Consider the following 111993-nt stretch of genomic DNA (forward strand, 5'->3'; position numbering starts at 1 on the left):
TCGGCGGCCATCAGCTGGCCGTCGCCGGTAAGCACGTTGCAGCCGAGCGCGCGGCTCAGGAAGGCGCAGCCACCCGTGGCGATGACCACCGCGCCGGCGCGCACCACCCAGGTGTCGCCGCGCTGGCGGTTCACGCCGGTGGCCCCGCAGACGGTGCCGTGTTCGTCCACCAGCAGCTCCAGCGCGGGGCTGTGGTCGAAGATGCGCGCGCCCGATTCCTTCACCCGCTTGCGCATCAGCCGCATGTATTCGGGGCCTTGCAGCGAGGTGCAGCGCAGTGCGCCCTGGTCGTCGGCCGGAAAGGGGTAGCCCCAGTCCTTCAGCCGCTCGACGTTGTCCCAGGTCTGCGCGAGCACCCGGTCCATCCAGGCGTGCTCGGCCAGCTGGCCGCCCATGGCATAGCGGCTGGCCTTGGCCTCTTCACGTGCGTTGCCATCGGGCGACACATGCCACAAGCCGGTGCCCGAAGGCGCGGTCGCGCCCGAGGTGCCGCAGAAGCCCTTGTCGGCGAGCACCACGCGCGCGCCCTGCGCCGCCGCGCTCACCGCGGCCCAGGCCCCCGCCGGACCGCCGCCGATCACCAGCACATCGGCCTGGTGCCGGACGGTGCCGTCCGCCCCCGACAGAAGCTGCCCCTCGAAATCTCTCGCGCCCATGGTCGGTTGCCTCGTGATGCAAAGAGAGCGACCGTATCAATGGAGGGCGCGGGGCACAAAGAAGGAAAGTGCGCAACGTTATGCGGCGTGCGGGCATGGGCAGAATGCCGCCTCCGAACACGCCTGGCCCCGACTGTCATGCACCTCACCTTCTCGACCCCGACACCCGAACAGCTGCGCTCCGGCGAACTCGGCCGCAAGCTGCGCCACTTCAACTACGGCGCGGTCGGCGAGTACCCGGAGCAGCAATACATCCGCATCGATGCCCGCGACGAGAACGGCCGCCTGCTGGGCGGCATCCGCGGCTTCGTGTTTCTGTACTGGCTGAACGTGGAAGTGCTGTTCGTCGAGGAAGACGTGCGCGGCGCGCGCCTGGGCAGCCGCCTGCTCGCCGAGGCCGAGCGCCAGGCCATCGCGCTGGGCGCGAAGCACGCCAGGCTCGACACCTTCGAATGGCAGGCGCGCGGCTTCTACCTGAAGCACGGCTACGAAGAGTACGCCCGCATCGACGACTACGCGCCCGGCTTCTACCTGGCGTACATGAAGAAATCGCTGGCAGGCTGAAGCTGCGCCAAAGGCTTACTTCGGCGCCGCCTTCCCCGCGTTCCCGGCCCCGACCGCGTGGCTCTCCAGCCCTTCCTTGGGCAGCAGCAGCGCCAGAACCACCACCCCCAGGCTCACGACCAGCATCGTCACGAAGGTGAGATGCAGCGAGCCGCCCAGCGCCAGGCGAATGCCCGCGTCGGTGGCCGCCGAGGAGTGCGAGCCCTGCAGCAGCAGGCGCAGCTGGTCGTCGGTGAAGGCCATGGCGCCGTCGCCGCGCGTCAGCCCGTAGTTGAAGACCGCGCCGAAGAAGGTCGCGCCCAGCGCGCTGCCGAGGTTGCGCGAGAACACATTCGACGCGGTGGCCACGCCGCGCTGCGCCACGTCGACCGCCTCCTGGATGAGGATGAGCGAGGCCAGGCTCATCACGCCCATGCCCAGGCCCATGATGAAGGAGCCGACCGCCGCCAGCGCCGGCGTGCTGTCGGACGACAGCAGCGCAAACGCCGCCGTCCCCACCGGAATCAGCGCCGCGCCGACCACCACCATGCGCCACAGGCCGATGCGGTGCCAGGTGCGCGAAGTGAGCGTCGCGCCGATGGGCCAGCCCAGCATCACCATGGTGAGCGTGAGGCCTGCCGTGACCGACGAGCGCTGCAGCACCACCTGCACGTACATCGGCAGGAAGGTGGTGATGCCGATCAGCACCATGCCGCCCAGCATGGCCGCGCCGTTCACGGTGGCGATGATGGGCGCACCCCAGAGCTTGAGCGACACCATCGGGTCGGCGGCGCGGCGCTCCTGCAGCACGAACAGCACCAGCGTGACGGCGAACACCGCCGTCCACAGGCCCGCACTGCCCAGGTCGCCGATGCCGAAGTCGGTGAGCGCGATCATCAGCGCCGCGATGCCGACGGTGAACAGCACCGCGCCCGCGATGTCGATGGACGAGCGGCGCACGGTCGGCGCCTCGTGCAGGTAGCGCCAGAACAGCGCTGCGGCGGCCAGGCCGATGGGCACGTTCATCCAGAAGATCCAGCCCCACGCCAGCTTCTGCACGATGAGCGCGCCGATCATCGGCCCCACCACCGCCGAGACGGCCCACACGCTGGCCAGGTAGCCCTGCACCTTGCCGCGTTCGCGCGCCGGGTACAGGTCGCCCACGATGGTGAGCGACACCGGCTGGATGGCGCCCGCGCCGATGCCCTGGATCAGCCGGAAGCAGATCATGGCCGGCATCGACCACGCGAAGCCCGCGAGCACCGAGCCGAGCAGAAAGATCGCGATGCCCACGAACATGATCGGCTTGCGCCCGTACAGGTCGCAGAGCTTGCCGAACACCACCGTCATGGCGGTCTGCGCGAGCAGGAAGGACGCGAACACCCAGCTGTACAGGTGCAGCCCGCCGAGCTCGGAGGCGATCTGCGGCATCACGGTGGAGACGATGGTCGCCTCGATGGCCACCATGGCCATGGAAGCCATGATCGCGGCGATGACCAGGGGGCGTCTTGTTGTTTTGGTTGTGGAGGTCATGAGCGGGCCATGCTATCCAAGGCGCGAGTCCTTGTCTGCCGCTCAAGCTCTCGGAGCTCTCGCCGCCACCGGACCGCGCTCAAGACGCGCTCAGCGCCGAGGTGCCTTCGTAGATGTACCGGCGCGACCACGGCAGCGTCTTCGCCGCCCTGCCCGCCTTGCGCCCGACGATCTGGTAGATCGCCACGTCGTCGTTCTCGAAGGCGTAGGCGCAGCCGGCCAGGTACACGCGCCAGATGCGGAACTTCTCCTCGTCGACGAGCGCGTGCAGCTTCTGCGCGTTGGCTTCGTAGGCGTCGCTCCAGCAGCGCAGCGTCTGCGCGTAGTGGCGGCGCAGGTTCTCCACGTCGAAGGCCTCCAGGCCGCCCTGCTGCATGGCCTGCAGCGCCAGGCTGATGTGCGGCAGCTCGCCGTTGGGGAACACGTAGCGGTCGATGAAGTCGCCGCCGCCGTACGACACGCCGCCGCCCTCGGGGTCGGACGAGGTGATGCCGTGGTTCATCACCACGCCGTCGTCGGCCAGCAGCTGCTGCACGCGCCTGAAGTACTCGGGCAGGTTCTTGCGCCCCACGTGCTCGAACATGCCGACGCTGGTGATGCGGTCGAACTGGCCCGTCACGTCGCGGTAGTCCTGCAGGCGGATCTCGATGCGGTCCTGCAGGCCGGCGGCGCGCACGCGCTCGGTCGCCAGGTCGAACTGGTTCTGCGACAGCGTCACGCCCACGCAGCGCGCGCCGAACTTCTGCGCCGCGCGGATCACCAGCGCGCCCCAGCCGCAGCCGATGTCCAGCAGGGTCTGGCCCGGCCTGAGTTCGATCTTGGTGAGGATGTGGTCGATCTTCTTCAGCTGCGCGGTGGCCAGGTCTTCGTCGCCGTTCTCGAAGTAGGCGCACGAATAGACCATGTTCGAGTCGAGAAAGAGTTGGTAGAACTCGTTGGACACGTCGTAGTGGTACTCGATCGATTTCCTGTCCGACGCCTTGGTGTGCGCGAAGTAGCGCGCCATGTTCTGCAGCGCGCCGCCGGGCTTGTCGATCGAGGTCCTGGCCAGCCCGTAGGCGATGTCGATCACGTCGCTGAGCTTGCCTTCGATGTCGATCTTGCTCTTGACGTAGGCCTCGCCGAGGTTGTCGAGCGTGGGCTGCAGCATCAGCGACAGCGCCGCGGGCGTCTTCACGTGCAGCGTGACCGCGGGGGCCGAAGGGCCGCTGAATTCGCCGAAGTCATAGGACTTGCCGTCCCACAAGGTGAGCCGCGCCGGCAGGTTCGCACGAGCGCGCACCCCGGCGCTCCATTGCGCCAGCTTGTTTTCCCAAAGCATGCTTACTCCGTATGTTTTCCGTGTTTTTCGGGTTCCGCCTCTCGTGAGGCGGGCGTGCTGCAGCGGAAGAAACAATAGCGAAATTCTGTAAAACCTGCATGGTCGAGTCGACGCAAGAAATCGCCGGAAGTGCTAGTGCGCGAGCGTGCCCATGTCCCTCACGTCACCCATGCCGCTCATGCCGCTCATGCCGCTCATGTCGTAGCGCCCTGCGTCGTGCCGTGCGCCGCCACTTCGACGGCGGGCGCGTCGCTGGCCTCGATGAACAGGCGCTTGATCATCGGGAAACGCGCGCGCACCTGCTTTTCGATGGCGGCGATGGCGCGCGCCGCCTCGCCCGTGTCGGTGTCGTCGTGAAAGTTGACGTCGACCACCACCAGCACGTTGTCCGGCCCGACGTACATCGACAGCACATGGCCGACCTCCTCGACGCTGGGTTGCGCCATCGCCATCTCGCGGATCGCGCGTGCCGTCTCGGGGCGGATGCCCTCGCCGATCAGCAGCCCGTGCGCCTGGCGGATCAGCAGCACGGCCACGCCGGCCAGCAGCAGCCCGATGACCACCGACGCGGCCCCGTCGAGCTCCGGCATGTTCAGGCGATGGCTGAAGTAGATGCCCAGGCCCGCCACCAGGAGGCCGGCCAGCGCTGCCGAATCTTCGGCCAGCACGGTGTAGGTGGACGGGTCCTTGCTGCGGTCCAGCGCCTGCCAGAACGGCGTGTCGCCGGCCTGCTTCAGGAACTGCCGCAGCGCGATGAAGAAGCTCGCGCCTTCGAACACCATGGCGGCTGCAAGCACGACGTAGTTCCACGTCGGGTCGCGCATCGGCTCGGGCTCGCGGATGTGCTGCACGCCTTCGAAGAAGGACACGCCGCCGCCCAGCCCGAAGATCAGCACAGCGACGATCAGGCTCCAGAAGTACAGCTCCTTGCCGTGCCCGAAGGGGTGTTCGGCGCTGGGCGGTCTCTTGCTCTGGCGAATGCCCACCAGCAGCAGCACCCCGTTGAAGGTGTCGACCGCCGAGTGGATGCCTTCGGACAGCATCGCCGAGCTGCCGGTGATGCCGGCCACGATGAACTTGGTGACGGCGATGGCGACATTGGCGCCTATGGCGCCGTAGATGGCGACTTTGGATTCGGCCATGGCCTGTGCAGTGGGGGAAAACCGCAGTGTCGCCACGCCGTGCCCGCTCGCCGCCGGACACGCGCGCGACCCGTTGCAGGACGCGCGCGCACTTCGAACCTGCCGGTGGAACCCGGAGAACCTGCTACGCCGCTTCCATCGAAGCGGCGCCCAGCGCGTCGTTGCCCGCCTCGCCGAGCCAGCGGCGCTTGTCGCGCAGCGGCGGCGCACCGAACATGCGGCCGTACTCGCGCGCGAACTGCGAAGGGCTTTCGTAGCCCACGCTGTGCGCGGCCGAGGCCACGTCGGCGCCGGTGAGCAGCATCTGGCGGCGCGCCTCCTGCAGACGCAGCTGCTTCTGGTACTGCAGCGGGCTCATCGCGGTCACGGCCTTGAAATGGTGGTGGAACGACGACACGCTCATGTGCACCGCGCGCGCCATGTCCTCCACCCGCAGCGACTGCGCGTAGTTGACGCGCAGCGCGCTGATGGCCTTGGTGATGCGCTGCGTGTGGCTGTCCTGCAGTGCAATCTGGCGCAGCCGCGCGCCCTCGCCGTTGACCAGCAGGCGGTAGAGAATCTCGCGCTTGATGAGCGGCGCGACGATGGGCACGTCCTCCGGCGTGTCGAGCAGCCGCAGCAGGCGCAGCACCGGCTCGAGCACCGGCATGGCGATGCGGTTGACGTACAGGCCGCGCGACGCGGGCGCGTTGCTGGCCTTGGCGGGCAGCTTCTCGTCGCCGATGAGCTCGCCGATCTCGTCCACGGCCAGCTCCAGCCGCACGCCCAGGTAGGGCTCGTGCTCGCTGGTCAGGCGCACATGGCCGCACACCGGCAGGTCGACCGAGGTCACCAGGTAGTGCATGGGGTCGTACACGTAGATGTCGTCGCCCACGATGATGCGCTTGGAGCCCTGCGCAATGAGCCCCAGCGCCGGGCTGGCGAAGGCGTGCTTGGGGCCGTCGGGCTTGCTGATGCGAAACACCTGCAGGCCGGGCACGGCGGTGACGATGGTGCCGTCCTGCCCCTGCGTGATGTGGTTGAGCAGCTGCACCAGCTCCTTGCGGGCTTCGTCCAGCTCGGGCTCCAGCGGCATCGGTTCGGCGATGCCGGCGCCGAGCGCGGAGATTTCGGTTGTTTCTTCTGGCATGTCCAGGGGCCTTGTCATGGAGGGCGCCACCGGGTGGCCGCCATGGAGGATCGAGCGTTTGCAGCTTAGCGCCGCTCCCGCGTAAGCGCACGCGCTGCGGGCGTCATCTGGAGAAATAGGCAAAGACTTTGCAGGAACGCGCTCGCCGCCCGCCACGTGGCGGCCGGATACTTGCCCGCAACGCCCCGCCATACCTCCCCAAGCAAAGGAATTTCTCCATGCAACACCGCAAATTCGGCCGCACCGGCCTCCTCGTGTCGGAACTGTGCCTCGGCACCATGACCTTCGGCGGCTCCACGGGCATCTGGGGCCAGATCGGCAATCTGCAGCAGTCCGAGGCCGAGGGCCTGATCGGCAAGGCGATGGACGCCGGCATCAACTTCATCGACACGGCGGACGTGTACTCCGATGGGCAGTCCGAAATCATCACCGGCCAGGCACTGAAGAACCTGAAGGCCCCGCGCGACAGCTTCGTGCTGGCCACCAAGGTGCTGGGCGAAACCGGCAGCAAGGGCCTGAACTCGGCCGGCGCCTCGCGCTTTCACATCATGGACGGCGTGAAGGCCAGCCTGAAGCGCCTGCAGCTCGACCACATCGACCTGTACCAGATCCACGGCTTCGACCCGCTCACGCCCATCGAGGAGACCGTGCACGCGCTGGACACCCTGGTGCGCCACGGCCACGTGCGCTACGTGGGCGTGTCGAACTGGGCCGCCTGGCAGATCACCAAGGCGCTGGGCATCGCGGAGCGCGACAAGCTGGCGCGCTTCGAGTCGCTGCAGGCTTACTACACAATCGCCGGGCGCGACCTGGAGCGCGAGCTGGCACCCATGCTGCGCAGTGAGAACGTGGGCCTGATGGTGTGGAGCCCGCTGGCCGGCGGCCTGCTGAGCGGCAAGTTCGGCCGTGACATCGAGGCCGAAAAAGGCAGCCGCCGCGCCACCTTCGACTTTCCGCCCGTGAACGTGGAGCGCGCCTACGACTGCATCGACGTGATGCGCGAGCTGGCCGATGCGCGCAAGGTGTCGGTCGCGCAGATCGCGCTGGCCTGGCTGCTGCACCAGCCGGTGGTGACCAGCGTGATCATCGGCGCCAAGCGCGTCGAGCAGCTGGACGACAACATCGCGGCCACCGCCATTCAGCTGACCGGCGACGAGCTGGCCGCGCTGGACAAGGTGAGCGCCCTGCCCGCCGAGTACCCGGGCTGGATGCTCGAGCGCCAGGGCGGCGCTCGGGCCAAGCGGCTGGCGGAATCAGGCCAGCGCGGCTGACAACGCCTGCGCGCGGCGGACGGCATGAACCGCCGTGCCGCGCAAGGCCCGCAGGTCGATGTGGCGGGCCGCCTGCGCCGCGTCGGGCTGCTGCAGGTGCGGCACCACGCCGAGCAGCGGTGCGCCGAGCCGGGCGCGCAGCGTCTGCAGGTTGGCCTGCGGCGCCAGCATCGACGGCTCGACCACGCTGGCCACCCAGCCCGCCAGCACGAGGCCACGCGCGCGAACGGCCTCGGCCGTCAGCAGCGCATGGTTGAGGCAGCCCAGCCGCAGCCCGACCACGAGCACCACGGGCAGGCCCAGCGCCACGGCCAGGTCGGCGCTGTCGAGGTCGTCGCCGAAGGGCACGCAGAACCCGCCCACGCCTTCGACCACCACCGCGTCGGCGCGCGCCGCGAGCTCCGTGAAGGCCGAGAGCATGGGCGGCAAGGCGATGCGCACGCCCTCTTCGTTCGCCGCCAGGTGCGGCGACATCGGCGCGCGCAGCAGGTACGGGCAGCGCAGCGCCAGCGGCGCGTCGACGTTGCCGGCCGCGGCCAGCCGTTCCACGTCTTCGTTGCGCCACTCGCCGTCGACGTCTTCCAGCCCTGCGGCCACGGGCTTCATGCCGACCGCACGCAGGCCCGAGCCGGCCAGCAGGTGCAGCATGGCGCTGCTGACCAGCGTCTTGCCGATGCCGGTGTCGGTGCCGGTCACGAACCAGTGGCGGCGCGTCATGCGGGCTCCTGTTCCACGTAAGACTGCGTGTGCGAAAGCTGCGCGATCGCCTCACCCAGCGCATCGACCAGCCGCGCGACATCGGCCTCGCTGTGGCTGGCCGACAGCGCGATGCGCAGCCGCGCGGTGCCGGCCGGCACGGTCGGCGGGCGGATCGCGCCCACGCGCAGGCCGCCTGCGTCGAGCTGCGCCATGACCTGCATCGCACGCGCGTTGCCGCCCAGCATCAGCGGCTGGATCGCCGTGGGCGACGGTGCCAGCCACGCGCTGCCGTCCGAAGGCAACACGGCCTGCAGGCCCTGGCGCAGTTGCGCGATGCGCGCCTGCAGCCGCGCCCGGCGCCGCATGCCCTCCTCGCCCTCGATCAATGCCAGGCTCGCCAGCAGCGCATGCGCCACGGCCGGCGGCGCGGCCGTGGTGAAGATGTACGGCCGCGCGCGCTGCACCAGGTAGTCGATGACGGTGCGGTGCGCCGCCACGAACGCACCCGACACGCCCGCCGCCTTGCCCAGCGTGCCCACCAGCACCAGCCGCTCGGAACGCAGGCCCAGCGCCTCCGGCACGCCGCGCCCCGTGGCGCCCAGTACGCCGAAGCCGTGCGCATCGTCGAGCACCAGCCAGGCGTCGTGCCGCTCGGCCAGCGCGAGCAACTCGGCCACCGGCGCGATGTGGCCGTCCATGCTGAACACCGCATCGCTCACGATGAGCTTGACCGGCGCCTTGCAGGCAGAAAGCTGCGCGTCCAGCGCGGCCACGTCGCAGTGCGGGTAGCGTTCCACCCGTGCCTTGGCCAGCCGCGCACCGTCGATCAGCGAGGCGTGGTTGAGCGACTCCGAGAAGATTGCCGCCTCGGCCCCGCCCAGCGCCGACAGCACCGCCAGGTTGGCCATGTAGCCGGTGCAGAAGAACAGGCTCTGCACTTCGGGAATGAAGGGCGCCATCCAGCCGGCGAGCTTTTCCTCGAGCGACGCATGCGCCCGCGAATGGCCCAGGATGAGGTGCGAACCGCCGCTGCCCGTGCCGTACAGCGCCGCGCCTTCGGCCCAGGCATCGGCCAGCGCGGGGTGCGCGGCCAGGCCCAGGTAGTCGTTGCTGCTGAAGCACAGCATGGCGCGCGAGGCCGTGGCGCCGGCCAGCGTCAGCGTCTGCTGGGGCGCGCAGGCGGTCTCGGCGACATGCCGGCGGCGGCGCAGCGACTGTGCATCGAGCGCGGCCATTTCGCCTTGCAGGCGGTCAAGCAAGCGCGACATCGCAGGCTCCTTGTTTGTCGCGCGTGGCCGCCACCGTTTTCAGCGTGGCCAGGGTGCCGTCGACCAGCCGGTCGATCTCGTCGTCGCCGATCACGTAGGGCGGCATCAGGTAGACGGTGGGGCCGAGCGGGCGCATCAAGAGGCCGTGCGCGCGCGCCGCCATGTGAAAGCGTTCGGCAAAGCGCGCGCCGGGTTCGCGCACGTCGAAGGCGGTGATCATTCCGCGCTGGCGCAGGTGGTCGACCGGCTGCCCTTCGAGCCCCTTGCGCAAGCGCGCCAGCAACCGCGCCGCCCGGCCTGCGTTGCGCTGCAGGGCGCGTTCGCTCTCGAACAGGTCCAGCGTGGCCACCGCCGCGCGGCAGGCCAGCGCATTGCCCGTGTACGAATGCGAATGCAGAAAGCTGCGCGCCACGTCGTCGTCGACGAAGCTCTGGTAAATGGCGTCGCGCGTCATCACCAGCGCCAGCGGCAGGTAGCCGCCGCTGATGCCCTTCGACAGGCACAGGAAGTCCGGCCAGATGCCGGCCTGCTCGCAGGCGAAGAAGGTGCCGGTGCGCCCGCAGCCCACTGCGATCTCGTCGGCGATGAGGTGCACGCCGTAGCGGTCGCACAGGGCGCGCACGCGGCGCAGGTAGGCGGGGTCGTGCATCGCCATGCCGGTGGCGCACTGCACCAGCGGCTCGACGATGACGGCGGCAATGGTCTCGTGCCGGTCGGCCAGCAAGGCTTCGAGTTCATCGGCGGCGCGGTGCGCAACGGCGGCGGCGTCTTCGCCCGGCCGCGCATGCCGCGCATCCGGCGAGGCGACGAGGTTCGCCTGCGCGAGCAGCGGCGCGTACGCATCGCGGAACACCGGCACGTCGGTCACGTGCAGGGCGCCGAGCGTCTCGCCGTGGTAGCCCTGCCTCAACGCCACGAAGCGCTGCTTGCCCCCCCGGCCCGCGTTGCGCCAGGCATGGAAGCTCATCTTCAACGCGATCTCCACCGCCGAAGCCCCGTCCGACGCATAGAAGCAATGGCCGAGCGAATGCCCCGTCAGCGCGGACAGGCGTTCGGCCAGTTCCACGGCCGGCGCGTGCGTGCAGCCCGCAAGCATCACGTGGGACAGCCGGTCGAGCTGGTCTTTGAGCGCGGCGTTGAGTGCCGGGTGCGCATGGCCGAAGAGGTTGACCCACCACGAGCTGGTGGCGTCCATGTAGCGGCGCCCCTCGGCGTCGAACAGCCAGACGCCCTGCCCGCGCGCGATCGGCAGGGGCGGCACGGCGTCGAGGCGGATGCTCTGGGTGCAGGGGTGCCAGACGTGGCGCCGGCTGCGCTGCTGCCAGCCGGCATTGGATTCAGGGGAAAAAGCAGTCGTTGGAGGCACCCGCGCAGTCCTTTTTTCAGGGGCAAGGCGCGGGATCGTATCGGTGCATCCGGAGCGCGGCAAACGCCGGAAACCGCGGCGGAATCAAGGCCGGTTGAGCGACGTTTGCGGGCGTAGCGCCCGCGTTCGGCAACACCTCGCCGAAGAAGCGCGTTGGCGGGTTTCGGCCGGCCTTGGCGGGAAAACGCAAGTTGTCCGGCTGACGTCAGAAACAGGTCACGAATGTCCGGTTTTCACGATGTTGGCGCGATGAACCTGCTTTTCGGACATGCCTCGTGGCGTGTTTCAACCGCGCGTTCAGCGCGGACTCTTGTTGACCAGCGCGCGGATGTATTCACGCAGCGTCACCACGCCGCGCTCCGGCTTGTCGGGCAACGCGTAGCGCTGTTCCAGCGTGATGCGCGTCATGGCCATGTACGACTTGGCCGCGACGTCCGAGAAGCCCAGCGCCTTGAACGCCTGCGCCCATTGCGCGGGTGGCGTCTCTTGCACAGTGACCGGACGCCCGAGCGCTTTGGAGAAAGCTTGGGCCACATCCGCCGCCGAATAGCGTTCCGGCCCTTCGACATAGTGCGGCCCCGAAGGCGCCGGCGGGCCCAGCATCAGCTTGGCGGCGAACTGCCCCAGGTCGTGCGGCGCCACCATCGGCAGCTTGAAGTCGGGCGGGTACATGCTGTGCACCTTGCCTTCGTCGCGCGCCGTTTTCAGCGAGGCGTCCCAGTTGCTCATGTAGTAGGCCGCGCGAATGGCGCTGAACGGTGTGGTGCCCGCACCGAGCGCCCGCTCCATGTCGTACAGCACGCCCAGGTCGCCCACGGCCTCGCCGGGCTGCGCGCCGTAGGTCGATTCGCCGACGATCTGCTCGAGCTTGCAGCCTTCGAGCGCCGCCAGGATGGCCTGCAGGCTCCTGCGCTCTTCGGCGACCGTGTCGGTCGACGGGGCGGCCGGCGGGTTGAGCACGAAGAGCCGGGTGCCGCCGAGGAACACCCGGTGCAGCGCTGCCGTGTCGAGCACGTCGACCACGGCCACGCGCGCGCCCTTGGTCTGCAGCGCCTGCGTCTTGCGGGCGTCGCGCGTGACCACGGTCACGGGTTCGTTGTGGCCCAGCAGCGCCTGGGCCAGTGCCGAGCCCACATGGCCGGTGGCGCCGAGAACGATGTGCATCGAATCTCCTGCCTCAGCCGCGTCAGCCGCGGGTCTCGGCGTTGCGCTTGCGCGTGGCGGCGCCCTTCTTGGCGGAGGCCGAGCGTTCGGCCGCCGTGCGCTTCGCCGCGGCGGCGCCGCCCAGGTGGCCGCCCTTGCGTGCCGGCGCGTGGTTCTCGGCCTTGCCGCGGCCGGAGCCGCTCTTCTTGCCGCCGCCAGTCTCGGCGTTCACCGTCGCCCACGCGCGGCGTTCGGCCTCGCCCTTGCCGACACCGCGTTGCTCGTAGCCCTTCTCGATGTGCCGGGCCTCGCGTTTCTGCTTGTCCGTGTAGGACGACTTGTCGCCTCCTGGCATGGCATGGCTCCTGGTGGTTGGAAAACTTCATGCTGCGAGCGCGGCGCGCGCCGCAGGTAAGAAGACGCACGCGTTGCGCGTCAGCCTTGTCCGTCGCGGGCGCTTTCTGCCAAGGGCGTCCCGGTTACGGCAGCGCGCGCCCGACCATGAGCAAGGGCACCGGCACCGGTGACAGCGAGGCCACCATGGCCAGCAACGTGTCGCCGAAGCCGCCGCGAGCACGCGCGTCGGTACGGGCACTGGTGGTGACGCGCGGGCCGGCGCTCCAGGCAATGCGCGCGCCGATGGCCGACAGCGACTCCACCAGCGCCACGTCTTCGCTGCAGGCCAGCGGCGCGAAGCCGCCGGCGCGGCGGTAGGCCTCCGACGCGACGCCCAGGTTAGCGCCGTGCACATGGCGGTGGCCGTCGGCGTGCGTGTAGCGGCTGTCGAAACGCGAGCGCACGCGCTCGCCTTCGGCGCCGTGCGCTTGCCAGCCTTCCACGTCCACGCAGCCGCATACCGCGTCGGCCTGCTCCGCCAGTTGCATCACCAGCCAGTCGGGCGAGACCACGGTGTCGGCGTCGGTGAACGCGAGCCAGCGCGCGCCGGCGTCGATGCACAGCTCGGCCCCGCGTGCACGGGCAATGCCCACGTTGCGCGCGGCCAGCGACAGGCGTGCCACGCCGTGCGCCAGCACCACGTCTTCGGTGGCGTCGCTGCAGCTGTCGAGCACGACCACCACCTCCACCGTTTCGCCGGCCAGCGCCGGGTGCGCCGCCGCCAGCTGCACGGCCGCCAGCGCGGCGCCGATGCGCTCGCACTCGTTGTGCGCGGGAATGACGACGCCGATCACCGGATGCCCTCCCGCTGCGCCACCGAGCGCGCGTCGCGCGACCACACCTGCAGCACGAAGTCGTCTTCCTCGTGCAGCACGAGGCGTGCGAGGCCCAGCTCGGCGAGGATGCCGTGCACGTCGTTGGTGGACAGGCTGCGCTGCGCGAAGTCGGGCCGCCAGTCGCAGGCTACGAGCGTGCCGCCGTCGTCCAGCGAGAGTGCGCAGTACTCGGCCACGCGCTGCATGTCGCTGCGCTGTAAAAAGTAGCCCACCTCGCTGAGCACGATCAGGTCGAAGCCGCCGGCGTCGTGTGGCCAGTCGGCCGGCAGCGTGTGGCGCGCGACCTGCACTTGGGGCAGCGCCTTGGTGCGCTCGCGGGCCAGCGCAACGGCCTGTGCCGTGAAGTCGCTGGCCAGCAGCGCGTCGCAGCGCGGCGCGAGCGCGAGCGTGAGTTCGCCGATGCCGCAACCCGGTTCGTAGGCCCGGCGAAAGCGCGCCTGCGGCAAGGCGGCCAGCAGCACGGCCCGTTTGCGGGCCTCGTACCAGCGCTGGCGCGAGACATAGGGGTCGTCGCTGGCGGCGTAGAGGGCGTCGAAGTACGGCCGCTGTCCCTGTCCCTGGTCCTGTTCGGCGTTGGTGCTCACAGGAACACCACTTCGTAAGGACGCGCGGCGCGCTCGACCGTGGTGGCGCGCAGCACGGGTCCGGAGCCGGTGGACGCGTCGCGCTGCAGCTGGCTGGTAAAGGCCTGCACGGCCGCGCGCTTGCGGCGCACCGCCTCGGCGCTCAACGGCAGGCGAAAGGCGCTCTTCCATGGCATGCGGCTGTCGCCGGGGCGGGACCAGTGCCAGCCCCACACGGGCACCTCGACCAGTCGCGCCCCGGTGCTGGCTGTGGCCAGCGCGCAGGCCTCCCCGGTGACCTCATGGTCCGGGTGGCCGTCTTGCCGCCAGGTAGTGAAGACGACATCGCCCGGTCGCAGCAGCGACACGAGCTGCGCCGCCAGCAAGGCACGCATGTCCTTGAGGCCGCCATCCGGCAGGCCCAGCCGCGCGGGCTCGATGGCGAGGCCCAGCCGGCGCAGGGCGCACAGGCTTTCACGCGGGCGGGCCTGGGCCAGCCGTTCGGCGGACCACTCGGTGGAGCCGCTGTGGCTGGCCGTGCCGTCGGTGACGGCGATTACTTCAACCGGCGTGCCGTTGTCGGCCAACTGCGCCAGCAGGCCGCCGACCGAGAGCACCTCGTCGTCGGGGTGCGGCGCAACGACCACCGCGCGCGAGCCCTCGGGCACCAGCGAACGCAGGTCGATGGCAGGCAACTGGGCCAGGCCAGGCCAGCCGTGCCATTCGGCTTCGGTGGTGCCTTCGCCCCGGATGGCTCGGCGCTCTACAGGGTCCATGACGGAGTCTCCTCATCGTTGTCTTGAATGGCTTGAACGGCCAACTGGCCCAGCGCCGCGAGGTCGCGCTCGGCGTGGCTCTGGCGCAGGAACACGGGCAGGTCGGCCATGGCCTGCGCAAACTGCGGGTCGCGGCACAGCGGGCCGGCACCGACCGCGCGGCCGGCGTGGTGCATCACCTCGAGCGCGGCCTGCTCGACGGCCAGGCGAGCACGCATCGCGACGCGCTGGGCGTCGTCCTGCGGGTGGCGGTCGATCCATTCGGCGGCTTCGCGCAACAGCGCCGCGGCGCCGCCGAGCGCCACCTCGATGGCGCCGAGGTGCGCGAGCCGGTGGGCGTCGGCCTTGGGACCGGTGCCCTTGCGCACCTGGCGCGCGATGCCCAGTGCGCCACCGAACCAGCACGCGGCAATGCCGGCGCCGCCCTGCCAGAAGCCGGGTCGGCGCACGTAGTCGCCGGGCTGGCCGATCTGCACGGCGCGCGCGCCGTCGAAACGGACATCGACGCTCGCACTGCCCGCCATGCCGACGGCATGCCAGCCTTCGCCGGTGACGCGCACGCCGGGCTCGGTCATGGACACGGCCGCCAGGCAGGGCTCGCCGGCCGCGTTCCAGCCACTGACGACCGCGTGAGTGACGCTGGCCGCGCCGGAACACCAGGCCTTGGTGCCGTGCATGCGGATGCCCTGCCCTGCATCGGCCGGCTCGAACACGACCTTCGCGTTGGGCGGCTCGGCGCACCACGTGCCCCAGCGCGCGCCGGTCGGCGTGAGGGGGGCACCGCCGAGCTCGGCCAGGATGGCGAGCGCATCGGTGTGCCCTTCGAAAAGCTTGACCAGCGACAGGTCGTGCGCAGCCACGGCGGCCAGCACGCGCCAGCGCGCCAAGGTGCGGCCCGAGCCGGGGCGCGGCAGCACATCGATGCCCGCTTCGACGAGGTGGCTGAGCGACAGCCCTCGGCCATGCCGAAGCATCAGGGGTGTGAGGACGTCGGCGGGGTCGGGATCGAACATGATTTGAAGTTAGGCATGCCGTGCAGGCGCGCTCGTCGGCAGTCAGCGTCGCGCCTTGTAGGAGCCGAGCCGCCACGCGCCCTGGACGACACGCAGGGTCGGCCCACTCCCACAGGCGGCGAGCGTGAGCGGTCGCAGCCGTGATGGCGCGGCCGCGAGAACGCGCTGCTTTGCGGCCTGAGCACGGCACTGTGCCGGCGCTGTGCCGAGGTACGAATGACGCGGCAAGCGCCGCATGCACAAGATGCCCGGCGCAGCGCGAGGAGGTGTATGACGCCTGGCTCAGGGATCGGTCGGTGGCGGCGGAGGTGTTCCAGCCGCCAGGACCATGGGCGCGCCAGAAGCGTCGGAAGCGCGCCCACCCGCCCGCCGATTCATCCGCGCGGACCGCGTCCGCAGCGTGATCGAGTAGCGCAGGCCCTCGGTGGGCGCAATGGCGTGCTGCCATGCCCAGCGCGCCGGCCCGCGCAGCACATACACCGAGCGCGGCTCGATCAGGAATTCGAGCGTGGGTGGCCCCGAGGCTGCGGCGCCCGGCAGGTACGGCCTGAACTGCATCACCGCATCGCCGTGCAGCGAGACGCCGACGATGTGCTCGAAGTCCGGCACGTCGCGGTGCCAGCCCAGCGGCGTGCCTGGGCGGTACTCGGCGATGAGCGCGTGCGTGAGCTCTTCGGGCGCAATGCCGGCCCAGGCGGCCGCCTTGTCGCGCAGCGGGTGCAACCGCTCGGGCAACGGCGCGCCGGGCTTGAGCTGGTGGGTGTCGAAGTCGTAGCTGCCGCCAAAGCCGATGCCGCGCCGCCGGGCGGTGTAGTCCTTGTAGCGCATCTCCTTCATCGGCAGGCCCTGCACGATGCGCAGCAGCTCGGTTTCTTCTTCGCGCGACAGGAAGCCGTTTTCGTAGCGAAGGCCTTCGATGGCTGCGACAGGCGACTGGCCGAACAGGTCGGGCTGCCCGGCATGTTCGAGGCGTCTGGCGGCGCGCGCGGTCATGCGCCTCCCGCCAGCTGCACGTGCCACCAGCGCGGCAGCAGTTCGCGGATCTCGGCGCGCGCGAAGCGGTCGTCCAGCAGGTGCAGCACGCCGCGGTCTTCCTCGGTGCGGATCACGCGGCCGGCGGCCTGCACCACCTTCTGCAGGCCGGGGTAGAGGTAGGTGTACTCGTAGCCCTTGCCGAAGCGCGTCTGCATGCGCTCGCGCGTGATCTCGTTGAGCGCGTTGTACTGCGGCAGCCCCAGGCTGGCCACGAAGGCGCCGATGAGCCGGCTGCCCGGCAGGTCGATGCCTTCGCCGAACGCGCCGCCGAGCACCGCGAAGCCGATGCCCTGTCCGCCCTCTTCGAAGCGCGCGATGAAGCCGTGGCGGTCGTCCTCGCGCATGCCGCGCGTCTGCGTCCACACCGGCACGCCGGGGTGCCGCTGCGAGAAGGCGGCGCAGGCCTTGTCGAGGTAGTCGAAGCTGCTGAAGAAGGCCAGGTAGTTGCCGGGCGTGCGCTCGAACTGCGCGCCGATGATGTCCGCCACGTGGCGCAGCGACCCCGCGCGGTCGCGAAAGCGCGTGGACACGTGCATGGCCACCTCCACGCGCAGCTGCTGGCTGGTGAAGGGCGAGGCCACGTCGAGCAAGGCGGTGTCCTCGGGCAGGCCGAGCGCGTCGCGGTAGAACCCGAAGGGCGACAGCGTGCCCGAGAAACAGGTGACCGACACCGCGTCGCCGAAGCGCGCGGCCAGGAACGGCGCGGGCACGAGGTTGCGGATGGCCAGGGTGCGGTCCTGCTGCGCGGCGCCCAAGGTGCGCTCGAACACCGAGTGGTCGCCGAAGGCCTCGGCCAGCCGGGCGAAGTGCAGCGCGTCGAAGAAAAAGCGCTGCAGCGGTCCCTGCGACGCGTCGGGTGTTTCCGCGAAGTACTCGGCCATGGCGGTGTTGGCGGCCTGCAGGGTGCGCAGGAAGCGCTCGGGAATCTCGTCGCCGGTTTCGTAGTCGGCCTGCTGGGGCTGCTGCACGGTGTCCCATTCGCGGAACAGCCGGGCCAGCGGCCCGCGCAGGGCCGCGGGCGCCGCGCGGTGGGCCTCCTCGAGCGCGGCGCCTTCGAGCGCCGCGGTGTACATGCCCCGCGCGCGCTCCAGCAGGTTGTGCGCCTCGTCCACCAGCACGGCCACGCGCCAGTCGGCGTCGCGCATGGTGGCGTAGAGGAAGGCGCTGCTGTCGAAGTAATAGTTGTAGTCGCCCACCACGGCGTCCGCCCAGTGGGTCATTTCCTGCGCGAGGAAATACGGGCAGACCGCGTGCGCCAGCGCGATGTCGCGCAGCGCCTGCCGGTCGAGCCAGGCCACCTGCACGGCCTGCGCGCGCGCGGCAGGCAGGCGGTCGTAGAAGCCCTTGGCCAGCGGGCAGGCGTCGCCGTGGCAGGCGCGGTCGGGGTATTCGCAGACCTTTTCGCGGGCCGCGAGTTCGAGCACGCGCAGCCGGCCGGCCCCTTTGTCGTCGTGCGGCCCCTTGTCGAGCACGCGCAACGCATCGAGCGCCACCGGGCGGCCGGAGGTCTTGGCGGTGAGGAAGAAGATCTTGTCGATCTTGCCGGCGGCCCGCGCCTTGAGCAGCGGGAAGATGGTGGCCAGCGTCTTGCCGATGCCGGTGGGCGCCTGCGTCATGAGGCAGCGGCTGTTCACGGCCGCGCGGTAGACGGCCTCGGCCAGTTCGCGCTGGCCGGTGCGGAATGCGCGGTACGGAAATTCGAGCCGGGCCAGGGCCTGGTCGAGCGCGCCGCGGTGCCCGGCCTCGCTGGCAGCCCATGCTCTGTACCGGTCGCACAGCAACTCGAAGTGCGCGCGCAAGGCGTCGCGGGTGTGGTGCTCCTCGAGCACGGTTTCGTCGCCGCTGGCCAGGTCGAGGTAGACCAGCGCCACGGTCATTTCTTCGTGGCCGTGCAGTTCGCAGAGCATCCAGCCATAGGTGCGGGCCTGCGCCCAGTGCAGGGCGCGGTGGTTGCCGCGAATGGCGTCGAAGTCGCCGCGGAAGGTCTTGATTTCCTCGACCCGGGCGGCTTGCCCCCGGCGCACCTCGTAGCCGTCGGCCCGCCCGCGCACCCGCAGCGTGCCGCAGGTGGTGTCGAGCCCGACCTCGCTTTGGTACCCGTCGCCGCGCCGGTTCTGCACCAGCGCATGGCCGGCCATGCCTTCCTGCGCGCTGGGCGCGGGCACGAAGCGCAGGTCGAGGTCGCCCGCCTTCGCGCCGAAGGCGCACAGGGCCTTGACGGAAACGACGTGCGCGACAGGCGGTGCCGCGGCTGGCGGGGTGGAGGGTACGGGGCCCATCTCGTTTGAAACTGTATGAAATTACAGTATAGCGAAGCATGCCTCACACTCGGACTCCCCCCTCCTTCTTGCCCTGACGGGGCTTTCTCCGACAGGGCGACCTGATTTTTTCGGCAAGACTTGACAAGTTTTGCTTACAAATGCGTCCGATGAATACTCCCACCGCGATCGACCCCGAAGACTTTGAACGGCTGCTGGGCCGCAACATCAAGCTGCCGCTGATCGGCGGCGTGTTCGGCGCCGTGGTGTTCGTCGGGCTGATCCTGTTCCTGCTCAACACCATCGGCTGGGTCGAGCACACCGACCGCGTCACGCGCGCCGCCAGCGAACTGCAACGCCAGAGCATCGACATGGAAACCGGCATGCGCGGCTTCCTGATCACCGGCGACGAGACCTTCCTGGAGCCGTACCAGAGCGCGCTACCCCGCATCAAGGGCGACACGGCCGCGCTGCGCGAGCTGGTGTCCGACAACCGCCAGCAGGTGGAGCGCGTCGACCGCATCGCGGGCATCCAGGCCACCTGGCTGGAGTTTGCGCGCAGCCTGATCGCCGCGCGCCGCGCCGGCGAAGACGCCCAGGCCCAGGTGCGCCTGGGCCGCGGCAAGCGGCTGACCGACGACATGCGCGCGGCGTTCACCGCGCTCATGGACACCGAGCAGACGCTGCGCTTCCAGCGCAACAACGACGCCAACCGCACCGCGTGGTGGACGGTCGGCCTGTTCCTGCTGTTCACGGTGGGCTTCACCGGCCTGGTGGCCTACTTCGGCCGGCGGCAGCTGGTGCGGCTGTCCGACAGCTACGACGTGGTGCTGAAGGAACAGGCCGCCCATGCGGAGCTGCTCGCCCACGAAGCCTGGCTGCGCAGCGCGCAGACCGAGCTGGTGGGTGACCTGGTCGGCGAGCTGACCGCGCCGGACATGGGCCGCAAGGTGCTCGCGTTCTTCTCGCGCTACATGGGCAGCGCGGTCGGGGCCCTGTACGTGCGCGAGCGCCACGGCCCGCTGCGCCGGGCGGCGAGCTACGGGTTCTCGAGCACGTCCGAGGCCACGCCGCAGGTGTTCTCTCCCACAGAGAGCCTGATCGGCCAGGCCGCCGCCGAGCGGCGCCGCATGCTCATCGACCCGGTCGACGCCGACTACCTGAAGGTCAACTCCGGCCTGGGCCACATGTCGCCCAAGGCCGTGCTGCTGCTGCCGGTGTCGAACGGCGGCGCGGTCAACGGCGTGATCGAGCTCGGCCTTCCGGGCCCGCTGGACGATCGCTGCAACCAGCTGCTGGACGTGGTGGCCGACGACATCGGCACCTCGCTGGCGGCGGCGCGCTACCGCGAGCAGCTGCAGGACGTGCTGGCCGAGACCCAGCAGCTCAACGAAGAGCTGCAGGTGCAGCAGGAAGAGCTGCGCACCGCCAACGAAGAACTCGAGGAACAGTCGCGCGCCCTGCGCGCCTCGCAGGCCATGCTGGAAAACCAGCAGGCCGAACTGGAGCAGACCAACAGCCAGCTCTCGGAACGCACCGAGGCGCTGGACCAGCGCAACACCGCGCTGCGCCGCGTGCAGCGCGACCTGGAAGACCGTGCCGACGAGCTGCAGCGCTCCAGCCGCTACAAGTCGGAGTTCCTGGCGAACATGTCGCACGAGCTGCGCACGCCGCTCAACAGCGCGCTCATCCTGGCCAAGCTGCTGGGCGACAACCCGCAGGGCAACCTCACGGCGGAGCAGGTGAAGTTCGCGGATTCGATCTACTCGTCGGGCAACGACCTGCTGGTGCTGATCAACGACATCCTGGACATCGCGAAGGTCGAGGCCGGCAAGCTCGAGGTGGTGACCGAAGACGTGTCGCTCGCCCGGCTGGCGCAGAGCCTGGAGAGCACCTTCAGCCCGCTGTCGATGCAAAAGAACCTCGGCTTTCGCCTGGAGATCCGGCCCGACGCGCCGGCCACGCTGGTCACCGACCGCCAGCGGGTGGAGCAGATCCTGAAGAACCTGCTGTCGAACGCGCTGAAGTTCACCGACCGCGGCGAAGTGGCGCTGGAGGTGTCGCCGACCGCGGACGGCGGCGCGGCTTTTTCCGTGTCCGACTCGGGCATCGGCATCGATCCGCAGCAGCACGAGCTGATCTTCGAGGCCTTCCGCCAGGCCGACGGGACCACCAGCCGCCGCTACGGCGGCACCGGCCTGGGCCTGTCGATTTCACGCGACCTCACGAAGCTGCTGGGCGGCACGCTCACCGTGCGCAGCACGCCGGGACAGGGCAGCACCTTCGTGCTCGAATTGCCGGCCAGGGCACCGCAGGCGGACGCCGCATCGTCTCCCTTGTCGTCTTCTTCTGCCTCCTCGCAGTCGTCCTTCGCGCCCTCGCCCGGCTCGGCGGTCTACTCGCCCAGGGCCGTGGCCGTGCCCGCAGCACCGCAGGCGCCCAAGCCCACGCCCGTGCCCGCGCCCCAGTTCGCCGACGACCGCACGCTTCCGCGCGACCAGGTGCGCCGCGTGCTGGTGATCGAGGACGAGCCGCAGTTCGCGCACATCCTCTATGACCTGGCCCACGAACTGGGCTACCGCTGCCTGGTGGCGCACGGCGCGAACGACGGCTTCGAGCTGGCCACGCAGTTCCTGCCCGACGCGATATTGCTCGACATGCGCCTGCCCGACAGCACCGGCCTCGACGTGCTGCAACGCCTGAAGGATTCGCCGCACACGCGCCACATTCCCATTCACGTGGTGTCGGCCGCCGAGAACGCCCAGGGCGCCGCGCTGCAGATGGGCGCCATCGGCTATGCGCTGAAGCCCGCCACGCGCGACGAACTGATGAAGGTGTTCGGCCGGCTCGAGGAAAAGCTCACGCAGAAGGTCAAGGTCGTGCTGCTGGTGGAAGACGACGCGCTGCAGCGCGAGAGCGTGATCCGGCTGATCGGCGACGACGACATCGAGATCGTTGCGGTCGGCTCGGGCGAAGAGGCGCTGGAGCTGCTGCGCACCCGCGTGTTCGACTGCATGATCACCGACCTGAAGCTGCCCGACATGCAGGGCAGCGAGCTGCTCAAGGCCATGGCGGCGGAGGAGATCGTGTCGTTTCCGCCGGTCATCGTCTACACCGGGCGCAACCTCACGCGCGACGAAGAGACCGAGCTGCAGCGCTACTCGCGCTCGATCATCATCAAGGGCGCGCGCTCGCCCGAGCGCCTGCTCGACGAAGTGACGCTGTTCCTGCACAAGGTGGAGGCCGAACTGTCCACCGAGCGCCAGGGCATGCTGAAGACGGTGCGCGGACGCGACCGCATCTTCGAGGGCCGCACCATCCTGCTGGTGGACGACGACGTGCGCAACATCTTCGCGCTGACCAGCGCGCTGGAGGCGCGCGGCGCCATGGTCGAGATCGGCCGCAACGGCCGCGAGGCGCTGGAAAAGCTCGACCAGGTCAGCGAGATCGACCTGGTGCTGATGGACGTGATGATGCCGGAGATGGACGGCCTGGAGGCCACGCGCCGGCTGCGGGCCAACCAGCGCTTCGAGAAGATGCCGGTGATCGCCATCACCGCCAAGGCCACCAAGGACGACCGCGAGCAGTGCCTGGCCGCCGGCGCCAACGACTACCTGGCCAAGCCGGTGGACCTGGAGCGCCTGTTCTCGATGCTGCGCGTGTGGATGCCGAAGATGGAGCGCCTGTGACACAACCGCCCTCGCCCCCTTCTGCCGGCTCGTCCACGCCGCAGCTGCACCCGCTCAGCGACACCGAGATCGAGCTGCGCCTGCTGATGGAGGCGATCTACCTCAAGTACAGCTACGACTTCCGCAACTACACCGTGGCCTCGCAGAAGCGCCGGGTGCTGCATGCGCTCGACCAGCTCGGGCTGCCCAGCATCTCGGCGCTGCAGGACAAGGTGCTGCGCGACCCGGGCCTGTTCGGGCGGCTGCTGCAGTTCCTGACCATTCCGGTGAGCGAGATGTTCCGCGACCCGCCGTACTTCCTGGCGCTGCGCCAGCACGTGGTGCCGATCCTGCACACCTACCCTTCGGTGAAGGTGTGGGTGGCGGGCTGCAGCACCGGCGAGGAGGTGTTCTCGCTGGCCATCCTGCTGCGCGAGGAAGGCCTGCTGGCGCGCACGCAGATCTACGCCACCGACATCAACCCGGCCTCGCTGGAGAAGGCGCGCCAGGGCATCTTTCCGCTGGAAGCGATCCGCGGCTACACCACCAACTACCAGCGCGCGGGCGGGCGCAGCTCGTTCTCGGACTACTACACCGCCGCCTACGACGCCGCGCGCTTCGACCCCTCGCTGTGCGCCGACGTGATCTTTGCCGACCACAGCCTGGCGACCGACAGCGTGTTCGCGGAAACGCAACTGGTGTCGTGCCGCAACGTGCTGATCTACTTCAACCGGCAGCTGCAGGACCGGGCGCTGGGCCTGTTCCACGAGTCGCTGTCGCACCGCGGCTTTCTCGGGCTGGGTTCCAAGGAAAGCATCGACTTCTCGGGCTACGCGGACCGCTTCGAGACGCACGCCCGTGCCGAGCGCATCTACCGCAAGCTCGCATGAGAAAGCAGCTGCGCTCATCCGTTCAGAAGCGCGTGGACGCCGTGGTGCTGGGCGCCTCGGCCGGCGGCATCGAAGCGCTGTCCACGCTGCTGCACGACCTGCCCGCCACCTGGCAACTGCCGATGGCGGTGGTGCTGCACCTGCCCGAGGACCACGACAGCCACCTGGCCGAGATCTTCGCGCAGCGCCTGCCCTTTGCCGTGCGCGAGGCGGCCGACAAGATGCCGCTCGCCGGCGGCAGCCTGTACTTTGCGCCGCCGGGCTACCACCTGTCGATCGAGCGCGAGCGCACGTTCTCGCTGAGCTGCGAGCCGCCCGTGCTGTTCTCGCGGCCGTCGATCGACGTGCTGATGAGCTCCGCCGCCGATGCCTACGGCCCCGCCCTCGCGGGCTTTTTGCTGACCGGCGCCAACTACGACGGGGCCGAAGGCCTCCAACGCATCCACCTGGCCGGCGGACTCACCGCCGTCCAGGAACCGAAAGAAGCCCAGATTTCCACCATGCCCCAAGCCGCCATCGCGCGCCACGCCCCCGACTACGTGCTCCCCTTGCGTCAACTGCGCGAACTGCTGCTTCAACTGGAGGCCGCCCATGAACATTGACATCGAAAGCAAGCTGCTGATCGTCGATGACCTGCCGGAGAACCTGCTGGCGCTGGAGGCGCTCATTCGCGCGCCGGGCCGCGTGGTGTACCGCGCGGCCTCGGCCGAGGCCGCGCTGGCGCTGCTGCTGGAGCATGAATTCGCACTGGCGATCGTCGACGTGCAGATGCCGGGCATGAACGGCTTCGAGCTGGCCGAGCTGATGCGCGGCACCGAGCGCACGCGGCACATTCCCATCATCTTCGTGAGCGCCGCCGGGCGCGAGCTGAACTACGCGTTCCAGGGCTACGAGAGCGGCGCGGTCGACTTCCTGCACAAGCCGCTGGACCCGCACGCGGTGGTCAGCAAGGTGAACGTGTTCGTCGACCTGTACCAGCACAGGAAGGCGCTGCGCCACGAGATGGAATCGCTCGCCGCCGCGCACCGCAAGCAGGAAGAGCTGGTTGCGCAGCTGCAGCACACGCAGCAAGAGCTGGAGCGGGCCGTGCGCATGCGCGACGACTTTATGTCGATGGTGTCGCACGAGCTGCGCACGCCGCTGAACACGCTGTACCTCGAAGCGCAACTGCGGCAGTTGCACCTGTCCAAGGGCAACCTGGCCAACTTTGCACCGGACCGCCTGCCCGCGATGATCGAGCGCGATCAGCGGCAGATCCGCAACATGGTGCGGCTGATCGACGACATGCTCGACGTGACCCGCATGCGCCGCGATGCGCTGTCGATCCAGACCAAGCCGGTGGACCTGGCCGTGCTGGCGCGTGCCGTGGTCGAGAACCTGCGCCAGCAGGCCGAAGCCGCCGGCGCGGTCATCACGCTGGACGCGCCGGCCGAGCTTCACGGCGTCTGGGACGAGTTCCGCATCGAGCAGGTGCTGACCAACCTGCTGACCAACGCGCTGCGCTACGGCGGCGGCAAGCCGGTGCAGATGGTGGTGCGCGAGGTCGACGGCACCGCCCAGGTGGCCGTGCGCGACCAGGGCATCGGCATCGCGAGCGAGGACCAGGGGCGGATCTTCGAGCAGTTCGAGCGCACCGCCGACAGCCGCAAGCATGCGGCCGGGCTGGGCTTGGGGCTGTACATCACGCGCAAGATCGTGGACCTGCACGGCGGGCACATCGGCGTGGAGAGCGCGCCGGGCGAAGGCTCGCGCTTCGTGGTCGACCTGCCGCTGCACGCAAAGGACGCCGAAAACAGCGCCCTGCCGTAGGCATGCGCCTACGGCAGGGCGCGTTCAGGGCCGCGATACTGCCCTATTCGACTTACTTCAAAGAGAGCTTTTTTGTGAATGTGCTGATCGTCGACGACAACGAAGCCGCGGCCGACCTGCTGCAGGAATTGCTGAGCTTGCAGCAGCACACGGCGCGCTGCACCTACACGGCGCAACAGGCGCTGGACGCAGCGGCCTCCGAAAGCTTCGACGCCGCGCTGATCGACCTCACGCTGCCCGACTTTCCGGGCACCGAGGTGGCCAGGCGGCTTCGCGCCAGCACGGCCGAAGGCACGCCCAAGCTGCTGGTCGCCATCTCGGGCTTCTCGGCACAGGACAGCGGCGGCCAGGCGGCCGCAGGGCTGTTCGACCACCATCTGCAAAAGCCGATCGACATCGACAGGCTCGAGCAGATTTTGGGCGGGACGCCCTAGCCGCTCGCCGGCCGTCGCGGCCGGCAAGCGTCCTTTTTTCCCTCTCCCTTTCTGAACAGAGCGACGCAGGCCGGCGCGGCGCGAGCCTGCGCGCGCCGCGCTCCATGGCGTCGGCTACTGGTAAACCAGAGGCCCTGAATTGGTGAACCACTTTTAGACTGGCTCACCAATCATGGCAACGACCACCGACCTCCCCTTCGCCCAGGCCACCGAGCCGGAATCCGATCGCTCCTACCAGAAGCTGGCCGCGCGCATTGCAACGCTCGTCGCCGGAGGCGAATTCAAGGTGGGCGACCGCCTGCCGTCGGAGCGGGCGCTGGCCGAGCGCTTCAACGTCAGCCGCACGCTGGTGCGCGAGGCCATCATCGTCCTGGAGATCCAGGGCGCGGTCGAGGTGCGCGGCGGCTCGGGCATCTACATCAGCGCGCCGGTCGCGGGCGCCGTTCCCGCTGTGTCGGCCTACACGCTGTCGCCCGGTCCGGGACCGTTCGAGCTGCTGCGCGCGCGCAGCCTGATCGAAGCCGAGATTGCCTCGGTCGCTGCCGAGAACCGCAAGGACAGCGACATCGACCGCATCTACGCCGCGCTGGCCGCGATGCGCGAGCACATGCAGGACAAGGCGGCCAACGAGGCGGCCGACCGGCTCTTTCACCTGCGCATTGCCGAGTCGACCGGCAACAGCGTGCTGCTGCAGATGGTGACCGGCCTGTGGGACCACACCAAGGCGCCGATCTGGTCGCAGATGGAGGCGCACTTCCACACGCCCGAACTGCGCCGCGCTTCGCAGGACGACCACCAGCGTGTGTTCAACGCGCTGCTCGAACGCAACCCCGCCGAGGCCCGCGCCGCGATGCGCGCGCACATCGACCGCGTGATCGCCGAGTTCGCGCAGGCCTGGCGCTGAGCGCCCCTGCAACCTGCGCAGCCGCCCCTTTTTCCTGTGTTTTCCCTCCGCCCGAACCGGGTGATACCTAGAACTGGAGACTGAAGATGACGACTACGAAGACCCTGCTCGCCGCCTTGCTGGCCGCGGCGTTCGTCGGCCAGGCCGCCGCGCAGAACGTGCCGCTGCCGGCCCCCGGCACCAGCGCGCGCATCGACGCCATCAAGAAGGCCGGCGTGCTGCGTGCGGCCGTGCTGTCGAACCCGCCGTGGCTCGTCGAGAACACCACCGGTTCGGGCGATGCCTGGGCCGGCCCGGCATGGCTGCTGGCGAACGAGGTGGCACGGCAACTCGGCGTGAAGCTGCAGGCGCTGCCGGTCTCGCACGAGACCAAGGTGCCGGTGCTCGCCTCGAACCAGGCCGACATGACCATCTCGCCTCTGTCGGTGACGCCCGAGCGCCTGAAGGTGGTCGACTTCGTGACCTACTCGCGCACCGCCCTGTGCGTGTTCGGCCGCGCCGACAACCCGAAGGTGGCCAACGCCAAGTCGATCGACGAGTTCAACAACCCGAACATCACGGTGGCCTACTTCACCGGCGGCGGCGAAGAAAACTGGGTGAAGAAGCGCTTCCCCAATGCCAAGCTGCGCGGCGTGTCCACCGCCGGCACGGCAGCGCCGGTGGAAGAAATCATGGCCAGGCGCGCCGACGTGACGCCCATCAACCGCGTGCCGTGGCAGGCGCTCAACCGCAAGGTCAAGGGCCTGAAGGTGCTGCCCGAGGGCAACAACTGCCAGGACTCGGCCGAGATGGCCACGCCCATCGGCCTGGCCATCGACAAGAACCAGCCCGAGTACCTGAACTGGCTCAAGGCGGTGAACGACCAGATGAAGCCCAAGCTGGACGCGGACGAGGTCCGGATCATCAACGCGATGTGAGCTTCGGCTTCGGCCGCAACGCACCGACTTCACCGACCTCATGGAGCTCGACTTCTCCCCCCTGCTCGACAGCTGGCAGTACCTGCTCGGCGGGCTGGGCATCACGCTGCTGCTGTCGGTGCTGACCGGCATCGGCGCGCTGGTGCTCGGCACCGCGCTGGGCCTGGGCCGCGTCTATGGCGCGGCATGGCTGCGCATTCCCATCGTTTTCTACATCGACACCCAGCGCGCCATTCCGGTGCTGGTGATCCTGGTGTGGTTCTATTTCGCGGTGCCCATCCTCACGGGCATCAGCTTCCATCCGTTCTGGGCCGCGCTGATGGCGCTCACGCTGCACATTGCCGCCTACGTGGCGGAGATCGTGCGCGCGGGCATCGAGTCGATCCGGCCCGGGCAGATCCGCGCGGCGCTGGCGCTCGGCATGTCGCGCGCCCAGATCGTGCGCAAGGTGGTGCTGCCGCAGGCGCTGGTGCGCATGCTGCCGGCCTTCGGATCGATCCTCTCGATCACCATCAAGGACACGGCCATTGCCACGGTGATCGCGGTGCCTGAACTCATGAAGCGCGCCGAGACCATCGCCGGGCAGAGCTACCGGCCGATCGAGGTGTTCACGGTGGTGATGGTCATCTACTTCATCATCCTGTTCCCCGGAACACGGCTGATCGATGCGCTCTACAAGCGCGTTGCGCACCTGGGGAGGTCGTGATGAACCTGGACTGGAACATTGTCTGGGACCACCGCGCCGAGTTGCTGCACGGCGCGATGCTGACCGTGCTGCTCACGGTGCTGACCATGCTGGTGGCGGTGCCCGCGGGCATCGTGCTGGCGCTGATGCGGCTGTCGAAATCGAAGGTGCTGTCCGGCGCGAGCCAGGTGTTCGTGGAGTTCTTCCGCAACCTGCCGCTGATCCTGGTCGTGTACTGGGCGTTCTACGTGATGCCGGTGCTGCTGCACATCGAGTTCTCGGCCTTCACGACCGGGCTGGTGGCGCTGTGCCTGAACGTGGCGGCCTACAACGCGGAGACCTTCCGCGCCGGCATCAACTCGATCCGCAAGGGCCAGATGGAGGCCGCCGTCGCGGTGGGCATGAGCCGCTGGCAGGCGATGCGCAAGGTGGTGATTCCACAGGCCTGGCGGCGTGTGCTGCCGGTGCTGGCGAGCACCTGGGTGTCGCTGTTCAAGGACACCTCGCTGGTGTCGGTGATCGCGGTGGGCGAGCTGGCGCACGTGGCGCTGCAGATCCGCTCGTCGAGCTTCCGCGTGCTGGAGATGCTCACGGCCATGGCCGTCATCTACTGGCTCATGGGCTACCCGCAGGCCAAGCTGGTCGACTGGATACAGAAGAAATTCGAGGTCAAGGAATGATGAACGGCGAACGCAAATCGGCAAGTCAGGCGCCGGTGGTGGTGTACGACGAGGTGCGCAAGCTGTACGGCAGCTTCGTGGCGCTCGACGGCGTGTCGGTGCAGGTCAACAAGGGCGAGGTGATGTGCCTCATCGGGCCGTCGGGCTCGGGCAAGTCGACGCTCCTGCGCTGCACCAACGCGCTGGAAACCATCGACGGCGGGCGCGTGCTGATCGACGGCGTGCCGCTGCCCACCGACGAGCGCGAGGCGCGCAAGGTGCGCCAGCGCATGGGCATGGTGTTCCAGAACTTCGAGCTGTTCCCGCACAAGAACGCGCTGGACAACGTGGCCATCGGCCCGGTCACCGTGCTGGGCATGACCGAGGCGAAGGCGCGCGAGCGCGCCATGAAGCTGCTCGAGAAGGTGGGCCTGGCCGACAAGGCGCACAACTTCCCCAGCGGGCTGTCCGGCGGCCAGCAGCAGCGCGTGGCCATTGCCCGCGCGCTGGCCATGGAGCCCGAGGTGATGCTGTTCGATGAGCCCACCTCCGCGCTCGACCCCGAGACCATCGGCGAAGTGCTCAACGTGATGAAGAAGCTGGCCGACGAAGGCATGACCATGGTCGTGGTCACGCACGAGATGGCCTTTGCCCGCAGCGTGGCCGACTGGGTCGTGGTGTTCGACCACGGCAAGGTCGTCGAGCAAGGCCCGCCCAGGCAGATCTTCGAGGCCCCCACGGCCGAGCGCACGCGCGACTTCCTGGGTCACCTCGGCTGGCACGGCTGATACGCCGGCAAGGCACGCGCCCTTCCCCACACAACGACACGCACAGACATACACCATGAAAATCACCAACGCCCGCGTCATCGTCTGCAGCCCGGGCCGCAACTTCGTCACCCTGAAGATCGAAACCGACGAGGGCCTCACCGGTATCGGCGACGCCACGCTCAACGGGCGCGAGCTCTCGGTGGCGGCCTACCTCACCGAGCACGTCATTCCCTGCCTGATCGGGCGCGACGCGCACCAGATCGAGGACATCTGGCAGTACCTCTACAAGGGTGCCTACTGGCGCCGCGGCCCGGTCACCATGACGGCCATTGCCGCGGTCGACACCGCGCTGTGGGACATCAAGGCCAAGGCCGCCAACATGCCGCTCTACCAATTGCTCGGCGGCAAGAGCCGCACCGGCGTGATGGTGTACGGCCACGCCAACGGCCGCGACATCGAGCAGACCGTGGACGAGGTGCTGCGCTACAAGGAAGAAGGCTACCTGGCCATTCGCGCGCAGAGCGGCGTGCCGGGCCTGGAGAAGGTGTACGGCGTGGGCCGAGGCACCATGTTCTACGAGCCGGCCGATGCCGACCTGCCGAGCGAGCACGACTGGTCGACCGCCAAGTACCTGGAGCACACGCCCAGGCTGTTCGACGCGGTGCGCGCTGCCGTGGGCCCCGACGTGCACCTGCTGCACGACGTGCACCACCGCCTCACGCCCATCGAGGCGGGCCGCCTGGGCAAGTCGCTCGAGCCCTTCAACCTGTTCTGGATGGAAGACGCCACGCCGGCCGAGAACCAGGAGGCGTTCAAGCTCATCCGCCAGCACACGACCACGCCGCTGGCGGTCGGCGAAATCTTCAACAGCATCTGGGACTGCAAGGACCTCATCGAGAACCAGCTGATCGACTTCATCCGTACCACGGTGGTCCACGCGGGCGGCATCACGCAGCTGCGCCGCATTGCCGACCTGGCCTCGCTCTACCAGGTGCGCACGGGCTGCCACGGCGCGACCGACCTGTCGCCGGCCTGCATGGGCGCGGCGCTGCACTTCGACCTGTGGGTGCCCAACTTCGGCATCCAGGAGTACATGCGCCACACCGACGAAACCGATGCAGTGTTCCCGCATTCGTACAGCTTCGCGAACGGCATGCTGCACCCGGGCGAGGCGCCGGGCCATGGCGTGGACATCGACGAAACGCTGGCGGCCAAATACCCTTACCAGCGCGCGTACCTGCCGGTGAACCGCCTGCAGCACGACGGCACGCTGTGGAACTGGTGAGCGCACGAGCCATGCCGCGTTTGCATCCGGACACCCTGCCCCCCCTGCCCGCCGACGTCGCGCGGCCGCGCTACCGGCGCGACGCGCTGCAGGCCGGCATCGTCCACATGGGCGTGGGCGCGTTCCATCGCGCGCACATCGCGGTGGTCAACGAGGCCGCGCTGCATGCGAGCGGCGACCTGCGCTGGGGCACGGTGGGTGTGTCGCTGCGCGCGGCCGACACGCGCGACGCGCTGCGCCCGCAGGGCGGGCTCTACACACTGGCCTTGCGCGACGCGGCGGACGACGGCAGCCCGCGGGAGGTGCTGCAGGTCGTGGGCAACCTGCTCGACGTGCGGGTCGCGCCCGAAGACCCGCTGGCCGTGCTCGAACGCATCGCGCACCCGGACACGCGCATCGTGAGCCTCACGATCACCGAGAAGGGCTACCACCACGACCCGGCCACCGGCGCGCTGCGGCTGGACGCACCAGACATCGTTCACGACCTCGCGCACCCCGCGTCGCCGCGCACCATGCCCGGCTTCGTGGTGCACGCGCTGGCGCTGCGCCGCGCGCGCGGGCTGGCACCGATCACGGTGCTGTCGTGCGACAACCTGCCCGCCAACGGCGACACGACGCGGGGCATCGTGCTGGCGTTCGCGCAGGCGGTCGATGCCGGCCTGCGCGACTGGATCGGCACGCGCTGCACGTTCCCGAATTCGATGGTCGACCGCATCGTGCCGCGCACCACGGACGCCGACCGCGCGCGCATCTCCACGCGGCTCGGCGCGGAAGACGCATGGCCGGTGATCGGCGAGCCCTTTCTCGAATGGGTGGTCGAAGACCGCTTCGCCAACGGCCGGCCCGACTGGACGGCGGGCGGCGCGCGCTTCGTCGAACACGCCGAGCCCTTCGAACGGCTGAAGCTGCGCATGGTCAACGGCAGCCACTCGGCACTGGCCTACCTGGGCGCGATGGCAGGCCTTCGCACGGTGGATCGCGCAATGGCCGAGCCGGCGCTGCGCAACTTCATCGACGTGTTGATGCGCGACGAGATCGCACCCACCCTGCCTGCCATGGAGGGCATCGACCTCGACAGCTACCGTGCCCGGCTGCTGGCGCGCTTCTCGAATCCCGCGTTGCAGCACCAGACGAAGCAGATCGCGATGGACGGTTCACAGAAGCTGCCGCAGCGGCTGCTCGGCACGGTGCGCGACCGGCTGGCCGCGGGACTGCCGATCGACCGGCTGGCACTGGCCGTGGCCGGTTGGATCTACTACCTGCGCGGTGTCGACGAGACCGGCGCCACGCACGACATACAAGACCCGTTGGCCGCCGCGCTCATCGAACGCCTGGCGCAAGCCGATACGGCGCCGTCGGTGCAGGACCGCGTGGCCTTTTTCACCGGCTTCAGGCCGGTGTTCGGCGAGCTCGGCAGTGACCTGCACTTCGTTGCGGCGGTGGCGCGGCACTTGGGGCGGCTTGAAACGCGGGGCGTGCTCGGCGCCCTTGCGGCATTCGACGCGGCCAGCGCGCCGGCCTAGCCTCAGCGCCTCTTGCTGCGCCTCGACGCGCTGGCCATCGCTTCGTAGCGGTACACGCGAAACCCGTCCCGCTGCATGAAGCTGAGCGGCTCCCACCCGCGTGCCAGCGCGCAGTCGGTGATCTGCGCCATCTGCACGCCGAGGTAGTCCTGCAGGCTGTCGGCCACCGCGAGCTCGAACTTCCTGAGTTCGCGGTCCAGCGATTCGATCGCGGCGATCGCGGCTTCGACGGTGGTGAAGGGACGCACATGCGTCACCGCGTTGCTGCGCACCAGGGTGCGCGGCTGCGGACGGCTGTCCGCGCCGAAGTTCACGCTGGCCCCGCCGTCCATGCCGTTGAGGCCGCCGATGCTCATTGCGTTCATGCCATGAATCCCATGTGTCGCTCCTCCTGCGCTTCAACGCAGGTGAACGACTCAAGGCAAGCGGCATGCCTTGCGCAAACCCGTGGGAAACGGCGTGCCAGAGGCGTCGAAGCGGCCTTAAAGCCACACAAATGTGAATCGATGTGACTTTTTCGTCGCATCCTGAAACAAAAATGGCATGCCAGCTGGCATGCCATTTTCAGGAGACCTCAGCCACCGGCACGGCTGCAAGGCTGGCCGATGCTCAATCGCGCTCGTCGTACCAGCCGTTCGGCGGACGGTAGGGATAGCCGGGTCCGTAGTAGACCCGACCGGGCGGCGGCGCATAGACGGGCGCCGGGCGGTAGTACACCGGCGGCGGCGGCCGGTAATAGACCGGCGGCGGCGCTTCGTAGTAGATGGGCGCCGGATACGGATAGACCGGCGGTGGCGCGTAGTACGGTGCCGGGTAGGCCACGCCAGGCGTGCCGATCTGAACCGACCAGCTGCCGCGCGCGCTGGCCGCGCCTGCTGCCAGCAACGCAACGGCCGCTAAGGCGCCGACGGCGGCCCATTTGAAAACAGAAGATTGAGGTTTGGAATTCACAGGGGCTCCGGGGCCAAGGGCGGACGGTGTCCGGGGTGCCCAGTCAACGCCGCAACCCGTGCCACGGTGCACCGGGCGGCGCAAAAGCCGGTTGCCGCAGGCGAGCAACTCGCGGCGTTCGCCGTTCCATGCGGATCAGCGCGCGATTTCGCGGCGCGAGAGCATCACGTCGCCGCCGGTCGTGTTGAAGGCGATGGTGGGCGCGCTGAAATCGCTCAAGGGGGCACCCAGGCCGATTTCGCCGCTGCCGTGCAGCACGCATTCTTCGCGGCGCAGGGCGATCTCGGTGCTCGGGCCGCCGTTGCCGTGAAAGCGCACCCAGGTGCCGTAGGTGCTGACGTCGATCAGCACGCAACTGCCCTGGCGCAATTCGATGCGCGCATGCAGCCGCGACACGCGCGGGTCGTTCACCACGAACTGGGCGTCGTCGACACGGCCCAGGTGGATCGGCAGCTGTTCGATGCGGAACATCGAGCGCACGTCGAGCCAGGCCAGCTCGATCTGCCCGAACGAGGAGTCGGGCATGCGCGACGGTGCGAGCGAGGCGGGCACCGTGAGAAAGGAGGTCACCTCTTCCTGCCAGTCGATGCGATGCACGACCGGCATCTCGCTGCGACCGCGGATGTTGATGTGGCCCAGGTCCCGGTGCTGCACCGACCCCTCGTGCAACTGCGAGATGACCGCATCGGTCACCCAGATCTGGCCGGGCCCCGCCAGGTCGCTGAGCCGCGAGGCCAGGTTGACGGCGTCGCCGTAGCAGTCGCCCTCGACCTCGACCACCTCGCCACTCGCCACGCCGATCTGCAACGCCATGCGCAACGGCGCCGGCCACACGAGCAGGCGCTTCTGGTGATAGCGCTGCATTTCGATGACGGCATGCGTGGCGGCGGCACCCGTCGAAAAAATGGCGAAGACGCCGTCGCCGAGCGACTTCACGACACGGCCGCCGTGCGTCTGGCATACGCCGCCGATCCATTGCGTCAGCCGCGTGACGGTTTCCGTGGCTCGCGCATTCCCCATGGCCTCGAAGACCCCGGTACTTCCCGTCAAGTCCGCGAATACGACTGTGGAATTGACACCCATGTTCTTGTGATTCTCGTTTTCAGATCGCTGTTGGTGAATGGCCGGATTCCCACGTTACCCTGCAAACCATTTCCTTTGCTTGTGTGCATTGCCGCAAAAAGTGGAACGGCTTGCACGCCATATTTGTTGACGTTACATGTATACGCACCTTGCAACAGATCAGATGCGAGACAGTCATTCCTTGATATGTAGTACTTTAGAAAACAAAACCAGACATCAAAAAAGATCTCTAAGTAAAGCGTGTTGTTTACAAACAAGGAACACTGTTCCGGATCTTGTGCAATCGTGAACTGCCGCTTAAGGTATCGAACGTCACTGCTCCCAGCAATACGCTTTTTGTCCCATGCTTTTTCGCCGCATTCTTCGCCTGCTGAACCTGCCCGGCTTTGGTTCCCGTCGGGCTGCAGAGAGCCAATTGGGGCGCATCCGCACCGCAATGCTCTCGGTGCTCCAGGACCATGGCGGCAATTCGGTACAGCGCGTCAGCCAGCGGGTGCGCTTTGCGGCCGACGTCGAATCGCTCTGGTATCTGCGCCAGGACGTGATGATTGCGCTGAGCGCGATCGACGGCGAAACCGCCGCGCGCAACCAGATGAAGACCATCAACAGCATGTTCAAGGGCGGCCTGCCCGGCTCGATGGGCCCCAGGACCCACCAGCGCTTCACGCACGACGCCTGACCCGACCCGCGCGTCACGCAGCAACGGCCCTTCGGGGCCGTTTCTTTTTTCAATGCGCGTGGTGGTGATGGTCGTGGCCGTGGTGATCGTGATCACCGGCCTCGTGCCTGTGACCCCAGACCAGAAACACGTCGCGCCCCTCGGCGGCCATCGACACTTTGGCGCCGACCGGAAGCAGTACTTTCGTGGCAACGTGCCCGAACGGCAAGCCAGCCAACACGGGCACCTTGAGCGAAGCACGCAGCCGGTCGATCACGGTGTTGATGCCAAAGCCGCGGTCATAGCCCGGCACCTTGCGCACACCCGTGAACTGGCCGAACACGATGGCACGTTGACGCGCGAGCACGCCGGCCATCTTCAACTGGTCGAGCATGCGTTCGACGCGGTACGGGTGTTCGTTGGTGTCCTCGATGAAGAGCACGCCCTTGTCGATGGCTGGAAAGTACGGCGTGCCTAGCAGGCTGGTCAGCACGCAGAGGTTGCCGCCCCACAGCACCGCGTCCTGCACGGCCTTGAACTTCAGGTCGGCGTCGCGCGCGGGCATGCGCCACCCGGTGCCTTCGCCCTGCCCGCTCACGAGGTCGTCGAAGCAGGCTTCCATGACGTCGTCGGGGCCGGCTTCGGCGCCGAAGTCTTCGCCGACCGCAGGACCGGCCCACGTGACGGCGCCGGTCTTGGCGAGCAGCGCGTTCTGCAGTGCGGTGAAGTCGCTGCAGCCGACGAACTCGGTGCCCTTGCCGATCGCCTTGGCAATGGCCTTGTAGGGCAGCGCATCGAGGATGCGCGTGAGGCCGTAGCCGCCGCGCGCGATGAGCGCCACGTCGGCACCGCTGGCGGCGGCGCGGGAAATCGCGGCGAGCCGCGTGGCGTCGTCGCCAGCGAAACGCTGGTGCACCGAGAGTGCCGCGTCGTCGACTTCGACTTCATGGCCCAGCGCCTTGAGCCGCTTCACGCCGCGTCGGAAGGCGGCCTTGTCGCGAATGGCACTGGAGGGGGAATAGATGTAGATGTGTTTGGTCACGTGGTCGAGTATCCCATTGCGTTGCGCACTTCAAGAGCGAGCACCCGTGCCTGCGCCAACGTCGGCCCCGAGGACGATGCGATGGGCCCGAGCGCGCGCAGTGCGGCTTCGTAGCCACGGTCGGGGTACGGCGCGCGCCATGCGTCCTCGATGCGCTCGTCGCCGTCGGGTGCGACGAGCGTCGCGACGAAAACTTCAGGCACGACGGCCTGCAACAGCGCGGCGAGTTCGGTGGCGGCCGTGCTGTGCACCAGCACCAGCGGGCCCGCCTGCACGCCCGCGAGCCATTCACGCAGCACCTCACCATGCCACGCCAGCGTGTGCATGGTTTCGCGCTTGGGCTTGTCGCTCTTGCCGAATCCGACCAGGTCGGGCACCAGCGTGCGCAGGCCCGGCAGGCCCACGAGGCGACGGAAGAAGTAGCCCCATTCGCCCGGGCCGTGCAGGCACAGGCAGCCTGCGAGCTTCTCGCCATCACCCCCTTCACTGCTTTCACCGCTTTCATCGAGGTAGTGCATGCGCCAGCCGTGCAGCGCCGGCAGGTCCTGCACGTGACGTGGTGCGAAGGTGTAGTTCTCGAGCGCGGCAAAGCGTTCGGCCGGCGTGCGCAGCGCGTCGTCGCGCAAGGGCTCGGCCTGTGCGCGCGCGGCGCTTCGGCGTTGCTGGAAGAAGGCCTGCAGCACCGCGGCGCATTCGTCGGCCAGCACCCCGCCCTGCACCTGCGTGCGGTGGTTCAGCCGCGGCTCGGCAAAAAGATCGAGCACCGAACCGGCCGCGCCGGTCTTCGGATCGGTCGCGCCGAACACCACGCGCGCCAGTCGCGAATGCAGCATGGCACCCGAACACATGGCGCACGGCTCGAGCGTGACGAACAGCTCGCAGCCGTCGAGCCGGTAGTTGCCCAGGGCCGCGGCACCGGCGCGCAGCGCGTTGATTTCCGCGTGCGCACTCGGGTCGTGCTGCGCCACGGGGGTGTTGCGGCCGGTCGCGAGGAGCCGGCCGTCCTTTACCAGCACCGCGCCGACGGGCACCTCGCCCGCCGCGGCGGCCAGGCGCGCCTCGGCCAGCGCGAGCGACATCCAGTGCGCGTCGCTCGGCGAGCTTGCTGGGGCGGTCTCAGTTGTCATCCGGCATCTGGCGCGTCTTGGCCGCGGCGTCGAGCGCGTCCTTGACCTGCTGTTGAACGCGCTGCGCCTGGTCGTGGGCAGTGTCGGGCGACTCCCCGGCAACCGGCGGCGCGCCCACGGGTGCCGCCATGCTGGTCATCTGCTTCTTCGCGACCAGCCCGACGATCAGCAGGGCCAGCACGAGGCCGATCAATCCGAGTCCGCGCATCTCAGTGGCCTTGCGCCGCGGGCATGCCGAGGCGGTCCATCCACGCGGCCAATGCCTGCTCGTCCGGCGTGCCCGCGCTGTACATGGCGTGCATTGCGGCATGCGATTCGCGCCGGTGCTGGTTGAGCTTGACCTTGCATTGCAGCGCCGTCACGCGCAGCTCGAAACCGACGATGCCGGCCAGCATCTTGAGCTGGAACTCCTCGCCCAGGTCTCGCCATTGCTGCGCATACGCCGGCTCGTGGTCGCCGATGAGTTTCTTCAACAACACGTCCTTCGCGCCCGGCTCCTCGATCAGGCGCGTCTCGACGGTGCAATGCACGGCGAGGTAGTTCCACGTCGGCACGCGCGCCAGGTCGGGATAGACCGACGGCGACAGGTAGGCATGCGGACCGAGAAAGGTGACGGTCGCCCTGGGCCGCGCCTGCAGGTAGCGCCAGTGCGGATTGGGCTTGGCGCAATGGCCCCACAGAACCAGCTCGTCGCCCTCTCGCTGTTCGGCCACCAACGGCAGGTTCGAGACGTAGGGCAGGCCGTCGTCGTCGTTCGAAATAAGGCTCGCGAACGGATGCGAGCGCATCAGCTCCAGCGCGATGGCCGGGTCCTTGGCGTTGAACTGCGGGGGCAGGTACATGGGGCGCTTTCCTCGTAGGGCGAGGTCCGATTGTCCCCGAGCCGACCTATCTTGCGCGCGGTTCTTCCAGCAGTTTCACCATGGCCGTGTAGCCGCGCGCCTTCGCCAGCTGCAGCGGTGTGTTGCCCTGGCGGTCCGCCAGCGCGAGGCTGGCGCCGGCACCGACCAGCGCGGCCAGCGTACGCTGGTGGCGCGGGCCGCCGTCGCCGAGCACGATGGACTCGATCACCGCCGTCCAGTGCAGGTTGTTGACATGGTCCAGCGGCGCGCCGGCCGCGATCAGCCGGCGCACCACCTCGTCGTTTCCGAGGTGCGCGGCCGCAATGAGCGCGGTGCCGTCGTAGCGGCTCGTGGTCTGCCCGGCACTGGCGCCGAGCGACAGCAAGACAGAGAGCGTGGCGGCATCGTCGGCCACCGACGCGATGGTGACCGCGTCGTAGCGGTCGTCCTCGAGCAGGTCGAGATTGGCGCCGGCCTTGGCCAGCAGCTTGACGACCTCGCGCTGCCGCGCATGCGTGGCGACCTGCAGCGGCGTGCGGCCGCGCGTGTCGCGCGCATCGAGGTTCGCGCCCGAGGCGATCAGGCTCCTGAGCTTCGCCAGGTCGCCGTGCCACGCAGCCTGGTGCAGACCGTCATAGGCCTGCACCTCGGCCGCGAGCGGCGGCACCTGGGCGCACGCGACCGTCGACACGCCCAAGCCGAGCGCGGCGACCAGCATGCCCGACCAGATACCGCGCGCGAACATCAGAGCAGGCCCTTGACCTTGTCGATGGCCGCGTTGGCGCATTGCTCGTCGAGGTGGCCGCCGGGCGCGCCGCCCACGCCGACCGCGCCGATCACCTCGTTGCCCGACTTCACCGGCACGCCGCCGCCCAGCAGCAGCACGCCCGGCAGGTACACCAGGTTGGCGCCGCCGGGGTTCTTCTGCGAGCCTTCCATCATGGCTTGCGTGGGCGCCTTCGACGAAGCCGAGGTCCAGGCCTTGCGCTCGCTCGAAGCCAGCGTGTGCGGGCCGGCGTTGTCGGCGCGCTGCACGGCACGCACGGTGCCGGCGCGATCGACCACGGTGGCCGCCACGTTGTAGCCGTTGGCCGCGCAGGCTGCCACGGCTTCAGACGCGAGCTGGTTGGCCAGCGCGAGCGACATGTTCCTTTCCGTGCGGACTGCAGGTGCGGGGGTCTGGGCTTGCGCGACCGAAGCGGCGAGCAGGACGGCGAGGCTGCCGAGGCGAAGGATGGTTTGCATTGTTCGTTTTCTCCAGTGGATTCGGGTGTTCGCGCCGGCTGTTGCCGACGGCTGCGCCACTGTAGAAAACTCGAGCGCCCGCAGCCATTCGTACGGCTACGCGCGGTGCTCCGTAGAACTACGCAGCGCCGTCCACCAGCACGGCATAGCGCCGGATGAGCTGCGCCAGCGAATCGCAGCCGAGCTTGGCGAACAGGTTGGCGCGGTGCGTCTCGACCGTGCGCGGCGACAGCGACAGTTCACGCGCGATCTCCTTGTTGGTGAGCCCCTGCACGATGAAGGCCAGCACCTCGCGCTCGCGCTCCGACAGCTGCGCCACCTGCTCGCGCGCCGCGTTGTCGGCCTGCGAACGTTCGCGCGAGCGAACATGCTGGCGCACCGCGTGCTGCAAGGCTTCGAGCAGCTGCTCGTCGTCCACCGGCTTTTCGAGGAACTCGGCCGCGCCGGCCTTGAAGGCACGGCGGCACATCTCGACGGTGCCGTGGCCGGTGAGCATGATCACGGGCTGGTCGACCCCCTGCGCCACCAGCCGGTCGAGCACCGTGAGCCCGCTGATGCCAGGCATGCGCACGTCCAGCACGATCGCGCCCACGCTCGCGCGGTCGAAGCCGTCGATGAAGGCCTGCGGGTCGGCCCAGGCCTGCACGCGCAGGCCGACCGTGCCGATCAGCAGCGACAGGCCGTCGCGCACCGCCTGGTCGTCGTCGATCAGGTGGATGAGCGGCGACTGCGGTTGGTGGGGAGCGGCGGTGTTCATGACGAACGCTCCGCGGTGGGTGCGACGAGCGGCAGCAGCAAGGTGAAGCGCGCGCCGCGCGGCGAGACGTTGGCCGCGCCCAGGCTGCCGCCCATGCCGCTGGCCAGCGTTTCACTGAGGCTCAGGCCCAGGCCCAGCCCGCCTTCGCGCGTGCTGAAGAACGGCTCGAACAGGCGCGGCAGCGCCTCGGGCGCAATGCCGCGGCCGTTGTCGGTCACGGTCAGCACGCCCTCCTGCCCATTGCGCCCGACCGACACCACGAGCCGGCGCTCGGCGGCGGGCACCAGCTCGAGCGCCTGCAGCGCATTCATCAGCAGGTTGTGAACGATCTGCTCCAGCGCCACCGCCTCGGCCTGCACGCGCACCGGCGCCTGCGCGGCGGCGTCGAACTGCGCGGCCACGGTGCGCTGCGCGAACTCGGGCGCCAGCAGGTGCATGGCGCTGCGCACCACCTCCTGCAGCACCAGCGGCTTCACGTCGCCGCCGGCTTCGGGCCGCTCGATCACGCGGCGCAGGCGCCCCACCACGCCGGCCGCACGGCGGGCCTGCTCCACGGCCTGCCCCATCGCGTCGCGCGCGGTGGCCAGGTCCGGCGGATCGTCGTCGAGCAGGCGGCGCGCGGCCTGCGCGTTGGCCAGCACCGCCGTGAGCGGCTGGTTGAGTTCGTGCGCCAGGCCGGCCGACAGTTCGCCCAGTGCATTGAGCCGCGCGACCTGCCCCAGGCGCAGCAGTTCTTCGGCACGCCGCCGCGCGATGCGCTGGCGCTGCGCAGCCCACAGCCCCGCCAGCAGCGCGGCCATGGCAGCCGCCCACGCGGCAATGCCGCGCCACGGCAACTCGCCCCAGCCCACCTGCCGTTCGGCCACCACGTCGAAAGGCTGGCTCGGCGACGCCAGCGCCTTGGTCAGGCCGAAGCGCCAGCCGTTGGCCGCCGGCACGCCCGGCTGCAGCACCAGTTGCTGCCCGTCGCGCTGCAGGCTCAGGCGCACCGGGCTGCGCTGCGGGTTCATCGGCCAGTCGCGCCACGGCACGGAGCCGGCCAGGTCGATGTCCAGCGCGTAGCTGAACGGCGTGGCGCCCATCACGAGCACATAGCGGCCGTGGGCCAGGTCGAGGGTGGCGAGCTCGGCGCGGCGCTGGTCGCGCGAGCGCGCTTCCGCCGCCGCCAGCGCCTGCGCGGTGGTGCCCATCTGCGGGGTGTCGGGCCAGGGCTCGTCGCGCTCGCGCCGCTGCACGCGCAGGATCGACGAGTACACGGACGGCAGGCGCTGTTCCGGATGGTCCGCGCCGGTGCTGGGCTCCAGCAACGCGAGCGTGGCCAGCACGGCGTCGTACTGCACCATCTGCTGGCTCAGCAGGCGGTGCGCAATGCGCACGTCGGTCTCGAAGTCCTGGTGCATCTGCGCGAGCTCGGCGCGCGCGATCCACACCGCACCCGCGGCAGTGAGCGCCAGCCATGCCAGCCACCAACCGCCCTGCGTACGCAACCACTGTTTCATGGCGCGGATTGTGCCCGCCGCGCCAGGCCCGATCGATGTGGGCCGAGAATGCAGCCCCAGACATGGTTGAAGTACAGGACTCTCTTTTTCCCGAGCTGCCGCGCCCCGAAGAGGCGCCCGTGGCCGTGTCCGCGCCTTCCGAAGCCGAAGCGCCCGCCAGGAAGAAGTCGCGCACCGGCACCGTCGAGCCCGCGCCTGCAGACCCCGCACTCGTCGAACTGGCCGCCGCGCTGCCGCCCAACCTGCGGCTTGGCACCTCGTCGTGGAGCTACCCCGGCTGGGCCAACCTCGTATGGGACGGCGAATACGCCGAGAGCGTGCTGTCGAAGCACGGCCTGCACGCACTCGCCAAGCACCCGCTGTTTCGCACCGTGAGCCTGGACCGCAACTTCTACCGCGCCCTCACCGCGAGCCAGTACGCCCGCTACGCGGCCATGGTGCCCGACGACTTCCGCTTCATGGTGAAGGCGCCCAGCCTGGTGAGCGACGCCACCGCGCGCGACGAAAGCGGGCGCGGCATGCAGGCCAACCCGGTGTTCCTGAGCCCCGACATCGCGCGGCAGGAGTTCGTGCTGCCCGCGCTCGAAGGGCTGGGCCATCGCATCGGCGTGCTGGTGTTCCAGCTGAGCCCGATTCCGGGGCACATCCTGGCCGACCAGCCTGCGCTGCTCGCGCGCATCGCCGAAATGCTCGATGCCTTGCCCAACCTGAAGCAGGTCGCGCCCGACGCGGTGGTCGCCGTCGAGGTGCGCGACCCGCAGTTGCTGAACCCCGCCTTCGCCGAGATGCTGCGCAGCGTGGGCGCCACCTTCTGCATGGGCCTGCACGCCAAGATGCCGCCCATCGAAGACCAGCTGCCGATGCTGCGCGCGCTGTGGCCCGGCCCGCTGGTGTGCCGCTGGAACCTGCACCGGCGGCACGGCCGCTTCGGCTACGAGGACGCGGAAAAACTCTACGGCCCGTTCGACAGGATCGTCGACCCCGACCCCGAAACCCGCGCCGCGCTGGCCAAGGTGATCGCCGGCACCACCCGTGCGGGCCAGAACGCCTTCGTCACCGTGAGCAACAACGCCGAAGGCTGCGCGCCGCTGACCATCGCGCAACTGGCGCGCGACCTCAGCGGACTGGCGTCGCCTTAGCCGATGTTTTGCTTGGCGGCGACGGTCATCTCGACCTCGACCGTCGCGTTCTTCGGCAGCGCATAGACACCGACCGCCGTGCGCACATGCACGCCGGCGTCGCCGAACACGCGGTGCAGCAGGTCCGACGCGGCATCGGCCACCTCGCTTTGCTGCGTGAAGTCGACGGTGCACTGCACGAACACCCCCACGCGCAGCACCTTCTCGACGGCATCGAGCGAGCCGAGCGCCCGGCGCAGCAGCGTGAGGCTGCGCAGCGTGCAGATCTGCGCGCCCTCCCGGGCCTTGGCCAGCGACACCGCGTCGCCGACGCGGCCGGTGACCACCACCGTGGTGCCCACGCGCGGCACCTGACCGCTGAGGTAGACCGTGCGGCCGTCGCGCACCAGCGGCACGTAGTGGCCGCCGGCAATGATCTCGCCGTCGAAGCTGTGACCCAGCTCGGCGGCAATCCGGTCGGCGATCTGGTCTCGGGTCTTGTCTGTCATGGCTGTTCCGTGAAAGGGAGCGTCATTGTCGCCATCCCCTTCGCTGCGGAACAGATACAGACGACGCGGATCGAGGGCAGAACAGACAGGGCGATCAGCGTGCCGGCTTGGGCGCGTCTGCAGACCCGCGGCGGGAAGTTCGTGTCAGGCGAGCGCCGCGTCCAGTTGGGCGCCGGGCCACCGGCCAAGCACCTCGTGCACGCCCTCGCCCACGTGGCTGTCGATAAGCACGAGCGAGCCTGGGGTCCACTTGACGGGCGCTTCGAGCGCGTGCTTCTCCAGCTTGCGTCGTGCGTAGGCCAGCGTCATGTGCGGCGTGAAGGCGCGCGAGGGCTTGAGGCCCGCATCGGCCAGCGCTTCGCCCAGCCGCTGCCGGAAAGCCATGAGGGCCGCGGTGTTCTTTTCGTCGTCGGCGCACAGCACCAGCGCGCCCTTGGTGAAGCTCATGGCCTTGTCGAAGACGATGTCGAATGCCGGTGCCGCGACAGTGGCGGCCGCGCTCGAGGCCTGCGCCACCGTGTCGGCCGGCACCTGCGCGTAGCCGCCCAGGTCGAACAACGTGACATGCAGGCGATGCGCTGCGACCGGTGTTCCCTTCAATGCGTGTTGCGAGTTCATGCGTTCGCCCAACGCTTCGATCGACGTGGCGTCTTGCGCGTGGGGAAGCAGTGCGAAAAAGAGCGAGTGCGGCAGCACTTGCTTGCTGCGCGCCTTGCTTCGGGGGCGTGGCAGCGGCCGCGGCGGGGGATCGATACCGGGAAGAAGAAACTGTTCTGACATGCCTCGATCATCGCCCATGGACCTGCGCGCTTCATGCGCCCTTCAGCAAGTGCCAAGCGGGTCTTCAGGCTGGTTTTTGAGAATCGACGCACACGGGCGGACAGGCTTCATCGCCGTCTAACAGGACACCGGCTTCTATGCGGGCGGCGGCATCGGCCATTCGAGCTTCAGCCTCTCGTCGTCCAGCAGCGCGCCCGCGCCGTGGGGTGGCGAAAAAAGCAGCAAGGCCGGCACGGCCTACAAGCTGTACGGCGGCTACCGGCTGACGGAGCACTTCGGCGTGGAGGCCGGCTATGCGCGCCTGGGCCGCGTGAGCCAGTGGACCTCGGCCTACGGCGTTTCAACGCTGCAGAGCGGCTCGGGCCAGGCCTTCTATGCGGCAGCCACCGCGCGCCTGCCGCTGAGCGAGTTCTTCGCCGTCAACGGGCGTCTCGGCATTGCGCACGGGCGCATTTCCGGCGGCGACAACGGCGTACCCGGCAACCGGCGTTTCTCGGGCGGTGCCAACGGCGTCATGGCAGGCTTCGGCGCCGAATATCGGGTGACGCAGAACCTAGCCATCACCGCGGACTACGACTACTTCGGCAAGCTGTCGAAGCAGGCCAAGGGCGGCATGCTGACGGTGGGCCTGAAGGCGAGTTTCTAGACCCGAAGCACGCCGGGCGCGTTCAGCGGGTGGCCTCGGGCCCGACAGACGTCGGAGTACCCCTCACTCCCACTCGATCGTCGCCGGCGGCTTGCTCGACACGTCGTAGGTCACGCGGTTGATGCCGCGCACTTCATTGATGATGCGGCCCGACACCTTCTTCAGCAGCGCGTAGGGCAGCTCCGCCCAGTCGGCCGTCATGAAGTCGCTGGTCTGCACGGCGCGCAGCGCCACCACGTAGTCGTAGGTGCGCCCGTCGCCCATCACGCCCACGCTCTTCACCGGCAGGAACACGGTGAAGGCCTGGCTCGTGAGGTCGTACCAGGTCTTGCCCGACTCGTCCTTGAAGTTGCGCAACTCCTCGATGAAGATCGCATCGGCGCGGCGCAGCAGGTCGGCGTATTCCTTCTTCACCTCGCCCAGGATGCGCACGCCCAGGCCCGGGCCGGGGAACGGATGGCGGTACACCATCTCAGGCGGCAGGCCGAGTGCAACACCCAATTCGCGCACTTCGTCCTTGAACAGGTCGCGCAGCGGCTCGAGCAGTTTCAGGCCCAACTGCTCGGGCAGGCCGCCCACGTTGTGGTGGCTCTTGATGGTGACGGCCTTCTTGCTCTTGGCCCCGCCCGACTCGATGACGTCGGGGTAGATCGTGCCTTGCGCCAGGAACGTCGCGCCCTTGTGGCCGCCGTCGCCGGCCTTGAGCTTGGCGGCTTCCTGCTTGAACACCGTGACGAACTCGCCGCCGATGATCTTGCGCTTGGCTTCGGGGTCGCTCACGCCGGCGAGCTTGCCGAGGAACAGGTCGCTGGCATCGACGCGAATCACCTTCGCGTTGAGCTTGCCTTCGAACATCTCCATGACCAGGTCGCCCTCGTTCAGGCGCAGCAGGCCGTGGTCGACGAACACGCAGGTCAGCTGGTCGCCGATGGCGCGGTGGATGAGCGCGGCCGCCACGCTCGAATCGACACCGCCCGACAGGCCCAGGATGACTTCCTCATCGCCCACCTGCTCGCGGATCTTCTGCACGGCTTCGGCGATGTGGTCACGCATGACCCAGTCGGGCTTGGCGTCGCAGATGCCGAGCACAAAGCGCTCGAGCAGCGCCTTGCCCTGCACGGTGTGCGTGACTTCCGGGTGGAACTGCACGCCGTAGTAGCGGCGCGCCTCGTCGGCCATGCCGGCGATGGGGCAGCTGTCGGTGCTGGCCATGAGCTTGAAGCCCGGCGGCAGTTCGGTGACCTTGTCGCCGTGGCTCATCCACACGTTGAGCATGCCGTGGCCTTCGGGCGTGGTGAAGTCGGCGATGTCCTTCAGCAGCGCGGTGTGGCCATGGGCGCGCACGGCCGCGAAGCCGAACTCGCGCTTGTGGCCGCCCTCGACCTTGCCGCCGAGCTGATGGGCCATGGTCTGCATGCCGTAGCAGATGCCGAGCACCGGCACGCCGAGGTCGAACACGGCCTGCGGGCACTTGTCGGTGGTTTCCTCGTACACGCTGGCGTGGCTGCCGGAAAGGATCACGCCCTTCAGGTGGCCGTCGGCGGCGTATTCGCGCACCCATTCGTCGGTGACGTCGCAGGGATGCACTTCGCTCAGCACATGGGCTTCGCGCACGCGGCGTGCAATGAGTTGCGTGACTTGCGAGCCGAAGTCGAGGATGAGGATCTTGTCGTGTTGCATGGCGAGAGGACTCAGAGCGTTGAAATGTCGAACAGCTTGACGCCCGCGTGCGGCGCCGCCTGGATGAGTTGCTCGTCGAAAGTGGCGAGCGGGAGATCTAGCGATTTGGCGAGCCAGAGATAGCCCGCGTCGTACAGCGATACGCCGGCGTCGATGGCCACGGCCAGCACGGCCTTGTGTTGCGCGGGTGCGAGCTCGTGCAGTTCCACGCGGTGGCGGATGGCGTCGAGCACGCTCCACAGCCCTTCGACCGCGGACGCGGGGATGCGGCCGCTGCGCACGCCGTTGGCAAGAATGTTGGCGCACTCCCATTGCCAGGCGTTGGGCGCCTGCGGCTCGACCTCGTCGCGGCGGATGGCGGCGTAGAGCTTGCGGGTGTGTTCGCTGGCCTGGTCGGGCAGCAGCCAGGCGGCGGTGACCGAGGCGTCCATGACGAAGGCGGTCATGGCTGGCGCCCTTCTTCGCGCAAGGCGCGCAACGAAAGACCGGGCCGGATGGTGGCGTGCAGCGCGTCGATCTGGCCGAGCTCGCGCTCGATCTGCTCATCGGTGATGACCGGCTTGCGGCGCACCGGCAGCATGCGCACGACTTCCTTGCCGTGGCGGGTGATGCGAACCTCCTCGCCCTTTTCGACCAGGTCGATCAGGGCCGAGAAGTTGTTCTTGGCTTCAGCGATACCGATCGATTGCATTTGGGCCAGAAAAATTGAATCTGGCCCAAATTCTAATCTCAAACTGGCCTGACTTTCAAGGTCTGGCCAGAACAGGCTTGTTCAGCCCTTAATCAGCCCGGTAGTTCGGCGCTTCCTTCGTGATCTGCACGTCGTGCACGTGACTCTCGCGTATGCCGGCCGTGGTGATCTCGACGAACTCGGCCTTGTTCTGCATGTCCGCGATGGTCGCGCAGCCGCAGTAGCCCATGCTGGCACGCACGCCGCCGGCCATCTGGTAGACGATGGAGACGATCGAGCCCTTGTAGGGCACGCGGCCTTCGATGCCTTCGGGCACCAGCTTGTCGGTGTTGGGGTTGCCGGTGCTCGATTCCTGGAAGTACCGGTCGGCGCTGCCCTGCTGCATCGCGCCGATGGAGCCCATGCCGCGGTAGCTCTTGTAGCTGCGGCCCTGGTAAAGCACGATTTCGCCGGGAGCTTCTTCGGTGCCGGCGAACATGCTGCCCATCATCACGGTGCTGGCGCCGGCAGCGATCGCCTTGGCGATGTCGCCCGAGTAGCGCACGCCGCCGTCGGAGATCAGCGGAACGCCCGTGCCCTGCAGCGCGGTGGCGACGCTGTCGACCGCCATGATCTGCGGCACGCCCACGCCGGCCACGATGCGGGTGGTGCAGATGGAGCCAGGGCCGATGCCGACCTTGACCGCGTCGGCACCCACGTCGGCCAGCGCACGCGCTGCATCGCCGGTGGCGATGTTGCCGCCGATGACGTCGACCTGGGGATAGTTGCGCTTGACCCAGCGCACGCGCTCGATCACGCCGGCGCTGTGGCCGTGCGCGGTGTCGACCACGATGGCATCGACGCCGGCCTTCACCAGGGCTTCGACACGCTCTTCGGTGCCGTCGCCCACGCCCACCGCCGCGCCCACGCGCAGGCGGCCGCTGGCGTCGCGTGCGGCATTGGGGAAGCTGGTCTGCTTGGTGATGTCCTTGACGGTGATCAGGCCCTTGAGTTCCCAGTCGTTGTTGATGACCAGCAGGCGCTCGAGCTTGTACTTGTTGAGCAGCGCCTTGGCATCGGCCAGCGTGGTGCCGTCGGGCACGGTGATGAGCTTGTCGCGCTGCGTCATGATTTCGCTCACGGGCACGTCGTAGCGGGTTTCAAAGCGCAGGTCGCGCCCCGTCACGATGCCCACGACCTTGCCGCCGTCGATCACCGGGAAGCCGGAGATCCCGAGCTGGTCGGACAACGCCATCACCTGGCGCACCGAGTGCGTCGGCGTGATCACCACCGGGTCGCGCAGCACGCCCGACTCGTAGCGCTTCACGCGCGCCACTTCGGCGGCCTGCTGTTGCGCGGTAAGGTTCTTGTGCACGATTCCCATGCCGCCCTCCTGCGCGATGGCGATCGCGAGGCGGGCTTCCGTCACGGTGTCCATGGCCGCCGAAACGAGCGGCAGGTTCAGCGTGATGTTGCGGGAGAGTTTGGTGGCGAGGGAGGTGTCCTTGGGCAGGACCTGGGAGAACGCTGGCACCAACAACACATCGTCGAAGGTGAGCGCTTTGCCGAGAAGGCGCATGGGTGAAGCTCCAAAAGACGGATTGTAACGACGCGCCCGAAGGGTTTGCCGGCCCAGGCCTTTCCGCGGCGTTGCAAAACCACCCAATGCCAGCCGATGCGGATGTTGCAAAAAGTAAGGCGTGGCTAGAATTCGCGCATGAAATTCGTGCATTGGCTGGTACTGGGATGTGTCGTTGCGCTGCCGCTCTCCGCGAGCGCCCAATGGCAATGGCTCGACAAGAACGGCAAGAAGGTCTTCAGCGACCAGGCGCCGCCGCCCGACATTCCCGAGAAGAACATCCTGCGCCGCGTCGGCCCGCCGCCGGTCGCGCGCACCACGGCGAACCCGAACGTGGATGCCCCGCCCGCCGAAGCCGCGGCAGATGCACCGCCCAAGTCCGCGGCCGCGCCCAAGCCAACCGGTGTCGACAAGGAACTCGAGGAGAAGACCAGGAAGGCCGAGGCCGACGAAAAGGCCAAGCAGGCCGCCGAAGCCGCCAAGTCGGCGAAGGCCAAGGCCGACAACTGCGTGCTCGCCCGCCAGGGCAAGGCCACCGTCGACAGCGGTGTGCGCATCGCCAAGGTCAATGCCAGCGGCGAACGCGAAATCATGGACGACTCGGCACGCGCGGCCGAGCAGAAGCGCATTCAGTCGATCATCGACAGCGACTGCAAATAGCCGCGTGCCTCAGTAGCCCGTGGCGCTGCCCTTGCGGCGGTTCGCGAACAGGCCAGTCCCCCGCGCGCCCTGGCGCTGGAAGCGCTCCCGGCGCGCCACTTTCGGATCCACCTTCAGGGGCCGGCACAGTTCGATGCGGTCCCCTTCCTTCAGGGGCTGGTCCCACTCGACGACCTTGCCCCAGATCCCCGGCGTCATCGCATGGCGCCAGTCCAGTTCCGGCAGCGCCACGGACAGGTCGCTTGCCTTCACCGCGTCGGCCAGCGTGGTCTCGGGTGCCAGCTTCAGCACCTGTTCGAACACCTCGCGGGCCCCGGGCGAACAGCTCAGCGCCACCTCGATCACGCGGGTCATGGGCAAGGCATCAGGAAGCGCCGTAAACCTGCTCGGCGCGCTTGACGAAGGCCTCGACCAGGCTGGAGGCGATGGTGTCGAACACCGGCCCCACGAGCGCCTGCAAGGCGAAATTGCTGAAGCCGTAGCTCAGGTGCAGTTCGACGCGGCAGGCCCGCTCGCCCGCTTCGCCCACCGGCACGAACTTCCACTGCCCGTCGAGGTTGGAGAACGGCCCGTCGACCAGCTTGAGCTGCACCTCGCGCCCCGGCACATGGGTGTTGCGGGTGGTGAAGCTCTTGTGCAGCCCGCCGAAGGACAGGCCGACTTCGGCAGTCATGCCGGCCTCGTCCTGATCGATGACGCGCGACTTGTCGCACCAGGGAAGAAACTGCGGATACTTGGCCACGTCGGTGACCAGCGCGTACATTTCTTCGGCGCTGTACCAGATGAGGACGGACTTGTTGACTGTTTTCATAGAATCGGCACGCGTGCGCGACGGAGATTGTATTGAAGCCATGCAGCCCCAACATTCCTGAGTCATGGCCACAAAGAAACAAGACACCTCCTCCCGCATCGCCGACAACAAGAAGGCCGCCTACAACTATTTCTTCGAAGAGCGCTTCGAGGCCGGCATGGTCCTCGAGGGCTGGGAAGTCAAATCGCTGCGCGAAGGCAAGGTGCAGCTGACCGACGGCTACGTGGTGATCCGCGACGGCGAACTGTACGTGGTGGGCCTGCAGATCAACCCGCTCAAGAGCGCCTCGACCCACGTCAGTCCCGACTCGATACGCACCAAGAAACTGCTGCTGCACAAGGAAGAAATCCGCCGCCTTGTCGGAAAGATCGAGCAGAAGGGCTACACGCTGGTGCCACTCAACCTGCACTGGAAAGCCGGCAAGGTGAAGTGCGACATCGCGCTGGCCAAGGGCAAGGCCGAGCACGACAAACGCGACACCATCAAGGACCGCGAAGGCAAGCGCGAAGTCGAACGCGCCATGAAGAGCCGCAGCCGCTGAATCTTTTTTTGCAGGCCATGGAATAAAAGACCCGCCGCGGGCGTTTGTACGTTTGTCACCGGACAAGCCGGTGCCATCACAACCCAGGAGTCTTTCCATGTCGCCTTTCAGCCGTTCGCTCCCTCCCCTTCTTTCGCGTGCGTCTTTCACCGTGCTGCTCGGAGCCCTGCTCGCGCTGCCGGCCTTCGCCCAGCCCAAGCCCGCCGACGGCGCGCTCGTCGGCGCCACGGGCATGACGCTCTACACCTTCGACAAGGACACCGCAGGCAGCGGCAAGTCGGCCTGCAACGGCGGCTGCGCCACCAACTGGCCGCCGTTCATGGCCTCCGAAGGCGACAAGGCGACCGGCGACTTCACCATCGTCACCCGCGACGAGGGCAAGAAGCAATGGGCCGCCAAGGGCTGGCCCCTGTACTACTGGGCCAAGGACAGCAAGCCGGGAGACAAGACCGGCGACGGCGTCAACGGCACCTGGAAAATCGCCAAGCCCTGATCGGCGTTTTTGGATCGGTCCACGCCTTCATGGACGCCCGCCTGCTGATCGAGCACACCCCGAGCCTGCGCCGCTATGCGCGTGCGCTCACGGGCAATGCATGGGCCGCCGACGACCTGGTGCAGGACACGCTCGAGCGCGCCTGCAGCAAGTGGCGCCTGTGGGTCGTGGGCACCGATCTGCGCGCGTGGCTGTTCACCGTGATGCACAACATCTTTGCCAGCCAGGTGCGGCGCACGCCGCCACCGCACGCCGTGGTCTCGCTCGACGACCTGCCGCACGAGATGCAGGGCGGCATCGACCCGGGCCGCGACCAGGGCACGCGCCTGGACCTGCAGCGCTGCCTGATGCAGCTGCCCGAGGAGCAGCGCGCCGTGCTGCTGCTGGTGACGCTCGAAGACCTGTCCTATGCCGAGGTGGCCAAGGTGCTCGGCATTCCCGCGGGCACTGTCATGTCGCGCCTGTCGCGCGCCCGCGTCCGGCTGCAGGAACTGATGGACGGCGCCTGCGCGCCCGGTCGTCCCGGCCTGCGCCGCCTCAAATGAAAATCGCCACACCATGAACCGCCCCGCCCCGCCCCCCACCGACGACGAGCTGCACGCCTGGGTCGACGGCCAACTGGCTGCCGAGCGTCACGGCGCGGTCGAAGAAGCCATTGCGCGAGATCCTGCCGTGGCCGCGAAGATCGCCGCGTGGCACACGCAGCGCGACGCCTTGCGCAGGCTGCACGGCGAGCTGCTCGACGAGCCCGTTCCCGCGGCCCTGATGAATGCGCTCGGCGGCCATCCGACACGACAAGCGCAGCGTGCCTCCTGGGTGCGCTGGGGCGGCATGGCGGCCGGCGTGCTGGTCGCTTTCGCCGCCGGCTGGATCGGCAGCAGCCAATGGTCCGCCGCGCGCGGCGGCTCGCAGCTGGCCAAGGCACCTGCGGTGCGTGAGTTCGTGCACGACGCGTCGATGGCGCACGCCGTGTACGTGCCGGAAAAGCGGCACCCTGTCGAAGTGGCAGCGTCCGAGCAGCAGCATCTGGTGCAGTGGCTCTCCAAGCGCCTGGACCGGCCTTTGAAGGTGCCCGACCTGTCTTCCCAGGGGTACACCCTGGTCGGTGGCCGGTTGCTTCCCGGAGAAACCGGCGCTCGCGCCCAGTTCATGTTCGAGGACGCCGCCGGCGAGCGCGTGACGCTGTACATCGGCACGCTCGACGCCAATGCCGCCGGGGCTGCCCCCGCGCGCGAAACCGCCTTCCGCTTCGCCTCCGAAGGCCCTGTGCCCAGCTTCTACTGGGTCGACCAGGGCTTCGGCTACGCCCTCGCGGGCAAGCTGCCGCGAGAACTACTGCTCAAACTGGCGACGCTGGCCTACCGCGATTTGTCTTGATGAACGCATAAACTGCCGGCTCGCGCATTTACTCGGCCCGGCCCGTCACCGGATCCGTCTTCGCGATTTTTCAACTGAAGGAGAAACTGCATGAAATTGCTCAGCGCCTCGATCCTCGCGGCGGCCCTGCTTGCCGGCTGCGGCAGCATGTCCCCGACCGCCAAAGCGCCCGACACCCCCACCCGCACCGCCGACGGCGTGCTGGTCGGACCGAACGGCATGACGCTGTACACCTTCGCCAAGGACACGGCCGGCGCCGGCACTTCCGCCTGCAACGCCCAGTGCGCCACCAACTGGCCCCCGCTCGGCGTGGCTGAGACGGCCAAGCCCATCGGCGGCTACACCATCATCATTCGCGAAGACGGCAAGCGCCAATGGGCCTACAAGGGCTGGCCGCTGTACTTCTGGTCGAAGGACGCGAAGGCTGGCGACAAGACCGGCGACGGCGTTGCCAACGGCGCCTGGAAGGTTGCCCGCCCCTGATTCACCAGGGCACCTCAACGAAACGCCGGCAACCGCCGGCGTTTTTTTTGTCCGCCTCGACCAACGCATCGCGCCGAGGGGGCACGGCAGAATGCCCGCATGACTTCTGACGCCAACCCCGACGCGTTCCTCGCACTGCTGACCCAGGGCCTGATCAACGACACGCAGCACGACGCCGTGCTCGCACATCCCGAGACGCCGAGCCTCCCGCCCCTTCCAAGGCCCGCGCATGCCCTGGCATGGATGCGCGTGCGAGGCCTGATCACCGAAGCGCAACAGAACGCCGCGCTGGACAAGGTCGAGGCCGCCGAGCCTGCCCATCCGCACGCAGACGACGCCGCCATCAGCGCCATGGATGCCGACGACATGGTCGAACTGGCCGGGCAAGGCATCACCCATGAGGCGCTCCAGGCCCTGCACAGCGACGGCCTCATCGACACGCCGACGCGCGACGAGGCGCTGGAAGAAACACCCGTGGTCGGCAGCGTGCCCGCCTCCGCAGCGGCCACGCTGGCCTGGCTGGTGAGCGAGGAGCTCATTGACAAGAAAGGCTTCGAAGCACTCCGCGCCCAGGTTGCCGCCGAGCCGGCCTTTGCCATGGCCGCCGATCGCGCCCGCATCGTGAACGAGGCACAGGCGCTGATCGATGCCGACGCGCAGGCCATGAAGGCATGGCAGTCCCGCACGCAGCGCGCCCGCCGTATTGGCGCGCTGAAATTCATGCTGACCGTGCTGGTGATCGGCGGCGGCCTCGGCTGGTACTTCCTTGCGCCTGCCGGCGTGCCCGCCTGCGACGCGGCCTCCACGCGCAAGACGCTCGACAACCTGATGTTTCGTGTTTCCTTGGACGTGCGCATGCGCACCCTCGATCCGCAAAAGCGCGCCGAGCTTCAAACGCCATCCATCGGCAACATGCGCGAGATCGGCTATCGCAAGACAGACCGTGTGCGCGGCTGCACGGCCGTGATGACGCAGGGAGACAAGCGCGATCCGATGGCCTACACCATCGGCCCCGTCGCGCCGAAGAGCGACGAAATGGTGGTGCGCGGCGCCGACCTGGCCATCGTGCAGGCGCGCTTCGGCAACCTGGACGCCCACGGCAAGCCGCGCTACAACGCGGAGCCCATCGGTCGCGCGGCGCTGGAGAACGCGTTCCGCGAAGGCGCCGCGCCGCTGAGCGTGCGTTCAGCCAACTCGGCACTGTCGGCACTGTCTCGCCAGCGCCCGCGCAACGAATCCGGCCTGCTGGACAAGGACCCGGACCGCTCGCGCGAGATCGCCGAGGTCGAGATTGCCGGGCCATGCCGGGCGCTCGAGAACGACGCGGTGCAGGCCTGCCCGCTGGTCATCGAATACAACGACCGACTGCTGGGCGCCATCGGCGGCGACACCCAGTCGCTCGCACTGGCCGGTGAGTTCAAGTTTCTGCAAGAGAAAGGCAACTGGCGCGTGAGCGACGACTTTCCGAAGACCTTCATGCGCTCGGTGCTCGAGGCGCGCTTGAAGCGCATGGGCCTCGCCGCCGACGCCCTGCCGCAATAAGCCGGCGCCCCAACGAAAAAATCACCCCCGGCGGCAACCTCTCGAAGAGGCTGCGCCAGAAGGTGATCTGGATGCTGCACGCCCCTGCACAGGCAGGGGCCAAGGGCGTCAGCCTTGCGACGTGTCGCGGCCGGCCCGCTTGCGCTCGTGTTCCTTCAGGAAACGCTTGCGCAGGCGAACGCTCTTGGGGGTGATTTCGACCAGCTCGTCGTCCTCGATGAACTCCACGCCGTATTCGAGCGTGAGGTCGATCGGCGGCGTGATCTTGATCGCATCTTCCTTGCCCGAGACGCGGAAGTTGGTCAGCTGCTTGGTGCGCGTGGCATTCACCACCAGGTCGTTGTCGCGGCTGTGAATGCCGACGATCATGCCTTCGTACACCGGATCGTTCGCCTTGACGAACATGCGGCCGCGATCGTCCAGCTTGCCCAGCGCGTAGGTGAAGATTTCACCGTCGTCCATCGAGATCAGCACGCCGTTCTTGCGGCTGCCGATGTCGCCCTTGTGCGCTTCGTAGCTGTCGAAGATGTTGCTGATGAGGCCGGAGCCGCGCGTCAGGTTCAGGAATTCGTTGGTGAAGCCGATCAGGCCACGCGCCGGAATGCGGTACTCCAGGCGCACGCGACCGCGGCCGTCCGGTTCCATGTTGACCAGTTCGCCCTTGCGCTCGCCCAGGGCCTGCATCACGCCGCCCTGGTGCTGGTCTTCGATGTCGGCCGTCACCAGCTCGATGGGTTCGTGCTTTTCGCCGTTGACGGTGCGGAACACCACGCGCGGCTTCGACACGGCCAGCTCGTAGCCTTCGCGGCGCATGTTTTCCAGCAGGATGGTCAGGTGCAGTTCGCCGCGGCCCATGACTTCGAAGATGCCTTCTTCGTCGGTTTCCTTCACGCGCAGGGCCACGTTGTGTTGCAGCTCCTTTTGCAGGCGGTCCCAGATCTGGCGGCTGGTGATGTACTTGCCTTCGCGGCCGGCCAGCGGGCTGGTGTTCACGCAGAAGTTCATGGTCAGGGTCGGTTCGTCGACCTTGAGCATGGGCAGCGGCGCCGGGTTGGCGGGGTCGGTGATGGTCACGCCGATGCCGATGTCGGCGATACCGTTGATCAGCACGATCTCACCCGGGCCGGCTTCGGTGGTCTGCACGCGGTCCAGGCCCTGGAAGGTCAGCACCTGGTTGACGCGGCCCTTGACGGCCTTGCCGTCCGGACCTTCCATGACCACCACGTCCATCATCGGACGCAGCGTGCCCTGGCTGATGCGGCCCACGCCGATGCGGCCGACGAAGGTCGAGAAGTCGAGCGCGGAAATCTGCAGCTGCAGCGGCGCTGCGGGGTCACCCTTTTGCGCCGGCACGTACTTCAGGATGGTGTTGAACAGGGCCGACATGTCGGGGCCCCACTGTTCGCCGGGAGCGCCTTCTTCGAGCGACGACCAGCCGTTGATGCCCGAGGCGTACACCACGGGGAAGTCGAGCTGCTCGTCGGTGGCGCCGAGCTTGTCGAACAGGTCGAAGGCGGCGTTGACCACCTTGTCGGGGTTGGCGCCGGGCTTGTCGACCTTGTTCACCACCAGGATCGGCTTCAGGCCGAGGGCCAGCGCCTTCTTGGTCACGAAGCGCGTCTGCGGCATCGGGCCTTCCTGCGCGTCGATCAGCAGCACCACGCCGTCGACCATCGACAGCGCGCGCTCCACTTCACCGCCGAAGTCCGCGTGGCCCGGGGTGTCGACGATGTTGATGTGCGTGCCTTCCCAGGTCACGGCGCAGTTCTTGGCCAGGATCGTGATGCCACGTTCCTTTTCGATGGCGTTGTTGTCCATCACCGTGTCGACGACCTTCTCGTGATCGGCGAAGGTGCCCGACTGGCGCAGCAGCTGGTCGACCATCGTGGTCTTGCCATGGTCCACGTGGGCAATGATGGCGATATTGCGGATTTGCTTGGTACTCATGGTGTCGCTTCGGTCTGTTGTGCGTTCAAAAGAATTTGCTGGATTTCGATGGGGTTCAGCAAGCGCCCCGGGATCAATTCACCGGCCTTGACGTGGGCAGAGCCCAGGAAGGCCGGCGGCTCGGTGCCGAACACGGCCACCTCGCCCGCGTCGGCCCAGTCGCCGCGGCGGCGCAGGCCCGAAAGAAAACGTGCCGCATCTTCCGCGCCGAGCGTGACGCGGCTGTGGCCGTCCACCAGCGATTCGGCAGGCAAGAGCTGCGCCAGGCGCTGCTCTTCGTCCATCGCTTCGAGGGCTTCGAGCGTGATGCACTGCGCCTGGACAAAACCGCCGGTGGCGATGCGTCGAAGCGCGGTCAGATGTGCGCCACACCCGAGGGCCTCGCCGATGTCTTCGCCGAGCGTGCGGATGTAGGTGCCCTTGCTCACATTTGCTTCGATTTTGATAGCAAACTCTTGAGGATGGACGCTCGCATCTGACACTTTCAGCTGATGAATCACGACGTCGCGCGGGGCCCGCTCGACTTCGATGCCTTCACGGGCGTACTCATACAGCGCCTTGCCGTCTTTCTTCAGCGCGCTGTGCATCGGCGGCACCTGGCGGATCGGTCCGGTGAACTGCGCCTCCACGCGCGCCAGGTCTTCTGGCGTGACATGCACGGGTCGCTCCTCGATCACCTCGCCCTCGGCGTCGCCGGTGGCGGTTTTTACCCCCAGGCGGGCCGTGGCCAGGTAGATCTTGTCGGCGTCCAGGTGCAGCTGGCTGAACTTGGTGGCCGCGCCGAAACACAAGGGCAGGACGCCGGTGGCGAGCGGATCGAGCGTGCCGGTGTGGCCTGCCTTTTCCGCGCGCAGCAACCACTTGGCCTTCTGCAAAGCCTGGTTACTGGAGAGACCCAGCGGTTTGTCGAGCAACAACACCCCATGCACAGGGCGCCGCTGCACCCTTGTGCGTGGCGCGTTCATGGCTATTCGTCTTTCGAACGCGAGGCGACGGCTTGCGCGATGAGCGCGTTCATGTCGGCCGCACGCTCGGTGGTGCGGTCGAACAGAAAGTGCAGCGTGGGAACCGTGTGAATGTGCAAGCGCTTGAACAGGCCGTTGCGCAGGAAACCCGCGGCCTGGTTCAGCGCTTCGGTGGTCTCGTCCACATCGCCCGTGAGCAAGCTGAAGAAGATCTTCGCGTGCGCATAGTCGGGCGTGACCTCGACGGCCTGGATCGTGACCATGCCCACGCGCGGATCCTTCAACTCGCGCGCGATCAGCTCCGTCAGATCCCGCTGGATCTGGTCGGCAACCTTGAACGCACGGTTGGGGGCGGCGGCTTTTCTTTTAGGCATGGACTCTCTCGCTTCGAACGCTTACAGCGTCCGGGCGATTTCCTTGATTTCGAAGAATTCGAGCTGATCGCCTTCTTTGATGTCGTTGTAGTTCTTGAGCTTGATACCGCACTCAAAACCTTCGCGGACTTCGCGGACATCGTCCTTCATGCGCTTGATCGAGTCGACTTCGCCGGTGTAGATCACCACGTTGTCGCGCAGCAGGCGGAAATGCGCGCTGCGGTTGACCGAGCCCGAAGTGACGTACGAACCTGCGACCGTACCGATCTTCGAGGCCACGAACACCGTGCGGATCTCGGCCGAGCCGATGATCTCTTCGCGGCGCTCCGGTGCCAGCATGCCCGACATCGCAACCTTGATCTCGTCCACAGCGTCGTAAATGATGCTGTAGTAGTTCAGTTGCACGCCGTTGTTCTCGGCCAGCTTGCGCGCACCAGCATCGGCACGCACGTTGAAACCGATCACGACCGCCTTCGAAGCGATGGCCAGGTTGATGTCGCTTTCGCTGATACCACCCACGCCGGCGTACACGATCTGCACCTTGACTTCTTCGGTCGCCAGCTTGAGCAGCGATTGCGCCAGAGCTTCCTGCGAGCCCTGCACGTCGGCCTTGATGATGATGCGCAGCGTCTGCACTTCGCCCGCCGACAGGTCGGTGAACATGTTCTGCAGGTTCGCGGCCTGCAGCTTCGCCAACTTGGTGTTGCGGAACTTGCCGGCACGATAGGTGGCGATTTCGCGCGCACGGCGCTCGTCGCTCATCACCATGAATTCGTCGCCCGCTTGGGGCACTTCGGTCAGACCCTGGATTTCGACCGGGATCGACGGACCTGCCGACTTGGTCGACTTGCCGTCTTCGTCCAGCATGGCGCGCACGCGGCCATAGGTCGAGCCGGCCAGCACCACGTCGCCGGTCTTCAGCGTGCCGGACTGCACCAGCACGGTGGCGACCGGGCCGCGGCCCTTATCGAGCTGGGCTTCGATGACCAGGCCCTTGGCAGCGGCTTCCACCGGCGCCTTGAGTTCCAGCACTTCGGCCTGCAGCAGCACCTGCTCGAGCAGCTCGTCCACGCCCTGGCCCGTCTTGGCGGACACCGGCACGAACGGCACGTCGCCGCCGTACTCTTCAGGCACCACCTCTTCGGCCACCAGTTCCTGCTTCACGCGGTCCAGGTTGGCGTCGGGCTTGTCCACCTTGTTGATGGCAACCACGATCGGCACACCCGCAGCCTTGGCGTGCTTGATGGCTTCCTTGGTCTGGGGCATGACGCCGTCGTCGGCCGCCACCACCAGGATCACGATGTCGGTGGCCTGCGCACCGCGGGCACGCATGGCCGTGAAGGCCTCGTGACCCGGGGTGTCGAGGAACGACACCATGCCGCGTGCGGTTTCCACGTGGTACGCACCGATGTGCTGCGTGATGCCGCCGGCTTCGCCCGCAGCCACCTTGGCGCGGCGGATGTAGTCCAGCAGCGAGGTCTTGCCGTGGTCGACGTGGCCCATGACGGTCACGACCGGAGCGCGCGGCAGCGACTCGGCAGTTTGCGCCGACACGTCGTCGTCGGTGAAGGCTTCCGGGTCGTCCAGCGCGGCAACCACCGCGGTATGGCCCATTTCTTCCACCAGGATCATCGCGGTGTCCTGGTCGAGCGACTGGTTGATGGTCGCCATCTGGCCGAGCTTCATCAGTTGCTTGATGACCTCTTGCGCCTTGACGGCCATCTTGTGCGCGAGCTCGGCCACCGTGATGGTTTCGGGCACGTGCACTTCGAGAATGCGCGCCTCGACCGGTGCGGCCGGTGCGTGCTGCTCGTCGTGACCGCCGCGGTCGTTGCCACGGCGACCACGCGGGCCTCCGCGCCAGTTGCCGCGACTGACACCGCCGCTGGCATCGCCGCGGGTCTTGATTTCCTTCTTCTTGGCAGGGTCGCCTGCCCAGCTCGAGGAGAGCTTGGCGGACTTGACTTCCTTGCCGGCACCCGCGGCGCCAGGCGCTGCAGCAGCACCCGGAGCGGCCGGCGCGCCGGGACGCGGTGCGGGCGTGGCCGGCTTGTGCAGCGTGCCCTTGACCGCGGCCTTTTCGGGCTGCGGCTTCTCGGGCGCCTTGTGCGGCACCAGCACGCGGGCCGGTGCATTCATCATGGCGCGGATGGCCTCGGCTTCGGCGAGGGCCTTGCGGCGACGCTCGTCGAGGTCCTTGGCGCGGGCGGCTTCCTCGTCGGCACGGGCCTTCGATTCGGCGGCGGCCTTGGCCTTCGCGTCTTCCTTGGCTTGCGTCGCAGCATTCTGCGCGGCGAGCTTGGTGTCGGCGGCCTGCTGTTCGGCAGCGGCGGCAGCGGCAATCACCGCCGGAGCGGCTGCGTGCCTTGCATGCGCATCCTTGCTGGCGGCGTTGACGGCGGCGGTTTCCGCGAACGCAGCGGCCTTTTTCGCAGCAGCGACGCGCACGGCTTCCTGCTGTGCCTGCTCAGCCTGTTCGGCACGCTCGACCTTCTCGGCCTGTTCGCGTTCGCGGGCTTCGGCTTCTTCACGCAGACGACGCTTCTCGGCCAGTTCTTCTTCCTGGCGGCGGATCAGCTCGGCCTGGCGGCGCGCCTCTTCCTCGCGGCGGGCCAGCTCGGCCTCGTCAACGCGCGGGGCTTCGGGGACCTCGACCGGCGCTTCTTCCGCATGCTGTGCCGATTCAGGCGTGGCCGGATGACCGTCCTCGCGCTGGATGAAGGTGCGCTTCTTGCGGACCTCGACCTGGATCGTGCGGGCGCGGCCGGTGGCGTCGGCCTGCTTGATCTCGCTGGTCGACTTCTTGGTCAGCGTGATCTTCTTGCGCTCGGGCTCGACGGTGCCGTGGCTGGCCTTGAGGTGGCCGAGCAGGCGCTGCTTGTCAGCCTCGGTAAGGGCGTCGGTGGCGGCCGCTTTGGGCACACCTGCACTCTTGAGCTGGTCAAGCAAGGTTTCGGGAGTCTTCTTGAGCTCGTTCGCGAACTCGGCGACAGTGGTACTGGACATATTGGTTTCGTGCCTTCATGACCGTCACTCTTGGCCAGCGAACCAATGTTCGCGGGCTTTCAAGATGAGAGTTTTGGCGTCATCGGCGCTGTGGCCGGTGATCTCGGTGAGTTCATCGACCGCGAGGTCGGCAAGATCGTCACGGGTGTTCACACCCGCTTCGGTCAGCTTGGGAATCAGCTCGGGGTCGAGGCCCTCGAGGTCGTGCAGGTCTTGCGATACCTGCGGCTGGACCTCGACACCCTCTTCCTTGGCGATTTCCATGGTCAACAGCGCATCCTTGGCGCGCGTGCGCAACTCATTGATGGTGTCTTCGTCGAAGGCTTCGATCTCCAGCATTTCGGAAATCGGCACATAGGCCACTTCCTCGAGGCTGTTGAAGCCTTCGGCGATCAGGATGTCGGCGATTTCCTCGTCGACATCGAGCTTTTCCATGAACAGCTTGCGGCTGGCATCGGTTTCGACGGCCTGCTTCTGCGCAGACTCGTTGGCGTCCATGATGTTGATCTTCCAACCCGTGAGGTCGGAAGCCAGGCGCACATTCTGGCCGCCGCGGCCGATGGCGATGGCGAGGTTTTCCTCGTCGACCACCACGTCCATGGCGTGCTTTTCCTCGTCGACCACGATGGACGACACGTTGGCCGGGGCCAAGGCGCCGATCACGAACTGGGCCGGATCTTCGCTCCACAGCACGATGTCCACGCGCTCGCCGGCGAGCTCGTTGGTCACGGCGTTGACGCGGGTGCCACGCACGCCGACACAGGTGCCGATCGGATCGACGCGCTTGTCGTGCGAGAGCACGGCGATCTTGGCGCGCGAACCCGGGTCACGGGCGCAGCTCTTGATTTCGAGCAGGCCCTGCTCGATTTCGGGCACTTCCTGGCGGAAGAGCTCGATCATGAACTCGGGTGCCGAGCGCGACAGGATGATCGGCGCGCCGCGCAGCGTCAGGTCGACCTCCATGATCATGGCCCGCACGCGGTCGCCATTGCGCAGGTTTTCCTTGGCGATCATCTCGCTGCGGCGCAGGCGGCCTTCGACGCGGCCGGCCTCGACGATGATGTCGCCCTTGTCCAGGCGCTTGACGGTGCCCACGAAGATCTTGTCGCCGCGCGACATGAAGTCGTTGAGCAGCATCTCGCGCTCCGCGTCGCGGATCTTCTGCAGGATGACCTGCTTGGCGGCCATGGCGCCGATGCGGCCGATTGGCACCGAGTCCACCGCTTCTTCGATGTACTCGCCGACTTCGATGTCCGACATTTCTTCCTTGGCCTCGAACAGGAGGATTTCCTGGTCGGGCAGCTGCAGGCCGGCTTCATCGGGAACGACGTGCCAGCGGCGGAAGGTTTCGTAGTCGCCGCTGTCGCGATCGACCGACACGCGGATGTCCACATCGCCCTGATGGAGCTTCTTGGTGGCTTGCGCCAGTGCGGATTCGACCGCGCCGAAGACCACGTCGCGTTCGACGTTCTTCTCCCGCGAGATCGCATCCACCAACATCAACATTTCGCGATTCATGCCACCACTCCTCTGGTCAGTCCGGAACCTGCGTTCCGTCGTCAATATCCGAAAAACCCGGTTGGGTTTTGGCCTTGCGGCCCTTGAAATCCACAATGGGCGCCAGCCGCGCATCGCGCAGCTCGTCCAAAACGAAGCCCAGCGCATGCAACGGTGCAGGCGCGCGCTTCTTGCTCACTTTTTGTCCAGGCTTGGCCTCGGGCGCATCGCTCCAGACGATCTGCCAGCCCTGAGCGCCATCCGCCTGCTCGACACGCTCCAGCGTCCCGCGAAACTTCTTGCGGTTGGCGGACACCTGACCCGCCGCCGCCGCACCCATGGGCGCCTTGAGCGTGATGTCGATCACCGCACCCACGAAACGCCCGAAATCCTGCTCGTTGCGCAGCGGACGGTCGATACCGGGCGAGGACACCTCGAGCCGCTTGTAATCGACACCATCCACCTCAAGCGCGAACTGCAACTGCCGCGTTACCTTCTCGCAGTCTTCCACCGTCACGAAGGGCTCGGGCACACCGGCCGCGACAGCTTCCGATGTGGGGGCCGTCCACGGCAAATCAATCGTCACGCGCAGCGTTCCCCCGGCCGAGCGTTCGATCTCGACCAGGTCATAGCCGAGACCGGCCACGGCTTGTTCCACTATTTGCTGCAATGCCACGTGTTCGAAAGTGCCTTTTAAATACGGTAACTGTGCAATCCGCCCGCCACGGATGCCAGATCGCTGGAATGTTCAGAATGCACAGACCAAAAAAAACGGGCGGTTGGTACCCGCCCGTTTGGTCGTGAGCCTCGAATTATATGCTATTCGTGCAATAAATGAAGGGGCATAGGCACTCAAACGCCCACTGGACGGCGAGATTTGAGCCAAACCCATGCAAATAAAACAGCGCCGAGCGCCAATGCCGCCGCCGCGACCAGCAGCGGCAGCTGAAACGACCCCGTCCGCTGGGCCAGCGGCGCCGCAAACAGCGGCCCGACGATCTGCCCCACCCCATAGGAGGCCGTTGCATAGCCGATCAGGCCGGCGGCCGCGTTGCCGCGCAATCTGCGCGCATCCCGCATCGCAAAAAGAGTGATGGCGGTGAACGGCATCCCCAGCAGCAGGCTGCCGAGCGCGAACCCGCCGATCGTCGGCCACGCCACCGACAACACCACACCCAGCGCCTGCAGCGAATAGGCCATGGCCAGCAACAGCCGGTTGTCCCAATGCGTAGGCGCCCTCGCGCCGATCAAGGCCCCGGGAATGATGGCCAGCCCGAACAAGGGCCAGAAGAAATCGGGCCAGGACGAACCGGGCAGCGCCTGCCGGGCGATCACGGGCAGGAAGGTCGCAGTGATGATGTAGCCGAAGCCCGCCAGCCCGTACAGCGCCACCAGCCAGATCGCATCGCTGCGATCGGCCGCCGAGCGGCTGGCGCGCCCCTTCGCGGCGGGGGCAACGGCCGTCCTGCCCCCGACCGGCGCCCGCTCGCCGTCGTCGAACACCCGCCAGATCACCGCGATCAAAACGACCGCCAGCATGCCCAGGCCGATCCAGCCCGCCTCGGAGCCCCATCGCCCGAGCGCCCCACCGAGCAAGCCGGTCATCGCAATGCCGATTCCCGGACCGGTGTAGATCACCCCCGCCAGCATCGGCGAGTTGGTTTCCGCCAGCCTGCGCAGCCCCCAACCGGAGGCGAACACGAAGACCCAGGCGCTCATCACGCCGGCGGCGGCGCGCAGGATGCCCCAGCTCGTGAAACTGTGCAGCAGCCCCATGCCGACCAGCAATGCCGCCGTGGCCAGCAGCCCGCCGCGCACCATGCTCGAGGCCTTGATGCCGATGGCCGCGCAGCTGACCGCACCCAGAAAGTAGCCCAGGTAGTTGAGCGATGCCAGCACCCCGCCGGTGGCGAGCTCCAGCTTTCCCTCGTGCAGCATGATGGGCAGCATGGGCGTGAAGGCAAAGCGCCCCAGGCCCATGGCCACCGACAGGGTGACCATGCAGGCCAGCGCCGCGCGCCACGCCCCGCGCCGGTCGCGTCCGATTTCCGACATTGCTTGCAGACTCCGTTTATTCCAGCAGCGCGGCGGCCACCAGCTTTTGTGTGTAGGGGTGCTCGGGCGCGTCGAGCACGCGCTCGACCGCTCCGCTTTCGAGGATGGCTCCGTCCTTCATCACGATGACCTGGTGCGCCATGGCACGGATCACCTCCACGTCGTGCGTGATCAGCAGGTAGCTCAACCCGCGCTCGCGCTGCAGGCGCTGCAGCAGGCCGAGCACCTGCTTCTGGATCGTCACGTCGAGCGCACTGGTGGGCTCGTCGAGCACCAGCAGCTGCGGATCGACGATCAGCGCACGCGCAATCGCCAGCCGCTGGCGCTGCCCCCCGGAAAACTCATGCGGGTAGCGCTCGAGCAGCGAGGGAAACTGGGCCTCGGTCAGCCCGACGTCGGCGAGTGCGGCGAGCGAACGCGCCCGCCGCGCCTCGGCATCGAGCCTGGGCGCGTGCACGCGCAGCCCCTCCCCCACGATCTGCTCGACCGTCATGCGCGGCGAGAGCGAGGAGAACGGATCCTGGAACACCACCTGCATCACCCGGCGCAGGCCCAGGTCGGACGCGCGATCGACCGCCCAGTCTTTTCCGGTGACCTTCAACTCGCCCTGATGGCGCAGCAGCCCCAGCGCCGCCAGCGCGAGCGTCGACTTGCCCGAACCCGATTCGCCGACCACGCCGAGCGTCTCGCCGGGCGCAATGCGGAAATCTGCGCCCTGCACCGCCACGAACTCGCCCTTGCGGAACCAGCCGCCGATGCCGGGCCGGGGCACCGGGTAGATCACGCGCAAGGCCTTCGCCTCGAGCACCGGCGCGGCGCCGCTCGACGGCACCGCCGCCACATGGCGCTCCGGGTGGCTGTCGATCAGCTTGCGGGTATAGGGATGCTGCGGCGCCTCGAACACCGGCGCAACCGCCCCGTGCTCGACGATGTGGCCGTTCTCCATCACCGCCACGCGGTCGGCGAAGCGGCGCACCAGATTCAGGTCGTGCGTGATCAGCAGCACCGCCATGCCGTGCTTGCGCTGCAACTCGGCCAGCAGGTCGAGGATCTGCGCGCGCACGGTGACGTCCAGCGCCGTGGTCGGCTCGTCGGCCAGCAGCAGCCGCGGCTTGCAGGCCAGGGCCATGGCGATCATGGCGCGCTGGCGCTGGCCGCCCGACAGCTGATGCGGAAACGCCTGCGCGCGCCGCGCGGGCTCCGGAATGCCCGTGTCGGCCAGCAGCTGCACGGCGGCCGCCTGCGCGGCGCGGGCCGACAGCCCTTCGTGCAACTCGAGCACCTCGGCGATCTGGTCGCCCACGCTGTAGAGCGCATTCAGCGCGGTCATCGGCTCCTGGAAGATCATCGCGATCTCCTTGCCGCGGATGCCACGCAGCTGGCGCTCCGGAATCGATAGCAGGTCACGCACGTCCGACGGGCGCTCCCCGCCGAAAAGCCTTGCAACGCCGGTGACGTCGGCGTTCTGCGCCAGCCGCAGCAGCGACAGCGCCGTGACCGTCTTGCCCGAGCCCGACTCGCCGACCAGCGCGAGCTTCTCGCCGGCAGCGATCTGGAAGTCGATGCCGTGCACCACCTCCTTGCCGCCGAAGGCGACGCGCAGGCCCTTCACGTCGATCAGCGGGGGATGCGTTGAATCGGCGTTCATCACTTGTCGGCCTTCCGGGGATCGAGCGCGTCGCGCAGCGCGTCGCCCATGAAGGTCAGCAGCATCAGCGTGACCACCAGCACGCCGAAGGTGGAAAGGGAAATCCACCAGGCGTCGATGTTGGCCTTGCCCTGGCTCAGCAGTTCGCCGAGCGACGGCGTGCCCGGCGGCACGCCCAGGCCCAGGAAGTCGAGCGAAGTCAGGGCAAGGATGGCGGCGCTCATACGGAACGGCAGGAAGGTGACGACCGGCACCATGCTGTTGGGCAGGATGTGGCGCCACATGATCTGCAGGTTGCTCACGCCCAGCGCGCGGGCGGCGCGCACGTAGTCCATCTGGCGGTTGCGCAGGAACTCGGCCCGCACATAGTCGGCCAGGCCCATCCAGCCGAACAGGCTCAGCAGGATGAGCAGCAGCGCCACGCTGGGCGCGAAGATCGCGCTGAAGATGATCAGCAGGTAGAGCTCGGGCATGGAGCTCCAGATTTCGATGAAGCGTTGGAACAGCAGATCGGTCTTGCCACCAAAAAAGCCCTGCACCGCGCCACTGACGATGCCCAGCACCACCCCGATCACAGTGAGCGCAAGTGCAAACAGCACGCTCACGCGGAAGCCGTAGATCAACTGCGCGAGCAGGTCGCGGCCACGGTCGTCGGAGCCAAGAAAGTTTTCGCCCGACGGCGCGGCCGGATTGGGTTGGGACGCGAAGTAGTTGAGAGTGCGCGGACCGTAAGGGTTCGGCGCATACACCGCCCAGTTGGCGCCAGCGGTGATGCGCTCCTTGATGAAAGGATCCAAGTAGTCGGCCGTGGTCTCGAAGTCGCCGCCGAAGGTTTTTTCCGAATAGTCGCGCAGCACGGGAAAGTAGATCTGTCCTTCGTAGCGCACGACGAGTGGCTTGTCGGTGGAAATCACTTCCGCGAAGAGACTCAAGACCACGAGCGTCGAGAAAACGACGAGGCTCCAGAACCCCAGAGGGTTGCGGCGAAAGCGACGCCAGGCGCGAACGCGCGGGCTGACCGACTTGACAGGTGCGCTAGTCAAACTTGACCCTCGGATCTACCCAGACATAACAAAGATCGGAAATCAGCTTGGTCACCAATCCGATCAGCGTGAACAGGTACAGCGTGCCCAGCACCACCGGATAGTCGCGCCGGATCACGCTCTCGTAGCTCAGGAGGCCCAGGCCATCGAGCGTGAAGAGCGTCTCTATCAGCAGCGCGCCAGTGAAGAAGGCGCCGATGAACGCCGCCGGAAAGCCCGTGATGATGGGAATCAGCGCGTTGCGAAACACATGCTTCCAGAGCACCTGCCGCTCGGTGAGCCCCTTGGCCCTGGCCGTCAGCACGTACTGCTTGCGGATTTCTTCGAGGAAGGAGTTCTTGGTCAGCATCGCGGTGACGGCGAAGCTGCCGAGCACCATCGCCGAGACCGGCAATGCGATGTGCCACAGGTAATCGACGATGCGGGCGCCCCAGCTCAAGGTTTCCCAGTTCGGCGAGGTCAGCCCACGAAGCGGAAACCATTGCAGCTTGCCACCAAAAATTACCAAGAGCGCGACGCCGAGGACGAAGCCGGGGATGGCATAGCCAATGAGCACGATGAGCGTGGTGACGAAGTCGAAGCGTGACCCGGCCCGCACCGCCTTGGCGACACCCAGCGGAACGGCAATGAGGTAGCTGATGAAGAAGGTCCACAGCCCGAGGCTGATGGAGACCGGGAGCTTCTCCTTCACCAATTCCCATACCGCCTTGCGTTGATAGAAGCTCGTACCCAAGTCCAGCTGCGCGAACGACTTGAGCATCGTCCAGAACCGCTCGTACGCCGGCTTGTCGAAGCCGTAGAGCACCTTGATTTCCTCGATGCGCTGCGGGTCAAGCCCCTGGCGCCCGCGGTATCCGGCACCGCTGGCAGCGGCGCCCTCCCCGCCCGAGTCCCTGCCCTGCAGCTGGGAAACCAACTGCTCCACCGGACCGCCAGGCACGAACTGGATGACCGCGAATGTGACGATCAACACGCCGAGCAGCGTGGGGATCATCAGGAGCAGGCGCTTGAGGATGTAGGTCGCCATGGATGTGTGCCTGACTCTATTTGTTGGAAGGCGAAGCCCACCAGGTCGACAGCGCCCAGTCGTCGGCCTGGTAGTAAGGCGGAATCGTCGGCGGCAACACGAAGCGACCTGGTCTGTACCCGATCAGGAAGGAGTTGCTGTAGTACTGAGGAATCGAGTAGTAGCCGTTCGACAACACACGATCCAGCGAACGCATGGCGGTGGCGAGTTCCACTCGCGTGGTGGCCGTCGCAACCTTGCCCAGAATGGCGTCAACAGCAGGGTCTGCCACGCCCCACGAATTCGCAGAGCCCACCGTGTCCGCGGCCTTCATGCCAAAGAGCTCGAAGAGTTCGCCACCTGGTGCGGTGCTCCCCGGCAAGCGCCTCGATGTCATCTCGAAGTCGAAGTTGTCCATGCGTTGCTGCGCCAGCGAGAAGTCGACCGTCCGGAAAGTCATTTCGATTCCTAGCTTGCGCAGTGCGGTCTGAAACGGCGTCGCCACGCGGATCAGCGAAGGCTGGTCGTTGAGAAATTCGATGGTGAATGCCTCGCCCTTCGCGTTGCGCAGTGCGCCGTCCTTGTAGTTCCAGCCGACCTCGGCAAGCAACGCACGGGCTTTGCGCAGGTTCTCGCGCAGGCTGTTCGGCGGCACGGTGCTTGACGGGACCGGGGCCGGGCCGAAGACCTCCGGCCGGAGTTTGGCTCGCAACGGCTCCAGAAGCGCCAACTCGTCGGGCTTGGGCAGGCCTTCAGCGTGGAACTCACTGTTTGGGAAGTAGCCCTGCACGCGCGTGTAGATGCCGTAGAAAAGCTGGCGGTTGAGCCATTCAAAATCCACCGCCAGCCCGATGGCCTGCCGCACACGAACGTCCTTGAACTTCTCCTTGCGCGCATTGAACACGTAGCCTTGAAAGTCCCCGGGATTGCTGTTCTTGAACTCGCGCTTCAAAATTTCGCCGCTGTCGAACTGCTTGCCCTTGTACTGGCGCGCCCAGTTGCGCGACGTGAACTCGCGCATGAAATCGAACTCGCCAGCCTTCAGCCCCTCGAAACGGGAAGTTTCGTCAAGGTAGACCTTGTACGTGACACGGTCGAAGTTGAACTGCCCCTTGCGCGCAGCAAGGTCGACGCCCCAATAATCTGCGCGACGCACGTAGCTGATGTCGCGGCCCAGGCGGTCACTGACCGGTCGGTAAGGGCCCGAGGCGACCGGCACCTCTGTCGTGATCTGGTCGAATGGCTTGCCCGCACCCCATTTGCGGCTGAACACGGCCATGCCGCCAACCACCAGGGGCAACTCGCGGTTCGGGTTGGCGAAGTCGAAGCGAACGGTGCGCTCGCTCAATGCACTCGCGCCCTTCACTTCGGCGTAGATGGTGCGGTATGCCGGCGACGCGAGCTTGCCCGTCAACGTCTTGAACGAGTACACGACGTCCGCCGCAAGCACCGGCGATCCATCGTTGAAGCGCGCCTTCGGATTGATACGGAAGGTGGCGGACAGTCGGTCGGGCGCGACCTCCACGTCTTCGGCCAACAGGCCATAGCCAGTGGTCGGCTCCTCCATGTTGCCGATGAGCAAGCTCTCGAACATCAGCGGGCCGACGCCCGACGGCGCGGTGCCCTTGAGCGTGAACGGATTGAACTTGTCGAAGTTGGTCGGGCGAGTCGGGGGCACCATGCGGATCTCGCCACCCTTTGGGGCGTTCGGATTGACGTAGTCGAAGTGCGTGAACCCCACGGGGTACTTGATGTCGCCGAACTGCGCGTAGGCATGGGCGGCCCACGAAGGGGCCGCCGAGAACGCCAACACCATCCAGAGCAGCCAACCTCGCATGCGAGAATTCTGCCCAAGATTTTCACAAGGCAACTTCATGGGCTTTCTTTCCGGCAAAAAACTGTTGATCACCGGTGTGTTGAGCAATCGCTCCATTGCGTATGGCATTGCCAAGGCCTGTCACGAACAGGGCGCGGAGCTCGCCTTCAGCTATGTCGGCGAGCGATTCAAGGACCGTATCACCGAATATGCCGCAGACTTCGGCTCGAAGCTGATTTTCGACTGCGACGTGGGCGACGACGCGCAGATCGACAAGCTCTTCGCCGACCTGGCGCAAACCTGGCCCACGTTCGACGGCTTCGTGCACAGCATCGGCTTCGCGACCCGCGAGTCCATCGCCGGCGACTTCCTCGACGGGCTCTCGCGCGAAGGCTTCAAGATCGCGCACGACATCAGCGCCTACAGCTTCCCGGCGATGGCCAAGGCGGCCCTGCCCTACCTCAACGACAAGTCGGCCCTGCTCACGCTGACCTACCTGGGCGCCGAACGCGCGCTGCCCAACTACAACACCATGGGCCTGGCCAAGGCCTCGCTCGAAGCCTCTGTGCGCTACACCGCCGCCTCGCTCGGACCCCGGGGCATGCGCGTGAACGGCATCAGCGCCGGCCCGATCAAGACGCTCGCCGCCAGCGGCATCAAGGGCTTCGGCAAGATGCTCGCGGCCGTGGCCGACGCCTCGCCGATCCGCCGCAACGTGACCATCGAAGAAGTGGGCAACGTGGCCGCTTTCCTGCTGAGTGACCTGGCCAGCGGCGTGACGGCAGAGATCACCTACGTCGACGGCGGCTTCAGCAACGTCGTGGGTGGAATGGCCGAGTAAGTCGGATAAAAAATCGCTGATACCGCCGCCAGACGGTCATATGCAGCTATCTATTCAATAGCACCGTGCTGAGCCGACGCTCCCTCCTCCTTGCCGCTTTCGGCGTGCTTACAGCCCCCGCCGTGTTCGCGCGCGACGCGGCGCCGTCGCTGATGCTGGCCGACGTCTACCGCCCCGGGATGTCGCTGTCCGACTACTGGGTCAGCGAGAAGTACGACGGCGTGCGCGGCTACTGGGACGGCAAGCAGTTGTGGACGCGCGGCGGGGAACGCGTCGTGGCACCCGCATGGTTCACGGCCCCGTTGCCGAAGCAGCCGCTCGACGGCGAACTGTGGGCGGGCCGGGGCCGATTCCCGCATGCGGTCTCGACAGTGCGCAGCCAGACACCCAACGACGTCGCCTGGCACGAGATGCGCTTCATGGTGTTCGACCTGCCCGCCCAGGCCGGCGACTTCACCACTCGGTTGGCCGCCCTGCGCAAGCTGCTCCCCGTCACCGACGCGCCGTGGTTGGTGCCCGTGCCGCAAGAGCGCGCGACCACGCATGAAGCGCTGCAGGCGCTGCTCGACAAGACGGTGAAGATGGGCGGTGAAGGCCTGATGCTCCACCGCGGCAATTCGAGCTATCGCGGCGAGCGCAACAACGACCTGCTGAAGGTCAAGCCCTACGACGACGCCGAGGCGCGCGTCGTCGAGCATGTGACCGGCAAGGGCAAGCACGCGAGCCGGCTCGGCGCGCTGGTGGTCGAGACCGCCGACGGCAAGCGCTTCAAGCTCGGCACCGGCCTGACCGACGCCGAGCGGGACAACCCGCCCGCCATCGGCAGCTGGGTGACCTACCGCTACAACGGCACCACCGCCAAGGGGCTGCCGCGTTTCGCCCGCTTCATGCGGGTGCGGGAAGGCTAGGGCTAGGCACAGGCCACTCGATCGGGCCAGCGGCCCGACCCGCACGCCTGTTTACTTCACTGCCCTGACGCAGTCGGCGTAGTAGCGCTTCTTGCCTGTCTCGTCGACGCGCGCCACCAGGCCGTGGATGTCGGTCTCGAAGCCGGGGCACTGCGAGTTGAACTCGCGCGAGAAGCGCAGGTAGTCGACGATCTTCTTGTTGAACACTTCGCCCGGAATCAGCAGCGGAATGCCCGGGGGGTACGGTGTGATCAGGCTGGTGGTGATGCGGCCTTCAAGGTCGTCGATTTCCACGCGCTCGGTCTTCCTGTGCGCGATGTGGGCAAAGGCGTCGCTGGGCTTCATGGCCGGCGTCAGGTCGCTCAGGTACATCTCGGTCGTGAGGCGCGCCACGTCGAAGCGCGCATACAGCTTGTGGATGTGCTGGCACAGGTCGCGCAGGCCGAGCTTCTCGTAGCCCGGGTGCTGTTGGCAGAACTCCGGCAGGATGCGCCACATCGGCTGGTTGCGCGCGTAGTCGTCCTTGAACTGCTGCAGCGCCGTGAGCAGCGTGTTCCAGCGGCCCTTGGTGATGCCGATGGTGAACATGATGAAGAAGCTGTACAGCCCGGTCTTCTCCACGATCACGCCGTGCTCCGCGAGGAACTTGGTCACCACGCTGGCGGGAATTCCGCTCTCCGCGAAGTTGCCTTCGAGGTCCAGGCCGGGCGTGACGATGGTCGACTTGATCGGGTCGAGCATGTTGAAGCCGTCGGCCAGGTCGCCGAAGCCGTGCCAGTTGCGCGGCGACTTCTTGGTCTTGCGCTTGGTGGACTCCTTCTCGCCCGTCATGATCCAGTCGTCGGCGCGGCCAATGCCTTCTTCGACCAGCTTCTCGGGGCCCCAGACCTTGAACCACCACTCTTCCTTGCCGAACTCTTCCTCGACCTTGCGCATGGCGCGGCGGAAGTCGAGGGCTTCAAGAATGCTCTCTTCCACCAGCGCCGTGCCGCCGGGCGGCTCCATCATGGCCGCGGCCACGTCGCAGCTCGCGATGATCGCGTACTGCGGGCTGGTCGACGAGTGCATCAGGTAGGCCTCGTTGAACAGGTCGCGGTCGAGCGCGCGGTTCTGCGAGTCCTGCACCAGCACGTGGCTGGCCTGGCTGATGCCGGCCAGCAGCTTGTGCGTGGACTGCGTGGCGAACACCAACGAATCCTTCGGCCGCACGCGGCGCTTGCCCATCGCGTGGTACGCGCCGTAGAACGGGTGGAAGGCCGCGTGCGGCAGCCACGCTTCGTCGAAGTGCAGTGTGTCGACGTAGCCGTCGAGCATGTTCTTGATGGTCTCGGTGTTGTAGATCACGCCGTCGTAGGTCGACTGGGTGAGCGTCATCACGCGCGGCTTGACGGTCTCGGAGTCCACGTGGGCCAGCAGCGGGTTGGCCTTGATCTTGGCCTTGATGGCGCTCTGCTCGAACTCGCTCTGGGGAATCGGGCCGATGATGCCGAAGTGATTGCGCGTGGGCTTCATGAACACCGGAATCGCGCCGGTCATGATGATCGCGTGCAGGATCGACTTGTGGCAATTGCGGTCCACCACCACCACGTCGTCGGGCGCCACCGTGTGGTGCCACACCATCTTGTTGCTGGTGCTGGTGCCGTTGGTCACGAAGAAGCAATGGTCGGCATTGAAGATCCGCGCCGCATTGCGCTCGCTGGCCGCCACCGGGCCGGTGTGGTCGAGCAGCTGGCCCAGTTCTTCCACCGCGTTGCACACGTCGGCACGCAGCATGTTCTCGCCGAAGAACTGGTGGAACATCCGGCCCACAGGGCTCTTGAGGAACGCCACGCCGCCCGAATGGCCCGGGCAGTGCCACGAGTACGAGCCGTCTTCCGCGTAGTCGATGAGCGCCTTGAAGAACGGCGGCTGCACGCCTTCCAGGTAGCTCTTGGCCTCGCGGATGATGTGGCGCGCCACGAATTCGGGGGTGTCCTCGAACATGTGGATGAAACCGTGCAGCTCGCGCAGGATGTCGTTCGGAATGTGGCGCGCGGTCTTGGTTTCGCCGTAGATGTAGATCGGCACGTCCGCGTTCTTGCGCCGCACCTCGCCGATGAAGGTGCGCAGGTTCAGCACGGCCGGGTCGAGGTCGGGGCCGACGGTGAACTCTTCGTCGTCGATCGACAGGATGAAGGCGCTGGCGCGGCTTTGCTGCTGCGCGAACTGGCTCAGGTCGCCGTAGCTCGTGACGCCCAGCACCTCGAAGCCCTCGCTTTCGAAGGCCTGCGCGAGCGCGCGAATGCCGAGGCCCGAAGTGTTTTCGGAGCGGAAGTCCTCGTCGATGATGACGATGGGAAAGCGAAATTTCATGAGCGGGGCTCCGGACAGGCGGGGAGACAGACAGGCAAAGACGAGGCGCGAAGTGTACGGAATTCGGATGACGGATTCGGTCAGCTTCCTGCAAGACATTCGGGCCCGGCGGGCAAGGCCGTCTGCCCCCGCGCCAGTACCCCTACGCACGGCAAGCGCTTGGGGTTCATGCCGCAGAATGTCGCGCATCGAACAAGCAAAAGAGGAGTCGACATGGCGAATTCCACCGTCTGGTGGCTGATTGCGGGGGTGGCCATCGTGGCCGAGTTGCTCTCGGGCACGGTCTACCTGCTGCTGCTCGCCGCAGGCTTCGCCGCCGCCGCGATCTCGGCGCACCTGGGCTTCGGCACCGTCACGCAACTCATCGTGGCGTCGGTGATCGGCGTGGGCGCCGTGCTGGCCTGGTATTCGATCCAGCGCAGGCGCCCTGCCGCAGCGCGGACCGGCACCAACCGCGACGTGAACCTCGACATCGGCGAGAGCGTGCACGTCGATGCCTGGAATGCCGACGGCACCGCCACCGTTCGCTACCGCGGCGCGCAATGGACGGTGATTCAGCGCGCAGGCAGCACCCCGTCCACCGGAGAGCACCGCGTGGTCGAAGTGATCGGCAGCCGCCTCGTCGTCGCCAAGGTTTAGTCAGTCCATAGAACTCAGAAAAGGAAGCGCACCATGGAATTTTCGGTCCCTCTCATCATCCTGGTCATCGCGATCATCTTCATCAGCCAGTCGGTCAAGTTCGTGCCGCAGCAGAACGCCTGGGTGCGCGAACGGCTGGGCAAGTACCACAGCACGATGACGCCCGGCCCCAATTTCCTGATCCCGTTCATCGACCGGGTGGCCTACAAGCACAGCCTGAAGGAAATTCCGCTCGACGTGCCCAGCCAGATCTGCATCACGCGCGACAACACGCAGCTGCAGGTGGACGGCATCCTGTACTTCCAGGTGACCGACCCGATGCGCGCGAGCTACGGCTCGTCGAACTACATCGTGGCGGTGACGCAACTTGCGCAAACCTCGCTGCGCAGCGTGATCGGCAAGCTGGAGCTGGACAAGACCTTCGAAGAACGCGATGTCATCAACGCACAGGTGGTGGCCGCCATCGACGAAGCGGCTCTCAACTGGGGCGTGAAGGTGCTGCGCTACGAAATCAAGGACCTGACGCCGCCGAAGGAAATCCTGCTGGCCATGCAGGCGCAGATCACGGCCGAGCGCGGCAAGCGCGCGCTGATCGCGGCCTCGGAAGGCCGCCGCCAGGAGCAGATCAATATCGCCACCGGCGAGCGCGAAGCCTTCATTGCCCGTTCCGAGGGCGAGAAGCAGGCACAGATCAACAACGCGCAGGGTGAAGCAGCCGCCATCACCGCGGTGGCCACCGCCACCGCGGACGCCATCGAGCGCGTGGCTGCAGCCATCCGCCAGCCGGGCGGCGAACAGGCCGTGCAGCTCAAGGTGGCCGAACGCGCCGTCGATGCCTACGGCAAGGTGGCGGCGGATTCCAAGACCACGCTGATTGTGCCGAGCAACATGTCCGAGACCGCCGCGCTCATCGCATCGGCGATGCGGATGATCCAGACCGGCAAAAGCGCCGGCCCGACCTGAAATGGCTCGAAGCCACGCTATAATTTGAGGCTCAGGAGCGGTGGATGAGCGGTTTAAGTCGCACGCCTGGAAAGCGTGTGAGGGTTAATAGCCCTCCGCGGGTTCGAATCCCGCCTGCTCCGCCAGAGATTGATTGTTCGTAACCGTTCGCGAACATGCAGACAGCACAAGAAGCCCAAGTCGCCACAAGCACTTGGGCTTTTTTGTCATCTGTTCTGCTGTGCAATGCGTTGCTTGGCAACAACTGGGCATCGTGCACCGGGCGTTTCGTCTGGCAGTACGATCCAAAGGTTTTACTTTCAAGCCTGCAAAGGAGCCTCGATGGCTGGACATTCCCAAACCTCGCCGCGTGGCACGACTTCTCTGGACCACACCCTCAAAAAGACCGAGCAGGTGGCCGCCGACGTGCAGCGCGCCTCGGACAATCTGGCCGTCGTGAACACGGTGCTCGAACAGGAACTGCCCGAAGAGGTGCAGGTCGGCGAAGTGGCGCAGGCCATCGAACACACGAGCCAGCTCGAGGAAAAACTGGCCAAGTCCGCTGCGAAGCTTGCCGAGGTCAATGCCGCGTTGAGCGAGGAGATCGAAAAGCGCCTGGAAGCAACGGCCGAGCGAGACGAAAGCCTGGCACTGGCCGAAAAGCTCAAGGCAAAGCTCCGCGCCCAGAGCTCCAACTGACCCAGGCGGCGCAACCGGCTCCCTGCGTCCGTATCCTTTCTCCTACGCGGCGGCGGCGTCCGGCACGCTACGCTATTGGTTCTCACAGCGAAACCACGGCATGGCCCTCATCACGTTCCTCGTCGAGGACAACAAGACCATCAGGGACAACCTGGTCCCGGCACTCGAGGATCTGGTCAATGGCCATGTGGTCGGCTTCGCCGAAACCGAAACCGAAGCGCTGGCCTGGCTCGACGCCCATCCCGACGACTGGCAACTGCTCATCGTCGACCTGTTCCTTAAGGAAGGCTCCGGCCTGGGCGTGCTGGCGGGCTGCACGACACGCAAGCCGACACAGCGCGTCGTGGTGCTCAGCAACTACGTCACGGTAGACATTCGCGCGCGCTGTGCTGCGCTCGGTGCCGATGCGGTCTTCGACAAGTCCCGCGACCTCGACGCCTTCATCGAGTATTGCAACAACGACCGGCCCTCCGGCCTCGCCCCGCTCTGAACGGCTGTCGCGACAGGCATGAAAAAAGGGCCCGAAGGCCCTTTTCTTTTTTGGCGAAAGCCGCCGATCAGCGCACCACGGCGATCTGCGTGCGCACGCCGCCCTTGTAGGTGTACAGCGTCAGCGCGCCGTTCTTGATGTCGCCCTTTTCGTCAAAGGCGATCGGGCCGGTCACGCCCTTGTACTGCACCTTGCCGACTTCAGGCAGGTACTTTACGGGGTCGGACGAACCGGCCTTGACCATGGCTTCGGCCAGCACGTTGACCGCGTCGTACACGTAAGGTGCATAGATCTGCACTTCCACGCCGTTCTTGGTCTTGAACTTGGCCTTGAAGTCTTCCAGCGGCTGCTTGAAGTCGCCGTCGACACCGCCGGCTTCAGCGCACACCACCATGTCTTCGCCGATGGCATCGCCAGCCAGCTTCGGCAGTTCGCCGGTGCACAGGCCGTCGCCGCCCATGAACTTGACGTTCAGGCCGAGTTGCTTGACCTGCTTGAGCATCGGGCCGCCGACAGCGTCCATGCCGCCGAAGAACAGCACGTCGGGCTTGGTGGCCTTGAGCTTGGTCAGGATGGCGTTGAAGTCGGTCGACTTGTCGGTGGTGAACTCGTGGCCCACGATGGTGGCGCCAGCAGCCTTGGCCGCCTTCTCGAACTCTTCGGCAACGCCTTGGCCGTAAGCGGTACGGTCGTCGATCACGGCAATGTTCTTGCCCTTGAGCGTATCGACCGCGTACTTGCCCAGCGTGCCGCCGAGTTGCGTGTCGTCAGCCACCACGCGGAACGTGGTCTTGAAGCCTTGACGCGTGTACTTCGGGTTCGTGGCCGAAGGCGAGATCTGCGGAATGCCAGCGTCGCTGTAGAGCTTGGAGGCGGGAATGGTCGTACCCGAGTTCAGGTGACCGACCACGCCGTTGACCTTCTCGTCCACGAGCTTCTGTGCCACTGCGGTGCCTTGCTTCGGGTCACCGGCATCGTCTTCTGCGACCAGTTCGAACTTGGCGGTCTTGTCGCCAATCTTGATGCCCTTGGCATTCAGGTCTTCGATCGCCATCTTGGCGCCCATTTCGTTGTCCTTGCCCAGGTGGGCAATAGGACCGCTGGTAGGTGCCACGTGACCGATCTTCACAAGCAGTGTTTCTCCGGCAGGTGCGGGCGCAGCTGCAGCCGGGGCCGCGGCGGCCGGCGCTGCAGCAGGTGCAGCCGCCTCTTCTTTCTTGCCGCAAGCCACGAGCGTGATTGCAGCCAGTGCGACCGCTGTCCATTTCAATTGCATGAGAACCTCCAGAACTTGGATAAAGAATAAAAAAACCGGTCGTGTGATCCGGGCGCGCAAACCTCGCAAGTTCCGCGCCGCAGGCCAGTGGCACCCTCACGCCGTTGCGACCTGCGGCGCAGTTTAGCTGAGGATTTATGCGCCGGAAGCTGGCGTAGACCCTGTGTTTTCCGAGAGTTCGGCGGCCATTGCTTCGATCACCAATGCACGCAAAACGGCCTCGATTTCATTGCGCAACCGCGGCACCATGGCATCGAGCTGATGCTGAATGGCCGCGGACACCGTGTCGCTCAGACGCTCTTCCAGCGACAGGTCGACGCGCTGCAGTACGCGGTGCAGCAGCTGCTCTTCGAGGCTGACGATTTCAGCCTGCGTCAGTTGCGCCGCGGGCGGCAATGCCATGGCGCTCGCCGCGTCGGGGGGTGGTGCCAGCTCTGCCTGTGGCGCGGGGCTCGCGGGCTCCGCGGGAATCTCGAGCACCGTGGTCAGCGTGGGAACGAACCGGGGCGGCGTGCGCAGCGTGCTGGCCATGTCAGGAACTCCTTGCGAAGTCGTGCGGCTGAATGGTGTAGCCGCGGTCGGCATAGTGACGCCAGCGCGAACGGCCGACCTGGCGGTCGTGCGTCTCGTCGCTCACGATGTCGATCATGCGCTCGTAGCGCTCGAAGCCCGCAGGCACGTCGAGCCCAAGGTTCACCAGCATCTCGCGGTGCGGCAGCGACGCCGAGTCGGCGCCCTCCACGGACAGCACGACGGGCGAACGCGCCACCACATGGGCCGGCGCATCGCCGCGGCAGTGCGCCACGAAATCCACCGGCGAGAGCTGCCAGAGCGCGGCGTCCACCGCGTCGAGCGTGTGCGCATCGCCCACCACCACCACGCGCAGGCCGCGCGCATTGACGGCCTTGCGAACCAGCCGGCAGGCGTAGTTCAGCTTGTCCGGCGCGTTGTAGTGAAAGCCGATTTCCGTCACGTTGCCGACCGGGCCTTTCGCGCCGGGGCCTTGACGGGCTTGACCGCCTTTGCCTTGGCCAGTACCTCGGAGCTGCCCGCGCGGGTCGTCAGGTACGACACCAGCAGGCCCACCGGCCGGCCGGTCGAGCCCTTGGCCGTTCCGCTCTTCCAGGCCGTGCCAGCGATGTCCAGGTGCGCCCAGGCGAAGTCGCCGGCAAAACGCTGAAGGAACTTGGCCGCGGTGATGGCACCGCCGGCGCGTCCGGCAATGTTGGCCACGTCGGCGAAGTTGCTCTTCAGGCCTTCCGCATAGTCGTCGTCCAGCGGCAGGCGCCAGCAACGGTCTTGCGAGGCTTCGCCGGCCGCCTCCAGTGCGGCGGCCAGTGTGTCGTCGCTCGAGAACAGGCCGCTGCGCACGCCGCCCAGTGCGACCACGCAGGCGCCCGTGAGCGTGGCGATGTCGATGACGGCGGCGGGTTCGAAGCGCTTGGCATAGGTCAGCGCGTCGCACAGGACCAGGCGGCCCTCCGCGTCGGTGTTGAGCACCTCGATGGTCTGGCCGCTCATGCTGGTGACCACGTCGCCGGGCTTGAGCGCGCGGCCGTCGTTCATGTTCTCGCAAGAGGGAATGAGGCCGACGACGTTGATGGCGGGCTGAATGTCGCCGAGCGCGCGGAACGTGCCCAGCACGCTCGCGGCACCGCACATGTCGAACTTCATCTCGTCCATCTCGGCGGCCGGCTTGAGCGAGACGCCGCCGGTGTCGAAGGTGATGCCCTTGCCGACCAGCACCACGGGCGCCTGGTCCTTCGGCGCCCCGTGGTAGCGCAGCACGATGAAGCGCAGCGGTTCGGCCGACCCCTGGGCCACGGCGGCGAACGAGCCCATGCCGAGCTTCTCGACTTCCTTGGGCCCCAGCACTTCGCATTTGATGTTCGGCAGCTTGGCCAGGCCCTTGGCGGCCTCGCCCAGCAGCGTGGGCGTGGCATGGTTCGCGGGCCGGTTGCCCCATTCCTTGGCCAGCTCGATGCCGTTGACAACGGCGCGGGCGTCGTTGAAGGCTCTGTCCACGGCGGGCGAATCGGCCACGCCGAGGGTCATGTTGCGGATGGTGCGCGGCTCGGCCTTCGATTTGGTGGTCGTGTAGACGTAACTCGCATCGGCCGCGGCGGTCACGGCGCAAGCCACGGCGGCACCGTCCGCGGGCTGAGCGAACACCACGACCACCCGCTTCGGTGCATGGGCCTTGGCGGCGCTGACCGCGGCAAGCACGCCGCTGCGGACCGCCGCAGGCTTGCCGTCGCCGATGGCGGCAAGCACCACACGGGAGGCCACGACATCTTCCGGCCGGTAGAGCGCCAGCAGCTTGCCGGCCTTGTCAGGCAGGTCGCCGGCCTTGCGGGCACTGGCGGCCAGCACGGAAAGCGGGTCCTTGGCGGTAAGGGGAGCGCTGCCGACGAGCACGATCAGGACATCGGATTTCTCGGCTGCAGCCTGGGCGACGGTGAGGGTCTTGAGTTGAAAGTCCATAATCCTTTTTTTCCTCGAACGATGTTATTCCATTCTTCCCTACGCAAGGAGCTGTCCCGCAGCTTCGGAGCAACCCTCGTGGTCCTGGTCACCATCGTGATGACCATGATGCTCATCCGTACCCTGGGGCTCGCCTCCAAGGGCAGTGTGAACCCGCAGGAAGTGTTCCTGGTCATGGCCTACACGGTGCTCGGCTACATGCCGACCATCTTGAGCCTGAGCCTGTTCATCGCCATCGTCGGCACCCTCTCGCGCATGTACCGCGACAGCGAAATGGTGATCTGGTTCTCCAGCGGGCGCGGGCTCATGGACTTCGTGAAGCCGCTGTTCCGCTTTGCCTGGCCGGTGCTGATCCTGATCTCGGTGATGGCACTGGTGGGCTGGCCCTGGGCCAATTCGCAGACCATCGGCATGCGCCAGCAGTACGAGCAGCGCAGCGACATCGAGCGCGTGTCGCCGGGCGAGTTCCGCGAGTCGGCAGGGCGCGTGCGGGTGTTCTTCATCGACAAGGACACACCGGACAACTCCAAGGCCACCAACGTCTTCATCTGGTCGATCGAGCGCAACCTGCAGATCACCACCTCGGCGCGCAGCGGCAGCATCGAGAACATCGGTAACTCTCGCTACCTGCTGCTCAACAACGGCCAGCGGCTGGAGCAGCCGATGGCCAACACCGGCCTGAAGATCAGCGAATTCAAGACCTATGGCACCCGTGCCGGCGGCGACAGCGGCGCGGTGAACGACGCCACGCCGCCACGCGCCCGCACCACCCTGGCGCTGCTGGCCGACCCGGGCAACCCCAGCCGCGGTGAGCTGGCCTGGCGCATCGGCATGCTGCTGACCGCCGTCAACTTCGTGCTGCTGGCGCTGAACGTGTCCAGCGCCAACCCGCGCGTGGGGCGCAGCGGCAACCTGCTGCTGGCCCTGTTCGCCTTCGTCATCTACTACAACATGCTCAACATCGGGCAGAGCTGGATCAGCTCCGGTCGCTTCAGCATGGCCGGCTTCATGGTGATGCTGCATGGCAGCGTGCTGGTACTCAACCTCGCGTGGCTGAGCGTGCGCCAGAACAACTGGGGCCTGCGCACGCGGCGAACCCGCGCCCCCGCAGTGCTCACACCCAAGATCGAACCCACGACGTGAAAACGATAAGACGCCTGATCTACGTGGAGGTGCTGAAGTCCGTTGCGTTCGTGACGCTCGGCTTTCTGAGCCTCTTCTTCTTTTTCGACTTCGTCGACGAGCTGCAGTCCATCGGCAAGCCGGACAGCCTGAACTACGGGCCCGTGCAGGCGCTGATCTACGTGACCCTGCTGATACCGAGCCACCTGTACGAGCTGCTGCCTATCACCGTGCTGATCGGCTCCATCTTCGTCATGGCACGGCTCGCGCAGAGTTCGGAATACACCATTCTTCGTACCAGCGGCCTGGGCCCTTGGCGTGCGCTGCGCACCCTGCTGCTGCTGGGCATCGGCTTCGTGATCCTGACCTTTGCCGTCGGCGACTATGTCGCGCCCGCCTCCGAGCGCACGGCCCAGCTGCTCAAGGCCAAATACCAGGGCATCTATTCCCTGGCCGGCAACACCGGGGCCTGGCTCAAGGAAAAGCGCGGCAACGTGTCGTACGCGGTGAACGTCCTGTCCATCGACCGCAAGGGCGCGCTGAAGAGCCCGCGCATCTTCGAGTTCGACGCCAACGGCTACATCAGCAACCAGATCGTGGCGGGTTCGGCCGTCATCGGCGACGACGGGCACTGGATGCTTACCAACGTGGAAGAGCAGCAGTTCGACACGGGCACTTCAGCCAACCAGGCCCGCATCGTCAAGACCCAGAAGGCGCAGCTGAACTGGCCCACCTCGCTGACGGGCGAGATGGTGTCCGTTGCCCTGCTGCGCCCGGACCGCATGAGCACGATCGACCTGTTCGACTACATCCGCCACCTCGACGCCAACGGCCAGACCGCGCAACGCTACGAGATCGAGTTCTGGCGCAAGGTGTTCTACCCGCTCTCGTGCCTGGTGATGGTGGTGCTCGCCCTGCCCTTTGCCTACCTGCATTTCCGTCAGGCCGGCATCACGACCTACGTGTTCGGCGGCGTGATGATCGGCATCAGCTTCTTCCTGCTGAACAATGTGTTCGGCTACCTCGGCAACCTGAGCAACTGGTCACCCTGGCTCACCGCGGCGGCGCCGGGGATGATCTATTCGGTGATGTCGCTCACTGCCTTCAGCTGGCTGGTGTTGCGACGATGACGACCACCACACGCAGTCAGGCGCAGGGCATCGTCCTGCTGGCGCACGGTTCGCGCGACGAGCGCTGGCGCGAGCCGATCGAAGCCGTGGCCGCTCGCATCACCGGCCGTGCACCCGACGCGCTCGTGACCTGCGCCTACATGGAACTGGCGACGCCCGACCTTCCCACGGCGGCGGCGGCCCTGATCACCGCCGGTGCGCGCGCCATCCGCGTGGTCCCACTGTTCCTCGGCATGGGCAAGCATGCGCGCGAAGACCTGCCGCACCAGCTGGAAGCACTGCGCCAGACATGGCCCCACATCGACATCTCGCTCGCCCGCATCGTGGGCGAGGAGCCCGAGCTGGTCGACCTGCTGGCCCGAATCGCCATCAAATCCTGAACATTCGGCCATTTCGATAGATTAAGAAGGCATAATGAATTCCGTAATAAGACGGAATTTGATATGAATCTGCATCAGTTCAAGTTTGTCCAGGAAGCCGTGCGGCGCAACCTGAACCTCACCGAGGCGGCCAAGGCGCTCCACACCTCGCAGCCCGGTGTCTCCAAGGCCATCATCGAGCTCGAGGAAGAACTGGGCGTTGAAATCTTCGCGCGCCATGGCAAGCGCCTGAAGCGCGTGACCGAGCCGGGCCAGCACGTCATCGCCAGCATCGAGCTGATCATGCGCGAGGTGGGCAATCTCAAGCGCATCGGCGAGCAGTTCAGCGCCCAGGACAGCGGCACCCTCTCCATTGCCACCACGCACACCCAGGCGCGCTACGTGCTGCCGGTGCCCGTGGCGAACCTGCGCGAGGCGTACCCCAAGGTCAACGTGAGCCTGCATCAGGGCTCGCCCGACCAGGTGGCGCGCATGGTGATCGACGAAATCGCCGAGATCGGTATCGCCACCGAGTCGCTGGACGGCTACGCCGAACTCGTGACCCTGCCCTGCTATGAATGGCAGCACGTGCTGGTACTTCCCAAAGACCACCCGCTGGCCGCCAAGGAGCGCATTTCGCTCGACGACCTGGCGCTCGAGCCGATCATCACCTACCACCCGTCGTTCACCGGCCGCACGCGCATCGACCACGCCTTCGCGCAGAAGAAGTTGTCGCCGCGCATCGCGCTCGAAGCCATCGACTCCGACGTGATCAAGACCTATGTGCGCCTGGGCCTGGGTGTGGGCATCGTGGCCGAGATGGCCGTGCGAGACGAGTCGAACGCCGACCTCGTGGTGCGCCCCATGGGCCATGTGTTCGGCCAGAATATCGCGCGGGTCGCGTTCAAGCGCAGCGCCTATCTGCGCAACTTCGTCTTCAAGTTCGCCGAGCTGCTCTCCGACCGCCTCGACCGCAACCTGATTGCCAAGGCCCTGAGCGGCCACCAACAAGACTACGAGCTATGAGCACAGTTCACGCCCCGCGCACGCCGGCCATCGGCACCAAGCTGCCCTCTGTGGGCACCACCATCTTCACGGTCATGTCGACCCTGGCGGCCGAGAAGAACGCGGTCAACCTCGGCCAGGGCTTTCCGGATTTCAACTGCGATCCGAAGCTGCTCGAAGACGTCACGGCCGCCATGGCCGCGGGCCACAACCAGTACCCGCCGATGCCGGGCATTCCGGCATTGCGCGACGCCATCGCCGCCAAGATTTCCGCGCTCTACGGACACCGCTACAGCGCCGCCACCGAAATCACCGTGACCGCGGGCGCCACGCAGGCCATCATCACGGCCATCCTTGCCGTGGTGCGCGCAGGCGACGAGGTGATCGTGCTGGAGCCCTGCTACGACAGCTACGTGCCCAACATCGAGCTGGCCGGCGGCAGCGTGGTGCGCGTGCCGCTCACGCCGGGCACCTTCCGGCCTGATTTCGACAAGATCGCCGCCGCGCTCACGCCGCGCACGCGCGCCATCATCATCAACACGCCGCACAACCCGAGCGCCACGGTCTGGACCGAGGCTGAGCTGCGCAAGCTCGAAGAGTTGCTGGCCCCCACCGACGTGTTCGTGATCAGCGACGAGGTGTACGAGCACATGGTCTACGACGGCGCCCGCCACGAAAGCGTGGCGCGGTTCCCGGGTCTGGCGGCGCGCAGCTTCATCGTGAGCAGCTTCGGCAAGACCTACCATGTCACCGGCTGGAAGGTCGGTTTCGTGGCCGCGCCGGCTCCGCTGATGGCCGAGTTCCGCAAGGTGCACCAGTTCAACGTGTTCACCGTGAACACGCCGATGCAGCACGCGCTCGCGCAGTACATGGCGCAGCCAGAGCCCTACCTCGAGCTGCCGGCCTTCTACCAGCGCAAACGCGACCTGTTCGCCGCCGGCCTGGCCGAGAAGACCCGCTTCAAGCTGCTGCGCAGCGAGGGCAGCTACTTCCAGTGCGTGGACATCTCGGGGGTCAGCGCCCTGTCGGAAGCCGACTTCTGCCTCTGGCTCACGGGCGAGATCGGCGTGGCGGCCATTCCGCTATCGGCTTTCTACGGCAACGGTTTCGACCAGCGCGTCGTGCGCTTCTGCTTCGCCAAGAAAGACGAAACGCTGCACGCGGCGCTGGAGCGGCTGGCACGCCTTTGACGCGAGCGCCGGGGGCACGCGGCTGGCACACCGACGCCCTCGGTAGGACGTTCACTGACCACCGAAGGAGCGGCTATCCGGCGATCCGTTCGGCGGGGCGGGGCGAGCATCAAGGCTCATCACAACAACCGCCCTGGAGAAACCATGTCGCTCTCATTCATTCTGCTGATCGTCCTGATCCTGATACTGATCGGCGCGCTGCCGAGCTGGGGGTACAGCCGGTCCTGGGGCTACGGACCCAGTGGCGGCGTCGGCCTGATCGTCGTCATCGTCATCATCCTGGTGCTCATGGGCCGCATATAGTCCCGGCCGGTCACCCATGAAAAAGCCCGCTTTCGCGGGCTTTTTTTCGTTTGCGCGCCGGTGCGCGGCTCAGGCCTGCAGCTGCGCCCAGGCCTTGTCCAGCCGCTTTACGCTCACCGGCTGCGGTGTGCGCAGCTCCTGCGCGAAGAAGCTCACGCGCAACTCCTCCAGCAGCCAGCGGAACTCGAGCATCCGGTCGTCCACCACGCCCTTGCGCTCGGCCACCAGGCGCCAGTAGCGCTGGTCCTGCGGCTTCAGCTCGGCCAGCTTGGCGGCGTCGCGCGCGGGGTCGGCGCGCAGCTTGTCGAGCCGCAGCACGATGGCCTTCAGGTAGCGCGCAAAGTGCTGCAGCTGCGACCACGGTGCATCGGCGATGAAGCGCTTGCCGACCAGGCGCTGCAACTGCTGCGCGGCGTCCTGCACGGCGTCGGGCTGGATCCTGGTGTCCTTGATCTTGCGCGCGGCGGCGGCGTACTCCACCAGGATGGTCGACGCGAGCCGCGCCACCTCGTTGGCAATCAGCGTGAGACGCCCTCGGCCCTCCTCCAGCCTCTTCTTGAAGGCGAACTCGTCGCTCGGCAGCGGCTCCTGCAGAAAGGCGCGGTCGATCGCCACATCGATGATCTGCGTGCGCAGTTCCTCCGACGTGCCCAGCGGCATGTAGGCCACCGACATCTTCTGCAGGTCGGGGATGTTCTTCTCGAGGTACTTGAGCGCGTCCTTCAGTTGCAGCGCGAACAGCCGGCGCAGGCCGGCACGGTGCTTCGTGGCAGCCACGGCGGGCTCGTCGAACACCTCGATGGTCACCGCGTCGCCTTCGTCGCGCAGCGCCGGGAAGCCGATGAGCGACTGCGAACCGCGGCGCACTTCCATCAGTTCGGGCAGTTCGCCGAAGGTCCAGCCGGTGTAGCGCTGGCCGGCCGGCAGCGCGGTCGCTGCGGGTGGTTGCGCGTTCCTCGCGGGCTGCACCGAAAGGTCGTCCGATTCGGCCGCCTTTTTCTGCGGCGACGCCTTCACGTTCAACCCCGCCAGTGCCTGGAAGGCGCCACGCGCCTGCGCGCCCAACTCGGCCTTCAGCGCGCCAAGATTGCGCCCCATGCCCAACTGGCGCCCATGCTCGTCGACCACGCGCAGGTTCATGAACAGGTGCGGCGGCAGCATGTCGAGCTTGAAGTCGGCGCGCTTCACGTCGATGCTGGTCATGTCGCGCACGCGCTTGAGCAGCACGTCGGTCAGAGAACCCGTGCCGAACAGCTCGGGCGCCGACAGTTCTTCCGCCAGCTTCGAGGCCGACTCCGGCAGCGGCACCAGCCGCGAACGCGGGCGTTGCGGCAGGCTCTTGAGCAGCGCCTGGATCTTGTCCTTGAGCATGCCCGTCACCAGCCACTCGCAGCGCTCTTCGTTGACCTGGTTGAGCACGAACAGCGGCACGCTCGCCGTGAGTCCGTCCTTGGCGTCGCCCGGCTCGTGCAGGTAGGTTGCGGCGCAGTCCACGCCGCCCAGGCGCAGCGTGGGCGGGAACGACTGCGTCGTGATGCCGGCCGCCTGGTGGCGCATCAGTTCGTCGCGCGTGAGGAACAGCAGGCGCGGCTGCTCCCTGGAGGCGTGGCGGTACCAGTTCTCGAACGTGATGCCGCTGGCTACATCGGCGGGCAACTGCGCGTCGTAGAAGGCGAAGATCAGCTCGTCGTCGACCAGCACGTCCTGCCGGCGCGCCTTGTGCTCCAGCCCTTCGACCTCGCGCACCAGCTTGCGGTTGGCCGTGAGAAACGGGAACTTGCTTTCCCATTGCCCGCCGACCAGCGCTTCGCGGATGAAGATCTCGCGCGCCGCAACCGGGTCGACCTTGGTGAAGTCGACACGGCGCCCGCTGTACACCACCAGGCCGTACAGCGTGGCGCGCTCCAGCGCAGAGACCTGCGCCCCCTTCTTCTCCCAGTGCGGATCGAGCAACTGCTTCTTCAGCAGGTGCCCGGCCACCTGTTCCAGCCACTGCGGCTCGATGTTGGCCACGCCGCGCCCGAAAAGCCGCGTGGTCTCGACCAGTTCGGCCGCCACGATCCAGCGGCCGGGCTTCTTCTTCAAGTGGGCGCCGGGGTGCTTGTAGAACTTGATGCCGCGCGCGCCGAGATAGGCCTCGTCGTCCTCGAGCTTCCAGCCGACGTTGCCCAGCAGGCCGGCCAGCATCGACAGGTGCAGCGGCTCGTAGCCCGCGGGCTCCGCGTTGATGCGCCACTTGTGCTCGGTCACCACCGTGAGCAGCTGCGAATGAATGTCGCGCCACTCCCGCACGCGGCGGATGTTGATGAAGTTCTGCCGCAGCAGCTGCTCGTACTGCCGGTTGCTGAGCTTGTGCGTGTCGCCATGTCCGCCGCGCGCGTCGGCGATCCACTTCCACAGCCGCAGGTAGCCGCTGAACTCGCTTTTTTCGTCGTCGAACTTCGAATGCGCCTGGTCGGCCTGCTGCTGCGCTTCCATGGGGCGGTCGCGCACGTCCTGCACGCTCAGGGCCGACGCAATGACGAGCACTTCCTCGAGCGCACCGCGCGAGCGGGCTTCCAGGATCATTCGCCCCACGCGCGGATCGAGCGGCAGCCTGGCCAGCTCGCCGCCCATCGGCGTGAGCTCGTTGGCGTCGTCGACCGCGCCAAGCTCGTTCAGCAACTGGTAACCGTCGGCAATGGCGCGCGGCGACGGCGCTTCCAGGAACGGAAAGCGCGACACGTCGCCCAGGCGCAGCGACTTCATCCGCAGGATCACGCCTGCCAGCGACGACCGCAGGATTTCCGGATCGGTGAAGCGCGGGCGGCCTTCGAAATCTTTCTGGTCGTACAGCCGGATGCAGATGCCGTCCGCCACGCGCCCGCAGCGCCCGGCGCGCTGGTTGGCCGCGGCCTGGCTGATGGGCTCGACCATCAGCTGCTCGACCTTGCTGCGGAAGCTGTAGCGCTTGACGCGCGCGGTGCCGGTGTCGATGACGTACCGCGTGCCCGGCACGGTGAGCGAGGTTTCGGCCACGTTGGTGGCCAGCACGATGCGCCGGCCGGTGTGGCTGTCGAAGATGCGGTCCTGCTCGGGGCCCGACAGCCGCGCGAACAGCGGCAGCACTTCGGCGTTGCGAAACAGCGGCTGGTTGCTCAGGTGGCGGCGCAGGTGGTCGGCCGCCTCGCGGATCTCGCGCTCGCCCGGCAGGAAGATCAGGATGTCGCCCGCGTTGTGCGGGTCGCGCCAGAGCTCGTCGACACCGTCGGCAATGGCGTCGTTCAGGTCGTGCTCGCGCGACTCCTCGAACGGGCGGTAGCGCTGTTCGACCGGAAAGGTACGCCCCGACACGTAGATGATGGGCGCCGGAATCATTGGCCCCCACGCTCCGCGCTGCGCTTCGTCACTGCCCCCCGAGGGGGCCGCCCCCGCCTTGGGGCGGCCCGGCGGCGGGGCGGCCGACGCGAAATGCTGCGCAAAGCGGTCCGCGTCGATGGTGGCCGACGTGACGATCACCTTCAGGTCGGGCCGGCGCGGCAGGATCTCGCGCAGGTAGCCCAGCAGGAAATCGATGTTCAGCGAGCGCTCGTGGGCCTCGTCGATGATGAGCGTGTCGTAGGCCTTCAGCAGCGGGTCGGTCTGCGTCTCGGCCAGCAGGATGCCGTCGGTCATCAGCTTGACCGAGGCGTCGCGGCTCAGGCGGTCCTGGAAGCGCACCTTGAAGCCGACCACGTCGCCCAGCGGCGTCTTTAGTTCCTCGGCAATGCGTTTGGCCACCGAGCTCGCGGCAATGCGGCGCGGCTGCGTGTGGCCGATCAGGCGGCCCTTGCCCGGTTCGGCGTTCAGCTTGCCGCGGCCCAGGGCGAGCGCGATCTTCGGCAGTTGCGTGGTCTTGCCCGAGCCCGTTTCGCCGCAGACGATCACGACCTGGTGCGCCTGGATGGCGGCCATGATCTCGTCGCGCCGGCCCGAGACGGGGAGCGATTCGGGGAATTCGATGCGCAAGGGAGCGGAGGGGGTCGTGGTCGTCAAGGCAAGGCAGTCGTCGGGCTGGCGCGGCGGGCAAACCGTCGATTATCGGTGCCCGGGGCGTTCGGTGCAGAGGGGCGGCAACCGCCTGCGAAACCACGGGGCGCGAGTCAGGCAAACGACGTCTCATGAATGCACAATCACGCCCCATGTCCACCGTCTTCAATTTCACCTTCGTGCCGTGGTTCCGCTCGGTCGCGCCCTACATCCACACGCACCGCGGCAAGACTTTCGTGGTCGGCCTCGCGGGCGAGGCGATCGCGGCGGGCAAGCTGCAGAACATTGCGCAAGACCTGGCGCTGATCCAGAGCATGGGCGTGAAGATCGTGCTGGTGCACGGCTTCCGTCCGCAGGTCAACGAGCAGCTCGCGGCCAAGGGCCACGAGGCGCGCTACTCGCACGGCATCCGCATCACCGACGAGGTGGCGCTCGACTCGGCGCAGGAGGCCGCGGGCCAGTTGCGCTACGAGATCGAGGCGGCCTTCAGCCAGGGCCTGCCGAACACCCCGATGGCCGGCTCCACGGTGCGCGTGATTTCGGGCAACTTCATCACCGCACGCCCCGTGGGCGTGGTCGACGGGGTGGACTTCAAGCATTCGGGCCTGGTGCGCAAGGTCGATTCGGCGGGCATCCGCCGCACGCTCGACTTCGGCGCGATGGTGCTGATGTCGCCCTTCGGCTTCTCGCCCACCGGCGAGGCCTTCAACCTGACGATGGAAGAAGTGGCCACCAGCGTGGCCATCTCGATCCAGGCCGACAAGCTGATCTTCCTCACGGAAATTCCGGGCATCCGCATGGACAGCGAGCTGCCCGAGAGCGAAGACAACCCGATCGACACCGAGCTGCCGCTGGACGCCGCCGAGAAGCTGCTCGCCTCGCTGCCGCCGGCCCAGAAGCCGACCGACACGGCCTTCTACCTGCAGCACTGCGTGAAGGCCTGCAAGGCCGGCGTGGAGCGCAACCACATCCTGCCCTTTGCGCTCGACGGCTCGCTGCTGCTGGAGGTGTACGTGCACGACGGCGTCGGCACCATGGTGATCGACGAGAAGCTCGAAAGCCTGCGCGAAGCCTCGGTGGACGACATCGGCGGCATCCTGCAGCTGATCGAGCCCTTCGAGCGCGACGGCACGCTGGTCAAGCGCGACCGCACCGAGATCGAGCGCGACGTAGGCCACTACACGGTGATCGAGCACGACGGCGTGATCTTCGGCTGCGCGGCGCTCTACCCGTACCCCGAGGCCAAGACCGCCGAGATGGCCGCGCTGACCGTGTCGCCGCTGTCGCAGTCGCAGGGCGACGGCGAACGCATCCTCAAGCGCATCGAGCACCGCGCCAAGTCCATGGGCCTGGAAAGCATCTTCGTGCTCACCACGCGCACCATGCACTGGTTCCTCAAGCGCGGCTTCCAGCAGGTCAACCCCGACTGGCTGCCCGAGGCGCGCAAGCGCAAGTACAACTGGGACCGCAAGAGCCAGGTGCTCGTCAAGAAGATCTGACGCGCCGCTGAAATCCACGAAGGAGACTGCCCCGATGACGCTCGCCACCGCCCTGCTCTTCGCGCTCGTGGCCTTCGCCGCCATCGCCACGCCCGGTCCCACCGTGCTGCTGGCGCTGAGCAACGGCTCGCGCCACGGCGTGCGGCGTGCGTTGCCGGGCATGCTGGGCGCGGTGCTGTCGGACTTCGTGCTGGTCGGGGCCGTCGCACTCGGCCTGGGCGCGCTGCTGGCGGCGTCGGAGTTCTGGTTCTCCATGCTCAAGTGGGTGGGCGCGGCATACCTGGCGTGGCTGGGGCTGCGCATGCTGCGCTCCAGGGGCGGACTGCAACTGCCGGTCGCGGATGCCGCCGCGTCGGTCGCCGCAGGCGAAAGCCGGCGCATCTTCTTCAAGTCCTTCCTGGTGGCGGTGACCAACCCCAAGGGCTACATCTTCTGCTCGGCGCTGCTGCCGCAGTTCATCGACCCGGCGGCCGCGCAGGCGCCGCAGTACCTGGCGATTGCGCTGATCTTCGCTGCGCTCGACATGGCGGTGATGCTGGCCTACGCCTTCGTCGGCGCACGCGCGATCCGGCTGCTGACCGTGTCGGCCACGCGCTGGATCGACCGCGCCTGCGGCGGCATGCTGCTGGCGCTGGCCGGCTCGCTGGCCTTCTACCGGCGCGGCGCGGCCTGAGCGCGCGCGCCCTCGCGGCCTGCGTGCGGCGGGCTGCACCTTGATGTTTCCCCGGGGCCTTGCTTGCCCTGATGATTTTTCGGCAAGCCGGAGACGGCTTGCCTGCGCGTTTCTTTAACGGAGGAAAAGTAAGAATGAAGTACTGGAAGATCCTGGGAGCCACGCTTGTCACCGCTTCGGCACTCCTCGCAGGGTGCGGCGACGCATCCGACAAGGCCCAAGCCTCGCAGACCTCGCAAGACAAGCCCGCGACGACGCAGGCCGCCAACGAGCAGAAGCTGGTGGAGAAATACAACATCTACGTCGAGGTGTCGAACGACCTGAGCACCTCCTTCCAGCAGGCGCGAGAGGAATACATGGCGCAGCAGGTGCCGCTGCTGCAGGCCAAGGCGCCGCTGACCAGCATGCGCATCCAGAACGACATCTGGATCGACCGCTCGGCGAAGAAGCTGGACAGCGCCGCCGCCATCGATGCGCCGCTGCCCGAGATCGACGCGCCGGCCAAGGCGTTCTCTGCCGCGCTCAAGGTGCTGTCGCCGCTGAGCCGCGAACTGAACAACTACGCAAATTCCAAAGGCTACGTCGCCGACAACGGCGACAAGGCCCGCCAGATGAACGCCGACTACCTGGCCGCGCTCACCGCCGTGGCCCAGACGGAAGCCGCCTTCGACAACGGCCTGAGTGCGCGCGACCGGGCCCTGACCAAGGAGGCCTTCGAGAAGGCGCCCAAGGACACCGCCGCCTACTACCGTGCCGGGCTCATCTATCACGGCAAGCTCAACCACAACGATGCCAACGTGCTTTTCGAATCGCCCAACGACCCGAAGGCGCTGGCCGCCTTCGAGGCGTCGCTGGCGCTGGTGGCGGACTCGGCCGCGGGCTGGAGCAGGAAAATCGCCGAACAGTCGGCAGACAACAGCGCGGCCGCCAGGAGCTGCAGCGGCAGCATGCTGCATATCAACGAGTTCATCGGCCAGTCGCGCTCGATGGTCAAGGACATCAAGGCCGGCGTGTTCGCCCGCAAGGAAACCGGCGCGATGGCCCGCATGCCGGCGTACATGCGCAGCTCCAGCATCGTGAGCTCCGCGAACCGCTACAACCAGAACTTTGCCAACATGATCGGCCAGTTCAACCATTCGCTCTGCTGAGGAAGAAGGCGGCGCGCCCCCGGACGCGGGGCCGTCGCCGATAATCCCGGGCATGAATCCCTTGCTTTCCAGGTTGCAGCCCTATCCCTTCGAGCGGCTGAAGCAACTGTTCGCGGGCGTCACGCCCAACCCCGAATTCGCCGCCATCAGCCTGGGCATCGGTGAACCCAAGCACGCCACGCCGCCCTTCATCAAGGAAGCCCTGAGCGCCAGCCTCGGGGCGCTGGCGGCCTACCCGGCCACCGCCGGCGACCTGAAACTGCGCACCGCCTTCACCGACTGGCTGCAGACCCGCTACAGCCTCGCGCTCGACCCGGCCACGCAGGTGCTGCCGGTCAACGGTTCGCGCGAGGCGCTGTTCTCGCTGGCGCAGACCGTGGTCGACCCCACCGCCTCGCCCAAGCCGGTGGTGATCTCGCCCAACCCGTTCTATCAAATCTACGAAGGCGCCGCCCTGCTGTCGGGCGCCGAACCGTACTACGTGCCGAGCGTGGCCGCGCGCAATTTCGCGGTCGACTGGGACAGCGTGCCCGAGGCCGTCTGGGCCCGCACGCAGCTGGTGTTCGTCTGCTCTCCAGGCAACCCCACGGGCGCCGTGATGCCGCTGGACGAGTGGCAAAAGCTCTTTGCGCTGTCGGACCGCCACGGCTTCGTGATCGCGGCCGACGAGTGCTACAGCGAAATCTATTTCCGGGACGAGCCGCCGCTCAGCGGCCTGGAAGCCTCGGTGAAGCTGGGCCGGCCCGACTTCAGGAACCTGATCGCCCTGACCTCGCTGTCCAAGCGCAGCAACGTGCCCGGGCTGCGCAGCGGTTTCGTGGCGGGCGATGCCGCCCTGATCAAGAAATTCCTGCTCTACCGCACCTACCACGGCAGCGCCATGAGCGGCACCGTGGGCGCGGCCAGCATCGCGGCCTGGGGCGACGAAGCTCACGTGGTCGAGAACCGCGCCAAGTACCGCGCCAAGTTCGCGGCCGTCACGCCGCTGCTCGAACCGGTGCTCGACGTGCGCCTGCCCGACGCCAGTTTCTACCTCTGGGCCGGCGTGCCCGAAGTGTGGGCTGGCGACGACGAGGCCTTCGCCCGCGCGCTCTACGCTCAATACAATGTCACGGTTTTGCCGGGGAGCTATCTGGCGCGCGACACCGACCACAGCGCCAACCCCGGCCGGGGCCGCATCCGCATGGCGCTGGTGGCCGAAACCGCCGAGTGCGTCGAGGCCGCCGAACGCATCGTCCGGTTCGTCAAGGGCGCTCGCTGATCCCGCCGATCCGCCTGCCAGTCGAACCGCTCTCCCCGCACCCATTTTTCACCCGAGACTTTCTCCATGACCCAGCAACTGCAACAAATCATCGACGCCGCGTGGGACGACCGCGCCAACATCTCGCCCGCCGCTGCGTCCGCCGAAGTGCGCGATGCCGTCGAGCACGTGATCACCGAGCTGAACAACGGCAAGCTGCGCGTGGCCACCCGTGAAAGCGTCGGCCAGTGGACGGTGCACCAGTGGATCAAGAAGGCCGTGCTGCTGTCGTTCCGCCTGAAGGACAACGAGCAGATCCAGGCCGGCTCGCTGGGCTTCTACGACAAGGTGCCGACCAAGTTCTCGCACCTGTCGGCCGCCGAGCTGAAGGAATCGGGCGTGCGCATCGTGCCGCCGGCCGTGGCCCGCCGCGGCAGCTACATCGCCAAGGGCGCGATCCTGATGCCCTCGTACGTCAACATCGGCGCCTACGTGGGCGAAGGCACCATGGTCGACACCTGGGCCACCGTGGGTTCGTGCGCACAGATCGGTGCCAACGTGCACCTGTCGGGCGGCGTTGGCATCGGCGGCGTGCTCGAGCCGCTGCAGGCCGGCCCCACCATCATCGAAGACAACTGCTTCATCGGCGCGCGCTCGGAAGTGGTCGAAGGCGTGGTGGTCGAGGAGAACTCGGTGCTGTCGATGGGCGTGTTCATCGGCCAGAGCACCCCCATCTACGACCGTGCCACCGACACCGTGCTGTACGGCCGCGTGCCCGCGGGCTCGGTCGTGGTGGCCGGCAGCCTGCCCAAGCCCGGCGGCAAGTACAACACCTACGCAGCCATCATCATGAAGAAGGTCGACGCCAAGACGCGCTCGACCACGTCGCTGAACGACCTGCTGCGCGACTGATCGCCCCTTTTCCGAGCGATCGCTTTTGCCCTTAGAGAACAACAGCACCCGAGGAGAGAGACCGATGAACATGATGGAGCGGATTCTTCGTTTGATGGCCGAGCGCAAGGCCTCCGACATCTACCTCTCGGCCCACTCCCCGGTGCTGATCCGCATCAACGGCAACTGCGTGCCCATCAACGCGCAGGTGCTGCCGGCCACGGCACCGCTGGCGCTGCTGTCCGAAGTGGTCCCCGCCGAACGCATCCAGGAACTGGAGCGCACGGGCGAACTGAACATGGCCGTGGCGCTCGAAGGCGCCGGCAACTACCGCCTGAGCGCCATGCGCCAGCGCGGCAGCTACGCGGTGGTGGTGCGCCACATCAGCGCCGTCATTCCGGGCTTTGCCGACCTGAACCTGCCCGACATCCTGAAGACGCTCATCATGGAGAAGCGCGGGCTGATCCTGATGGTGGGCGCCACCGGCGCCGGCAAGACCACCACGCTGGCCTCGATGCTGGACTACCGCAACGAGCACGCCAGCGGCCACATCCTCACGGTCGAGGAGCCGATCGAGTTCACCTTCACCAACAAGAAATCGGTGGTGAACCAGCGCGACGTGGGCAACGACACCGCCTCGCTGCAAACGGCGCTGAAGAACGCGCTGCGCCAGGCGCCCGACGTGATCCAGATCGGCGAAATCCGCGACCGCGAGACCATGTCCGCCGCCATTGCCTACGCGCAGTCCGGCCACCTGTGCGTGGCCACGCTGCACGCCAACAACAGCTACCGTGCGCTGAACCGCATCCTGAGCTTCTACCCCGTCGAGGTGCGCGCCACGCTGCTGGGCGACCTGGGCGGCGCGCTGCGTGCAGTCGTGTCGCAGCGCCTGCTGCGCACACCGGCCGGCGCTCGCATTCCGGCGCTCGAGGTCTTGCTCAACACCGCGCTGGTGGCCGAGCTGATCGAAAAGGGCGACTTCTCCGCCGTCAAGGAGGCCATGGAAAAGTCGATGGCCGAAGGCTCGCAGACCTTCGAGGAAGACATTGCCCGCCTCGTCATCGAGGAGCGCGTGAGCCGCGAAGAGGGCCTGGCCCAGGCCGACTCGCCCACCAACCTCATGTGGCGCCTGCAGAACCGCGCGGCGCCCAAGCAGCAGCAGGTCGAAGATCGCGCCCTGACCGACCAGCTCGACGAACCCACCTTTACCGACATCACGCTGGACGTGAAGTTCTGAACCAAGCCTTTTCCCGATGTCCCGTACGCTCCAGCTCGCCGAACAACTCATCTCGCGCCCCTCCGTCACACCGGACGACGCGGGCTGCCAACAGATCCTCGGCGAACGGCTGGTGGCACTGGGCTTCACGCTGGAAACCATCGAGAGCGGCCCGGCCGACTTTCGCGTGACCAACCTGTGGGCGGTGCGCCGTCCACGGAACGCCGCGGCCACAAAAACGCTCGTGTTCGCCGGCCACACCGACGTGGTGCCCACCGGCCCCGTCGAGCAATGGACCAGCCACCCGTTCACCCCCACGCACCGCGACGGCAAGCTGTACGGCCGCGGCGCCTGCGACATGAAGACCTCGGTGGCGGCCTTCGTGGTGTCCATCGAGGAGTTTCTGCAGGCCGTGTCCGAGCCGCAGCTCACGCTCGCCCTGCTGCTCACCAGCGACGAAGAAGGTCCCGGCGTCGATGGCACCGTGGTCGTGTGCAACGCGCTGTCCGCGCGCGGCGAGGTCATCGACTACTGCATCGTCGGCGAGCCCACGGCGGTGGAGCGCTGCGGCGACATGATCAAGAACGGCCGCCGCGGCACCATGAGCGGCAAGCTCACGGTCAAGGGCGTGCAGGGCCACATCGCCTACCCCCACCTCGCGAAGAACCCGGTGCATTCGGTGGCGCCCGCGCTGGCCGAACTGGTGGCGCTCAACACGGCCGGCGGCTGGGACGCGGGCAACGCCTACTTCCAGCCGACCAGCTGGCAGATCAGCAATTTCCACTCGGGCACGGGCGCGAGCAACGTGATTCCGGGCAGCGCGGTGATCGACTTCAACTTCCGCTTCTCGACCGAGTCGACGCCCGAGTCGCTGCAGCAGCGCGTGCACGCCGTGCTCGACGCGCACCAGGTCGACTACACGCTGGCCTGGACCATCGGCGGCCTGCCCTTCCTGACCACGCCGGGCGAGCTGGTCACGGCCGTGCAAGGCGCCATCCGCGCCGAAACCGGCATCGAGACCGAACTGTCGACCAGCGGCGGCACCAGCGACGCGCGCTTCATCGCCAAGATCTGCAAGCAGGTGGTCGAGCTGGGCCCGGTGAACGCGAGCATCCACAAGATCGACGAGCACATCGACGTGGCCGAGATCGAGACGCTGAAGAACATCTACCTGCGCACGCTCAAGCAGCTGGACGCGGCGCTCACCGCATGAGCACCGTCATCTCGCTCATCGAGGCCGGCGCCCAGCGGCTCGAGGAAGCCGGCGTGGCCTTCGGCCATGGCACCGCCAATGCCTTCGACGAAGCCGCCTGGCTGGTGCTGTGGCGCCTGAAGCTGCCGCTGGACGACATCGACGCCGTGGCCGACACGCCGGTGTCCCCCGCCGACGCCGCCCAGGTGGCCGCGCTGATCGACGAACGCATCGCCACGCGCAAGCCCGCCGCCTACCTCACCAAAGAGGCCTGGCTGCAGGGCGTGCCCTTCTACGTGGACGAACGCGCCATCGTGCCGCGCAGCTTCATTGCCGAGCTGGTTGCCGACGGCAGCATCGACTACTGGCTCGGCGAGCACACCCAGCGCGTGCTCGACCTGTGCACCGGCAACGGCAGCCTGGCCGTGATTGCGGCGCTGACCTACCCCGACGTGACGGTGGCTGCCGCCGACCTGTCGGTCGAGGCGCTCGAAGTGGCCGCCATCAACGTCACCCGCCACCAGCTGGACGCGCGCGTCACGCTGATCGAATCCGATGGTTTGCAGAACGTGCCCGGCCGGTACGACCTGGTGCTGTGCAACCCGCCTTACGTGAACAGCCAGAGCATGGCCGCCCTGCCCGCCGAGTACCGCGCCGAGCCCGAACTCGCGCTGGCCGGCGGCACCGATGGCATGGACTTCGTGCGCCGGCTGTTCGCCGACGCACCCGCGCGCATGAGCGAACAGGCGGTCCTGGTGCTGGAGATCGGCAACGAGCGCGGCCATTTCGAGGCGGCCTTTCCGGCGCTCGAAGTCGTGTGGCTCGAAACCTCGGCCGGCGAGGACCAGGTCTTGCTTGTGACCCGCGACGCCCTGGTGGCCGGCGCCGGCACGCGTTAGCGGCGCCTGCCCCAAGCCCCGTTCGTTGCCCTCTCGCGGCCAGCAGCTGCGATCCCCACGCCGCGGCCCTCGGCCGCAGCCCCCAGTTTCCGGGCGATGTCCCCCGCGCCTTTGTCCCTTTTCGCCAGGCCGAAAAGGCCGGGCGGGATAATCGCCCCTACGGTTCCTCTTTCATGATCACTCTCAAAAACGTCATTCTTCGCCGCAGCGCCAAGAAACTCCTCGACGGCGCCACCGTCAACCTCAACCCCGGCGAAAAGGTCGGACTCGTGGGGCGCAACGGTGCCGGCAAGTCGTCGCTGTTCGCGCTGTTCAACGGCTCGCTGCACGAAGACGGCGGCGACTTCTATGTGCCCAAGCAGTGGCGCATGGCCCAGGTGGCGCAGGACATGCCCGAAACCGACGAGTCGGCCACCGAGTTCGTCGTGGGCGGCGACACCCGCCTGACCGAGCTGCGCGCCACGCTGGCCGCCATCGAGGCCGCCTATGCGGAGAACCCCGACGACGCCGACATCGGCATGGAACTGGCCCATGCCTACACCGACCTGGCCGATGCCGGCGAGCACGACGCCGTGCCGCGCGCGCAGGCGCTGATCCTGGGGCTGGGCTTCAAGTCGAACGAGCTCGACGGCGCCGTCAACAGCTTCTCGGGCGGCTGGCGCATGCGCCTGCAGCTGGCCCGCGCGCTGATGTGCCCGAGCGACCTGCTGCTGCTCGACGAACCCACCAACCACTTGGACCTGGACGCACTGGTCTGGCTCGAAGCCTGGCTGCAGAAGTACGCCGGCACCATGATCGTCATCAGCCACGACCGCGAGTTTCTCGACGCCGTGACCGACGTCACCCTGCACATCGCCAACGCCCAGCTCACGCGCTACGGCGGCAACTACAGCGCCTTCGAGACCCTGCGCGCCGAGCAGATGGCGCTGCAGCAAACCGCCTTCAGCAAGCAGCAGGACAAGATCGCCCACCTGCAGAAGTTCATCGACCGCTTCAAGGCCAAGGCCAGCAAGGCCAAGCAGGCGCAAAGCCGCGTGAAGGCGCTGGAGCGCATGGAGAAGGTCGCGCCGCTGCTCGCAGAGGCCGACTTCACCTTCGAGTTCAAGGAGCCGGGCAACATTCCCAACCCGATGCTGTCGATCAGCAACGCGAGTTTCGGCTACGAAGTGGAAGACGCCGCGCCCAAGACCATCCTGCGCGGGGTCAGCCGCTCGGTGCTGGCGGGCCAGCGCATCGGCATCCTGGGCGCCAACGGCCAGGGCAAGTCGACGCTGGTGAAGACCATCGCGCGCGAAATGGGCGCGCTGGCCGGCGAAGTCACCGAAGGCAAGGGCCTGAACATCGGCTACTTCGCCCAGCAGGAACTCGACGTGCTGCGCCCGCAGGACAACCCGCTCGAGCACATGGTGCGCATGGCGCGCGAACTCGGCAGCGCCGTGAAGGAAGCCACCGGCGAGCAGGCGCTGCGCGGCTACCTGGGCAGCTTCAACTTCAGCGGCGACATGGTCAAGCAGCCCGTGGGCACCATGAGCGGCGGCGAAAAAGCCCGCCTCGTGCTCGCGATGATGGTGTGGCAACGCCCCAACCTGCTGCTGCTGGACGAGCCCACCAACCACCTGGACCTCGCCACCCGCGAGGCCCTGGCCGTGGCGCTCAACGAGTTCGAAGGCACGCTGATGCTGGTGAGCCACGACCGTGCGCTGCTGCGTTCGGTGTGCGACGAGTTCTGGCTCGTGGGCCGCGGCGTCGTGGCCGATTTCGACGGCGACCTGGACGACTACCAGCGCTACCTGCTCGACGAGGCCAAGCGCATGCGCGAAGAGGCCAAGGTCGCGACGCGCGAGGCGATCAGCACCGCAGCCGCGGCAGCCGCCGCGCCGATGGCGGCGCCCGCCGTGCCGCAGCAGCGCAAGCAGGACGCCCAGGAGCGCCAGCAGCGCAACGAGCAGGCCAAGCCGATCAAGCGAGAAATCGCCCAGATCGATGAACGCATGGCAGCCGCAAGCACCGAGCGCGCCGCGCTCGAGGCCCGCATGAGCCAGCCGCTGCCTTCCGCCGAGATTGCCGATGCGGGCAAGCGGCTGAAGGCCCTCAACGACGAAATCGGCCGCCTCGAAGAGCGCTGGCTGGCCCTGTCGGACCAGCTCGAAGCGCTCGCGGCCTGAACCTGACAAGGGGCACCGGATGCCGTCTGCCATCGAACTCGCCGGCGGCGATGAAAAGCTCATCGCCGCCGTGCTGCGCAGCCGCCGCCTGATCGGGCGCAAGGCCCTGATGGCGGCCGCGGCCAGCGCCGTGCCGCTGCCCGGCATCGACTGGGCGGCCGATGCGGCACTGCTGTCGCGGCTGGTGCCGCAGATCAGTGCCGAGTTCGGGCTCTCGGTCACCCAGGTCGAAAAGCTCGCGCCGCACCAGCGCGAGCGCATCCAGAAGGCGGCCACCACGGTGGGCGCGCTGCTGGTCGGACGGCTGGTCACGCGCGACCTGCTGATCCGCCTGGCCAAGCACGCGGGCGTGCGCCTCACGGCCAAGCAGGCGACCAAGTACGTGCCCATTGCGGGGCAGCTGGTGTCGGCCGCGCTGGGCTATGCGGCCTTGCGCGCGCTGGGCGAGCAGCACATCAAGGACTGCGTGCGCGTCAGCGCCACGCTCGCCCTCGCGCCGCCCGAACCGCACGCGAGCGCCTGAGCGCCTCGCGGTCGAACAGCACCTGCGCCGCCCACGCGGCCCCGGCCAGCCCGAAGCAGCTGCCCCCGGCCCAGGCCGTGCGCCCCATCGCCAGCCCGTAGATCAGCCCCGCAAGGGACAGCAGCGCCACCACTGCGCACAGTGCACGGTCGAGCCACAGGCCCGACGACCGAGGGCCATGCACGCCTCAGTCATGGGGCGGTGGAACATCGAAGGCGCTCGACGGGCGCGCCGCCTCTTCCTTCAGCTGCTGCTCGTAGGCGGCCAGCAACGCCAGGTAGTGGCGCGACATCACGTCGTTCACCCGCCCCAGGCCGATCTTGCTGACCGTCGGTTGTGGAATTCCAGTTTTCTGCTGGATCTGCATCTGCGTCAGCCCCATGGCTCTCAACGCCTTGACCAACTCGCGTGGCTTCATGGACGTCCTCCCTTTTTTTAATATTCTAGAGTCTCCATGGAATATTCATCTGGGCTTAAATTCCGGCCATGGAGACCATTGCAAGCCGCGCCTTGGCCGCGCGTAAATTCGCCAAGATGACGCAGAAGCAAGCCGAGGCTGCTTCGGGCGTCAAGCAGTCCAGCATTTCGAAGATCGAGCGTGGAGACACCAGCCGGTCGATGAGCGTGCTGGCCCTGGCGCGGGCCTACCGCGCCGATCCCAACTGGCTGGACACCGGCGACGGACCCGCGCCCTGGGACCCCAACCAGATCCGCCGGTCCCTGTATCTCGTCAACGAGCCGGCAGGGCCCTATCGCGTGACCCATTCGCCGCCCGTGAGCCCGGCGTTCAATCCGAACACGCCGGGCACCGTGCCGCTGATCGCGTGGGAAGACGCCGCGCACTGGGGAGAACTTCCAGCAACGCAGCAGCGCCAGCCCGAGCGCTGGATTCCCTGCATTGCGCATCACAGCCTGGACACCTACGCGCTGCGCATGCGCGGCAACAGCATGACCGCGAACAGCGGTCAGCTGAAGAGCTACCCGGCGGGGTCGCTCGTGTTCGTCGACACGCAACTGAAGACGCCCGAAGACGGCGAGCGCGTCGTCGCGAGGCTCGACGAGACCGGCGAGGTCACATGCAAGGTGTTCAAGCACGAGGACGGCAGGCGCTGGCTGATGCCGCTGAACCCGAGGCACGAACCCATTCGCGTGGCGTTCACCGTGCTGGGCACCGTCGTGGGGAAGTGGGAAGACGAGGACTGACTGTCCGTCGTCTTTCGAGACAAGATTTCAACGAGGTCAGGTTGTGTGCAGGTTCGGGAGAGATAGTCATGTCTCTCCCTGTGGCCTGCACTCTCTGATCCTCCCTCCTCCAGCAGGTCACCTTCCAGCCCGCCTTACAGCGGGCTGTTTTTTTGGGCGAGCCTGCAAGCGAAGATCACTTGGGCAGCAGCACCTTGTTGACCACGTGGATCACGCCATTCGACTGGTACACGTTGGGAATGGTCACGGTGGCGGTGCCGCCCTTTTCGTCGGTCAGCGTGATCTTGCCGCCCTTTTCCTTGGCCACCAGCACGCCGCCGGCCACCGTCTTCAGTTCGGCCGAGCCCTTGCCGGCCTTGATTTCCTTCTTCAGCTCGGCCGCATCCAGCTTGCCCGCCACGACGTGGTACGTCAGCACGCCGGTCAGGGCGTCCTTGCTCTCGGGCTTGAGCAGCGTGTCGACCGTGCCGGCCGGCAGTGCGGCGAAGGCGGCGTTGGTGGGCGCGAACACGGTGAACGGACCCGGGCCCTTGAGCGTGTCGACCAGGCCCGCGGCCTTCACGGCAGCGACCAGCGTGGTGTGGTCCTTCGAGTTCACGGCGTTGTCGATGATGTCCTTGGTCGGCAGCATCGGCGCACCGCCCACCATGACAGAAGCCGCCATGGCCGAGAAGGCCCCTGCGGACAGCGCGACGGCGAGAGAGACGGCGGCGATGCGATGAAGTTTGCTCTGCATGGAAATTGCTCCAGATGAATGAATGAACCACCGCGAAATGGCGGCGGCTGGAATCAATACGGGTGCCCGCGCGGAACAGATTCGGCCCCGGCAAAAAAGAAAAACACGGCCACGCTTCGCGCTGCACCGATGCACTTCGCGCCCCGTAATACCAATTTCGTCTCATCGCGCTCGCGCTGCGCGGCGGTCGCGACGACATTCAGAAACAAGTCAGGTGCCCGTGCCGTTCCGGGTGTACAAACGCTGCCCCATGCCACATCGAAACCACAACGCGTTGGAGGACATACCCTTTTCGCCGCGCGCGGCCCCCGCGCGCCGGCGACGAGGGTGGCCTGCCTCAGGGATTCCCGGGGCCATGCAGGGCGCCGCGCTCGGCGCCGCCTTGTTGCTGAGCGCGTGCGCGGTCGGCCCCGACTTCAAGACGCCCGACCTGCCCGTGGCCGCGCAGGGCGCCGACTACACCCCCGCACCCGTGCCCGCGCGCACCGCGCAGGCCGACGTGCCGGGCGGCCAGGCCCAGACGCTGCTGCCGGGCCGTGACATTCCCGCGCAGTGGTGGGACGTGTTCCGTTCCGAGCCGCTCGACCAGCTGATCCGCGCCTCGCTCGCGCAAAGTCCCACGCTCGCCTCGGCGCAGGCCGCGCTGCGGCAGGCCGAAGCCACCTACGACGCCAAGTCGGGCAACCTGCTGTGGCCGCAGGTCTCGGCGCAGCTCGGCGCGCAGCGCGAACGCGCGTCCGAAATCACCTCGCAGGTGCCGGGCGGCCAGTTGCTCACGCTGTACAACGCGTCGGTCAACGTCAGCTACAACCTCGACGTGTTCGGCGGCTCACGCCGCCAGCTCGAAAGCGCGCAGGCCGCCGTCGAGACGCAGCGCTACCAGGTCGAGGCGGTGTACCTCACGCTCACATCGAACCTGGTGACCACGGCCATCCGCGAGGCCTCGCTGCGCGCCCAGTTGCAGGCCGCGCTCGAAGTGCTGCAGGCGCAACGCGAGCAGCTCAACGTGATCGAAAAGCAGTTCGACACCGGCGCCATCTCCAAGTCGATCGTGCTGCAGCAGCGCACGCAGGTCGCGCAAACCACGGCCACCCTGCCGCCCATCCAGAAGGCACTGGCGCAAACGCGCCATCAGCTCGCGGTGTTCGCGGGGCGCCTGCCGTCCGAGGCGGGCCTGCCCGAGTTCGACCTGGCGAGCCTGTCGCTGCCCGAGGCCCTGCCGCTGTCGCTGCCCTCCGAGCTCGCCCGCCAGCGGCCCGACGTGCGCGCCAGCGAGGCGCAACTGCACCAGGCCAGCGCGGCGATCGGCGTGGCCACGGCCAACCTGTATCCGCAGATCCAGCTGAGCGGCAGCTACGGCAACAGCGCGCTGCGCGCACGCGACCTGTTCACCGGCCCGACCACCCTGTGGAACATCGGTGCCGGGCTCACCCAGCCGATCTTCAACGGCGGCGCGCTGCGCGCCCAGCAGCGCGCGGCGGTCGCGGCCTACGACTCGGCGGCGGCGCAGTACCGCAACACCGTGCTGGGCGCGTTCCAGAACGTGGCCGATGCCCTGCGCGCGCTGGAGCTGGACGCCACGGCGCTGCAGACCCAGGCCACGGCCGAGTCGCTGGCCCGGCAGTCGCTCGACCTGTCGACCGCGCAGTTCCGCGCCGGTGCGGTGAGCTACGTGACGCTGCTCACCGCGCAGCAGGCCTGGCTGCAGACGCACACCGCGCTGGTGCAGGCGCAGGCCGCGCGCTATGCCGACACGGCCGCGCTGTTCCAGGCGCTGGGCGGCGGCTGGTGGAACCGCGGTGCGCTGGCCGATGCGGTGATCGCGCCGGCCCAGTCGGCCCCTTCCGCCCCTTCCGTGCCCTTCGCGCCGGCCGGCCAGCCCGCGGCCACCCGCAACTGACCACCCTCCAATAACTCCAAGAAAAGCCTACCTATGACCCGGAGAATGATCATCATGATCGGCTGCGTTCTGCTGCTGGTCGCCGTGCTCGCGCTCGGCAAGTTCCTGCAGATCCGCGCGCTGATTGCGGCCGTTCCCAAGCCGGGCGCGCAGACCGTGTCGACGGTCGAGGTGCAGAAGCTGCAGTGGCAGTCGCAGTTCACCGCGGTGGGCACGCTGAATCCGGTGCGCGGCGCCGACCTCAGCACCGAGGTGGCGGGCCTGGTGCGCGCCGTGCATTTCAAGTCGGGCCAGGACGTGAAGGCCGGCGCGCTGCTGGTCGAGCTCAACGCCGACTCCGACATCGCCCTGCTGCATTCCGCCGAAGCCGCCGCGGCGCAGGCCGCCACGGTGCTCAAGCGCGACCAGGCACAGCTGGCGGTGCAGGCCGTGGCCCAGGCGCAGATCGACGCCGACACCAACGACCTCAAGGCCAAGCGCGCGCAGGTCGAACAGCAGGCCGCGGTGGTGGCGAAGAAGTCGATCCGCGCGCCCTTCGCGGGCCGCCTGGGCATCTCGGCGCTCAACCCGGGGCAGTACGTGAACGCGGGCGACAAGCTGGTCACGCTGCAGACGCTCGACCCGATCTACGTCGACTTCTCGCTGCCGCAGCAACAGCTCGCGGGCCTCGCGGTCGGCCAGGTGGTGAACCTGTCGGTCGACACCTTCCCCGACCAGACCTTCAGCGGCAAGATCAACGCGATCAGCCCCAAGGTCGATTCGGCCACGCGCAACGTGCAGGTCGAGGCCACCATCGCCAACCCGAAGCAGGTGCTGCTGCCCGGCATGTTCGCCAACGTGAAGATCGACATCGGCGGCGCGCAGGAACGGCTCACGCTGCCCTCCACCGCCGTGACCTACAACCCCTACGGCTCGACGGTGTACGTGGTGAAGCAGGCCGAGCCGCCAAAGCCTGGTGCCCCCGGTGCCGCGGGAACGCCGGCCCCCGCGCCAGCCACCGATGCACAAGGCAAGCCGCAGCTCATCGCCCAGCAGGTCTTCATCGAGACCGGCCCGACGCGCGGCGACCAGATCTCCATCGTCAAGGGCCTGCAGGCCGGCCAGGTGGTGGTGAGCAGCGGGCAGAACAAGCTGAAGAACGGCACGCCGGTCACGGTGGACAACAGCGTCCAGCCGACCAACGACCCGAACCCGAAGCCCCAGGAAAGGTGAGGCCCGCCGCATGAACTTCACCGACATCTTCATCCGCCGGCCCGTGCTGGCGATGGTGGTGAGCCTGCTGATCGTGGTGCTCGGGCTGCGCGCGCTGTCCGGCCTGCCGGTCAACCAGTACCCCAAGACCGAGAACGGCGTGGTCACCATCAGCACCGCCTACTACGGTGCGGACGCGGCCACGGTCGCGGGCTTCATCACGCAGCCGCTGGAGGCGGCCGTGTCGCAGGCGCAGGGCATCGACTACCTGTCTTCCTCGAGCAGCCTGGGCGTGTCGACCATCACCGCCACGCTGCGGCTGAACTACGACTCCAACCGCGCGCTGACCGAGATCAACACGCAGGTCAATTCCGTGCGCAACCAGCTGCCGCCGCAGGCGCAGCAGCCTGTGCTCACGGTGGCCACGGGCCAGACCACCGACGCGATGTACATCGGCTTCTACAGCGACACGCTGCCCAACAACAACGTGACCGACTTCCTGGTGCGCGTGGTGCAGCCCAAGCTCAACGCCATTCCCGGCGTGCAGACCGCCGAAATCCTGGGTGCGCGCACCTTCGCGCTGCGGGCCTGGCTCGACGCGCAGAAGATGGCCGCCTACGGCGTGACCGCCACCGACGTGAGCGCCGCGCTCAGCGCCAACAACTACCTGGCCGCGGTCGGTACCAGCAAGGGCCAGATGGTGAGCGTGCCGCTCACGGCCGGCACCTCGCTGCACAGCGTGGACGAGTTCAAGCAGCTGTCGGTCAAGAGCAGCAACGGCGCCATCGTGCGGCTGCAGGACGTGGCCAACGTCACGCTGGGTTCGGAGAACTACGACTTCAACGTGGCCTTCAACGGCGTGCGCTCGGTGTTCATCGGCATCAAAGTCGCGCCCGAGGCCAACATCCTGGACGTGGCCAAGCAGGTGCGCACCGTGTTCCCCGACCTGCAGTCGCAGCTGCCCACGGGCCTGACCGGCAAGATCGTCTACGACTCGACGGACTTCATCAACACCTCCATCAGCGAAGTGATCAAGACGCTGGTCGAGGCGCTGGTGATCGTCACGATCGTCATCTACCTGTTCCTGGGCAGCTTCCGCGCGGTGGTGGTACCCGTCATCGCGATGCCGCTGTCGCTCATCGGCACCTTCTTCGTGATGCTGGTGCTGGGCTACTCCATCAACCTGCTCACGCTGCTGGCGCTGGTGCTGGCCATCGGGCTGGTGGTCGACGACGCCATCATCGTGGTGGAGAACGTCGACCGGCACATGCGCGAGGGCAAGTCGCCCCTGCAGGCGTCGCTGCTCGCCGCGCGCGAGCTGGGCGGGCCCATCCTGGCGATGACCGTGGTGCTGGTGGCGGTGTACGTGCCCATCGGTTTCCAGGGCGGGCTCACCGGGTCGCTCTTCACCGAGTTCGCATTCACGCTTGCGGGCTCGGTGGTGGTGTCGGGCATCGTCGCGCTCACGCTGTCGCCCATGATGTGCTCGCGCTTCTTCAAGCCCGAGCAGGACAGCGGCAAGTTCGCGACCTTCATCGAGCACACCTTCGAGCGCGTGCACCGGCGCTACCAGCTCATCCTGCGCGGGGTGCTGAAGACCTGGCCGGTGATGCTCGTGATGGGCGCCATCCTGGTGGCGCTGCTGTTCGTGATGTTCAAGATGTCGAAGTCCGAGCTCGCACCGGAAGAAGACCAGGGCATCGTGCTGTCGCAGGTGGTGGGCGCGCCCACGGCCACCATCAACCAGATGCAGACCTACGCCGACCAGATCTTCAAGGTCGCGCACGACACGCCCGAGTACGAGCAGCTGTTCCAGCTCACCGGCGTGCCCAGCACCAACGCGGGCATTGCCGGCGTGCTGCTCAAGCCCTGGGACCAGCGCACGCGCAGCGCGCACGACATCCAGACCGACCTGCAGAAGCGCTGGAACGGCATCGCCGGCGCCAAGGTGGTGGCCTTCCAGTTCCCGGCGCTGCCGGGCGCCTCGGGCCTGCCGGTGCAGTTCGTCATCAAGACGACCGAGCCCTTCGAGAACCTGAACACGCTGGCGCAGCAAGTGATGGACAAGGCGCGCGCGGACGGCAAGTTCTACTACATCGACGCCGACCTGAAGATCGACCTGCCGCAGGCCACGGTGGTGGTCGACCGCGACAAGATCGCCACGCTGGGCATCACCCAGCAGGACGTGGGCAACGCGATGGGCGCAGCGCTCGGCGGCGGCTACGTCAACTACTTCTCGATCTCGGGCCGCTCGTACAAGGTGATTCCGCAGGTGCAGCAGGTCGACCGGCTCAACCCGTCGGACGTGCTCAACTTCTACATCAAGACGCCCAACGGCGTGGTGCCCGCAAGCACCGTGGCGAGCCTGAAGTACACGGTGCAGCCCGAAACGGTCAACCACTTCCAGCAGCTCAACTCCGTGACCATCCAGGGCGTGCCCAGCGGCACCCAGGGCGAAACGCTGGAGTACCTGCGCGGCGTGGTGCAGCAGCTCGCGCCCAGCGGCTACACGGTCGACTACTCGGGCCAGTCGCGCCAGTTCGTGCAGGAGTCGGGCAACTTCGCCATCACTTTCCTGTTCGCGCTGATCATCGTGTTCCTGGCGCTGGCCGCGCAGTTCGAGAGCTTCCGCGACCCGGTGGTCATCCTGGTGTCGGTGCCGCTCGCGCTCTTCGGCGCCATGATCTTCATCTTCTGGGGCTTCGCCTCGATGAACATCTACACGCAGGTGGGGCTGGTGACGCTGATGGGGCTCATCAGCAAGCACGGCATCCTGATCGTGGAAGTGGCCAACCGGCTGCAGAAGCAGGGGTTGAGCAAGCTGGACGCGATCGTCGAGGCGGCGGGCACGCGGCTGCGGCCCATTCTGATGACCACAGCGGCCATGGTGTTCGGCGTGCTGCCGCTCGTCATCGCCTCGGGTGCCGGTGCAGCCGGGCGCAAGGCGATGGGCATCGTGATCTTCAGCGGGCTGTCGATCGGCACGCTGTTCACGCTGTTCGTGGTGCCGGCGATGTACCTGGCCATCGCGGCGCGGCACCAGAAGGAAGAAAGCGGCGACGGGGTGGCACCTGCACCCGCGCCGTCCCCGGCTCCTGCATTGCCGGGGAGCGTGGCGCCTGAGGCCTGAGGCCTGAGGCCTCAGCCCGCGGCGGCGCCTTCGCGCCTGGAGAACCACTCGAGCAAGTCGCCCGCGGGCAAGGGCCGCGAATAGAGAAAGCCCTGCAGTTCGTCGCACCCCATGGCGAGCAGGATGTCGCGCTGCGCCTCGTTCTCCACGCCCTCGGCGACCACGCTCAAGCCCAGCGCATGGGCCAGGCGGATGACGGCGTCCACCACGGCGCGCGCGTCGCCCTTGGCCTGCAGGTCCTGCACGAAGCTGCGATCGATCTTCACCTGGCGCGCCGGCAGCTTGCGCAGATGGCTCAGGCTGGAATAGCCCGTGCCGAAATCGTCGATCGACAGGAACACGCCCACGCGCGCCAGCCCCTCGAAGGTGCGCTGGGTGGCCTTGATGTCTTCCATGGCGACCGACTCGGTGATCTCGCACAGCAGCAAGGAGGCGGGCACCTGGTGCCTTGCCAGGGTCTGCTCGACGCGCGCGACGAAATCGATCTCGCGCAGCTGCATGACCGACAGGTTGACCGCCACGCTCATCCAGATGTCTTGCGCCCGCCATTGCGCGATCTGGCGGCAGGCCTCGTCCAGAATCCAGTCGCCCAGGCGCACGATCAGGCCGAAGCGCTCCGCCAGGCCGATGAAGTCGTTTGGACCGATCAGGCCCTGCTGCGGGTGGTTCCAGCGCACCAGCGCCTCCACGCCGCTGAGGGTGTCGCCCGCGCCGTTGATCTTGGGCTGGTAGTACAGCTCGAACTGCTTGAGCTCGACCGCCCGGCGCAGGTCGCTTTGCAATTGCAGTTGCCTCACGACGTCGGCACCCATGTGCGACTCGAACATCACATAGTTGCCGCCGCCGGCGCGCTTGGCCTCGTACATGGCGGCGTCGGCGTTGGCCACGAGCTTGTCGGGCTCGCCCTGCTCCGGATGCAGCACGATTCCGATCGAGCAGGCAATCTGCAACTGCCTGCCCATCACGTTGAAAGGCTGGCTGAGCGCGCGCAGCACCCGGTTGGCCGCCTGCGCGCACTCCGCGCGGTCGCTCACGCCTTCGAACAGCAGCAGGAACTCGTCGCCCCCGATGCGTGCCACGGTGTCGCTTTCCCGCGTGGCGTCGGCGAGCCGCTCGGCGGCGGCGCGCAGGATCTGGTCGCCGGCCGCATGGCCGAAGGAATCGTTGATCGGCTTGAAGCCGTCGAGATCGACGAAGAGCACGGCAATGCGCTCTTCCACCTGGTGCTGGTTGGCTCGCTCCATGCGCAGCAGCGCGTGGCGCAGCCGGTCTTCGAACAGGATCCGGTTGGGCAGGCCGGTCAGCGCATCGGTGAAAGCGCGCTTCTGCAGTTCCCGGTTGGCCTGCGTGAGCTCGGCGTTGGCTTCCTCGAGCGAGCGCGACAGGCGCCTGGCAACCTGCTGCAGCCGCGACTCCAGGATCGAGGTGAACAGCGTGCCCAGCAGCAGCAGGCCCGACGCCAGCACGACGATGGCGGTGAGTTCGGAGCCCGACAGCCCGTCTGCACTGCGGCAGACCGAATCCGCCGGGAAGTTCGCCGCCGCCATGCCCGTGTAGTGCATGCCGCAGATCGCGATGCCCATGACCACCGCGGCCAGCAGCTGAAAGGCCACCCGATGGGCGCTGTGGACCTCGCCGAGGTACTTGAAGATGAACAGCGCCGCGGCCGAGGCGGCCAGGCCGATCAGCAGCGATGCCAGCACGGTCGGCACGTGCCACACGATGGGCGGCGACATGTCCAGCGCGGCCATGCCGATGTAGTGCATCCCGCAGATGCCGACGGCCATGGCCAGCGAGGCGATGGCGATGCGCCGAAGGCTGTAGTCCGCCTCGCTGGCCACCCACAGCGCAATGCCGGATGCGGTCACGGCGGCCACCCATGATGTCAGCGTCGTCGCCCCCGAGAAGCCGAGCGCGATCGGCAGCGTGAAACCCAGCATGCCGACGAAATGCATCGACCAGATGCCCGTGCCCATGGCCAGCGACCCGATGCCCCACCACAGCAGGTGCGGCTTTCCGCTGGCGTGCCGGACGCGGCGCGCCAGGTCCAGCGCCACGTACGAAGCGAGTGTCGCCAGGAGCAGCGACGCGGCGACAACCCACAGGTTGTGGTGGGACGGAAGAAAGGCGGCAGCGGTATTCACAGTGCAGATGACACTTGAGTTCGTCCGGCAGCGGGTGGCGTGTCGAACGGGAGTTCGGTTCCCAAGAAAAAAGCCAGCTATCGGGTAGACAGCTGGCTTTGATGATCCTGCAAAGGGTTCTGGTAGGACGTACTGGATTCGAACCAGTGACCAACGGATTAAAAGTCCGCTGCTCTACCAACTGAGCTAACGTCCCGGAACCATTTTTTTGCTTTTTGCCGACGTTGAATCCGGCAAAGCCTAAGATTATAGCGCGACGTTCGACGCTATTCGATCGAGCACCCAACCTGCCGCGCATTGACCGAAAGTCGCGGTCACGCTGACCACCGATCCGTAGCCGTGGCAGTTGAGCGACCCGTCGCCTTCGATGGCGCACGACGCATCGGGCGGCGCCACGCTTTCGCGGCTGAAGACGCAGGTCACGCCGATCTTCTTTCCCTCGCGCGGAGCGCCGTGCTCCTTGCGCAGGCGCTGGCGAAGCTGCGCCAGCAGCGGGTCGTGCGTGACCTGAGACAGGTCGTCGATGTCGACCTTGTGCGCCAGCCGCTTGCCG

106 protein-coding genes, 2 tRNA genes and 1 pseudogene (2 of these 109 only partly in view) are annotated in these 111993 nt (G+C 67.3%); 51 read left to right on the forward strand and 58 right to left on the reverse strand.

Translation table 11 applies throughout. The annotated features are described in order from the left end of the window. A protein-coding gene (locus AC1DJH_RS06530) for an FAD-dependent oxidoreductase (RefSeq protein ID WP_478185152.1) crosses the window boundary here: on the reverse strand, positions 1 to 656 show its 5' end (the start). 958 nt of this gene lie to the left of the window's left edge; 656 of the gene's 1614 nt are visible here — the first part of the coding sequence; the start codon lies at positions 654 to 656; the stop codon falls past the left edge of the window. Between the two features lie 138 nt (positions 657 to 794). Between AC1DJH_RS06530 and AC1DJH_RS06535 the strand changes: the two genes are divergently transcribed. Then, entirely contained in the window at positions 795 to 1220 is a 426-nt protein-coding gene (locus AC1DJH_RS06535) for a GNAT family N-acetyltransferase (RefSeq protein WP_478185153.1), read from the forward strand. 15 nt (positions 1221 to 1235) lie between these two features. Here AC1DJH_RS06535 and AC1DJH_RS06540 read toward each other — a convergent pair whose 3' ends face one another. The 4 genes from AC1DJH_RS06540 to AC1DJH_RS06555 all read right to left on the reverse strand — a co-directional run bounded on the left by AC1DJH_RS06540 (position 1236) and on the right by AC1DJH_RS06555 (position 6324). Beyond that, on the reverse strand, positions 1236 to 2732 hold the full coding sequence (locus AC1DJH_RS06540; RefSeq protein ID WP_478185154.1) for an MDR family MFS transporter: 1497 nt from the start codon (positions 2730 to 2732) through the stop codon (positions 1236 to 1238). A 79-nt stretch (positions 2733 to 2811) separates the two neighbouring features. Next, complete coding sequence (locus tag AC1DJH_RS06545) at positions 2812 to 4053, reverse strand: class I SAM-dependent methyltransferase (protein ID WP_478185155.1); 1242 nt, start codon at positions 4051 to 4053, stop codon at positions 2812 to 2814. A gap of 194 nt (positions 4054 to 4247) precedes the next feature. Further along, a complete protein-coding gene (locus AC1DJH_RS06550; RefSeq protein ID WP_478185156.1) occupies positions 4248 to 5195 on the reverse strand; it encodes a cation diffusion facilitator family transporter in 948 nt (315 codons plus the stop codon). Positions 5196 to 5319: 124 nt separating this feature from the next. After that, positions 5320 to 6324 (reverse strand): AraC family transcriptional regulator, encoded by a 1005-nt coding sequence (locus AC1DJH_RS06555; protein ID WP_472111855.1) that lies wholly within the window; start codon positions 6322 to 6324, stop codon positions 5320 to 5322. 218 nt (positions 6325 to 6542) lie between these two features. Between AC1DJH_RS06555 and AC1DJH_RS06560 the strand changes: the two genes are divergently transcribed. Next, the gene (locus tag AC1DJH_RS06560) at positions 6543 to 7595 is read left to right on the forward strand and encodes an aldo/keto reductase (protein WP_478185157.1); all 1053 of its coding nucleotides are present in this window, start codon (positions 6543 to 6545) and stop codon (positions 7593 to 7595) included. Here AC1DJH_RS06560 and bioD read toward each other — a convergent pair. The 11 genes from bioD to AC1DJH_RS06615 form a co-directional block, all read right to left on the reverse strand. Further along, positions 7578 to 8312 (reverse strand): dethiobiotin synthase, encoded by a 735-nt coding sequence (gene bioD, locus AC1DJH_RS06565; RefSeq protein WP_478185158.1) that lies wholly within the window; start codon positions 8310 to 8312, stop codon positions 7578 to 7580. The genes AC1DJH_RS06560 and bioD overlap by 18 nt on opposite strands. After that, positions 8309 to 9562 (reverse strand): 8-amino-7-oxononanoate synthase, encoded by a 1254-nt coding sequence (gene bioF / locus AC1DJH_RS06570; RefSeq protein ID WP_478185159.1) that lies wholly within the window; start codon positions 9560 to 9562, stop codon positions 8309 to 8311. The genes bioD and bioF overlap by 4 nt, the downstream gene beginning before the upstream one ends. Beyond that, the gene (gene bioA, locus AC1DJH_RS06575) at positions 9546 to 10928 is read right to left on the reverse strand and encodes an adenosylmethionine--8-amino-7-oxononanoate transaminase (protein WP_478185160.1); all 1383 of its coding nucleotides are present in this window, start codon (positions 10926 to 10928) and stop codon (positions 9546 to 9548) included. Before bioA ends, bioF begins: the two co-directional genes overlap by 17 nt. 297 nt (positions 10929 to 11225) lie before the next feature. Continuing rightward, positions 11226 to 12092, reverse strand: a complete 867-nt coding sequence (locus AC1DJH_RS06580; protein ID WP_478185161.1) for an NmrA family NAD(P)-binding protein — start codon at positions 12090 to 12092, stop codon at positions 11226 to 11228. Between the two features lie 22 nt (positions 12093 to 12114). Next, positions 12115 to 12426, reverse strand: coding sequence for a plasmid stabilization protein (locus tag AC1DJH_RS06585; RefSeq protein ID WP_435486834.1), 312 nt, complete (start codon positions 12424 to 12426; stop codon positions 12115 to 12117). A 124-nt stretch (positions 12427 to 12550) separates the two neighbouring features. After that, positions 12551 to 13261 carry a glycosyltransferase family 2 protein gene (locus AC1DJH_RS06590; protein WP_478185162.1) on the reverse strand — a complete coding sequence of 237 codons (711 nt, stop codon included), beginning with the start codon at positions 13259 to 13261 and terminating at the stop codon, positions 12551 to 12553. Continuing rightward, complete coding sequence (locus AC1DJH_RS06595) at positions 13258 to 13887, reverse strand: class I SAM-dependent DNA methyltransferase (RefSeq protein ID WP_478185163.1); 630 nt, start codon at positions 13885 to 13887, stop codon at positions 13258 to 13260. Before AC1DJH_RS06595 ends, AC1DJH_RS06590 begins: the two co-directional genes overlap by 4 nt. Beyond that, entirely contained in the window at positions 13884 to 14642 is a 759-nt protein-coding gene (locus tag AC1DJH_RS06600; RefSeq protein WP_478185164.1) for a PIG-L deacetylase family protein, read from the reverse strand. The genes AC1DJH_RS06595 and AC1DJH_RS06600 overlap by 4 nt, the downstream gene beginning before the upstream one ends. Then, positions 14630 to 15655 carry an acyl-CoA dehydrogenase gene (locus AC1DJH_RS06605; RefSeq protein ID WP_478185165.1) on the reverse strand — a complete coding sequence of 342 codons (1026 nt, stop codon included), beginning with the start codon at positions 15653 to 15655 and terminating at the stop codon, positions 14630 to 14632. The genes AC1DJH_RS06600 and AC1DJH_RS06605 overlap by 13 nt, the downstream gene beginning before the upstream one ends. A gap of 282 nt (positions 15656 to 15937) precedes the next feature. Beyond that, the gene (locus tag AC1DJH_RS06610) at positions 15938 to 16648 is read right to left on the reverse strand and encodes an alpha-ketoglutarate-dependent dioxygenase AlkB (protein WP_478185166.1); all 711 of its coding nucleotides are present in this window, start codon (positions 16646 to 16648) and stop codon (positions 15938 to 15940) included. Then, entirely contained in the window at positions 16645 to 18969 is a 2325-nt protein-coding gene (locus AC1DJH_RS06615; RefSeq protein ID WP_478185167.1) for a helicase C-terminal domain-containing protein, read from the reverse strand. The genes AC1DJH_RS06610 and AC1DJH_RS06615 overlap by 4 nt, the downstream gene beginning before the upstream one ends. A gap of 149 nt (positions 18970 to 19118) precedes the next feature. Here AC1DJH_RS06615 and AC1DJH_RS06620 point away from each other — a divergent pair, with 149 nt between their 5' ends. The 12 genes from AC1DJH_RS06620 (at position 19119) to AC1DJH_RS06675 (ending at position 32492) form a co-directional block, all read left to right on the forward strand. Further along, positions 19119 to 22637, forward strand: a complete 3519-nt coding sequence (locus AC1DJH_RS06620; protein WP_478185168.1) for a response regulator — start codon at positions 19119 to 19121, stop codon at positions 22635 to 22637. Next, positions 22634 to 23506 (forward strand): CheR family methyltransferase, encoded by an 873-nt coding sequence (locus AC1DJH_RS06625; protein ID WP_478185169.1) that lies wholly within the window; start codon positions 22634 to 22636, stop codon positions 23504 to 23506. Before AC1DJH_RS06620 ends, AC1DJH_RS06625 begins: the two co-directional genes overlap by 4 nt. Beyond that, positions 23503 to 24108, forward strand: a complete 606-nt coding sequence (locus tag AC1DJH_RS06630; protein WP_472111817.1) for a chemotaxis protein CheB — start codon at positions 23503 to 23505, stop codon at positions 24106 to 24108. The genes AC1DJH_RS06625 and AC1DJH_RS06630 overlap by 4 nt, the downstream gene beginning before the upstream one ends. After that, positions 24098 to 25315: a hybrid sensor histidine kinase/response regulator gene (locus tag AC1DJH_RS06635; RefSeq protein ID WP_472111814.1), complete on the forward strand. Its 1218-nt coding sequence runs from the start codon at positions 24098 to 24100 to the stop codon at positions 25313 to 25315. The genes AC1DJH_RS06630 and AC1DJH_RS06635 overlap by 11 nt, the downstream gene beginning before the upstream one ends. 74 nt (positions 25316 to 25389) lie before the next feature. Beyond that, a complete protein-coding gene (locus AC1DJH_RS06640) occupies positions 25390 to 25749 on the forward strand; it encodes a response regulator (protein WP_472111812.1) in 360 nt (119 codons plus the stop codon). Positions 25750 to 25921: 172 nt separating this feature from the next. Continuing rightward, positions 25922 to 26653, forward strand: a complete 732-nt coding sequence (locus AC1DJH_RS06645) for a FadR/GntR family transcriptional regulator (RefSeq protein ID WP_472111809.1) — start codon at positions 25922 to 25924, stop codon at positions 26651 to 26653. 86 nt (positions 26654 to 26739) lie between these two features. Further along, positions 26740 to 27570, forward strand: coding sequence for a substrate-binding periplasmic protein (locus AC1DJH_RS06650; protein WP_472111806.1), 831 nt, complete (start codon positions 26740 to 26742; stop codon positions 27568 to 27570). Between the two features lie 40 nt (positions 27571 to 27610). Beyond that, positions 27611 to 28276, forward strand: a complete 666-nt coding sequence (locus AC1DJH_RS06655) for an amino acid ABC transporter permease (RefSeq protein WP_472111803.1) — start codon at positions 27611 to 27613, stop codon at positions 28274 to 28276. Continuing rightward, positions 28276 to 28935 carry an amino acid ABC transporter permease gene (locus AC1DJH_RS06660; RefSeq protein ID WP_472111800.1) on the forward strand — a complete coding sequence of 220 codons (660 nt, stop codon included), beginning with the start codon at positions 28276 to 28278 and terminating at the stop codon, positions 28933 to 28935. Before AC1DJH_RS06655 ends, AC1DJH_RS06660 begins: the two co-directional genes overlap by 1 nt. Continuing rightward, positions 28932 to 29702, forward strand: a complete 771-nt coding sequence (locus AC1DJH_RS06665) for an amino acid ABC transporter ATP-binding protein (protein ID WP_478185170.1) — start codon at positions 28932 to 28934, stop codon at positions 29700 to 29702. The genes AC1DJH_RS06660 and AC1DJH_RS06665 overlap by 4 nt, the downstream gene beginning before the upstream one ends. A gap of 55 nt (positions 29703 to 29757) precedes the next feature. After that, positions 29758 to 30969, forward strand: a complete 1212-nt coding sequence (manD, locus tag AC1DJH_RS06670; RefSeq protein WP_478185171.1) for a D-mannonate dehydratase ManD — start codon at positions 29758 to 29760, stop codon at positions 30967 to 30969. An 11-nt stretch (positions 30970 to 30980) separates the two neighbouring features. Then, positions 30981 to 32492, forward strand: coding sequence for a mannitol dehydrogenase family protein (locus AC1DJH_RS06675; protein ID WP_478185172.1), 1512 nt, complete (start codon positions 30981 to 30983; stop codon positions 32490 to 32492). A 2-nt stretch (positions 32493 to 32494) separates the two neighbouring features. Here the strand turns inward: AC1DJH_RS06675 and AC1DJH_RS06680 are convergent, their stop codons facing one another. The 3 genes from AC1DJH_RS06680 to AC1DJH_RS06690 form a co-directional block, all read right to left on the reverse strand. After that, on the reverse strand, positions 32495 to 32857 hold the full coding sequence (locus AC1DJH_RS06680; protein ID WP_472111793.1) for a hypothetical protein: 363 nt from the start codon (positions 32855 to 32857) through the stop codon (positions 32495 to 32497). 244 nt (positions 32858 to 33101) lie between these two features. Further along, positions 33102 to 33443: a hypothetical protein gene (locus AC1DJH_RS06685; RefSeq protein WP_472111790.1), complete on the reverse strand. Its 342-nt coding sequence runs from the start codon at positions 33441 to 33443 to the stop codon at positions 33102 to 33104. Positions 33444 to 33578: 135 nt separating this feature from the next. Next, positions 33579 to 34526 (reverse strand): adenylate/guanylate cyclase domain-containing protein, encoded by a 948-nt coding sequence (locus tag AC1DJH_RS06690; RefSeq protein WP_478185173.1) that lies wholly within the window; start codon positions 34524 to 34526, stop codon positions 33579 to 33581. Between the two features lie 436 nt (positions 34527 to 34962). Here AC1DJH_RS06690 and AC1DJH_RS06695 point away from each other — a divergent pair, with 436 nt between their 5' ends. Then, positions 34963 to 35205: a hypothetical protein gene (locus tag AC1DJH_RS06695; protein WP_472111785.1), complete on the forward strand. Its 243-nt coding sequence runs from the start codon at positions 34963 to 34965 to the stop codon at positions 35203 to 35205. A 49-nt stretch (positions 35206 to 35254) separates the two neighbouring features. On the opposite strand, the gene AC1DJH_RS06700 is transcribed toward AC1DJH_RS06695, so the two are convergent. The 8 genes from AC1DJH_RS06700 to AC1DJH_RS06735 all read right to left on the reverse strand — a co-directional run bounded on the left by AC1DJH_RS06700 (position 35255) and on the right by AC1DJH_RS06735 (position 41696). Further along, complete coding sequence (locus AC1DJH_RS06700) at positions 35255 to 36226, reverse strand: LD-carboxypeptidase (protein WP_478185174.1); 972 nt, start codon at positions 36224 to 36226, stop codon at positions 35255 to 35257. Continuing rightward, a complete protein-coding gene (tadA, locus tag AC1DJH_RS06705) occupies positions 36223 to 37353 on the reverse strand; it encodes a tRNA adenosine(34) deaminase TadA (protein WP_478185175.1) in 1131 nt (376 codons plus the stop codon). The genes AC1DJH_RS06700 and tadA overlap by 4 nt, the downstream gene beginning before the upstream one ends. Beyond that, positions 37343 to 37561, reverse strand: coding sequence for a hypothetical protein (locus AC1DJH_RS06710; protein WP_478185176.1), 219 nt, complete (start codon positions 37559 to 37561; stop codon positions 37343 to 37345). The genes tadA and AC1DJH_RS06710 overlap by 11 nt, the downstream gene beginning before the upstream one ends. Position 37562: 1 nt before the next feature. Continuing rightward, the gene (locus AC1DJH_RS06715) at positions 37563 to 38195 is read right to left on the reverse strand and encodes an FMN-binding negative transcriptional regulator (RefSeq protein ID WP_478185177.1); all 633 of its coding nucleotides are present in this window, start codon (positions 38193 to 38195) and stop codon (positions 37563 to 37565) included. A 46-nt stretch (positions 38196 to 38241) separates the two neighbouring features. Continuing rightward, a complete protein-coding gene (locus AC1DJH_RS06720) occupies positions 38242 to 38940 on the reverse strand; it encodes an ankyrin repeat domain-containing protein (protein WP_478185178.1) in 699 nt (232 codons plus the stop codon). Then, positions 38940 to 39440, reverse strand: a complete 501-nt coding sequence (locus tag AC1DJH_RS06725) for a GlcG/HbpS family heme-binding protein (protein ID WP_478185179.1) — start codon at positions 39438 to 39440, stop codon at positions 38940 to 38942. The genes AC1DJH_RS06720 and AC1DJH_RS06725 overlap by 1 nt, the downstream gene beginning before the upstream one ends. A 118-nt stretch (positions 39441 to 39558) precedes the next feature. Further along, on the reverse strand, positions 39559 to 40197 hold the full coding sequence (locus AC1DJH_RS06730) for a response regulator transcription factor (protein WP_478185180.1): 639 nt from the start codon (positions 40195 to 40197) through the stop codon (positions 39559 to 39561). After that, complete coding sequence (locus AC1DJH_RS06735; RefSeq protein WP_478185181.1) at positions 40194 to 41696, reverse strand: sensor histidine kinase; 1503 nt, start codon at positions 41694 to 41696, stop codon at positions 40194 to 40196. The genes AC1DJH_RS06730 and AC1DJH_RS06735 overlap by 4 nt, the downstream gene beginning before the upstream one ends. 62 nt (positions 41697 to 41758) lie before the next feature. On the opposite strand from AC1DJH_RS06735, the gene AC1DJH_RS06740 reads away from it, so the two are divergent. Further along, entirely contained in the window at positions 41759 to 42835 is a 1077-nt protein-coding gene (locus AC1DJH_RS06740; RefSeq protein WP_478185182.1) for a DUF72 domain-containing protein, read from the forward strand. Here the strand turns inward: AC1DJH_RS06740 and AC1DJH_RS06745 are convergent. Together AC1DJH_RS06745 and AC1DJH_RS06750 are read right to left on the reverse strand one after the other, a co-directional pair. Then, complete coding sequence (locus tag AC1DJH_RS06745) at positions 42832 to 43323, reverse strand: RidA family protein (protein ID WP_478185183.1); 492 nt, start codon at positions 43321 to 43323, stop codon at positions 42832 to 42834. The genes AC1DJH_RS06740 and AC1DJH_RS06745 overlap by 4 nt on opposite strands. A gap of 144 nt (positions 43324 to 43467) precedes the next feature. Next, positions 43468 to 43941 carry a 2'-5' RNA ligase family protein gene (locus tag AC1DJH_RS06750; protein WP_478185184.1) on the reverse strand — a complete coding sequence of 158 codons (474 nt, stop codon included), beginning with the start codon at positions 43939 to 43941 and terminating at the stop codon, positions 43468 to 43470. A gap of 298 nt (positions 43942 to 44239) precedes the next feature. On the opposite strand from AC1DJH_RS06750, the pseudogene AC1DJH_RS06755 reads away from it, so the two are divergent. Further along, positions 44240 to 44749 (forward strand): annotated as a pseudogene (locus tag AC1DJH_RS06755) (outer membrane beta-barrel protein); the annotation flags it as partial. 63 nt (positions 44750 to 44812) lie between these two features. Here the strand turns inward: AC1DJH_RS06755 and guaA are convergent. From guaA to guaB, 4 genes are all read right to left on the reverse strand, one after another. Then, on the reverse strand, positions 44813 to 46429 hold the full coding sequence (guaA, locus tag AC1DJH_RS06760) for a glutamine-hydrolyzing GMP synthase (protein ID WP_478185185.1): 1617 nt from the start codon (positions 46427 to 46429) through the stop codon (positions 44813 to 44815). Between the two features lie 11 nt (positions 46430 to 46440). Further along, positions 46441 to 46875 (reverse strand): type II toxin-antitoxin system VapC family toxin, encoded by a 435-nt coding sequence (locus AC1DJH_RS06765; RefSeq protein WP_435483742.1) that lies wholly within the window; start codon positions 46873 to 46875, stop codon positions 46441 to 46443. Beyond that, positions 46872 to 47120, reverse strand: a complete 249-nt coding sequence (locus AC1DJH_RS06770; RefSeq protein WP_435438329.1) for a type II toxin-antitoxin system Phd/YefM family antitoxin — start codon at positions 47118 to 47120, stop codon at positions 46872 to 46874. Before AC1DJH_RS06770 ends, AC1DJH_RS06765 begins: the two co-directional genes overlap by 4 nt. Positions 47121 to 47208: 88 nt before the next feature. Beyond that, positions 47209 to 48678, reverse strand: coding sequence for an IMP dehydrogenase (gene guaB / locus AC1DJH_RS06775; RefSeq protein ID WP_472111750.1), 1470 nt, complete (start codon positions 48676 to 48678; stop codon positions 47209 to 47211). Positions 48679 to 48816: 138 nt separating this feature from the next. Between guaB and AC1DJH_RS06780 the strand changes: the two genes are divergently transcribed. Further along, positions 48817 to 49338, forward strand: a complete 522-nt coding sequence (locus tag AC1DJH_RS06780) for a DUF4124 domain-containing protein (RefSeq protein ID WP_478185186.1) — start codon at positions 48817 to 48819, stop codon at positions 49336 to 49338. Positions 49339 to 49347: 9 nt separating this feature from the next. Here AC1DJH_RS06780 and AC1DJH_RS06785 read toward each other — a convergent pair whose 3' ends face one another. Then, complete coding sequence (locus AC1DJH_RS06785) at positions 49348 to 49692, reverse strand: RnfH family protein (RefSeq protein WP_472111744.1); 345 nt, start codon at positions 49690 to 49692, stop codon at positions 49348 to 49350. 10 nt (positions 49693 to 49702) lie between these two features. Further along, on the reverse strand, positions 49703 to 50149 hold the full coding sequence (locus AC1DJH_RS06790) for a type II toxin-antitoxin system RatA family toxin (protein WP_478185187.1): 447 nt from the start codon (positions 50147 to 50149) through the stop codon (positions 49703 to 49705). Between the two features lie 64 nt (positions 50150 to 50213). Here AC1DJH_RS06790 and smpB point away from each other — a divergent pair, with 64 nt between their 5' ends. From smpB to AC1DJH_RS06820, 6 genes are all read left to right on the forward strand, one after another. Then, positions 50214 to 50690, forward strand: a complete 477-nt coding sequence (gene smpB, locus AC1DJH_RS06795; protein WP_409168598.1) for an SsrA-binding protein SmpB — start codon at positions 50214 to 50216, stop codon at positions 50688 to 50690. Between the two features lie 97 nt (positions 50691 to 50787). Further along, the gene (locus AC1DJH_RS06800; RefSeq protein WP_478185188.1) at positions 50788 to 51183 is read left to right on the forward strand and encodes a COG4315 family predicted lipoprotein; all 396 of its coding nucleotides are present in this window, start codon (positions 50788 to 50790) and stop codon (positions 51181 to 51183) included. A 29-nt stretch (positions 51184 to 51212) separates the two neighbouring features. Then, a complete protein-coding gene (locus AC1DJH_RS06805; RefSeq protein WP_478185189.1) occupies positions 51213 to 51728 on the forward strand; it encodes a sigma-70 family RNA polymerase sigma factor in 516 nt (171 codons plus the stop codon). Between the two features lie 13 nt (positions 51729 to 51741). Beyond that, the gene (locus tag AC1DJH_RS06810; protein ID WP_478185190.1) at positions 51742 to 52560 is read left to right on the forward strand and encodes an anti-sigma factor family protein; all 819 of its coding nucleotides are present in this window, start codon (positions 51742 to 51744) and stop codon (positions 52558 to 52560) included. A 90-nt stretch (positions 52561 to 52650) separates the two neighbouring features. Next, the gene (locus tag AC1DJH_RS06815; RefSeq protein ID WP_435438320.1) at positions 52651 to 53043 is read left to right on the forward strand and encodes a COG4315 family predicted lipoprotein; all 393 of its coding nucleotides are present in this window, start codon (positions 52651 to 52653) and stop codon (positions 53041 to 53043) included. Between the two features lie 99 nt (positions 53044 to 53142). Continuing rightward, entirely contained in the window at positions 53143 to 54585 is a 1443-nt protein-coding gene (locus AC1DJH_RS06820) for a hypothetical protein (protein WP_478185191.1), read from the forward strand. Positions 54586 to 54693: 108 nt separating this feature from the next. On the opposite strand, the gene typA is transcribed toward AC1DJH_RS06820, so the two are convergent. The 11 genes from typA to AC1DJH_RS06875 form a co-directional block, all read right to left on the reverse strand. Continuing rightward, entirely contained in the window at positions 54694 to 56532 is a 1839-nt protein-coding gene (gene typA, locus AC1DJH_RS06825) for a translational GTPase TypA (RefSeq protein ID WP_478185192.1), read from the reverse strand. Next, on the reverse strand, positions 56529 to 57497 hold the full coding sequence (truB, locus tag AC1DJH_RS06830) for a tRNA pseudouridine(55) synthase TruB (protein ID WP_478185193.1): 969 nt from the start codon (positions 57495 to 57497) through the stop codon (positions 56529 to 56531). The genes typA and truB overlap by 4 nt, the downstream gene beginning before the upstream one ends. Positions 57498 to 57499: 2 nt before the next feature. After that, positions 57500 to 57871 (reverse strand): 30S ribosome-binding factor RbfA, encoded by a 372-nt coding sequence (gene rbfA, locus AC1DJH_RS06835; RefSeq protein WP_093122236.1) that lies wholly within the window; start codon positions 57869 to 57871, stop codon positions 57500 to 57502. Between the two features lie 21 nt (positions 57872 to 57892). Then, positions 57893 to 60877, reverse strand: a complete 2985-nt coding sequence (gene infB, locus AC1DJH_RS06840; protein ID WP_472111719.1) for a translation initiation factor IF-2 — start codon at positions 60875 to 60877, stop codon at positions 57893 to 57895. A gap of 24 nt (positions 60878 to 60901) precedes the next feature. After that, entirely contained in the window at positions 60902 to 62395 is a 1494-nt protein-coding gene (gene nusA, locus AC1DJH_RS06845) for a transcription termination factor NusA (RefSeq protein ID WP_435438315.1), read from the reverse strand. Positions 62396 to 62411: 16 nt separating this feature from the next. Then, on the reverse strand, positions 62412 to 63050 hold the full coding sequence (gene rimP, locus AC1DJH_RS06850) for a ribosome maturation factor RimP (RefSeq protein ID WP_478185194.1): 639 nt from the start codon (positions 63048 to 63050) through the stop codon (positions 62412 to 62414). 176 nt (positions 63051 to 63226) lie between these two features. Next, positions 63227 to 64429, reverse strand: coding sequence for a YbfB/YjiJ family MFS transporter (locus tag AC1DJH_RS06855; RefSeq protein ID WP_478185195.1), 1203 nt, complete (start codon positions 64427 to 64429; stop codon positions 63227 to 63229). Between the two features lie 16 nt (positions 64430 to 64445). Then, complete coding sequence (locus AC1DJH_RS06860) at positions 64446 to 66077, reverse strand: ABC transporter ATP-binding protein (protein WP_478185196.1); 1632 nt, start codon at positions 66075 to 66077, stop codon at positions 64446 to 64448. Beyond that, positions 66077 to 67120, reverse strand: coding sequence for an ABC transporter permease (locus AC1DJH_RS06865; protein WP_478185197.1), 1044 nt, complete (start codon positions 67118 to 67120; stop codon positions 66077 to 66079). The genes AC1DJH_RS06860 and AC1DJH_RS06865 overlap by 1 nt, the downstream gene beginning before the upstream one ends. Further along, on the reverse strand, positions 67113 to 68147 hold the full coding sequence (locus AC1DJH_RS06870) for a microcin C ABC transporter permease YejB (protein ID WP_478185198.1): 1035 nt from the start codon (positions 68145 to 68147) through the stop codon (positions 67113 to 67115). Before AC1DJH_RS06870 ends, AC1DJH_RS06865 begins: the two co-directional genes overlap by 8 nt. Before the next feature lie 16 nt (positions 68148 to 68163). Continuing rightward, a complete protein-coding gene (locus AC1DJH_RS06875) occupies positions 68164 to 69963 on the reverse strand; it encodes an extracellular solute-binding protein (RefSeq protein ID WP_478185199.1) in 1800 nt (599 codons plus the stop codon). 37 nt (positions 69964 to 70000) lie between these two features. On the opposite strand from AC1DJH_RS06875, the gene fabI reads away from it, so the two are divergent. Then, complete coding sequence (fabI, locus tag AC1DJH_RS06880) at positions 70001 to 70783, forward strand: enoyl-ACP reductase FabI (RefSeq protein WP_435483760.1); 783 nt, start codon at positions 70001 to 70003, stop codon at positions 70781 to 70783. 65 nt (positions 70784 to 70848) lie between these two features. Then, positions 70849 to 71691 (forward strand): DNA ligase, encoded by an 843-nt coding sequence (locus tag AC1DJH_RS06885; protein WP_478185200.1) that lies wholly within the window; start codon positions 70849 to 70851, stop codon positions 71689 to 71691. Between the two features lie 51 nt (positions 71692 to 71742). Here AC1DJH_RS06885 and AC1DJH_RS06890 read toward each other — a convergent pair whose 3' ends face one another. Next, complete coding sequence (locus AC1DJH_RS06890) at positions 71743 to 74043, reverse strand: Orn/Lys/Arg family decarboxylase (protein WP_435483762.1); 2301 nt, start codon at positions 74041 to 74043, stop codon at positions 71743 to 71745. Positions 74044 to 74256: 213 nt separating this feature from the next. Between AC1DJH_RS06890 and AC1DJH_RS06895 the strand changes: the two genes are divergently transcribed. The 5 genes from AC1DJH_RS06895 to AC1DJH_RS06915 all read left to right on the forward strand — a co-directional run bounded on the left by AC1DJH_RS06895 (position 74257) and on the right by AC1DJH_RS06915 (position 76813). Next, on the forward strand, positions 74257 to 74682 hold the full coding sequence (locus tag AC1DJH_RS06895) for an NfeD family protein (protein WP_435483763.1): 426 nt from the start codon (positions 74257 to 74259) through the stop codon (positions 74680 to 74682). A gap of 33 nt (positions 74683 to 74715) precedes the next feature. Next, complete coding sequence (locus AC1DJH_RS06900; protein WP_435438304.1) at positions 74716 to 75645, forward strand: SPFH domain-containing protein; 930 nt, start codon at positions 74716 to 74718, stop codon at positions 75643 to 75645. Positions 75646 to 75679: 34 nt separating this feature from the next. After that, a tRNA-Ser gene (locus tag AC1DJH_RS06905) sits at positions 75680 to 75770 on the forward strand. Positions 75771 to 76038: 268 nt separating this feature from the next. Next, positions 76039 to 76323, forward strand: a complete 285-nt coding sequence (locus tag AC1DJH_RS06910; RefSeq protein ID WP_478185201.1) for a hypothetical protein — start codon at positions 76039 to 76041, stop codon at positions 76321 to 76323. Positions 76324 to 76423: 100 nt separating this feature from the next. Beyond that, positions 76424 to 76813, forward strand: coding sequence for a response regulator (locus AC1DJH_RS06915; protein ID WP_478185202.1), 390 nt, complete (start codon positions 76424 to 76426; stop codon positions 76811 to 76813). A gap of 67 nt (positions 76814 to 76880) precedes the next feature. Here AC1DJH_RS06915 and AC1DJH_RS06920 read toward each other — a convergent pair whose 3' ends face one another. From AC1DJH_RS06920 to AC1DJH_RS06935, 4 genes are all read right to left on the reverse strand, one after another. After that, complete coding sequence (locus AC1DJH_RS06920) at positions 76881 to 78089, reverse strand: branched-chain amino acid ABC transporter substrate-binding protein (protein ID WP_478185203.1); 1209 nt, start codon at positions 78087 to 78089, stop codon at positions 76881 to 76883. 135 nt (positions 78090 to 78224) lie between these two features. Continuing rightward, complete coding sequence (locus tag AC1DJH_RS06925; protein ID WP_478185204.1) at positions 78225 to 78620, reverse strand: hypothetical protein; 396 nt, start codon at positions 78618 to 78620, stop codon at positions 78225 to 78227. A gap of 1 nt (position 78621) precedes the next feature. Next, entirely contained in the window at positions 78622 to 79062 is a 441-nt protein-coding gene (locus tag AC1DJH_RS06930; protein ID WP_472111691.1) for a DNA polymerase III subunit chi, read from the reverse strand. Then, positions 79059 to 80573, reverse strand: a complete 1515-nt coding sequence (locus AC1DJH_RS06935) for a leucyl aminopeptidase (RefSeq protein ID WP_478185205.1) — start codon at positions 80571 to 80573, stop codon at positions 79059 to 79061. Before AC1DJH_RS06935 ends, AC1DJH_RS06930 begins: the two co-directional genes overlap by 4 nt. Positions 80574 to 80594: 21 nt before the next feature. On the opposite strand from AC1DJH_RS06935, the gene lptF reads away from it, so the two are divergent. From lptF to AC1DJH_RS06965, 6 genes are all read left to right on the forward strand, one after another. Continuing rightward, a complete protein-coding gene (gene lptF / locus AC1DJH_RS06940) occupies positions 80595 to 81716 on the forward strand; it encodes an LPS export ABC transporter permease LptF (protein WP_478185206.1) in 1122 nt (373 codons plus the stop codon). Beyond that, positions 81713 to 82825, forward strand: coding sequence for an LPS export ABC transporter permease LptG (gene lptG, locus AC1DJH_RS06945; RefSeq protein ID WP_472111684.1), 1113 nt, complete (start codon positions 81713 to 81715; stop codon positions 82823 to 82825). Before lptF ends, lptG begins: the two co-directional genes overlap by 4 nt. Beyond that, entirely contained in the window at positions 82822 to 83205 is a 384-nt protein-coding gene (locus AC1DJH_RS06950) for a sirohydrochlorin chelatase (RefSeq protein ID WP_472111681.1), read from the forward strand. Before lptG ends, AC1DJH_RS06950 begins: the two co-directional genes overlap by 4 nt. Positions 83206 to 83268: 63 nt before the next feature. Then, positions 83269 to 84210, forward strand: coding sequence for a CysB family HTH-type transcriptional regulator (locus AC1DJH_RS06955; RefSeq protein ID WP_435438294.1), 942 nt, complete (start codon positions 83269 to 83271; stop codon positions 84208 to 84210). Further along, on the forward strand, positions 84207 to 85379 hold the full coding sequence (locus AC1DJH_RS06960; RefSeq protein WP_478185207.1) for a pyridoxal phosphate-dependent aminotransferase: 1173 nt from the start codon (positions 84207 to 84209) through the stop codon (positions 85377 to 85379). The genes AC1DJH_RS06955 and AC1DJH_RS06960 overlap by 4 nt, the downstream gene beginning before the upstream one ends. A 144-nt stretch (positions 85380 to 85523) precedes the next feature. Further along, entirely contained in the window at positions 85524 to 85682 is a 159-nt protein-coding gene (locus AC1DJH_RS06965; protein WP_280806883.1) for a DUF3309 family protein, read from the forward strand. A gap of 69 nt (positions 85683 to 85751) precedes the next feature. On the opposite strand, the gene hrpA is transcribed toward AC1DJH_RS06965, so the two are convergent. Beyond that, positions 85752 to 89615 (reverse strand): ATP-dependent RNA helicase HrpA, encoded by a 3864-nt coding sequence (hrpA, locus tag AC1DJH_RS06970; protein WP_478185486.1) that lies wholly within the window; start codon positions 89613 to 89615, stop codon positions 85752 to 85754. Between the two features lie 227 nt (positions 89616 to 89842). On the opposite strand from hrpA, the gene argA reads away from it, so the two are divergent. The 10 genes from argA (at position 89843) to AC1DJH_RS07020 (ending at position 101136) form a co-directional block, all read left to right on the forward strand. Further along, a complete protein-coding gene (gene argA / locus AC1DJH_RS06975; RefSeq protein ID WP_116907571.1) occupies positions 89843 to 91189 on the forward strand; it encodes an amino-acid N-acetyltransferase in 1347 nt (448 codons plus the stop codon). A 34-nt stretch (positions 91190 to 91223) separates the two neighbouring features. Then, a complete protein-coding gene (locus AC1DJH_RS06980; protein ID WP_472111675.1) occupies positions 91224 to 91862 on the forward strand; it encodes a LysE family translocator in 639 nt (212 codons plus the stop codon). Positions 91863 to 91996: 134 nt separating this feature from the next. Next, complete coding sequence (locus AC1DJH_RS06985; RefSeq protein WP_478185208.1) at positions 91997 to 93010, forward strand: DUF3829 domain-containing protein; 1014 nt, start codon at positions 91997 to 91999, stop codon at positions 93008 to 93010. A 52-nt stretch (positions 93011 to 93062) separates the two neighbouring features. Continuing rightward, entirely contained in the window at positions 93063 to 94271 is a 1209-nt protein-coding gene (gene dapC / locus AC1DJH_RS06990) for a succinyldiaminopimelate transaminase (protein ID WP_478185209.1), read from the forward strand. 66 nt (positions 94272 to 94337) lie between these two features. Further along, a complete protein-coding gene (dapD, locus tag AC1DJH_RS06995; protein ID WP_435438288.1) occupies positions 94338 to 95162 on the forward strand; it encodes a 2,3,4,5-tetrahydropyridine-2,6-dicarboxylate N-succinyltransferase in 825 nt (274 codons plus the stop codon). A 64-nt stretch (positions 95163 to 95226) separates the two neighbouring features. Further along, the gene (locus tag AC1DJH_RS07000) at positions 95227 to 96378 is read left to right on the forward strand and encodes a PilT/PilU family type 4a pilus ATPase (RefSeq protein ID WP_478185210.1); all 1152 of its coding nucleotides are present in this window, start codon (positions 95227 to 95229) and stop codon (positions 96376 to 96378) included. 16 nt (positions 96379 to 96394) lie between these two features. Then, the gene (dapE, locus tag AC1DJH_RS07005) at positions 96395 to 97570 is read left to right on the forward strand and encodes a succinyl-diaminopimelate desuccinylase (protein WP_478185211.1); all 1176 of its coding nucleotides are present in this window, start codon (positions 96395 to 96397) and stop codon (positions 97568 to 97570) included. Then, complete coding sequence (gene prmB / locus AC1DJH_RS07010) at positions 97567 to 98448, forward strand: 50S ribosomal protein L3 N(5)-glutamine methyltransferase (RefSeq protein ID WP_478185212.1); 882 nt, start codon at positions 97567 to 97569, stop codon at positions 98446 to 98448. Before dapE ends, prmB begins: the two co-directional genes overlap by 4 nt. 173 nt (positions 98449 to 98621) lie before the next feature. Continuing rightward, the gene (locus tag AC1DJH_RS07015; protein ID WP_478185213.1) at positions 98622 to 100613 is read left to right on the forward strand and encodes an ABC-F family ATP-binding cassette domain-containing protein; all 1992 of its coding nucleotides are present in this window, start codon (positions 98622 to 98624) and stop codon (positions 100611 to 100613) included. A gap of 19 nt (positions 100614 to 100632) precedes the next feature. Beyond that, on the forward strand, positions 100633 to 101136 hold the full coding sequence (locus AC1DJH_RS07020; RefSeq protein WP_435438283.1) for a hypothetical protein: 504 nt from the start codon (positions 100633 to 100635) through the stop codon (positions 101134 to 101136). On the opposite strand, the gene AC1DJH_RS07025 is transcribed toward AC1DJH_RS07020, so the two are convergent. Together AC1DJH_RS07025 and AC1DJH_RS07030 are read right to left on the reverse strand one after the other, a co-directional pair. Further along, positions 101087 to 101320, reverse strand: a complete 234-nt coding sequence (locus tag AC1DJH_RS07025; protein WP_472111664.1) for a hypothetical protein — start codon at positions 101318 to 101320, stop codon at positions 101087 to 101089. The genes AC1DJH_RS07020 and AC1DJH_RS07025 overlap by 50 nt on opposite strands. A gap of 3 nt (positions 101321 to 101323) precedes the next feature. Next, positions 101324 to 101554: a helix-turn-helix domain-containing protein gene (locus AC1DJH_RS07030; protein ID WP_435438282.1), complete on the reverse strand. Its 231-nt coding sequence runs from the start codon at positions 101552 to 101554 to the stop codon at positions 101324 to 101326. Between the two features lie 68 nt (positions 101555 to 101622). On the opposite strand from AC1DJH_RS07030, the gene AC1DJH_RS07035 reads away from it, so the two are divergent. Beyond that, on the forward strand, positions 101623 to 102339 hold the full coding sequence (locus AC1DJH_RS07035; RefSeq protein WP_472111662.1) for a helix-turn-helix domain-containing protein: 717 nt from the start codon (positions 101623 to 101625) through the stop codon (positions 102337 to 102339). 175 nt (positions 102340 to 102514) lie between these two features. On the opposite strand, the gene AC1DJH_RS07040 is transcribed toward AC1DJH_RS07035, so the two are convergent. Then, positions 102515 to 103075, reverse strand: coding sequence for a fasciclin domain-containing protein (locus AC1DJH_RS07040; RefSeq protein ID WP_435438280.1), 561 nt, complete (start codon positions 103073 to 103075; stop codon positions 102515 to 102517). Positions 103076 to 103430: 355 nt separating this feature from the next. Here AC1DJH_RS07040 and AC1DJH_RS07045 point away from each other — a divergent pair, with 355 nt between their 5' ends. The 3 genes from AC1DJH_RS07045 to AC1DJH_RS07055 are packed head-to-tail and all read left to right on the forward strand — an operon-like array spanning position 103431 to position 109296. Then, complete coding sequence (locus tag AC1DJH_RS07045) at positions 103431 to 104975, forward strand: efflux transporter outer membrane subunit (protein ID WP_478185214.1); 1545 nt, start codon at positions 103431 to 103433, stop codon at positions 104973 to 104975. 54 nt (positions 104976 to 105029) lie between these two features. Beyond that, the gene (locus AC1DJH_RS07050) at positions 105030 to 106187 is read left to right on the forward strand and encodes an efflux RND transporter periplasmic adaptor subunit (RefSeq protein ID WP_478185215.1); all 1158 of its coding nucleotides are present in this window, start codon (positions 105030 to 105032) and stop codon (positions 106185 to 106187) included. Between the two features lie 10 nt (positions 106188 to 106197). Further along, a complete protein-coding gene (locus tag AC1DJH_RS07055) occupies positions 106198 to 109296 on the forward strand; it encodes an efflux RND transporter permease subunit (protein ID WP_478185216.1) in 3099 nt (1032 codons plus the stop codon). 11 nt (positions 109297 to 109307) lie between these two features. Here the strand turns inward: AC1DJH_RS07055 and AC1DJH_RS07060 are convergent, their stop codons facing one another. The 3 genes from AC1DJH_RS07060 to AC1DJH_RS07070 all read right to left on the reverse strand — a co-directional run. Beyond that, positions 109308 to 111440: a putative bifunctional diguanylate cyclase/phosphodiesterase gene (locus AC1DJH_RS07060; protein ID WP_478185217.1), complete on the reverse strand. Its 2133-nt coding sequence runs from the start codon at positions 111438 to 111440 to the stop codon at positions 109308 to 109310. A 120-nt stretch (positions 111441 to 111560) separates the two neighbouring features. Further along, a tRNA-Lys gene (locus tag AC1DJH_RS07065) sits at positions 111561 to 111636 on the reverse strand. Positions 111637 to 111686: 50 nt separating this feature from the next. Further along, a protein-coding gene (locus AC1DJH_RS07070; protein WP_478185218.1) for a tRNA threonylcarbamoyladenosine dehydratase crosses the window boundary here: on the reverse strand, positions 111687 to 111993 show its 3' end. The gene runs 536 nt beyond the window's last position; only the last 307 of its 843 coding nucleotides appear in the window; its start codon lies beyond the right edge, outside the window — the gene reads right to left on this strand; it ends in the stop codon at positions 111687 to 111689.

It is taken from the genome of Variovorax sp. 10N412 (assembly GCF_056394985.1).

Bases quoted from the DNA above. Each gene is read 5' to 3' on its own strand.
- AC1DJH_RS06535 (WP_478185153.1), top strand. From the start codon at position 795: ATGCACCTCACCTTCTCGACCCCGACACCCGAACAGCTGCGCTCCGGC.
- AC1DJH_RS06540 (WP_478185154.1), bottom strand. From the start codon at position 2,732: ATGACCTCCACAACCAAAACAACAAGACGCCCCCTGGTCATCGCCGCG.
- AC1DJH_RS06545 (WP_478185155.1), bottom strand. From the start codon at position 4,053: ATGCTTTGGGAAAACAAGCTGGCGCAATGGAGCGCCGGGGTGCGCGCT.
- AC1DJH_RS06550 (WP_478185156.1), bottom strand. From the start codon at position 5,195: ATGGCCGAATCCAAAGTCGCCATCTACGGCGCCATAGGCGCCAATGTC.
- AC1DJH_RS06555 (WP_472111855.1), bottom strand. From the start codon at position 6,324: ATGCCAGAAGAAACAACCGAAATCTCCGCGCTCGGCGCCGGCATCGCC.
- AC1DJH_RS06560 (WP_478185157.1), top strand. From the start codon at position 6,543: ATGCAACACCGCAAATTCGGCCGCACCGGCCTCCTCGTGTCGGAACTG.
- bioD (WP_478185158.1), bottom strand. From the start codon at position 8,312: ATGACGCGCCGCCACTGGTTCGTGACCGGCACCGACACCGGCATCGGC.
- bioF (WP_478185159.1), bottom strand. From the start codon at position 9,562: ATGTCGCGCTTGCTTGACCGCCTGCAAGGCGAAATGGCCGCGCTCGAT.
- AC1DJH_RS06580 (WP_478185161.1), bottom strand. From the start codon at position 12,092: ATGCACATCGTTCTCGGCGCCACCGGCCATGTGGGCTCGGCACTGGCC.
- AC1DJH_RS06585 (WP_435486834.1), bottom strand. From the start codon at position 12,426: ATGCCAGGAGGCGACAAGTCGTCCTACACGGACAAGCAGAAACGCGAG.
- AC1DJH_RS06600 (WP_478185164.1), bottom strand. From the start codon at position 14,642: ATGGACCCTGTAGAGCGCCGAGCCATCCGGGGCGAAGGCACCACCGAA.
- AC1DJH_RS06605 (WP_478185165.1), bottom strand. From the start codon at position 15,655: ATGTTCGATCCCGACCCCGCCGACGTCCTCACACCCCTGATGCTTCGG.
- AC1DJH_RS06610 (WP_478185166.1), bottom strand. From the start codon at position 16,648: ATGACCGCGCGCGCCGCCAGACGCCTCGAACATGCCGGGCAGCCCGAC.
- AC1DJH_RS06615 (WP_478185167.1), bottom strand. From the start codon at position 18,969: ATGGGCCCCGTACCCTCCACCCCGCCAGCCGCGGCACCGCCTGTCGCG.
- AC1DJH_RS06620 (WP_478185168.1), top strand. From the start codon at position 19,119: ATGAATACTCCCACCGCGATCGACCCCGAAGACTTTGAACGGCTGCTG.
- AC1DJH_RS06630 (WP_472111817.1), top strand. From the start codon at position 23,503: ATGAGAAAGCAGCTGCGCTCATCCGTTCAGAAGCGCGTGGACGCCGTG.
- AC1DJH_RS06635 (WP_472111814.1), top strand. From the start codon at position 24,098: ATGAACATTGACATCGAAAGCAAGCTGCTGATCGTCGATGACCTGCCG.
- AC1DJH_RS06645 (WP_472111809.1), top strand. From the start codon at position 25,922: ATGGCAACGACCACCGACCTCCCCTTCGCCCAGGCCACCGAGCCGGAA.
- AC1DJH_RS06650 (WP_472111806.1), top strand. From the start codon at position 26,740: ATGACGACTACGAAGACCCTGCTCGCCGCCTTGCTGGCCGCGGCGTTC.
- AC1DJH_RS06655 (WP_472111803.1), top strand. From the start codon at position 27,611: ATGGAGCTCGACTTCTCCCCCCTGCTCGACAGCTGGCAGTACCTGCTC.
- AC1DJH_RS06660 (WP_472111800.1), top strand. From the start codon at position 28,276: ATGAACCTGGACTGGAACATTGTCTGGGACCACCGCGCCGAGTTGCTG.
- AC1DJH_RS06665 (WP_478185170.1), top strand. From the start codon at position 28,932: ATGATGAACGGCGAACGCAAATCGGCAAGTCAGGCGCCGGTGGTGGTG.
- manD (WP_478185171.1), top strand. From the start codon at position 29,758: ATGAAAATCACCAACGCCCGCGTCATCGTCTGCAGCCCGGGCCGCAAC.
- AC1DJH_RS06675 (WP_478185172.1), top strand. From the start codon at position 30,981: ATGCCGCGTTTGCATCCGGACACCCTGCCCCCCCTGCCCGCCGACGTC.
- AC1DJH_RS06680 (WP_472111793.1), bottom strand. From the start codon at position 32,857: ATGAACGCAATGAGCATCGGCGGCCTCAACGGCATGGACGGCGGGGCC.
- AC1DJH_RS06690 (WP_478185173.1), bottom strand. From the start codon at position 34,526: ATGGGTGTCAATTCCACAGTCGTATTCGCGGACTTGACGGGAAGTACC.
- AC1DJH_RS06695 (WP_472111785.1), top strand. From the start codon at position 34,963: ATGCTCTCGGTGCTCCAGGACCATGGCGGCAATTCGGTACAGCGCGTC.
- tadA (WP_478185175.1), bottom strand. From the start codon at position 37,353: ATGACAACTGAGACCGCCCCAGCAAGCTCGCCGAGCGACGCGCACTGG.
- AC1DJH_RS06710 (WP_478185176.1), bottom strand. From the start codon at position 37,561: ATGCGCGGACTCGGATTGATCGGCCTCGTGCTGGCCCTGCTGATCGTC.
- AC1DJH_RS06715 (WP_478185177.1), bottom strand. From the start codon at position 38,195: ATGTACCTGCCCCCGCAGTTCAACGCCAAGGACCCGGCCATCGCGCTG.
- AC1DJH_RS06720 (WP_478185178.1), bottom strand. From the start codon at position 38,940: ATGTTCGCGCGCGGTATCTGGTCGGGCATGCTGGTCGCCGCGCTCGGC.
- AC1DJH_RS06725 (WP_478185179.1), bottom strand. From the start codon at position 39,440: ATGCAAACCATCCTTCGCCTCGGCAGCCTCGCCGTCCTGCTCGCCGCT.
- AC1DJH_RS06730 (WP_478185180.1), bottom strand. From the start codon at position 40,197: ATGAACACCGCCGCTCCCCACCAACCGCAGTCGCCGCTCATCCACCTG.
- AC1DJH_RS06735 (WP_478185181.1), bottom strand. From the start codon at position 41,696: ATGAAACAGTGGTTGCGTACGCAGGGCGGTTGGTGGCTGGCATGGCTG.
- AC1DJH_RS06740 (WP_478185182.1), top strand. From the start codon at position 41,759: ATGGTTGAAGTACAGGACTCTCTTTTTCCCGAGCTGCCGCGCCCCGAA.
- AC1DJH_RS06745 (WP_478185183.1), bottom strand. From the start codon at position 43,323: ATGACAGACAAGACCCGAGACCAGATCGCCGACCGGATTGCCGCCGAG.
- AC1DJH_RS06750 (WP_478185184.1), bottom strand. From the start codon at position 43,941: ATGAACTCGCAACACGCATTGAAGGGAACACCGGTCGCAGCGCATCGC.
- guaA (WP_478185185.1), bottom strand. From the start codon at position 46,429: ATGCAACACGACAAGATCCTCATCCTCGACTTCGGCTCGCAAGTCACG.
- AC1DJH_RS06765 (WP_435483742.1), bottom strand. From the start codon at position 46,875: ATGACCGCCTTCGTCATGGACGCCTCGGTCACCGCCGCCTGGCTGCTG.
- AC1DJH_RS06770 (WP_435438329.1), bottom strand. From the start codon at position 47,120: ATGCAATCGATCGGTATCGCTGAAGCCAAGAACAACTTCTCGGCCCTG.
- guaB (WP_472111750.1), bottom strand. From the start codon at position 48,678: ATGCGCCTTCTCGGCAAAGCGCTCACCTTCGACGATGTGTTGTTGGTG.
- AC1DJH_RS06780 (WP_478185186.1), top strand. From the start codon at position 48,817: ATGAAATTCGTGCATTGGCTGGTACTGGGATGTGTCGTTGCGCTGCCG.
- AC1DJH_RS06785 (WP_472111744.1), bottom strand. From the start codon at position 49,692: ATGACCCGCGTGATCGAGGTGGCGCTGAGCTGTTCGCCCGGGGCCCGC.
- AC1DJH_RS06790 (WP_478185187.1), bottom strand. From the start codon at position 50,149: ATGAAAACAGTCAACAAGTCCGTCCTCATCTGGTACAGCGCCGAAGAA.
- smpB (WP_409168598.1), top strand. From the start codon at position 50,214: ATGGCCACAAAGAAACAAGACACCTCCTCCCGCATCGCCGACAACAAG.
- AC1DJH_RS06800 (WP_478185188.1), top strand. From the start codon at position 50,788: ATGTCGCCTTTCAGCCGTTCGCTCCCTCCCCTTCTTTCGCGTGCGTCT.
- AC1DJH_RS06805 (WP_478185189.1), top strand. From the start codon at position 51,213: ATGGACGCCCGCCTGCTGATCGAGCACACCCCGAGCCTGCGCCGCTAT.
- AC1DJH_RS06810 (WP_478185190.1), top strand. From the start codon at position 51,742: ATGAACCGCCCCGCCCCGCCCCCCACCGACGACGAGCTGCACGCCTGG.
- AC1DJH_RS06815 (WP_435438320.1), top strand. From the start codon at position 52,651: ATGAAATTGCTCAGCGCCTCGATCCTCGCGGCGGCCCTGCTTGCCGGC.
- AC1DJH_RS06820 (WP_478185191.1), top strand. From the start codon at position 53,143: ATGACTTCTGACGCCAACCCCGACGCGTTCCTCGCACTGCTGACCCAG.
- typA (WP_478185192.1), bottom strand. From the start codon at position 56,532: ATGAGTACCAAGCAAATCCGCAATATCGCCATCATTGCCCACGTGGAC.
- truB (WP_478185193.1), bottom strand. From the start codon at position 57,497: ATGAACGCGCCACGCACAAGGGTGCAGCGGCGCCCTGTGCATGGGGTG.
- rbfA (WP_093122236.1), bottom strand. From the start codon at position 57,871: ATGCCTAAAAGAAAAGCCGCCGCCCCCAACCGTGCGTTCAAGGTTGCC.
- infB (WP_472111719.1), bottom strand. From the start codon at position 60,877: ATGTCCAGTACCACTGTCGCCGAGTTCGCGAACGAGCTCAAGAAGACT.
- nusA (WP_435438315.1), bottom strand. From the start codon at position 62,395: ATGAATCGCGAAATGTTGATGTTGGTGGATGCGATCTCGCGGGAGAAG.
- AC1DJH_RS06855 (WP_478185195.1), bottom strand. From the start codon at position 64,429: ATGTCGGAAATCGGACGCGACCGGCGCGGGGCGTGGCGCGCGGCGCTG.
- AC1DJH_RS06860 (WP_478185196.1), bottom strand. From the start codon at position 66,077: ATGAACGCCGATTCAACGCATCCCCCGCTGATCGACGTGAAGGGCCTG.
- AC1DJH_RS06870 (WP_478185198.1), bottom strand. From the start codon at position 68,147: ATGGCGACCTACATCCTCAAGCGCCTGCTCCTGATGATCCCCACGCTG.
- AC1DJH_RS06875 (WP_478185199.1), bottom strand. From the start codon at position 69,963: ATGCGAGGTTGGCTGCTCTGGATGGTGTTGGCGTTCTCGGCGGCCCCT.
- fabI (WP_435483760.1), top strand. From the start codon at position 70,001: ATGGGCTTTCTTTCCGGCAAAAAACTGTTGATCACCGGTGTGTTGAGC.
- AC1DJH_RS06890 (WP_435483762.1), bottom strand. From the start codon at position 74,043: ATGAAATTTCGCTTTCCCATCGTCATCATCGACGAGGACTTCCGCTCC.
- AC1DJH_RS06895 (WP_435483763.1), top strand. From the start codon at position 74,257: ATGGCGAATTCCACCGTCTGGTGGCTGATTGCGGGGGTGGCCATCGTG.
- AC1DJH_RS06900 (WP_435438304.1), top strand. From the start codon at position 74,716: ATGGAATTTTCGGTCCCTCTCATCATCCTGGTCATCGCGATCATCTTC.
- AC1DJH_RS06915 (WP_478185202.1), top strand. From the start codon at position 76,424: ATGGCCCTCATCACGTTCCTCGTCGAGGACAACAAGACCATCAGGGAC.
- AC1DJH_RS06920 (WP_478185203.1), bottom strand. From the start codon at position 78,089: ATGCAATTGAAATGGACAGCGGTCGCACTGGCTGCAATCACGCTCGTG.
- AC1DJH_RS06925 (WP_478185204.1), bottom strand. From the start codon at position 78,620: ATGGCCAGCACGCTGCGCACGCCGCCCCGGTTCGTTCCCACGCTGACC.
- AC1DJH_RS06935 (WP_478185205.1), bottom strand. From the start codon at position 80,573: ATGGACTTTCAACTCAAGACCCTCACCGTCGCCCAGGCTGCAGCCGAG.
- lptF (WP_478185206.1), top strand. From the start codon at position 80,595: ATGTTATTCCATTCTTCCCTACGCAAGGAGCTGTCCCGCAGCTTCGGA.
- AC1DJH_RS06950 (WP_472111681.1), top strand. From the start codon at position 82,822: ATGACGACCACCACACGCAGTCAGGCGCAGGGCATCGTCCTGCTGGCG.
- AC1DJH_RS06955 (WP_435438294.1), top strand. From the start codon at position 83,269: ATGAATCTGCATCAGTTCAAGTTTGTCCAGGAAGCCGTGCGGCGCAAC.
- AC1DJH_RS06960 (WP_478185207.1), top strand. From the start codon at position 84,207: ATGAGCACAGTTCACGCCCCGCGCACGCCGGCCATCGGCACCAAGCTG.
- AC1DJH_RS06965 (WP_280806883.1), top strand. From the start codon at position 85,524: ATGTCGCTCTCATTCATTCTGCTGATCGTCCTGATCCTGATACTGATC.
- hrpA (WP_478185486.1), bottom strand. From the start codon at position 89,615: ATGGCCGCCATCCAGGCGCACCAGGTCGTGATCGTCTGCGGCGAAACG.
- argA (WP_116907571.1), top strand. From the start codon at position 89,843: ATGTCCACCGTCTTCAATTTCACCTTCGTGCCGTGGTTCCGCTCGGTC.
- AC1DJH_RS06980 (WP_472111675.1), top strand. From the start codon at position 91,224: ATGACGCTCGCCACCGCCCTGCTCTTCGCGCTCGTGGCCTTCGCCGCC.
- AC1DJH_RS06985 (WP_478185208.1), top strand. From the start codon at position 91,997: ATGAAGTACTGGAAGATCCTGGGAGCCACGCTTGTCACCGCTTCGGCA.
- dapC (WP_478185209.1), top strand. From the start codon at position 93,063: ATGAATCCCTTGCTTTCCAGGTTGCAGCCCTATCCCTTCGAGCGGCTG.
- dapD (WP_435438288.1), top strand. From the start codon at position 94,338: ATGACCCAGCAACTGCAACAAATCATCGACGCCGCGTGGGACGACCGC.
- AC1DJH_RS07000 (WP_478185210.1), top strand. From the start codon at position 95,227: ATGAACATGATGGAGCGGATTCTTCGTTTGATGGCCGAGCGCAAGGCC.
- dapE (WP_478185211.1), top strand. From the start codon at position 96,395: ATGTCCCGTACGCTCCAGCTCGCCGAACAACTCATCTCGCGCCCCTCC.
- prmB (WP_478185212.1), top strand. From the start codon at position 97,567: ATGAGCACCGTCATCTCGCTCATCGAGGCCGGCGCCCAGCGGCTCGAG.
- AC1DJH_RS07015 (WP_478185213.1), top strand. From the start codon at position 98,622: ATGATCACTCTCAAAAACGTCATTCTTCGCCGCAGCGCCAAGAAACTC.
- AC1DJH_RS07020 (WP_435438283.1), top strand. From the start codon at position 100,633: ATGCCGTCTGCCATCGAACTCGCCGGCGGCGATGAAAAGCTCATCGCC.
- AC1DJH_RS07030 (WP_435438282.1), bottom strand. From the start codon at position 101,554: ATGAAGCCACGCGAGTTGGTCAAGGCGTTGAGAGCCATGGGGCTGACG.
- AC1DJH_RS07035 (WP_472111662.1), top strand. From the start codon at position 101,623: ATGGAGACCATTGCAAGCCGCGCCTTGGCCGCGCGTAAATTCGCCAAG.
- AC1DJH_RS07040 (WP_435438280.1), bottom strand. From the start codon at position 103,075: ATGCAGAGCAAACTTCATCGCATCGCCGCCGTCTCTCTCGCCGTCGCG.
- AC1DJH_RS07045 (WP_478185214.1), top strand. From the start codon at position 103,431: ATGCAGGGCGCCGCGCTCGGCGCCGCCTTGTTGCTGAGCGCGTGCGCG.
- AC1DJH_RS07050 (WP_478185215.1), top strand. From the start codon at position 105,030: ATGATCGGCTGCGTTCTGCTGCTGGTCGCCGTGCTCGCGCTCGGCAAG.
- AC1DJH_RS07055 (WP_478185216.1), top strand. From the start codon at position 106,198: ATGAACTTCACCGACATCTTCATCCGCCGGCCCGTGCTGGCGATGGTG.